The sequence below is a fragment of the Streptomyces sp. DSM 40868 genome (assembly GCF_011820545.1).
In the GTDB taxonomy this organism is placed as follows: Bacteria; Actinomycetota; Actinomycetes; order Streptomycetales; family Streptomycetaceae; genus Streptomyces; species Streptomyces eurythermus.
The window spans coordinates 9,107,156-9,195,693 of the sequence record NZ_CP050504.1; the positions used below are offsets into that span (position 1 = coordinate 9,107,156).

Consider the following 88,538-nt stretch of genomic DNA (forward strand, 5'->3'; position numbering starts at 1 on the left):
CCGGCACCGCGGTCCACGGGCTCCTGGTCCAGAGCGCCGCGTACACCCTCGCGCGCCGAGGAGACCGCGACGGGATGCGCGAGCTGACCGACGAAGCCGCCGCCATCGCCAAGGAACTCGGCGAAGCCACCCTGCTGCGCGACCACGGCGATGGCTTCAGCCCCCTCACCGTGCAACTGCACAAGATCAGCGCCGAGACCCACGCAGGCGATCCCCGGGCCCCGCTCGATGCCGCTCGTGCGATCTCGCTGAAGGCGCTGCCCAGCGTCGAACGCCGCTCCCGCGCTCTCGGGGACATCGCCGTCACCTACGATCGCCTCGGCCGCCGCAGCGACTGCGTCCGCACGCTGCTGGCCGCCGAGAGATGCGCTCCACAGGGGACCCACGCCCGCCCGGCTGCAAAGGCTGTGATCTCCAGCCTGCTCGTGTCCGGCCCCACGTCAACCGAACTGCGTGGCTTCGCCGAACGCAGCGGCGTTCTCGTCTGAGGAGCGAGCACTGACCGGCTGGCCAGGCCGGCCGACGGCCGGAGCGGTAGTCGTGGTTCTGGCCATCGCTCATGCCCCCTTGACTGGGTTCTGCCGAAGTAGCTCAGGGCGGTGGCGCTCGCCCGTAGCGTGAGTCGGCATGACTGTGCTAATCATCGGCGGCAATGGCTTCCTGGGCGCCGAGCTGGTACGCCAAGCCGTGTCCGCGGGCCTGCACCCGGCCGCCACGTTCCATTCCCGCCCCGGCGACCACGACGGGGCGACCTGGCATCACCTCGACCTTCGCGACCCCGCCCGCCTGGAGGAAGCCCTCGACACGGTGGCTCCGGCCGTGGTGATCAACGCGACGAGCGGCGGAGCGGACTGGGCAGTCACCGCCGAAGGCGGGATCCGCCTCGCCCAAGCTGCGGCCGGCCGTGGCATCCGCCTGGTGCACGTCTCCAGCGACGCCGTCTTTTCCGGCACGGGCGGAGACCGCTACGACGAGTCGTGCCTTCCGGACCCCCTCACCCCCTACGGGGCCGCGAAGGCAGCCGCCGAGACCGCCGTACGCCTCCTGTGCCCCGACACGGCGGCCGTCGCCCGTACTTCCCTGATCATCGGCAACGGCCGGTCCGAACACGAGCGGCTGGTGCACGCGCTGGCCGACGGCACTCGGCAGGGCGCCTTGTTCACGGACGACATCCGTTGCCCCGTCCACGTGACAGACTTGGCTGCCGCTCTGTGGGAGATCACCCGGTCCGACGCCGTCGGCGTGTTCCACCTCGCTGGACCGGACGCGCTCAGCCGCTACGAGCTGGGTGAGCTCATCGCCCGCCGCGACGGGCTCGACCCCGCCCGGCTGCCCTCCGCACGCCGCTGCGATACGGGACTGCCCGGCGGCCTAGACGTACGACTCGACAGCCGCACCACCCAGCAGAAGCTGCGCACCCGGCTCCGCGGCGCCCGCGAGTTCCTGAGCGGGAACAGCCCGAAGCTGGCCTGACAGACGCCCACTACCATGCCCCTATTGAGGCGAAACGCGCTGCCCCGTGACAAACCGTGAGGCCGACTCTCCGTGACCGTTCGCGAGGAGGGAGAGGGCCGGTTCGTTCACGCCGGCCCCTGGTCACCGACCTCGCTCGGGTCCTTCCTCCTGCAAGCCATACCCATGTGCGCCTGGACGACTGCGGCCGGCATCACGTTCATCCGGCGCAGCCGAGCCCGGCCACCGGCCGGTCACCGCCCCGCACCAGCGGGGCGGTGACCGTCTGACAGCTCTTAGGCACGCCTCGCAAGGCCGCCGTCGCGATCGGCCAGGCCCGGTCGCAACCCCGGTCAGCGAAGGGAGCGGGGTCCGTACAGGGCCGCCGGCTGGTTGGCCATCAGGGCCCAGTACCGGTCGCCGTAGCTCCAATGCCACCACTCCGTGCGGTAGTTGATCAACCCGGCGGCGGACAGGGCGGAGGCCAGCAGGGATCGGTTCGTGCGGGCCTGGTGGCTGATCGAGTCGGCGTCCGTGTAGCAGGCGCCGTCGCTCTCTTCGGGGCTGGCGTTCACGCGCGTGCCCATGTCGAGCTCGGTGCCGTCGGCGTCCACGAGGGTGAGGTCGACGGCGGCACCGGCGCTGTGCGGGGCGATCTCCGGCGGGGAAACGTACCGGCTGGCGGCCTCGTGGACCTGGTCGTCGGACCAGGCCGGGTTGGCCGCGCGGAGCTCGGCCGCGTATTCCTCGAAGTAGCGCCGCTGCAGGTCGGGCGGGCGGTAGCCCTCGATGAACAGCAGGCGAAGGCCGTCGGGCAGGAGCGACTGGGCGTGGACGAGCCGGTCGAGGACGCCGCGGCGCAGATGGGCGTACGAGCCGGTCGTGTCGGCTTTGCGGTCGTCGACCAGCAGGGTTCCCCGGACGTCGATGAGCGGCTCGCCGCAGTCGGCGACGGGGATGGCCGCCACGCGCGGGTCGGACATCAGGATGATCGGACCTGGCGCGAGGGTGATGTGCATCCAGGGTGGGGCGTTCTCGCGGTGGGAGTGGCCGAGGGGCTCGATGCCGCTCTGGTCGGTGAGGCTGAACCCGGTCACCATGACCATGGTGGATCCATCGGCCACGGACACGAGGTGTGTTCCGCAGTTCGGGCAGAAGCCTCGTCGGAGGGTCGGATAGGTCGCGTACCACTTCGGCTCACCCCCGGGGCCGGTCCAGATCAAGGAGTCCAGGGGGAAGCCCACCCACAGCACCGCGGGGCCGCCGGAGATCCGCGTCTCATGGACACACGAACACAAATGCGGATCATCTGGGACGCCGGTGACCTGGTACGAGATCCGGCCGCACTGGCAGTGTCCCGTTCGGACCGGTGGTGGAGCATCAGATGCGGCTCCTGTGGCCGGCAGGGGTTGAGCGGCCACGGGGGGCGTGCCCAGGGTGGGTGATGTGTTGCTCATGCGAGTCCTCGCTTTGTGAGGGGCCGGGCGGGCTACAAGGTGGTGAGGTCGGTGGCGTCCGGCAGTTCGGTGAGGGGCTGCCGCCCGGCACGGGGGATCCCGAGCCGCGCCCGGGCCTGGTGGACGGCGGCGAGCTGGTCGGCCGCCGGGAGCCCCCAGTCGAACAACTCGATGACCTGCTCCGGGGTGGCCAGCGCCCGGACGTAGGTCTGGCCGGTGGCCGGGTCCGGCCGGGAAGGCCCGACGTCGGTCAGCCTGGCGGCCATGCGGACGCGGACACACGGGCCGCTGCTGTGATGCTCGTCCGCCAGGTAGCCGAGGAGGACAGGAACGCTGATCCGGACGGCGGCTTCTTCGGCGGCCTCGCGGGTGAGGGTGGCCGCCGGGTCTCCTTGATCCTGAGGCTCGGGGGTGCCGCCGGGCAGGCAGGCGGCACCGTTCGCAGGGTCCAGAAGCGTCAATACGCGGCCGTCGGGTGCGAAGAGCCAGCCCCAGCACTGCCGAACGGGCATCCCGGCGGGGGCGGGTCCCTTCTGCCAGGGCCAGTGGTGGGCGGCGCGATGCCGGGTGAAGGCGTTCACGCGGTCGAGAAGGGTGGGCACGAGAGGCCGGCCGTCCTCCAGCAGGACGGCGCCGGTGCCGTTGGTCCGGGCCCGCAGAGCGGAAAGGGCACGCCGGGCGTCATCCGGTGCCATCAGAGTGGGCAGGTCGGCGGGTTCGGCGAACTCGACGGCCTCGATCTCGCCCGGCGCGCACCGGATCGACGCGATCCGATCCTCGTCCCACACTCCGCCGTCGAAGACATGCAGCAGCTCGCCGGGGAAATTCATGATGGGGGGCATGGTGCGGCCGGCGGGGGAGACCCAGTCGACGGCCAGCGCGCGGGTGACGCTCGCCCTGACGCCGAGCTCTTCCTCCAGCTCGCGGACAGCCCCCTGTGCGGGGGGCTCGCCCTCGACGGCGCCACCGGGCAGCAGGCGGGTGGACCGGTAGCTGACACGCTGGAGCAGAACCTGCCCGCGCTGGTTGGTGATCAGCACGGACGCACCGACCCACACAGCGGCCGAGGCACGCAGCGCCCCGTACGCCTTGTCAGTCATCGCCACGCGGGGACGTTCGTCGGGTGCGGAAGTCGTCATCATCTTGCTCCGATCGCCGGGGCCTGTTGGTTGGGCGGTGAGGCTGGTGCGAGGAGGCGGGGCATCAGGTGGTCAGCTGGCCCGGGTCGCCCTTCGTGGGGCCGGGGGTGAGGCGGGTGAAGTGCTCGGTCTGGATGATCCGGGTGCGGTCCGCTTCAGGGAGGCGGGCGAGGACGCCCGGCAGGGGCCGCTCACGCGCGACCTCCCCGCGGTGGGCGAGGATGGCCGCCCATTTGGTGTCGGCCCAGGGCGTGACGTCGACGCTGGTGGTCACGTACGAGTCCGGCACCGCGAGGATGCTCTTGCCCACGCCTTCGAGCAGTGGGCGGAGCAGGCCGACGCCGGACTCGGGGTGGGTGGCGGCGTAGAAGGCGGCCGGCTGCCAGGGCGGGCCCGCGTCGGGGTGCAGGTGGGCGAGGCCTGCCGCTTCGACGGCGAGCAGGGTGATCTGGTGCGTGCGTACGTGGTCAGGGTGGCCGGTCAACTGGCCGAGAGCATCGTGGCCGACGACGATGTCGGGGCGGAAGTCGCGGATGTGGGCGACGAGGCGGCCGACGACTTCGTCGAGGGGAGCGTCGACAAGCCGGGGCCGGCCGGGCGCCGCCTCCGGGTTGCGGGCGTCGTTGTAGCCGAGCAGGCGTGGGCTGCCGGCGCCCAATACGGCGAGGGCTGCGGCAAGTTCGGGTGCCCGGCGGCTTTCGGAGGCCCAGGTGGCGGTGACGACCGCTGTGCGGGCCCCGGCCGCGTGATGCTGGGCGAGGACACCGCCGGCGAGCAGAGACTCGTCGTCCGGGTGTGCGAAGACGGCAAGCAGACTGGGCAGCATGGCGATCTCCATGGGGGTGGTCACGGTAGGGGAACGGGGGTGCCGGTGAGGTGCTCGGCGTGGCGGGCGAGGTGGGGAGCGAGGTCCGGGTGGCCGCCGCGGGCGGCGACTTGGAGGAGCTGGGCGAGCGCGACGAGCTCCCCGGCCCGGCCGGCGGGCGTGTCCAGGACGTGGGCGAACTCCTGGCGGACCCGGGCGGCTGTGACCGGCCGGGTGAGGCTGTAGGCGTGCAGGAGCCCGACGTCGAACCCGACGGGAATCAGGCCCCATCCCTCCCAGTCAAGGATGACCAGCGGCGCCCCGGTGAGGTTCGCCCAGTGCAGGTCACCGTGCCCGGTGGTCCAGGACTCGATCTGGAAGGCGGGGATGCCCAGAAACCGGGTGAGGTTCTTGTCGACCCACTGCTGCCGTACGGCCTGCCGGTCGGTCAGGACGCTCGATGTCGCCTCCAGAGCCAGGCGGAGGTCGGCCCACCACACGGACGGCAGATCGGGGTCCGTGGTGAGGACCGGTCCGCCGCTCTGGAGGGCGGGCAGCGGCACGTACTCGGACAGCTCCGCGCGGTAGGCGTGCCCGTGTGCGGACCATTCGAGTACGTCGTGGAGCCGCGGCCGTGGGACGGCCGGAGGCAGTGCGTGGTGGGCCGTGGTTGTTCCCTCCCACAGGCGGCGGTTGAGTTTGTCCTCGGGCGCGCAGACCAGGCGGAGCCACCACTGGCCGGCCCGGCGGCCCAGAGTGCGGCCCTGCCAGCCCCACACGTCCGGGCCGGTCGGTGTCACCTTGAACATGCGGGCCGCGGCCGCGTGGGCGTGACGCATCCGGACTTGGTCGTCGCGGGCGTGCGGCGGCACGAACACAGCCGTGGACGGGGAACCGGCCACATGGCCGGCCGTCGTGCTCACGACCGAACTCCGCGTGCTCGGCCCGGACAGATGGTGGAGGGGCGCCGACTGCCGTGGACGATGCCCGAGAGGGCCTGGATGGTGACGGTCATGCCTGTGGTACCTCCGGTGGTCGGGGCCGCCCGGCGGCCGTGAGATGCAGGTGCGCGAGGGCCGCTTCGAGGGCCTGCTCGGGGGTGAGGGCGCCGGTGTCTACGACGTGGCCGGCGGCGTGCATCCAGTCGGCAGCGGCCTGCTGGTAGTCGTGGGCGCGCCGGGCGGCGGTAGGCGCGCACGGCTTCGCTGCCACCGCGGCGGGCAGCGCGCGGCACAGCCCGGCGGCGAGGGCCGTCTTACCGCGCCGAACGCGCCATTCAGCCAGACGATCATGCTTCTCCCATGGCCGTGGCGACCGTGTCGGTAGGCCGCGCAGGGGCCGGGAGGTGTCCGTTCCGGCCCGGCCACCGGAACACCAGCCGGGAACGCTCCTTGTCCAGGAGGTCCCCGGCGGGCAGCAGATGGTCGGGCGTGCCGGCCGGGTGGACGGTCAGGACGGGATCGGCGTGCCGGTCGTTGTCGTCGGCGCGGATGTGGCGGTCCCAGGCCCGTACCGTGGCCGTAAGCTGTTCCGCGAGCTCGGGGCCCTGCTCGCCGAAGGCGTGCGCGACCCACTCCCACTCCTTGTCCTCCGGACGCTCGCCGTGTCGGGTCTGGAAGTAGGTCAGGTAGGCGAGCGAGGTCTCACCGACGATCGCGGGCGCGTCATGGTCCTTCGCGATGGCGGTGACACCGCCGTCCTGGTGGGCGTGCAGGCGGCAGAAGCCCGGCAGGGTGGTGGCCGCGTACAGCTGCAGGGAGCCGAAGTAGACACCGGCCCCCATGGTGATGCCCGTGGCGACCTCATGCCGTCGGCCGCGCAGTGCCTCCTCCAACCCCTTGGTGTCGGCGGCGGCGCCGTCGTCGAAGCGGAGCGTCAGCCCGCCGTCGAGAACGGGGACGGCTGGGACGGCGCGGGCGTGCTCCCCTTGGTCGCGGACGAAGCCGCAGTGGGTGAAGCGGCGGGCGTGCAGCACCTCGCCGCGCCGCTCGAACGTGATCGCCCGGGTGTAGCCTCCGATCTCGAGCGGCAGGACCAGGCGTCCGCCTTCGGCCAGTTGCTCGCGCCAGGCGGGGGAGATGTCCCAGCAGTTATAGGTGATCATGCCGGCGTCGAAGCCGCCGCGCGGCACGAGGTGCGCGGGGGCGCCGAGGGCCGCGTCGGCCTCGACGGCGGTGACGCGTCCGCTGCCGGCCTCCGCGAGGAACCGGCGGGTACGGCGCACGACCCACGGGTCGATGTCCACGGTCACCACCCGCCCCTCGGGACCGGCGACGTGAGCGATCAGCTCGGCGTTGTAGCCGCCCGAGCCCGCCTCGAACACGATCGCGCCCGACGTCAGGCAGAGGCTTTCGATCATGTCGGCCTGGAGCCACGCTGCGGACACCGAGCTGGTCGTTGCTCCGGTTTCGTCGCGCCGGGTGACGATGACCCGGTCGCTGCCGTACGCGGCCGCCAGCTCGGCTTCCGGGGCGAAGCGGTGGCGGGGCACGCTCCGCAGCGCGGCCCGAACGGGCTCGGACGGGGCCCAGCCGCCGTCGATCACCTTCTGCGCCATCACCTGACGCAGCCGGACCGCCTCGGCGGGCTCACCCGGCACGGGCGGCTGCGCGACGGCGAGGGGGTAGGAGACCACGGGCGGCAGGCCCGGGATGACTCCGGGCCACACGGCATCCAATGCCTGGGCGGCCGGGACGAACACGGCGCCGGCGCAGGCCAGAGCGTATAGGTCGACGAACTCCCAGCGGGCGAACTTGTCGGGCTCGGGGTTGGACAGCGTCCCCGACCATGCGGTGATCCGCACGACTGCCGTGAGCCGGGGAACGCCGTGAATGTCGTCTACCAGCATCGTCACCACGTACGCGTCCGCCGGGTCGGCGTTCAGGCCCGTCTCCTCGGCGAGTTCGCGCACCGCGGCGACGGCGAAGTCCTCCGGGCCGCTGGATTTCCCGCCGGGCAGCTCCAGCATGCCGCGCCGGGACCGGCCGAGCAGGACCCGCCCGGCGTCGTCGGTCACGACGGCGAGGGCGCCGGTCAGTGCGTGGCCGGTGGTCGGCCCCTTCTCCACGGCCCGGGTGCCGGTGTGGCAGGGACCGCGCAGGACCAGGAAGGCCAGACCGTCCGCGTCCCGCCGCTCCACCGTCTCCCACCCGGCGCCGAGCACGGCGATCTCGTCCTCGTCCAGAGCGATCCCGCGCCGTTCCTCAGGCGTGCTCGCTGCCACCGGCGTGATGACGACCAGAGCGCCACCCTCCCGCAACCGCTCACCCAGCCCGTGAACGACGCGAGCACGGTCTCTCACGAACGGGTACACCAGCCGCATCACGACCAGGTCGTACGGTTCCTCGTTCAGCGGGGCCGGGTCGTCGCGCTCGATGTCCAGCCGCAGCCACCGCACACCCTCAACGCCGGCGTGCTCCTCGCGGGCCCGAGCGAGCGCGCTGCCGGCGAAGTCGACGGCGTCCACCCGGTAGCCCTGCGAAGCAAGGCAGACGGTCAGTTCGCCCGTGCCGCATCCCACCTCGAGCGCCCGGCCGCCCTCGTCGGGAGCCGGAGTGTGCTCGGCGAGCAGCGCTCGCTCGCGCTCCCCAACCTGCCGGAATCCTCTGCCGTCGCTGTAGTGCTCTTCCCACTGTTCGCGGGCGATGTACGTCAACGTGCTGCTCCTCATCTGCGGAGGTGGTCAGGTGTGCCGGCGGCGCGGAGCCGGGCCAGGGTCCGCCGGCCGCGTTCCACCAGCTCGGGATCGTTGTGCGAAGTGCCGTAGGAGATACCGGAGACGGCGTCCAGGACGGACAGGACCGTGAGCCGTGCCTCCTCTTGTGGTGTGAAGGGGCGGCCGTAGCCGTCCGTCACGGCTTCCTGGAGAACGGGGCGCCCGAGCCAGGCGTCGGAGAGCCGGACGAAGTCCCGTACCGCGGGGCCTTCTTCCGACCGTTCGAAGTCGATCACGTACAGGGGGTCGGTGGTCGGGTCCCAGCGCAGGTTGCGCAGCTGGAAGTCACCGTGTGTCGGAACGACTTGGTCCGGGGCGGGTAGCGCGGCGGCTTTCCGGGCCGTGGCCCGGATGAACTCCTCATCGCCCGGGGCGAGATGGGACCGGGCTCCGTTCAGGTGGCGTTCCAGCTTCCCCAGAGGCAGCCTCATGTCGCCCGGCCGCGGCGGGGCGCTGGTGTGGATGGCGGCCGCGAGCTGCCCGATGCGGTGGAAGATGCGTCGCTCGCTGGCGGGCGGGTGGACGGCGCCGTGCAGGGGCCGGCCGCCCACCGCGGTGAGCACCACGGCCCGCAGCGCGGCATCGGTGGCGACCAGGCGGGGCGCGGCAGCACCGAGAGCGGGCACCCAGCCGCGCAGGGCCGCTACTTCACGCTGATGGAAGCGATGGTTCTGGTGGATCTTGACGTACCACTCGCCGCCTTGGGCGCCATGTGCCCGCCAGACGCGGCTTTCCTTGCGAACCCAGGAAACGTCCGTCCAGCCGGCGATCCGGCCCACCGCCCGCTCGACGAAGGCACACACCGCACCCTCAGGGCCAGTGTCGTGGCTACCGGGGCCGGGGACCAGCAGCGTCCGGTCGAGGACCGGGTCGTAGGCGATCGGGTCGCCGGGTTCCTGGAAATGCACGCTCATGTGCGCGCCGGCCCGGTAGGCGTCCAGCCCGGCCCGGCAGTACGCGACCATCGGCTCCGGCAGCTCGTCGAACGCGAACCAGCCCATCGCGTCGCACACCTCGGGTTCCATGACCTGAGGCGTGCCGCGCCAGCGCCGCACCTCGAAGAAGACTCCGATCCGAGCCCCACCCACAGGGGAACGGTGGTGAACGGTGACTGCGCAACGCACGTCTGCCGGATCCACGACGATGCCCGTTTCCTCAACAGCCTCCCTAAGCAGCGCAGTGACGATGTCCTCGAAAGCTCCGTCTACGTGACCAGAGGGAAGATGCCAAAGGCCAGACGCATAGACACCGCCCGCACGGCGTGACAGCAGAACCTCGGGGCCGCGCTCGCCGTCCCGGACCGCGAGCAGGTGCACGTCGACCGGCACCATGTGCCGCGCGCCGCTCACGCACCGCCTCCGGGAACCACGTGCTGGGTGACCTGAGGATACGGCGACTCGGCGAGGTCGTCCGCGTACGGGCGGCCCGGCCCCCCGCGGACACCGCTGCCGCCCGCGCGACCCTCTACGCCCAGGCAGGACCGGATCAGCTGCTCAAGGGCAGCCATCCACGAAGCCTGGCGGGCCCAGAGGCTTCCGTTGCCCGTGATCGCCGGATGGGCCCCAGGAGCCGTGACACGGCCGACCATCGCCGGGATGGCGGACCGGTCCGGAGGGAAGAAGTCCTGCGGCCAGCCGACCGGAACGGCGGCACCGGTCTGGGGGAGAGAGTCGTGCTGCGGGGGCACGGACAACTCCTTGCTGCTGTACGGCTGTTCGGTTCAGGGCGATGAGGTTCTGCCGTTCGGCGGACGCGGCGACGGCAACCGGCGGCGCGGTCACGTGGTCTGCGGGGGAACGGTGGTGAGCGGCGGCAGCGTCCAGGTCAGCGCTTTCGGCCCGGGGCCGGAGGTGACGTGCTGGTGCCCGGGACCGCCGGTGAGGTCGACGTGGTAGGTCTCGGGTCGGCCGGCCGCCTCCCAGCGGGCGCGCACGTCTTCGAGTTCGGCCCACACATCGCGCGGCCCGTGCACGCGGACCGTCCCGTCGCCGGGGCCGGCCACGGCCCAGGAGTCCTCCCTGGGGGCGACGATCGTCATCGTCTCGGCCTGGAAGTCGCGCGCCAGGCCGGGGGCGAGGTAGGCGGCGGCGAGCCAGAAACCGTAGGCGTCGTCCGGCGGCGGGGCGAGTCGGGTGGGCCGTGCCCTGCCGGGGTCGGCCTTGATCCGCGCACGGTGATCCAGGGCGCTGAGCCACTGGTAGCCCAGCATGGGCCGGTATCCCCGCGGCCTGCCGCGCAGCACGGCCTCGATCCGGCCGCGATCGGACCGTGTGAGGAGGAGCTGTCCGGGCCAGCTCGGGGTCCGGGTCGTGAGCGTGGTCAGCAGCTGTCCGCCGGGCGCGAGCTGCTCCACCCACGCGGGCGGGACGCACGGCACGCCGATCCCGGAGTGGATCCGGTCGTACGGCGCCCGGGCCCGGTGCCCGTCGAGTGCGTCGCCCTCGACTACCGCCGCGCCGACGCCGAGCCGGCCGAGGTTGTGCCGCGACCAGGCCGCCATGTGGCCGTCCCGTTCCACGCCGGTCGCGAGGCCCGGTCCGGTGAGGGTGGCGGCGAGCGCGAGACAGACGCCGGGGCCGGAGCCCAGCTCCAGGTAGCGCAGGCCCGGTGCGAGGCCGAGGGCCTGGAGGACTTCGACGGTGGCGGGGGTGTAGGTGGTCATGGAGGTCATGTGGCCGCCCGTCACCGGTCCCCGGGCGAGCGCGTCGAGGGGTTCACCGTCGCGCTGGAGGAGGATCGACTCGTTGCTGTGGATCAGGGCGAGCCACTCCTGGTGGTCCTCGGGGTGGGAACCGTCCAGGAGGCGCCAGTCGATGGGATCGGCACCCGGGCCGCTGATCCGCACGTACGCGTGCGGCAGCAGCACCTCGCGCCGTACACGGAGCAGCGCGTCGCGCAACTTCGGGTCGGTGAGCACGCCGGTGGAGGTGAGACGGTCGACCATCGCGGCGCGCAGACTGCTCGCATCAGTGGCCTGGGGATCAACGGACATGTACGTCGTCCTTCGCGGGAGCATGAGCGGGTGTGGGAGCGGGGGTGGGCATGGCGGGCAGGCGGCGGACGGGGGAAGACCACAGCAGGCCGGCCGGGACGAGGTAGAGCGCGGTCCCGACGAGCAGCGCCGCGTGGACCGAGACGCCGGCGGCGATACCGCCGGCGCTCAGGGCGGCGGCCGGCCGCACACCGGTGACCAGCCACACGGACGTCTGCTGCGCGCGGGACCGCAGCTCGGGCGGACACAGCTGCTGGCGGAGAGAGCGCTGTGTCGTGCCAGCCGCGACCGCGGCCGCCGTCCGCACCGCCCCGGCCAGGGCGATCACGCCCAGCCAGACCGGTCCCGGCCGGGCGACCAGAAGCGGTACCCCACACAGGGCATAGGCGAGGAACCCGGCCAGCATCACCCGCGCCGGCCCGTACCGGTCCACGAGGCGGGTTGCGAGGACAGCGCCTGCCAGGCCACCGGCGGCGGTGACGCCCATGACCAGGCCCAGCCCCGTGCTGCCGGAGTCCAGCCTCGTCAGCAGCGTGTAGGCGACGTAGGTGGTGACGATGCCGTCGGCGTAGGCGTGGCCGGCGAGCGAGAGCACCAGCGGACGCTGTATCGGATCGCGCATCACGTAGCCGACGCCCTCACGGATCGCGACGACCACCCCACCGGGCCGGACCGCCGCCTGTTGCCGCACCCTGCTGCTGGGCCGGATCCGGGAAGCACACCAAGCACTGATCAGGTACGAGGCCGCGTTCCCCCACGGGGCACGGACCGCGCCGACGAGGCCCACGACGAGCGTGCCACCGTAGGTTCCGGTCATGTCCGCCAGCGAGAACGCCCCGGCGATCCGCGCGTTCGCCGGGTGCATGTGAGAACGGTCGACGATCTCGGGCACGATGGCGATCGACGCGGCCTGATGCAGCACGGTCAGCGCCCCCAGCAGCGGCGCGACCGCGTACAGGACGGGCACGGACTGCACTTCCGCGGCCCAGCAGACCGGTACCACAGCCACCACCGCGGCAGCGGCGAGATCGGTGCCGATCATGATCCGCTTCTTCGGACAGCGGTCACCGGCCACACCGGCAGGGAGCGCGAGGACGAAGGCGGGCACCGTCTCCGCGGCGGCCAGCAGCGACACCTGGCTGGGGGAAGCGTCCAGCTCCAGGACCGCGACGACCGGGAGCGCGATCCCGTGGACCGATGTCCCCGCCAGGGTCACCGCCTCGTCGGCCCAGTACGCGCGGAACGACCGGTTGCCCCGCAGCGCAACGCCAGGTTCCGGCGGGGTGATGGGTGTCGCGGTCTCGCTGCTGGCGCTGCCGGCCGTCACGATCGGCTCCCCGTCCGGCGTACCGGAGTGGGCCAGCCCAGCTCGGTGTAGGTCCGGCCCGCTCGGATCCCCTCGATTGCCGCTCGCGTGTAGGGGACGATGTTCGCCGGCAGGTCGTCGACGGGCCACCACTGCCAGGCGAGGCACTTGTCCGGCTCCCTTAGCTCCGGTACGCCCTCCCAGCGGCGCGCACGGAAGATCATTTGCATCAACGGCTGCCCGTCCGGCGTGCCCACGACATGGGCCACATGGAGCAGTTCCGCATCCGCCGGGTCGATGCGCAGACCCGCTTCTTCCCACGCCTCCCGGAGCAGGCACGTGAGAGCGGACTCCCCCTCACACTTGCCTGCCAGGTAGTGCCAGGTGTTCCCCGCGTACACCGAGTCGGGGTGGCGCAGGCCCAGGAGCACCCGGCCCTCGTCGTCTTCCAGGTGGAGATGGACGCCGATGCCGTTCAGCACGGTCCGGCTGTCCCCGCCCCATGGGGCAGTGGCCGTGGCCTGCCGGCCGCCTGGCCGGTTGTCGGCCGCGTGCCGCCGGATGAGGTCTCGGGTCGCGGGATCGAGGCGTAGCCGGTCCAGCTCGTCGGGGGTGAACCAGTGCAGCAGCACTCCCTCGTGCAGCCGCAGCCGGTCGGGGTTGCCGCGCCAGCGGCCGGCGAACACCTTCACCGGGACGCTGAGCCCGTCGACGCTGGTGGCCTCCTCCACGGTGTACGGCTCGAGGCCCTCCAGGCGGAGGCCGGGGACTTCTTCGGACAGCTCCCGCAACAGGGTGCCCTCAAGGCTCGAGTCGGCGTGTGTGCGGCCGCCGCCGAGAAGGGCGAACGCCCCTGACTGCCCGATGATTCCGGGCTTGTGGTCGCGCAGATGGAGCAGGTAGCGGCCGGCTCCGTCGTGGATCAGCGCGGACGCGTTGACCGGCTTGGGTTGTCCGTCGAGCTGGGCGTGGAGGAGTTTCACGCGCAGGGTCGGTGAGGTGACCTCCGGCAACGGGAGCCACTGGGCGCCGGATACCTCCTCGTCCTGCAACGTGATCGCCGGCGGTTCCTCGTCGGCGAGGTAGAACACGTAGCGGAAGTCGACGTGCTGGTGGGCCGGTTCGCCCTTGAGGGGGTTGGCGGCGATGTCGTGGACGTCGATGTCGATGGGAGAGCCGAGCAACTGCCAGGTCAGGCACAGGGCCCTGGGCGCGATCCCGGCCTCCTCCGCCACCTCGCGCAGCGCCGCGGCGAGCAGCGTGCGGTCCTGCGCCTCGATGTGGCCGCCGGGGGTGAGCATCAGCCCGTCCGTGGCCCGGTGCCGGATGTGCAGGACCCGGCGCTCGCGGTCGATGACGACGGCGCTGCAGGTGACGTGAGCGGGCAGGGTTGTGCGGGCGGTCACGTCGGCGGGCCCGTCCAGCACGGCGAGCAGCCCGGCCAGGGCGTCACGCTCGTCAGGGTGGCGGCCGAGGTACGTCTCGACGGTCTCGCGGATCTCACAGGGGCTGGGGGGCATGAGCGTCGTTTCGCCTTCGGGTAGGGGGCGGGGGCGGGCCGGGCTGTGCGGGCGGGCTGCGGGGGTTGGTGGGTCAGCTCGCCGTCTCGTGGTCGGACGGCTGGACGTTGCGGGGGCCGGGAAGGGTGCCGACCGTGGGCGCGAGCCCGAACTGGGCGGCCTGGGCGGTGAACATGCCCTGGTACAGGCCGCCTTCGCGGGCCATGAGCTGGTCGTGGGTGCCGTCTTCGACGACGCGCCCCTGGTCGAGTACGTAGATGTGGTCGGCGTTCTTGGTCGCGGCCAGCCGGTGGGTGACGAGCACCACCGCGTGTCCCTCCTGGGCCAGCGACCACAGGCCCTGGAACGCGGCGATCTCCGCGTGCGGATCGAGGGCGCTGGTGGGCTCGTCGACCAGTAGGAACGGCGCCTGCCGGTACCGGCTTCGGGCGGTTCCCAGCTTCTGCCACTGTCCGCCCGAGAGCTGGACGCCGCGCTCGTAGCCCTTGAACACGATCGAGTCCCAGCCGTGCGGCAGGCTTTCGATCAGGTCCAGCACGTCGGCGTCCCCGGCGGCCTTGCGGACGCGGTCCATGTCCCGGGGGCGGTCACCGGCCCCGATGGCCACGTTCGCGGCCGCGGTCATCTCCCAGCGCGGGAAGTCCTGCGCCAGCAGCCCTACAGTGCCGAAGACCTGGGCGCGGTCGGCCTCGCGGACCTCGACCCGCTCACCGGACTCGCCCTCCCACCACACGTTCCCTTCGGTGGGCAGCAGCAGTCCGGCCAGCACCTTGGTCAGGGTGGTCTTGCCCGAGCCGTTCGCACCGACCAGGGCCGTCACCTTCCCCCGGGGCACCCGCACGCTCACGTCCTTCAGCGAGGGAGAGGCGGCGCCCGGGTAGGTGAACGACACCGCCTCCGTCCGCACCTCCCGCACCGGTGAGGGCAGAGGCGTACCGGAGGACGGGATGGCGTTCTCGCCCGCCACCGTGATGGCGTCCTCGGTGTCGGTGAGGAACAGCAACTCCTCGTACAGCCGGTTGACCTGCTGCACCAGGGAGGTGAGCTGGGCCGTCGAGGTGCGGATGGCGATCACCGCGGTACCGCCGACGGCCAGCGGCAGCCCGCCGTCGGCCAGCAGCCACCACAGCACCCCGTAGCAGGCCAGCGACGCCACACCGGCGATCGCGCCCGCGACGAGATCCGTGCATGCCTGTGCCCGGGCCAGGCGCCGCTGCTCCGCTTCCGTCTGCTTCGACATCTCCTCGTAGCTGGACAGCAGCTTGGTGCCGGCGGCGTGTACGCGGATCTCGCCCGCGGCGTGCGGGCGGGTCAGGTACGCCAGCAGGGAGGCGATCGCCCGCCGGTGGTCGACCCAGTTCAGGCGGGAGATGTAGTCACGGCGCGCGGAGCGGACCGCACCCCACCCTTTGGGCAGGGCGATGGCCAGCAGCATCGGCAGCAGCGCCCAGTGCAGCGACGCCAGCACGACGGCGGCCGCCGCCATGCCGATCACCACACTGCCCACGCCTACTGACAGCCGGAGCATGCTGCGCGCCGAGTCCGTGCCGAACTTCCCCGCCTCCAGGACCCGCTGGACCTCCGGCCGCTCGGTGGCCTCCACCTCCACGTGGGTGACGGCCGCGTAGTACCGGGCGGACACCGCCCGCTCCACCTGCGGCTCCAGCCGGCCCGACATGGCCGTCGACCACGCCGACAGCACCGCCGTCGCCACCGCCGCGCCGGCCAGTACCGCCAGCGATGGCAGCGCCTCGCGCAGCTTGTCCGCGGTCGGACCGTCGGCGAACAGCCGGGTGAGGACGCCGTTGACCGCCACCAGCCCCCACCCGGCCGTCACGCCCTGCCCGAGCTGGGCGACCACAACCCCCGTCAGGGCCCGCCGGTCCGCCTCCCAGCCGGTGCGCAGCACCGAGCCGACCATGCGGGGCAGCGCTGCCGCCATGTGCCCGAAGCCCAGCCGGGTCAGCGGGCCCGCGTGCCGGACGTAGGACTGGTCATGGCGCAGCCGGCCCCCGTACAGCTCGCGCTCGGCGTCCGAGATACTGGCCTGGCCCGCGGCCTTCGGCGGGCTCGCGGTGTCATCGCCGCCTGGTTCGACGTGCGTCAATGTGTTCCCTCCCCGGGGCGCGGTGATGGTGTCGCCGTGTTCAACGACGCCGCCGCGATTTCGAACACGCGCTCTTTCGGACGCGTTGCGGGCGCCGGAATAGAGCGGTTGTCCGAAGGTGCGCAGTGCACCGACCCTTGCCGCGCACGAGCACCCGCTCGGTAAGGATTGGCCGAAACGCCGATGCTCAGACTGTGTGGCTGTACGCGGTCAACGGACATCCGCACCCCTTGACGTGCTTGGGATGTGCCGGCAGGCCGAGGCGCAGGGTCATGACCGCGTGGTCGGTCAGTCCGGCTTCACGGGCCTGCTGGTGGTAGTCGCAGGCGGCAACGTGGGCGGCGTGGGGCGTGGAGACGAAGACGTGGTCGAAGCGGAAGCCCGCGCCGGTCAGCCCGTACCAGGAATGGGCCGTCTTGTCGGGGTGCAGGTGGCGGAAGACGTCGGTGAGGTTGGTGGCCTGGAAGGAGTCGCAGAAGGCGTACTCCCACGCGCCGAACACCTTGTGCGGGGGCTGGTGGCCGCGTTCGACGACGTTGAGGTCCCCGGCCACGATGACGGGCATGCCGGGGAAGGCGGCGGCGAGCTGGGGCAGGGCCTTGGTGACCGCGTCCTGGAAGCGCGCTTGGCGACGTTGCGGTGCGTCTTGGGGCCGCGGGAGGGGACGTACAGGCCGAGGACGCCGATGTCGTGGCCGCCGACGGTGACGCGGGCGGCCGGTGCGAGGTGGGTGATGGCCGTCTTCTCCACCGGGCTCACGACGCGCTCGCCGAGGCACACCACTGCGCCAAGAACTCCTATGAGTGGATGGTGGAGGGGGACATCGAGACGTGCGTCGACTCGATCGACCACGCAAGGCCAGCGGGCCCGGCGACGTCGCCAGAACCTCCCCAACTACCGGCTGTTGTTCCGGTATGCGGACGACTTTTTGATCGCCGTGACCGGGACCCGCGAGCAGGCCGAGGACATGCGCACCCAGGTGGCGGAAGTACTCGCCCCCATGGGGCTGCGTCTGTCGCCTCGAAGATCGGCTCCAGTACCAGCTTCAGGGACGCCTGGACCACCCGGTCCCGCACGGTGGGAATCCCCAGCCGACGGCGCTGGGCCGTCCCCGGTTTGGGGATCATCCGTTCGCGCACGGGAAGCGGTCGGAAGGTTCGGTCCCTCAGGTCGGACCGCACCTCGTCGAGGAATGCCTCGATGCCTTGCCCGTCCTCCACGGAACGGGCCGTCTGCCCGTCCACTCCGGCCGAGCGGCGCCCCTGTTCCTCCTCACCCGATCCCACGCGACCAGCAGGAACGCGGGATCGGCAACGAGATTGAACAGATCATCGAACCGGCGATCACGATCGTCGGTCGCCCAACAGTGCAGCTCGGTCTGCATCTCCAGTACCCGGCGCTCGGCCTTGAGCAGCGCGAACTCCAGCGCGTCGGTATTCACCGGCGGCCTCCCGGCATTGCAGCATCCTCCCTGCCGACTTGCCGGCCCCCTTCGCCATGCACGGAGCTTTCCTCCGCTCGGACTACTACGAGGTCTCCGCCCCACCTGCGGCCCTCGGCCGGCAACGGGCCTGCCTTCCTCGCCGGACCGGCTGTCCGGAAGAGCCGGGCGACCGCAGGCGGTTCCCACGTTCACCATGTGCCGATCGGCCAGGTCGGCGTCGCGCTACTACCCCGGCAGCATCACCACGCCTACGCCGCAGACCTTCAGCGTGGCCTCCCCACCGGCAGTTGGAGACCGGCTTCGGAGTTGACCGCCCCTGTCGAAGCGAGCGGTCACGCACTGCACCCCGGGCCCATATCCGCCAGATTGGAACCCGGTGACAAGACTCACGGGCTTTACACGGATTCCTCTTCGTACGCCTTCTGGCCTTGCTTGCCAAACCCGTCGCGTCTGGCAGTTCCGCGCTGTCCCGGCGTTGTCAGGGCTGCTTCCCGTCCTCACCGGCGTTCCCCGGCCCCGACTGCCCTCAGCTTCTACCCGGCCGCTGCGACGGCCCTGCGGTGGAGGTCTCGCACCTCCACTCGGTCACATGGCGCCTCGTGGCGCACCCGGCAGTTCTTCCGTTCCACGCCCGACAGCAGCCCGAGCAGGTAGGAGCGGGCTGCGGCCCGGGGCTCAACTCGCCTTAACCGGCCCGCGATCCGGGCCATGACCTGGTCGAACATCGCCCGCCAGCGGGCAGGGTCTACGCTATGGCCTGCGGCCACCGCACGATCTTCAGGAGTCCACACAACCCCCGATGATCACGCGGTGGCCGTCCCTGGTGCGGACGGGCAGTGTTCACTCGTCGTAGTACTCACAGTCGTCGCCCTGGACACGCGCCCCAGTACCCGCGCGATCTCCCGCATCTTCTTGAGCAGGATCTCATCCGGGTTCTTCACCACGATCTGCCCCTCTTCCCAGTCCAACCAGGCACCGTGAGTGTCCCGTTGCGGGTGGGTGCACATCTGTGCCAGCCACTCGTGCCGGTACTCCAACACGACGTCCTGGCCGCGCGGAGAAACCCGGGCTACCTGAACCATCTCCAGGTCGGAGTCGGCAGCGACCACCGCCTCCCACTCCTGCGTGGTGATCTGCTCGCCCTCGTCCTCCCACCACGGCGTACGCGTGGTGATGTGCACGTCATAGCCCATACCGCCACAGTAAGGGGCACGACTGACGCCACAGACGCGATCACGAAGTGGCACTGGAGTACTAACGGACCGAACGGAACCCGGAGGCAGCGGTCGGAGTGCCGGAGCCGTCACGGTCTGCGGCACCGTCGGTAAAGACACCGCGGTCCCCCGAACCCAGTGTAGGCACACGCGCGGCGAAGAGGTCGCCTCCCGCTCGCGGGCTGGCCGCCTGCGCGGCCTGGGCCCATCGCCGTATGACGAGCCGAGTGATCGACTGCCTGTGACGGTGATGTCGGTGGCCACTTCTACGCTTTCAGCCGTGAACACAGATGATCTTTCATGGCAGTTCAGCAATTACGGTGGGATTCCTCCCCGGAAAGTGACTCTCCTGTTGGAGCACGGTCACCTGGACCTCGTGATCCAGGCGGCAGCGGAGCGCGGCGGGTGGTTCTGCGCGGAGGGTGCGGTGCAGGAGCTGTGCCGGTCGGGCGAATTCGGGCGGGCACTGCAGGTGATGGAGCCGTTCGCCGCGACCGGCTGGCGGACCGCTCTGTGGGCGAAGGCGGAGATCCTGTCGCGGGCGGGCCGGGCAGCTGAGGCTCTGGATCTGGTGCGCCCGGATGAGGAGGACCGCGCTTCGCCGACCGTGTGCCGTAACGTCGCCGAGTTGCTCGCCAAGGCAGGGTACGTGGATGAGGCCATCGACCTGCTCGTGCCGCACATCGGTGAGTCGTGGATCCGGACGGCCCTGGTGGAGATCACCAAGGACAAGGACTGTGACGCGCGGGTGCTGGAGTTGATCGCCCCGCACGCCGAAGCCGCACGGCGCGCCCACGACGAGGGCCGACGGGACCACTCCTGCTCGGACGCGCAGGAGCTCCAGGCCCAGGTACTGGAGCGCGCGGGCCGCGCCGACGAGGCGATCCGGATCCTCGGCGAGGACATGGTCAGGCGCCGTTTCCTCTCCGAGAACACCCTCACCGCCTACGCCGAACTACTGGCACGCCACGATCGGCTCCAGGAGCTGCGCGAGCTGGCCACCGGACAGTACGCACACAGCGTTCTGGACATCTACGCCCGTGCCCTGCGAGAGCACGGGCGGGACGAGGAGGCCGAGACGGTGATGCGTGAGGCAATCGCCGCCGACGACTGGGTCGGCTACCGGGCCTGGCTGTCCTCGGTCCTGCTGGAAGACGGCCGACTGGACGACGCGATCACCGTGGCCGAATGCGGCTTCAGCTGGTACGACTGCTCCAACCTCCTGGCCCCACTTGTCTATCCCCTCCTAGACCGGCCCGCAGAACTGCTCTACCTCCTGGACCATCCCCTTACCGTGCCCCACCACGGCCACAAGGAGTTCCAGCACTGGTGGCGGGCCTTCGCTCTTGCCGGCCTCGGCCGTGCCGAGGAAGCGATCGCCGTGGTCGAAGCCCACCCCGATCCGTGGACCGACCCCCGCATCGTCAGAGCAGGTCTCCTCAGCACCGCCGGCCACCTTGCCGAGGCCGCGGCGGAACTGCGGGACCTGGGCACCATCGCAGCACGTGAGGAACTGTTCGAGGTCCTGGTCCGGCAAGGACAGGCGATGGAGGCGATAACCGCCCACCCCACAGTCGCCGAACAGCGCGCCGCCAAGGCAGAGACCGAATCCATCCCTCTCCGAGAAGACGGGTACTCCGCGGAGCCCCCCTTCTAGGGTGACGCTCTCACGCCCCCCTCAGGAGTGATCCGTGAATGACGGCCGCCCGTAAGGCGCCCTCTTGTCGCAGGTACCAGCATCGCCTGCCCCCTCACGGATTGCCTGCCGCACCCGCCCCGGGGTTCCCCGCTGGCCGGGTGCGCCGCTCCGGCGCTGCGGATTCCGCTCGCACTGTGTTCCCGGTGCCGCCAGCTGCTGCGGCGACAGCCAGCCTCTCCAGTCCGCAGGAGAAGAGCCGGGGCGGCGCGCGCAGAGCAGCTGGGCGCGGCCCCGTCGGTCCCGCGGCAGGTGCCTGCGGCAAGGGCGCCGGGATCGGCCCGGCCTTAGCGGGCTGACTCTGACGGCATGGATCGCGCGCGCCCGGCGCGCCGTCGTGCGCCCCCGCTGCCGGGCCGTGCGCCGCCCGTCCACTGTCGCGGGCACCGTCCGGTCGTGTCTTCGCCGCCCTGGCTCCGGCCGCAGTGCCGCTCGGCCGGCCGTCACATCTGATGGCGCCCTCGCTGTTTGGCCCCGCCCTGCTGTACCGCTCGGCTTCTGACCATCGCCTGCTGCCGATCCGCCTTCCGGCTCGGGCTTGGCCGCTGGGCTGGTCGCTCGCCCGTCGCTGGCCTGCAGTTCCAGACGGTCGCCGATGTCCGCTGGTGTCCGTCCGGTTCTGGTTCGGCTGTTGCCGTGCGCCGCTACTCGACCGCCTGTGAGATGCTGCCCGCCGCACGGGCCGTGCCGTTCGGTGTCGCGCCTGCCCGCCGGTCCGCCTGTGCTGCCGCTGGTCGGACCACCGCTGCGGTACCGCTCGCTGCTCCAGCTCGCCGCCCGCGAAGTTCGTCCGCTGTTACCGTTCCTGCCGTGCCGTGCCCACCGTCGCCTCGTTGGCGTCCGCCGCCGCTTCGGTCCGCCCGCTCCCGGCCGCCAGGGTCCGTGCTCCCCGCCCGCTATGCTGCCGCGCCTGCCCCTCGCATCTGCTGTCGGCCCGTCCCGGCTGTCGCCCGCCGTCGGTCACCGCGCAGTCTCTCTCGGCTCGGCCGCCTCCGCGTCCGGCTCGGTCGCGCCCCAGTCCCGGGCCGTGCCGTCGTGCTGCGCGGCCCTTTCCTCCGTCGTCCCCGACGGCGACGCCGTCGCGCGGGGGAATGGCTGCTCGTGGCGGGCCCGCCCCTCCTGGGGTGTGGGCGCCCGCGTGCGGTGCCGTACGTCCGACGTCCGCCCGGTCCGGTCAGACCTGTTCAACTTGGTGGCCGCCCGGGCTGGCCGGTCTCCGGCAGTGGTTCGCCCGGCGCTCGTTCCGGTCGCCGCAGGAGAAGGAACTGTTGCTCGCCGCCCGCCCGTGTTCGTGCGGCCCCAGCCCCGGGCGGGCGAAGGGTGCGGACGGGTGCGGCGGTAGGACGGCGATGGGCCGCCAGGACGGGCGGCGAAGAGCCGGGACGGGCGGACGGAGCGCTCTGGCGAGACGACGGGAGGCCAGGGCGGCGCTGGGCGCGCACGCGACCGGGCGCAGGACTGGGGCGGGCAACGGTACGACGGCCGGAGCGGCCCGAACCCGAAGGCGGCAGCCCGCGCGGCGGGCCAGCGGCACAGGCGGAGGGCCGGGGCCAGCCGTGGATGGCCGGCGCGGGCGGCGAGCGGCAGTGCCTCCCCGGACGCGTGGTCTCGGTTCGGCCAGAGGGGCCGAGCGGGGCGGTGGTGTCGTACTCAGGGTTGGTGAGCTGCGCGGCACCGGGCGGGTACGGGGCCGACCGGAACGACGGAGGTCTGGCCGGCGGGGGATGAGACCGTGACCTCGCCGCACGGTGGGGTCTGCGGCAGGGGAGAGGCGGGCGGCCCGTCCGGGCAACGTGCGACGGCCACGGACGGGCTCCAGCCCGGATCGTTCCTGTCCGACGCACCGGCGGGCGCCGACAGGCCGGAGAACCTCCCGGTGGTCACCGGGACGGTGCCCGCTGCCCACCGTCCCGGCGTGGGACCGCGCTGTCGCGCCCGGCTCGCTGCCAGGCCCGTGCTCCCGTCGTGCTATCCCGTCCGACGCCGTGTCGCCGTTTCCGCCGTCGCGTCTGCCCCCGTGCCTTTCGACGGTCGAGGCCCTGCGGTGCCGGCCGGGAGCAGGGGCCCGGCCCGCCTCGGGGACGACCGTCGTACTCGGACCGGTGGCGTGCACGAGGCGCTCGTCCAGGGCGAGTTCGGGTGGTCAGTGGTAGCGGCTCAGGCGGCCGAAGCGGGCCAGGAGGTCCTGCGCGGCGTCCTCGTTCAGTCCCAGGGCCGCGGCCGTCTGCTCACCGGTGGCGTCGCTGTTGATGACGTCCAGGGCCGGCCAGTACGCCGTCTGCACGGCGATCACCTCCAGCCGGCGCGCGGCCCGCAGGGCCGCGAGCGGTGTCGTCTTCGCCAGCTTCTCGATCTCCGACTCAACCCGCAAGAGCAGGCCGGCCAGTGGTTCCGGCACGGTGACAGCCGACCGCTCCACCTCCACGGTGTGCACGTCCCATTCCTGCGCGCACGCATCCGCCACATCCCCGGCCGCTTCGGCCAGGCCCTTCCCGCCGAACTCCTCCCAGTGCAAGGGGTGGTGCGGGCTGGTCCAGCCGCAGGAGCACACAGCCCGCAGCGCGGCGGCCCGCGGTGCCCGCACGAAACCGTCGCCCCCGTCGTAGACGCTCCACTGCGACACCTCCCGCCCGGTGCCCGCAGAGGTCATCGCGATGAACACCGGGTCCGGCATGCTGCTGTCGGCCAGCAGCACACCAACCGCGCCCTCGTGCGAAGCACCGAACTCCTCCGTCGTCCACGACTCCCGCTCACCCACACCCATCAAGTTCTCCCGCGTCCCATGCCGAACCCGCCCGGGCGCGCCCAGGGCAGAGTGTCAGCACCGACCCTGCCGCAGATGCGGCGTCCTGCACCACCGAAACCACCGAAGAGGTGAGTGAGTGCCAGCGGCACATCCATCTCATCGACAGGCTGCTGTATCGCGTGGCGGCCGGGCGGGAAGCACGTTCGCCCGGCCGCCGCCGCGCCCGGCTCGGGCACCCCGCCCAGTCCTGGCCCACACCGTCGTGCTGCCCGGCCTCACCCTCCGCAGTCTTGTACGACGACACGGTCGTGTGGGGGAGAAGCTCGCGGCGGGCCCGCTCCGCGCGCCGGTGCCGGTCGTCCAGGGGCCGCCGTTCCGTCCGCCCCGTTCAGCTTGTCCTCCGCCGGGGCCCCGCCGCCCCGCGCGTGCCAGCTCCGCGCGGCGGCCGCGGTCGGCGCGTCGTCGACCGATCGGCCGGTCTCCGACCGTGCCTTGTCGGGCGCTCGTTCCGGACACCCCAGGGAAGAAACTGCTGCTCGCCGCCCGCCCGACGTCCACCGGCCACCGCCTGTCCTGGTCCTCGATGGCACGGGCCCGTGCGCCCGCCGGTCTGGTGCCGTCCGGCCCGCGGCTGCTCGGCCTGGCGTGGCCGCCCGGCCCCCGGGCGGCCACGCCAGGTCCTGTGCCGCCGTCGGCGCCCCGCTCGGCCTCTCCGACGTTGCGGTCCCATCCCCGTCCCGGCGCTGTCCGCCGTGCTCGCTCTCTGATGCCTCCCCCGTGCCGGAGAGCGGGCACGGGACCGGCCGAGAACGCTACAGACCTCCGCCAGCGCGCCGGGTCCGACAGGCCGCCGCAGCGCTTTCCGAAGGAGCCTGAAGGCCCTGAACGAGGCACGAGTCCGCAGTGCGCCAGCCACGTCAGACGGGCATCGGCGGAACGGGCCAGGACTCCTTCGCCGGATCGTCCAGCCAGGCTCTCTGGCCGGAGGCGTCGATGGTGAGTCCGAACCGCGTCACCTCCGGGGACCCACGCTCCTTCCACCAGTCGTAGGCGTCCCGGACTTCGTCCCACAGACGCCTGGACCCGGACTGCCATACCGAGGCGTGTTCCTGGCCGTCACGGAACATCACGCAGGCCCATGAGGCGTCGATGAGGCTGTAGAACCAGACCGGACGCTCACCGCCCCGCTTGTCCGCCACTGCCTGGCGGCAGTGAGGAACCCGAAGGCCCAGGACAAACGGCAAATCCGTGAACTGGCCCGTCAGAAAGTCTTCTTCAGCAAGGGCCACTGTGCTCTGGTCGGCGCCCTCCAGGGGACCTGCGGACAGGTAGTCGGTGGGACGGATCGCCGGGCCCCGTTGCGCGCGGAGCTTCATGAACTCCACCAGCCTGGTGAACGGCCCTGCGGCTGTCTCGCCGTTCACCACCAGGCGGACCACGGCGTCGGCATTGCCGTAGGAGGTGCCCCAGGGAGCGAGGATCACGCCACCACGCCGGGTCTGTGCGACCCACTCCATGGGCAGTTGGCGCAGGCCGACCGTGGCCAGGATCCGGTCGAAGGGAGCGGCTGCGGCGTACCCGTGGAACCCGTCGCCCACGACCACCTCGGGGCGGAAGCCCAGCTTGAACAGGCGGTCACGAGCCGTCGCGGCCACCGTCGCGTCCACTTCGATGCTCGTCACGTTGTGCTGGCCGAGCCGGTGGCTCAGCAACGCGGCCGTCTCGCCTGTCCCTGTGCCGACGTCCAGCACGCGCATGCCCGCTTCCACGTCCAGATCCCGCAGCAGTGAGAAAACGGTGGAGGGCATGGAAGAAGAGCTGGTGGACAGCCTTCCCGGATCACCGCCGCTGTGGGTGCCGTCGTCCCACTGGGTGACGATGGGCACGTTACTGTCGGCCGCCGCATACCAGGTATCCGGGGTGGCTCGCCTGTCGACGCAGACGCTCGAACGGGTCGACATGTCGTAAGGCCACATAAGATCCGGAAGGAACGCGGCCCGGTCGACGGCCGAGAAGGAAGGCATCCAGTCCAGCGACAGTGCACCGATCTCCGCCAGGATCCGCCTCAGCTCTTTGCGGCCGGGGCGGTCGGTGCGCAGCGCGGCAGACGTCATTTGCGGTGCTTCCCGTCCCCTTCCGGGCTGGATCCATCGGGGCTCGGAGGCTCTTCCGGCGGCGTCCACGGCGTGCCGGGGTGACCGTCACCGTCGCCGCCCGACTGAACCGGCAGAGCAGACCGCTCGCTCATTCTTTTCCTCCTGCGGGTCGGTAAGACGCAGCCACTGCATTGTCGACATCCCCGATTGCAGTAGCGAGCCGACTTCCGGCCAAATTCACCCCACAATACAAGCGGTTAATTTTCATGACAGTAGGGTTATAGAGAAATCAAGCGCCGTCCATCCAACCGACCCGAAGAGGCCCGGCCGACAAACACTGTGCTTGCCCGAAAGGAAAGCCGAGCACAGAGAACGGCTGGCGGTGCATGGCAGCAGCAAGCACGGTACGCAGCCACACAGGGAAGCAGCCGCAGTAGCCTGGCCTGACGCGCGGCACAGCCGGCAAACGCCCACCGCCCGGCCGGGACTGGGTGGCGGCCGGCAACTCCCCGGACGCCCGGTGGAGCGCGCTGCGCGGCTACGACGCGGTCCTCGCCGAACTGCCCGTGCTGCTGGTCCTGTTCGACGACGCCGATCCACGCATCCGGACCCGGATCGCCTACCTCCTCGCCTGGTTCCCCGAGGCGGCCGCCACCACGCTCCCGCTGTTCCTCGCCCGCACCGCGCGCGAGGACGATCCCGTTGTCGCCGCTACTGCCCTGGTCGCCGCCGGCCTGATCGGCACCGCGGCGCAGGCCGCCGACCTCGCCCCGTACCTGTCCGCGGACGAACCTCTGGTGCGGTGGGCGGCTGCCACCGCACTCGTCCGCCTCACCAACCACCAGCAAGACGCGGTCGAACCGCGACTGCTCGACCGCGCCGTCGCCGAACTCACCACAGTTGCCGACAGCCCCGTGCCCACCCGCGTGACCGACTACAACGAAGGCGACTTCCACGGCCACATCGAACGGTCCCCGCACAGCCTCCCCACAGGTGCGCCGCAGGCGGCCCTCGCCGCCTGTCTGCCCCGGATCGAACGCGACCGCGACGGCCACCGCACACGCACCGCCCTCAACGAACTGTTCCGCACTCCGCTGCCGGACCCTCTGCCGGACTACGCCAGCCTCCCGGTCTGGCAGCGTCAGTTGCTCCGCGCCCTGGCAGAACAGCACTACCCCTGGATCGCCCGCTGGGTGGCGGCAACGCTTTGAGCGGGGTGATGCCGGTACCGGCGTAAAGGTCGGGTTCCAGTGACAGGACGGTCAGCCGCTCGCCGGCCTTCAGTGCCTGCCAGGCGATCGCCGCGCCCGACCTGACCCGTCTGAACAACCCAAAAGTCCTGTTTGCTGGCCGTGTCCGGTTCACTGCTACCTGTTGAGGGAGTCGCATGGATTTCTGGCCGATTGAGCGTGGCGAGCAGGCGTTTCAGCAGTCGGTGACCGCTGACGGGATTCAGGCAGTTTGTCGTCGTGCGTTCGGACCCGATGCCCTGGTTGTGTCCGCCGAGGAGTTGGGGTCGGGGATGTACAACAGCGTCTACCGGGTGCGGCTGGCGGGGCGGGATCGCCCGGTGGTCTTGCGGGTGGCTCCGGAGGAGCGGCGGCAGTTCCGCAGTGAGCGGCATCTGATGCGGAATGAGTTCGCCTGCCAGCCGTGGCTGGTCCCGATCGCGCATCTGATGCCGAGGGTGATCGCCGCCGACTGGACGGGGCAGGTGATCGGCCGTGACTGGATGATCCAGACTCATCTGGACGGTGTTCCGGCCCCCGAGCATCTGGGGTCGTACCCGCGGAGCACGTGGCCGGGCTTCTTCCGGCAGCTCGGGGAGATCGCCCGGGCCGTGCACGCTGTGCGGGGACCGCGGTTCGGGCCGGTGGCCGGGCCGGGCTACATGACGTGGAGTGAAGCGGTGCTCGCGTCGCTGGAGGAGATCGCCGCCGACCTGGACGGTTCCGGTCTGGACTCCGCCGACGTACGCCAGGCCGCTGCGGCGGCCGGCCGCGAGCGGGCCGTGCTGGATGAGGTCACCGAGCCGAGGCTGCTGACCGGGGACCTGTGGACCGTGAACTGCCTGCTGGACCGGGCGGCCGCCGAGCCGGTGATCACCGGGGTGCTGGACTTCGACCGCGCGTGGTTCGGGGCGCCGGACGCTGACTGGACGATCCGGATGGCCACGGCCAGGAACGACGAACGTACCGCGTTCTGGGAGTCCTACGGCACCCTGGACTGCTCGCCGGCCGCGCGGTGGCGGTCGCGGATCTATGAGGCCCGGCACCTGGGCGCGCTGCGCCTGGAGCGGCACCGGCTGGGCAAGGCGGACGCGGTCGCCGAGAGCTATCTGGCGATGGCCGCCGTACTCGCCGGCCTGACCTGACCCGGCCCGGCCCGCCCGCTGCGGGCAGCGGCTCGACCTGGACCTGGATCTGGATCTGCCGCGCGAGCGCGTCGACTCGCTCTTCGACCTCGTCAGCGTCAGAGCCGGTGACGACGAAGCAGCCCAGCCGGTCCGTGTTGGCTGTGGCCGCGTGCACCAGGTCGCCGACTGCTGCTCGCCATGGGACGAACGGCACCCCGGGCCCCTGCTCCGGGAGTCGGCTGAGTGAGGTCAGACGTCCGGTGTGCGGGCTGGTGATGAACCGTACGGTGGCGTGCCCGCGGGCGGTGGGGGTGAGCGCGGCCGGGCGGCCGAGGGCGACGTCGAGCAGGGCCGCGAAGACGTCGATGCCCAGGGCGTGCTGAAGGAGGGTCCCGATGTGTCCGGCGCCGAGCCGGGCGGCGATCTCGATGACCGCGCACCGTCCGGCGGGATCGATGACGACTTCCGTGTGCGAAGCGCCGTTGCGGACGCCGACCGCCCGGATCGCCGTGCTCACCTGCCGGTGTACGGCTGCTTCGGTCGACGGGGGCAGGCAGACGGGGAGGCTGTGCCCCGTCTCCACCCGGCACGGGCCGCTCGTCGTCGCCTTTCGTGTGATGGCCAGGTGCGTGGTGGCGCCGTCCTGCGTGACGGACTCGACGCTGTACTCGGTGCCCGCGGCGTACGCCTGGACGATGACGCCCGGACCCCCTTCGCTGCCTTCCGTTCCGTGTATCGAGCGGGCGGCGTCGGCCGCTGGCGCGGCCTCATCCAGGACGGTGACCACGGTGACCCCGGCGGAGCTCGCGCCGGCGGCCGGCTTGATGACACAGGGGAAGCCGACCCGGCGGTCGCGCAGGGCATCGTGCAGTTCGCCATCGTCATGCGCGAGCCGGGTGTAGGGGATACGTACCCCGGCCTCGGCCAGCACACAGGCCATGGCCGCCTTGTCACGGGCCGCGTGGGCAAGGTGCGGATCGTTTCCGGGCAGACCGAGCTCGGCGCAGACCAGCGAGGTCAGTTCGGTGAGGTACTCATTGACGGTGAGGACGGCACCGACACCATGACGGCGGGCATAGGCGGCGATCTGTTCCACGGCCCGGTCGGGCCGGGTGAAGTCGGTGATGACTTGCCCGGCGAGCTTCGCCGCCGGCTCGCGCCTGGCGGCTTCGGCGGTCGCGGCGTGCACCTGCTGGCCGCGCGCGGCAGCCGCGCGGGCGAGGGCGGCGGACTCCGGGCCCGCCGCGTCCAGTAGCAGTACGGCGGGGCCGGTCACGAGAGGTAGTCCTCCAGCTCGCCGTCGCGGTGGGTATCGAGTGTGAAGCAGTGGAACCCGCCGCCGAACAGGCGGCGGTGCCGGTGGCGGACGGGCACCACGTCGAAGCCTGCGGTCTCCAGCGTCTTGGCCAGTCCGGTGCACTCCTGGTTGACCAGCACGGTGTGCTCATCGACGGACAGGACGTTGAGGTCGATGTAGGGGCTGGTGAGGACCAGGTCCTCGTCATCGTCATAGACGGGGAACGCGCCCGGGTCGGGCTCGGGCGGCACGATGTACCGCCAGGAGCGTAAGGGTTCGGGCATCAGGTCGCGGATGCCGTCGTGCCGGGCGAGGAACACCCCCGGCTTGAGGGCCAGGACCATGGAGTCGATGTGGTTGTCCGCCATCCGCCACACCCGGTGGACCCGGTAGTCGTGGCCGAGGTGCCGCTGAAGCCAGCGGAGCCCTTGGTCGTGGTTGTCCTGGGCGACGTTGACGATCAGGTCCCGGCCGAGCCGCAGTACTTGGGCGCCGTCGAGCATCATCTCCAGGCCCACGTCGTACGGGCTGGGCCGCGGATCGTCGATCGGTTCGGTCGGCCCGCCCAGCGTGGTGGCTGTGTCGCGGGCGTAGGACAGGTCGAACGAGAGGTCGGTGAGGGTGGGGCGCGGCATCACCGTCCACCGGGCCCCGGCATCCTGGTAGGCGCGGAAGACACGGTGGAGGAGCTGGGTCTCCAGGTACCGCGAGCGGATCGCCGGCGGCGTCTCGATGATCTGGTCTCCGACGATCAGGGTGTTGTCGCGGATGTTCAGCGCCGGGGTGGGGGCGGCCTGCCAGCCCAGGCCCGCGATGCGGTCCGCGTCGGGCGGCAGCGGGAGCGGCCGGTGCACGGTGACCCCGAGGTCGGTGAGGCTGGCGGCCAGATTCTCGACGTCCTCGTTCAGATCCTCGGCGTACCGCTGCTTGACGGCCCAGTTCTGCCCGCCGGTGCCGGTGCCGGCCTGTGCAAGCCGAGGGTAGGCCCAGTCCGAGCGGAAGCCGGTCAGGTTCTCGTGGTGGAACAGCTCGAAGGAGAGGTCGCGGTCGTGGCCGAGGTAGTTCTCCGCGGACCCAACGATGATCTCCTTCAGCGGGGTGAAGTCGTCGTAGCTGTGCAGGCGCATGGCGAACGCGGTTCCTTCCAGGTGGAGCGGTCGAGGGGCAGAGGGTGCGGGGTGCGGCGGGAACGTGCCGGTCGGCGAGCGCGCGGCCGCGGCGGACCCGCAGCAGCAGGCCGCCGTCGCCCTTGGGCTGGAGGGTGCGCTGCTCGCTCCAGCCGGAGAACCGCCATTCGCCGACGTCGCCGGCCGGGACGAGCGCGAAGGAGCGCCCGGCGACAGTCAGGGTGAGGAGGTCGCCGGCGGCCCGGTCGAGGCGGGCGGGCAGGAGAGGACCGTCCAGCGGAGCGGGGGCGTCGAAGTCGGCGAACCCGCTCGGCAGAAGGGTGTCGTACGGCAGTGCCGTGGGCCATGCGGGCGGGGATGCCGGGGCGGGCCGGTTGAGCAGGACCTCCCCGCGGGCGAACAGCTCCCCCCAGGAGTCGGGGAACCAGCTCGCGAGGTCGGCGGTGAGGAGGGTGTCGATGACGACGTGGATGCGGGTCACCGTGTGGCTGGTGTTGCGGACCAGGTGCTCGCGGGAGAAGTCGCCGTACCACAGGGTGCCCGGCTGCCAGCAGTGTTCGACGCCGTCCAGGACGAGCACCGCCTCCCGCGTGGTGACGACGGGGATGTGCAGGCGCGTCAGGCCGCGGTCGAGCCGGTACTTGGGATCGCAGTGCGCTTCTGAGACGGCGCCGGGCCCGAGCGCCATCAGCCTGACCGCGTTCAGCGGGGCCGGGATCTGCTGCAGGAGGCGGGCGAGGCAGGGCAGCTTGTCGAGCCAGCGGGTCGGCGCGAACGGCTGGGGGCCGGGGCCGCCCGGGTCGGTGCGGTCCGCGTCACCGCCGAGACTGCGCAGCGGCAGGACGCGCCAGTCGATCGGGGCTTCCTGGCCGGCCTGCCCGCCGTAAGTGTGGGTGCGCTGCACGTTCCAGGTGTAGGAGGTGACGGCTGCGAGTTCGTCGGCGAGCCAGCCCGCGTCGAGGTCGAAGGCGGGGGTGAGCCGGGCCGCCTCGGCGGCCGCCGTCGTGCTGGTGGTCATGGTGGGGCTCCCGGTCACGAGGAGAAGGACACGGCCGCGTGGCCGACGTGCTCGCTGGCGTCGACGGCCGTGGCGGGCAGGATCTGGGAGCGCTCGCCGAGCCGGGTGAACGCGTCGTCGTAGCCGGTGGCGGGGTCGTAGGCGATGCAGAACACGAACTGCGCCGGCGCCTGGGGGGCGAGGGGGATGGCGGGCATCGACACGATCACCCCCGTCCGCGTGTGCGGATCGTAGGCCAGGCCCGTCTCGTCCAGTACGGCCAGGAACGCGGCGAAGCCGGGCACCATCCAGGTGGGTGGAACGTGGTACTCGACCACCTTTCGGCGCGGGGCGGCGGCGACGTCGACCACGCGGCGGGCGACCTGCTGATAGATGTGCAGCGACCCGGAGACCTGCGCGTTGACCTCGGTAAACACCACGCTCTGGTCGGGAAGGACCAGAGCGTCCGCGCTCAGGTGCCCGCGGTAGCCGAAAGCCCGGTACGTCTCGGCCAGCCGGGTGCCACCGTCCAGTAGCGCCTTCCTCACCGTGTCGCTCACGCCGTCCAGGGGGACGACTTGGTGGCTCAGGCGCCGGCCGACGTAGAACAGGCGGCCCATCTCGGTCGGCCACGTGCCGCTGTCGGCGGCGTAGTGCTCGGAGTACACCGCGTCCGCGCCGGGCGCGAAGGCCTCGATGACGACCGGCCACCGACCGTCCCCGCTCGCCCACGTCCAGCGCTGCTCCCAGTACGCCGCGATACCGGTCTCGCCGGGCGCCAGGTGGTGCAGGTGGCGGGCCCCGACATGGTCCACCGCCAGCTGCGGATCACGTACGAGCAACTGGTTGCCGACCCCGGCACCGTTGTGGGCCTGCTTGACCACGACCGCCCCGCTGCCGGACGACTCCAGCAGCTGCCCGGTCGCCTCGATCGCCTCCGCGCGGCTGCGGCACACCCGGCCGGGCAGGATCGGTACTTCGACGGCCGCCGCCAGGGCCCGGAAGTTCGCCTTGTTGTTGCCGATCTCCCCGCCGCCCTGGGAGAAGAACGCCGCCCCCGGGAACCGGTCCGTAATGCCCAGGGCGGCGGCGAAGCGGGCGACGGAGGCGGAAGGCCACAGCGCGAACACCTCCGTCACCCCGGCCGCACCGCCCGCGCGGTCGAGCGCGGCCCGCACCGCCCGGACGAAGGCAGGGTCGGTGAGCGAGGCGGGATCGAGCAGCTTGTCGTCCCACGCCCCGGTCGGCGCGACCACGATGGTCAGGTCGTTGTGCTTCACGCCGGTGTGGGCCAGCACGTAGTCGAGAAACGCACCGTCCGGCTCGCAGCACAGGACGAGCAGGTCACCGGGGCGGGCAAACCACAGCAGGCGCTGTGTCCAGGCCCGCATGTCGCCGCGTTCACGGATCGACGGATCGATGTGGTTGCCGACGAGGATGCGCACGACGGATCTCCTGACGCAGGTGGGAGGGCCCCGCTCGGCAGCGGAGCGGCGCCCTCGCGGGGAGGGACGGGTCAGAGGCGAAGGAGCGCGGGCAGCGTCTGATACACCCGCATGGTCGCGGTGCGGCGCCGTACGCCGTCGCCGGCGGCGACCAGCCGGGCCGGGTGCTCGTTCAGGGCTGTGATCAGGGCGCGCAGGCCCGCCTGGGCGACGGTCGTCCCGATGCAGGCATGCGGACCCCACCCGTAGCCGAGGTGCCGGTTCGGCGTGCGCTCCAGCACCAGCCGGTCCGCACCGCAGAAGGCGTCCGGGTCGCGGTTGGCGGCGGCGAACAGCGGCACCACCTTCTGCCCCGCAGCAACCTCGACCCCGCCGATCCGGCACGCTCGCACCGCCACGCGGGTGGTGCCCTGCACCGGCCCGTCGAAGCGAACCAGCTCGTCCACGCCGGTGGCCAGCAACGCCGCATCACGCATCCGCTCCAGCACATCGGGACGGGCGAGCAGGACAGCCACCGCGTTGCCGACGGCGGCCGCCATCGTGCTGTAGCCGCCCTGGAACATCACCCGCGCCGTGTTCTTCACATACAGCCGGACCATCGGATCAGCGCCGGGCCCGGCCTGCCGGGCGCGCTCCAGCAGGCCGGGCCGGTACGAGGCGGTGAACCAGCCGTCGACCAGCTCGCTCAGCCGCTGACGAGCGATCCGCCCTGGCTCCACGAGCGACGGGTCCAGTCCGCCGTCCATGCTGCGCATGATGGCGTCCGAGACCTCGGCGAACTCGGCGTACGGCGGGGGCTCGACCCCGAGGAGGTCCGCCACGACCGCCACGGACAATGGCACCGCTACCTCGGCCATCACATCGAACGGCCCGGCTCCGGCCCAGGCATCGAGCCGGCCGAGCACCAGGCGGCGGGCACGGGCCTCGAGCGCACTCAGGTCCTGGGCCCGCAGCGCCGTCATGAACAGCGAGCGGATGCGGCTCTGCTGCGGCGGGTCGAGCGTCTGCACGCTCAAGGACGGCTCGGGCACCGTGCTCCCGGTGCGGCGCGGGTCGCGGGCAAAGGTGTCGTGGCCGCGCAGCACCCGTACGCAGTCGGCGTACCGGGTCAGCGCCCACGACTGCATGCCCTGGTGCCAGAACACCGGCTCGCTCGCCCGCAGCCCGGCCAGCACCGGGTACGGATCGCGCAGGATCTGGGCGTCCAGCGGGTCGTAGCGGTCGGTTACAGATGGCATCGCACATCCTTTTCGGAGCGGGGCAGGCCCGCCTCACGCGGCGGGCCTGCCCGGGGAACTCAAGGGCTCAGTGGTCGTACGACATGGCAGCCCCCTTTCTGCGCGCCGACGGCGGTGGCGTCCCGCAGGAGGACCAAAAGCCTGCTCAGCCTCGTCTGGCAGGCGGGCTTGCAGGCCGGCGGGACGGGCCAAGGCGGTGGTCGTCCACCGGGTCCCGAGCCGGTCGCACGGGCGGTGGGCGAGACCATGACGAGTACAGCGCCCGCCGGGCACCGTGCCTAGAACCAAGCACTATCCCCGCCCTGTCCCCGCCTTGCGAACCGCTCCCCAGGCACCGGCCAGGGTGGTGCAATGAGGGGGTGGACGACGAGATCCGCCACCCCCTCGCCTACGCCCGGACCGAGCGCGGCTGGTCGCAGGAGGAACTGGGCCGCCGTATCCGGCAGGCCGCCGCGCGCCGCGGACTGCGCTCAGGAACCCGGGGATCACGGATCTCCAAATGGGAGACCGGCCGGGCCACCCCCGACGAAGAAGAATCCCAGCCGCTCATCGCCGAGGTCTTCGGCATCGACTACGCGGCCGTCACCCATCTCGGCTGGCCCCACTGGCTTCCCGGCCAGGACAAGCCGCTGCCGCTCGGACCGCACAACGCCGCCCCCTCACTGCGAGAGGCCCTGATGACCTCCCTGGACCGCCGGTCGTTCCTCGCCTACACCAGCGGTGCGCTGACCACGCTCGCCCACCAGTGGGCCGTCACCGAGCCGGGACACCTCCTGCGGTTGGCGGTGCGCGGCCATGTCGACACCGAACTGGTCCTCTGGTTGGAGACCGCCGGCACCGAGCTGGTCCGCCTCGCGACCGAACGCCGCCAGCACACCCACCGGCTACTGAGCGAGCACTTGACCACGGTGACGGCCGTCATCAGCGAAGGCCGCTACACACGCCCCCTCGAACAACGACTGCACACGCTGGCAGCCTCCCTCTCCCAGGCCATCGCCTGGCAGCACTTCGACGAACGCCGCCACGCCGCCGCCGGCCGCTTCTGGCACGCCGCCCTCCACAACGCCCACACTGCAGGCCAGCGCGACCTCGGCGCGGGCATCCTCTCCGACCTCGCCTACCAACTGCTGTGGCTCACAGACGCCCGCGGTGCGGTGGCCATCCTCGGCCACGCCATCCCACGCACCCAACACCCCACCGCCCGCGCCCTCCTGCACCTCCGACAGGCCCGCGCCCTCGCCGCACTCGGTGAAGACGGTCCGTGCCGCCGGGCCCTGACCGCCGCGGAGAAGGCGCTGCAGACCCCCTTCTGCGACCCGGCACCCGCCTGGTGCTCCTGGATGGGGACGGCGGATCTCGCTGCGGACAGCGGCAGGTGCCTCGCCGATCTCGGCCAGCGACGGCATGCTCACCAGCTCATGGACGAGGGCATCGCCCTGCTCCCGGCCACCCGCTCCAAAACGCGCGCGGTGTTCCTCACCTACCAGGCCGAGGCCTACCTCCGCGACGGCGAAGTCGAGATCGCCGCCGAGACCGCCACCCGTTCCCTGGACCTGGCCAACCGGATCAACGCGCCCCGGTGCGTGACGATGGTCCGCAGCCTGGAGCCAGCGCTGGCCCCCCACGCGCACGCTGGGGGCGTCGACGAACTCCTCGAACGGCTGCGGGCCGCCGGCTGACAAGGCCAAGAAGGAAGACGTCCATCTCAACCGCTTCAGGCGGCGTTCCACCTCTACCGGGGCACGTGCTCACTGGAAATGTGAAATTTAATCCGGTTCAACCGTCCCGGGCAGTCCTGGAGCTCTATGCTGAAGATTTATGGAACCTGTAAGCATCGGAGCCCGGCTCGCATCGAGCATCGTTGCCCCGTTGGTGAAGAAACTGTTCGTGACGGACGGGCCGGGCGCAGGCCTAGTGGACCGACCTGTGCGGGTAACCAACCTAGTGTCCTTCCGGGGCGAGAAGCGGACTCTCTCGGATGCCGAGCTCCGTAAAATCGCAGAAGAGTTAGTGGGACGTGCGGTTCAGTCGACGGGCACGTCAGAGCGCCTTCCGAACTTCGAGCAGCGTGCCGTGGTGAACGCGGTCGCACACTCATTGAGTTCCCTGGGCCACCTAGAAATGGACGACGTCCAAGCCGTCCAACTTGGCTATCGCGAGCTTTCTCGACGTCTCCGTTCGGGAAATCAGACAGCCACACTTGGACTTTCCAGCGATGCGGTGCTGCTACATGCAAACGTGCTGGATACAGCGTGCCTGCACATCCTGCATTTTTTCACTACGAGGTCCACCTTCGTACCTCGTACGCTTGTCGAGCAGAGTCGCCGGATTGAAGAACTGACGTCCAAGATCGACATAATGATCCGGAAAACCCCCTCCCCGGCAGATGGGGGCTTTGAGGAACGCTATGCACGCTACATTGTGAGCAAGTATGGAAAATTGACCATCTTTGGTCTTGATTTACCTGAGGCATCGGGGTCATGGCCTCTAGATGCGGCCTACCTGAGCCTGGAAGCCACAGGGGCCGCAGTCAGTGACATTCCCCTAGTACTGCCTGCTGAACAGGTTTTGGCCGGACGTGACCGAGTACTATTGCGAGGAGTAGCAGGTTCGGGGAAAACCACACTTGTGCAGTGGCTGGCTGTGGGTACTACCCGTAGCCATCTCGATGAACGACTTCTTTACCTCCATGGCCTTGTGCCGTTTGTATTGCCTATGCGGTCCCTGGCACGTGCTGGGGCAAGGCTACCCAGTCCGGATGAGTTTCTCTCAGCAGTAGGGTGCCCAATCGCTCATGCTCAGCCGACGGGATGGTATGACCGAGTACTAACCGCAGGGCGTGGGTTGATGCTGATCGACGGGATCGATGAGATACCCGAAGGGGAGCGTGAAGAAGCCCGCAATTGGCTGCGGGACTTGATTGGTTCGTATCCGAATAACCATTGGCTCGTCACCTCACGACCATCGGCCGTGCGAGAGCATTGGCTGGCAGATGAAGATTTTACAGAACTAGACCTAGCTCCAATGAGTCGCGATGATGTCGCCGCATTCATCAAACGTTGGCATAAAGCGGCCGGCAGTGCAGACGCGTACGGCAAAGAACTACTCTATGCCGTATGGGCTAAACAAGAACTTGCCCGACTTGCAACCAATCCACTCATGTGTGCGTTGATTTGCGCACTGCACCGTGACCGGCGGGGCTACCTTCCTGACGGACGGAAAGAGCTTTACGATGCGGCACTGTCGATGCTGCTTTCTCGACGGGACCGCGAACGCGGCATCTATAAAATGGGCGACATGCGCATTGGTGAAACCCACCAGGTGCAGTTAATTCAGAGGCTGGCATACTGGCTAATTCGCAACGGCCGCTCGGAGATAGATGCAGAGGATGTTCAAAGCCTGCTTTCTCAAGCGCTGGTGGCGATGCCTCGCATCGCCGAGCAGGGAACAGTGCGACAGATCTACCGTTACTTGCTTATTCGAAGCGGGTTGCTCATTGAGCCCATTGAGGGCACAATGCAGTTCATTCACAGGACATTTCAAGACTACCTAGGCGCCAGGGCTGCCGTAGAGAGCCTGGATTTCGACTTTCTTAGCGGCAACGCACATCTTGATCAGTGGGAAGATGTCATCCGCATGGCCGTGGCGCATGCCCGTCCGGCGGAGCGCACCCGACTGCTCAACAAACTGGTTGAGCGTGGCGATGCTTCAAAGGAAAGTCGCCACCGCCTTCATCTGCTTGCTGCGGCCTGCTTGGAAGACGCTACCGAACTCGATCCCGTCGTGCGAACTGAGGTCCAGCGTCGCGCTGAAAAGCTTATCCCGCCCCGCTCGCTCGACCAGGCCCGCGCGCTTGCAGATGTTGGCCCCGTTGTGCTGGAACTGCTGAGGGGCCCGGAGGGCCTTACCTCCGATGAGACCTACTTCACTATCCTCACTGCAGCACGCATTGGAACTGATGCCGCAATTCCAGTGTTGGCTCGTTTTCGAAGCGTGCATGATCTACGGGTGCGTGCAGAATTGGCCCTTGCCTGGAGCCGGTTCGACACCGACCAGTATGCTGAAGAGATCATCGCTCACCTATATGAACAAGACCTCTATTTCGTAGTTTCAAGTGCCCGGGAACTTCGGGCGCTGCACCAACTCGGTGGAAGACCTCTCCTGAAAATCACATCTCCTATCAGCCGTGAGGAGATCGAACGCTTCTGCGTAAGTAGCCGCCTCACTGGCCTGTGCGTGGCGGCAGATTTGCATTCTCCTTGGGGATGGCTTGGCCAGTTTCCCCTCCTCGCTGATCTGACATTGGAAACTCCCCGTCAAGGTGTCGACCTGAGTTCACTAGGACATGTACCTTCGCTCCGCACCCTTCGACTTCCCACAACAGCGGAAGTCGTTGGAACAGAGTCGTTGCCTCCGACCCTTAAGATCATCCGCGCAGACTAATAAACTTAGGCTCGTAACACGATCTTGTTGCGGTGGACGGTCGGGCGTGACCAGCACAACGACGAGAAGATGACCGTCGTCATCGTCCTGGCGCTGGGCGTCCTGATCGCCCCGACTCCCGCGGGCCAGGGGACCCTGAAGTCCTCGAGGAGCCGGCGAGCGGCGTTACGCAGGCCAGCCGGTGAGTCCCCGCAGCCGCAAGGGCCGGGCGGCGACGGCCAGGCGCCCGCCGGCCCGGCGGTACTCCCCGGGGGCCGGGCGCCCGGCGCCGACCGCCGGACGGCCGGGGGAGGCGAACGCCCGCCGGGCCGCGACGGCTACTCCCGCGAGCAGTTCCGGCACTGGGTCGACGCCGACCGGGACGGGTGCAACACGCGCAACGAGGTCCTGCTGGCGGAAGCGACCGTGGCGCCGGAGGTGACCGGCCGCTGCACCATCACCGCCGGCACCGGCCAGTGGTGGTCCTGGTACGACGAGCGGACGCTGACGAGCAAGGACGACGTCGACATCGACCACATGGTGCCGCTGGCCGAGGCATGGGACTCCGGTGCCTCCGCCTGGAGCGCCCGCGAGCGGCAGGACTACGCCAACGACCTCGGCGACGACCGGTCCCTGCTCGCGGTCACCGACAGAGTCAACCAGGCCAAAGCCGACCAGGACCCGGCCGAGTGGATGCCGCCGGCGGCGTCGGCGACCTGCCGGTACATCGCGGACTGGGTCACCGTGAAGACCCGGTGGGGCCTTACCGCCGACCCCGCCGAACACGCCGCCGTCCAGAAGACCACCGCACGGTGTAACGGCCCGGAGATCACCGTCGTGCTCGCCCGCTGAACCGCCACCAGCACCATCTGGCCGCGCACACCACAGCGCAGACCGACCCGAACTCCTCCTGCCGGCGCGCGTCAACTGGCCGGTGGCCCACGCTGCGGCAATCGCCTGGCAGGTGCTAAAGGCCGGCGAGCCACTGACCGTCCTGTCACTGGAACCCGGCTAGTACGCGGGCACCAGCATGACCCCGCTGAACCGAAGCCGAAGCTGGTCGCGGCCGCCAACGAGAAGGTGCGCGGCGCGAACGTCCGTAGTCTGCACGTCTTGGCGCCCGTTCCCGTGAAGACCTGCCCCGACACGGCGGCCGCCGACCCGACTCCGCCGACCGTGCCCGCCGCGCCGGTGCAGCGACGGATCCCGCAGGACGGTTACCGCCTTGCCATCGGCGTGCACCGCCAGGCCGTCCGGCCGTCGAGGGTGGGCCCGGCCATCGCGGAAGCGGTGGGGCGGCAAACGGCGGCGATGCGGGAGCTGAGCCGCCGCGCGTCCTCTAGCTGGACGTCGTCCCGCACGATGCGCCGGCCTCGATCGAGGCGGCCCGGGCACAGCGCCGCCGCCAGGCTGCGACAAGGACGTCGCCACTGAGGTGCTCATCACTCAGGCGGAGGCCACATTCGAGCAGGCGGCGACGGCCGCTGGAGCGGCTTCAGCCAGGCCGGTGTCCATGGTGACCCCGGCAGAGCCCGCGCCGGCGGCCGGCTTGATGACACAGGGGAAGACGACCCGGCGGTCGTGCAGGGCATCGCGCGGTGTCCTGGTGGAGCAACCCGCGGTCGGCTGTGGGCGCGGGGAGGAGAAGGCGGCCTTGTCGGGACGCGTCAGCTGCCGGACTCGCCGTCCTCCTCCTCGGATCCGGCTGTGGGCGAGGGGCCGGAGGCGCCGGCGGGCCCTGGGGGCGGTGGCCCGGGCTCGGAGGCGGCGTTGACGGGCGCATATCCGCGAGGTCCGCCCGGGACGGCGAGGAAGGCCTGCTCCTCGGGCGTGAGGTCGTCGTCGGTGGCGGTGTTCTGCTCGCTCATGCCGCACTGCTCCTCGCGTCATCACCGGGCCTGCGGGGGCCCGTCGGGGGCGTCCACTGGTCGACGAGTTCCAGTATGTCGATGTCTTCGCCGCGTACGTACAGTCCGCGTGTGTTCTGCACCTTGTCGCCGAAAGTACCGTCGACCGCCATCCGGTGCGACCGCTCCAGATACAGCTCGGGCGCCTGCGGGAAGGAGCTGGCGTACGAGTTGTTCCCGTACCAACCGCCCACCCAGGTCCCGTCCTTCAGACGCGCCCTGAGGTAACAGCCGCCCCGGTCACGGAACATGTGATCCCACGCGGTCGGCGTCCCCCGGTACCGCGCCCGAAGGCGTCGCTCTTCAAGCCGCGACACCGTGAAGGCGGCCAGCGCGGGCAGCACGAACAGCAGGGTCAACGCGTAGAGGGCGGCTTCGCGGGCGTGGCCGGGGAACCGCCCGGGCTGGGCCAGTTCCACCGGCCGGCCGCCCAGCACCGCGACGTACACACTGTCGAGCACGATCGACACGGTCAGCGCGCGCAGCAGCCGGTGCCCCAGGTCCCTCTCCCCCGGGACCTGGCCGCGCCGGCTCTCCCGGACGAACTGGTAGACGACGCCCGGCAGCAGCGCCACCGCCAGCAGGATCAACTGGGTTACCGTGGCGGGCGGTTGCACAGGGCATCGTCACCTTGTCCGAGGGGAACGACTTCGACGGTCGACAGGTTAGCCAGATAACGATGCGGATGTCCGGGGGCGGCTGGTGCGACGGACCGAACACGAGATGGTGGCGGAATTCGTCGAACGGGTGAGGGCGGCTCTGTCGAGCGGGAACCCTGACGACCTGTTTGACCGCAAGCTCGACAAGGCGTTCCTCAGAGCGCTGCGCCGGGCACGGCGCAGTCGTTCGCTGTGTGCCATGACGTTCGAGTCGATGGCGGTGCTGGACCGTGAACGCGCCCAAGAGAGCGCCGGCCCCCCGGCGGACGCCCTCCACGACGTCGCCCTGCTGTTCTCGCACACCCGGTACGCGCCTGATCCGCTGGGCCTGGTGGCCGAGGCGGACGTCCTGCTCGGCGGGCGCCATCGCCCGTCGGCGCGCCGACGACCCTTCGACCGGCGGCCGTTCACCCAGTACCTGTTCGCCAAGCGTGACCTGATCCGGCTGCGGGGTGGTGAGGTGGGCGAGGACGTGCTGCAGGATGCGCGCTCGCTCGCCGCCGGCTTGCGCGACCCGTACCTGAAGGCCGACATCGACGACTTCCTGCGGTCGCTGGGCGAGAAACCGCCCCCCGGCCCGCAGCCGCGCGAGGAGACCCTGCCGATGGTCCCTCCGCCGACCGCGTTCGCCCAACCGCCGGGATCGGCCGGGGCCCGCGAGCTGCGCCGCCGGGCGGAGCGTGCCCTGCGGGACGCTGCCCGGCACGAGGGGGTCTTTCACCGCACTAAGGATCCCGACGCGCTCGACGAGGCGCTCAAGGCCACGGCCCAGGCGGCGTGGTGCTGGGAGGCGGCCGGGGAGTACGAGTTCGCCCTGCGGGACCAGATGGACGTCGGGCGGCTGTACTCCACCCGGTTCGCGCTCCTCGGCATCTGGAGCGATTACGAACAAGCAGTCGCACGCATGCGCCGGGTCGTCGACGCCCTGCTGCCCGACCACCCTGCGGTGTTCGGCAACCTCCTGCAACTGGCCGTGACCCTGGAGGGAGGCCAGCAGTACCTGATCGACAAGTTCGGTCCGCGGTGCGGCACGGAACAGGTCGACGCGGCCATCGCCGACCTGCGGCTGGCGCTGCTCGGCGTGGAGGCCGGAGTGGCTCCACCCGACGACGAGGACCTGCCCGGCACGCTCCTGACGGTCCTCGGCCACTGCCTGCTGATGCGGTGCCTGGTCCGGTTCGCCACCGAGGCCGACTCCGGCACGGCCGGCTCCGAGCTCGCCGAGGCGGAGGAGGCGCTCGACCGAGCCGCCGCCCTGCTCGGTGACTGCGGCGACGGGGGCGGCGCACCGGATGTCCCGCTGCGCGGAGGCCGGGACCAGCCCACGCGCGCGCAGGTCGTCACGATCCTGCGCGTGTACCGGGTGCAGGCCCGGCTGCTGCGCGCCCTGGTCGAGTCCGACGTTGCCGCGGCACGGGAGCTGATCGCCGTCGTACGGGAGCGCATCGCGGCCGGGAAGGACCCGCAGACGCGTGCCCAGTGGCAGGCGGTGCTGGGCGGCGCCTATGCCCTGGCCGGGAGAACAACCGGGAAGGACGCCACCGTATATGCCGGGATCGAGGCGCTGGAGGAGGCGACCCGGGGCGGTACCGGCTCCGAGGGTCCGCAGCACACGCTGCGCACGGCGCGTCTTGCCGCCACCCTGGCCATGGGGGAGCGACAGTGGGCAGCGGCGGAGCAAGCGCTGGGGGAGGCGCTGCGGCAGATCCACGCCCTGCGCGCGCACGGCATCCCCGAGGCCACCCGGCGCGCCTGGCTCCAGCAGGGCCGGGGTCTCCTCGGGGACCTGGTGACCTGCCTGGTCGCCCTGGACCGGGCGGAGGAGGCCACGGTCGCCTTCGAGGAACACCGGGCGGTACTGCTGTCGGAGGTGCTCGGCGACCGGGCGGACATCATCGGGCTGGAGCAGGTCGCCCCGGCGCTCGCCCGCGACTATCGCACGGCCTCCCGGGAACTGCACCGGTTCGACGGGAGCGCGGAGGCCCGCCGCGGCGACCACCGCAGTGCGCGGCGAGGGCTGCTCGACGACCGCGAACGCGTCGCCCGGCGCATCCGGAAGGTGCCGGGTTTCGAGCGGTTCGGGCTGCCGCCCCACTTCGCCGAGCTGGCGGTGGGCGCGGGCGAGGGCCCGGTGGTCCTGCTGAACACCGGTTCACTGCGCGGGGACGCCCTGGTCCTGCGGGACGGGGAAGTGACGGTCGTTCCGCTGCCCGAGGCCCGCGCGGACCGGCTGGACTCGGCCGCCGCAGACCTGCACCGGGCGCTGGACGCCGCCGACGGGGCCCGCGTGGAAGGCGACCACGGGGCGTACGTGCGGGGGCAGCGCGCCGTCGCCGCCGTACTGGAGCAGCTCTGGGACTGGGTGGCCGCGCCGGTGTGGGACCGGGCCATGGCCGACCAGTCGGCGCCGGCCCACGGACAGCCACGGGAGGGGCGCGGCGCGGCACCCGGACGGCTCTGGTGGGTGCCGTCCGGGTCGCTGTGGTTCCTGCCGCTGCACGCTGCGGGGGCTCCCGGCGGGCCGTCGCTGACCGACCTGGCGGTGTCCTCGTACGCCCCCACCGTACGGATGCTGCGAGCAGGCCGGCAGCGGCCTCCCGGCCGGGTACGTGATCCGCTGGTGGTCAGCGTCCCGCACGCGCCCCGTGCGGCCTCGGTGCCGGGTGCGGCCGCGGAGGCCCGCCTGCTCACGGACCTGCTGCCCGGAACACGGGTACTTGCGGGCCGGGAAGCAACGCGGTCGGCGGTACTGGGTGCACTGGGCCGGCACCCCTGCCTGCACTTCGCGGGGCACGGCAGGAACACGCCCGATGGCACCGTGCTCGTCCTGCACGACCACGAGGCAAACCCGCTGCTCGCCCAGGACGTCCTGCACGAGGACGTGCCGGGCGGCGAACTCGCTTACCTGTCGGCCTGCGAGGCAGCCCAGACCTCGTTGCTCCTGCCCGACGAGGCGACGCACTTCGGCGCGGCCCTGTCGGTGGCCGGTTACCGCCACGTCGTCGGCACGCTGTGGCGAGTCGACGACGGCGTCGCCGTCGAGGCAGCCCGCCGCTTCTACGGCCGCCTGACCGCGACGACCACCGACCCAGCGCTGGCCCTGCACCACACCGTGCGCGAACTGCGGAACGCCTACCCAAGCATGCCGGGCCTGTGGGCCGCCCACATCCACATCGGCCCGTAGCGCGCGGGTCGGGGCGGGCGGCCTGCAACACCGACGTCCTGGACGCCGCGCACGACGCAAGCCTGACTCACCGGACCATCAAGCCCTGCATCATCATCGACTCCAGGCGCATGGCGACGGTGGTCGACAGCCGAGGACGCAGGCGACGGCGGCTACGCGATGGTCCTGCACCACCTCGTCGCCGCCGACTCGGCCGCCTGGACGAGCGACGTGCCCTCAGCCCTGAACGCCCTCAAGGTGCCGGAGCTCGCCGCGGCCGCCGGCCACGCCGACCGCCCCGGCGCCTTCCCCGGTGGGGCACTCGCCCGCGCCGTCACCGCGGCGCTCGGCCTCGTCCGCAACCTCGACAGCCCGGCCACCGCCGGCCACTGGCCGGGACGCCGGGCAGTTCTCCGCCCACCAGAGCGACCAGCCCCGCCTGCCGTCCACCGTGCCGGGTGCCTACCCGCCCAGGGAGCGGCGGAGGACGTCGTGCTCCTGGCGGTGCTGCCCGCGCGGGGTGTGGGTGGTGACGCGGGTCGGGGTGGGCTGTTCGGCGCGTAGCTGGCTGCCGTAGTCGTCCGTGGCGCGCAGAAGTTGGGCCGGTGTGGGCGGGGCGGGCCAGCACTGGAGGAGGTAATGCTCGGTGATGGTGTCGGGGGCGAGGTCGACGGCTCGGTCGCGGCCGCGGGCATGGACGCGGAGCCGGTAGGTACCGGGGCCGGTCGCCGCGAGGCATGGTGGCGTCGCCTGCGGTGATGCCGACGAGCCCGGTCTGAGAGGCGTCCGTCTCCTCGCCGGCGACGGGCCCACCGGGGTCGGTGACGAGGAACTGGTGGTAGTTGACGCCGACCGGGCCGTGCCCGGAGATGATGGGATCGGTCACTGCGGTTGCCCCTGCCGGTGGGCGGTTACTTGATCCAGACCAGGAACCGGTCCTTCTCGATGATCCGGTTGTAGGTGTAGAAGTTGTTCAGGGCGTTGCCGCCCTGGCTGTTCTGCTTGGCGTCGATCATGCGCCAGCTGAACTTGCCGCTGCCTGGCCAGGACCGTGCTCACGTGGACGGACGACCCCGGCCTGGCCACGGATATCAATTGGCGGTGGTCGCGCGCAGGTAGGCGCGGGCGAAGCGGGCCGCCGACGCCGTAGTCTCCAGCCAGTCCGCCACCAGCGTCGCGGCCTGCGTGTCCAGCGCGGCCATGTGCGACGCCCACCGAGGCCGAAGGGGTCAGAAAGGCGAACAGCGGCGACTCCTGGGCTGCCTCCACGCCTGCCCGACAACCTGGGCTGCGCAGGGCGCCGGACCGCAATCACCTTCTGGCCGGCGCGAGTGTGCTGACGTGCTTCGCGTACTCGCGGCGGGCCTTGCGCCGCGCCTTGTCCGCCGGGGCGCCCTATGCGACAGGTTGTGCGCCGGGGCACACACGCGTTATTGGGTGAAGCCATCTCGAGAGTGCGCTCGATGGTTCGAGTGAACGCCGCTGATGACGCCATTAGCGCTGTTGTGCGCCGGGGACACCAGCGAGAGACAGCACAAGAAGAGAAGCCTAGCTTCTCTCGCGGCACTTGGAGCATCAATGACACGCAACAAACGACGTCTGTCCGGTCCGCGGCGCGCGGTCGTGATGTCGGTGATGGCGGCCGCGGCGCTGCTGCCGAGCGACATCGCAAGTGCGCAGGCCGCTCCCGACGCGGACACGTTCGACTGGCCGGGCGATTACACCGTCACCGTGCCGGACGGCGTCAGCCAGGTCCGCATCGTGGTTGTGGGCGCCGGCGGAGGAGGTGGTGCCGGTGGCAACAAAGGCAACAGTAACGAGGCGGCCGGCCCCGGCGGTGGCGGTGGCGGTGGCGGAAGCGGTGCCCGGGTGGAGTGCACCGTCCCTACCGAGGGCGGAGCGGAGATCCGCGTCATCGTCGGTACAGGCGGCGATGGAGGCACCCCCGGCCAGCAGCCCGGAGACAACGGTTCCGGCGGTAGAGAGGGAGGCGGCTCGGCCGTCGTCGTCGGCGGCAACGGTGCGGCGTTTGCTGCACCCGGCCTGCCCGGCGCCGGCGGCTGGGGCAACGGGTTCATCTGGCACGGCGGCGGCGGTGTCGGAGGACTGGCCGCCCCGGGCGCTCCGGCCACGTGGTGCATCAGCGACGACAGTGAAACCGAAGCAGGCGACGCCGGCCTCAGCGGCAAGTCAGGGGAGGAAGGCGGCAAGGGCGGCCTCGGCGGTGAAACCCTCGTTCCCCAGCCGTGCCGCCAGGAGTCCGGCGACGGCGGCGACGGCGGCGACGGCGGTCCCAGCTCACTACAGAAGGGACGCCCTGGCCAAGACGGAGGTAACGGGTGCGTGCAGCTGAACTACATCAGCGACTGAGAACTGTCCTGACGACACGCGCCACAGCCGTGAGCGCATAAGGCGGGGATGCCGGCTGGTTGCAGGGCGACGACCATGGCGTTGGTGACGTGATCCCGTGCCTCACCTGGGCGGGAGGGCAGGACAACAAGGGCGCCCGCAGCCAACGGAACTGGCTGCGGGCGCTTTTGACTGTACTGGACCGCTCCCCGCCCGCCTGCCGCGCCGGATGATGACCGGCGTGCCTGCCCGACAACCTGGGCTGGTAGACGCTCGTGTACATCGGCTCACCCGTCCTGGGCCAGCAGGGAAGCCGCGTCGACGGCGAGGGCGTCCAGCAGCCGGCGCACCGCGAGCAGTGCCGGCCGGGCACCGGATGTATCGACCGACTCCAGTAGCGGTGCCGCTGGGGCGAGAACGTCGACCAGGCGGCCGCCCCCCGACGTCATCTGTCAGACTCCGCAGCACGGCGCGGAAGACGGTGCCGTCCCAGGGGGAACGCGCCAGCCCCTCGGCGAGAAGATGCTCGCCAACGGTCGGCCGCCAGGAGCCCGCGTCGTACTCGGCGAGGAGAACGAGGGCGTCCCGCTCCAAAGCCTGGGCCATCGCGATGGTCGTCATGCGGAGCCCAACGGCACCAGGGCAGCTAGCGTGGCGGTCTGCTCGGGAGTTGGGTCACGAAGCGGGAGCGGGACGACAGGCGTGGGCATGGAACTGGCGGAGCAAGCAGCACCCGGAGTCGAGCAGCACGCTGAGCAGGTCACCGAGACGGCCTGCCACCTCGCGGACGCCGCAGGCCCCAGCGGGTGGAACACGGCGGCCGCCGAGGACGTCCTCGACGCGATCGACACCTTGACCGAGGCCCTGGGCATCGCCGGTCCGGAGCTGGCACAGGCCCTCGCCGCCGTGACGGCCGCGACCGACGGTGCCCGCCGGCTCCTGGGCATCGCCGTCGATGAACAGGAGCCGGATTCGCCCGCCGTCGCGGCGGCGGTGCCCCCGGGCCGCAGGCAACCGAAGCGGCGCGGACTCGGGCCGGGCTTCCAGGGCATCCGTACCGCCCGCTGACGGTCGCACACGGCGCAGACGCCGATAGCCAGGGACTGCCCCTCTGACCTACCCAGTCGGGCGGCGGCACCGGCTACGGTCCGGGCGCGTCGGTGAAGTTACCCGCCGGATGCCGCACACACGGTGCGTCGACCCCAGTCTCCGTCAACAAGCTGCTGGCTGCGCCCTACCGGCGAGTGAACCGGCCTGCCGGCACAGGCGTGTCTCCGCCTGCCCTCGGCGGCGGCCGATATTCCAGCGGCATGAAGAGCCTGCGCATCGTGCTGGCCGGCGCCCTCACGGCGTCGGCCCTGGCCCTGGCCACGCCGCCGTCCACCGCCGCGGCGGCGCCGGGCGAAAGGGTCACCGCCCGCCTGCCCGAGCTGATCGCCGCTCTGCCCGTCCGGGACGAAGGCAGCCGCGACGGCTACTCCCGCGAGCAGTTCCGGCACTGGGTCGACGCCGACCGGGACGGGTGCAACACGCGCAACGAGGTCCTGCTGGCGGAAGCGACCGTGGCGCCGGAGGTGACCGGCCGCTGCACCATCACCGCCGGCACCGGCCAGTGGTGGTCCTGGTACGACGAGCGGACGCTGACGAGCAAGGACGACGTCGACATCGACCACATGGTGCCGCTGGCCGAGGCATGGGACTCCGGTGCCTCCGCCTGGAGCGCCCGCGAGCGGCAGGACTACGCCAACGACCTCGGCGACGACCGGTCCCTGCTCGCGGTCACCGACAGAGTCAACCAGGCCAAAGCCGACCAGGACCCGGCCGAGTGGATGCCGCCGGCGGCGTCGGCGACCTGCCGGTACATCGCGGACTGGGTCACCGTGAAGACCCGGTGGGGCCTTACCGCCGACCCCGCCGAACACGCCGCCGTCCAGAAGACCGCCGCACGGTGCGACGGCCCGGAGATCACCGTCGTGCTCGCCCGCTGAACCACCACCGGCATCGTCTGACCGCGCACACCACAACGCAGACGGACCCGAATGCCGGCGCACGTCGGCTGGCCGGTGGCCCAAGCCTCCCGGGTGCCGTCCGGACGGGCAGCCCCGGGCGTCCAGCCGCTCGGCGCCGCGCGCACCGGGCCAGGCCCCGGAGCGGGGCCCGGCCCGGCGCGGCCCTGTTCAGGTGTCAGGGACGGTCCGGCGGCGCCGCCGTCTCATACGAGTCGGCGCGCGGCCGTGCTGCGGGTTCAGTCCGTCACGGCGACGAGAGCGACCAGCCCTGCCTGCCCTTCATCGTGCCGGCCGTCTACCCGCCCAGGGAGCGGCGGAGGATGTCGTGCTCCTGGCGGTGCTGCCCGCGCGGGGTGTGGGTGGTGACGCGGGTCGGGGTGGGCTGTTCGACGCGTAGTTGGCTGCCGTAGTCGTCTGTGGCGCGCAGGAGTTGGGCCGGTGTGGGCGGGGCGGGCCAGCACTGGAGGAGGTAGTGCTCGGTGATGGTGTCGGGGGCGAGGTCGACGGCGTGGTCGCGGCCGCGGGCGTGGACGCGGAGCCGGTAGGTGCCGGGGCCGGTCGCCGCGAGGGAGGGGAGGTCGTCGTCCAGGTCGGTCATGAGAGGGGTGACCTGGAGCACCATTGGACTTGGGACGGGCGAACGAGGCTGGGTTCGTGGCAGGCGAGGAATACGTCGGCGGAGATGAGTCCTCGGGAAGACCCGATGGCGGCCGGGCCGGATGCCTGACCGACAATCACGAATTCGAGTGCGGTATTGCCCATCGTGACCTCCCGCCGTCGGCGGGAGGTCACGATTCCAGATCCTGTCACTCATACGCTGGCGGCCGCCGGTGTATGAATGCATACGCCACCTACAGATCAGGGGCGGCGACTGGAGAGAGTTCAGTAGATCTTGATCCCGTCAATTCTGACACCACCCGGGAAGCTCGGGAAGCTGTAGATTGTCCACTTCGCGATCGGGGTGTCGGGTTGCCACCTTCCGTCTCCGTGCCACTGGACGACGTTGTTTCCGCTCGAGAGCTGATGCATCCACCCGAGACCATAGGCGCCACTCCACGTGGTTTCCCCGGCGTTGGCCCAGCAGTAACTCGCGTCTACGTCGCCGTCGGATAAGCGGTGCCCATAGACCAGTGCGAAGTCATCCCTTACGCCGCAGGTGACTTGAGTGATCGCGGACGCCTGCGGCGTGGTGGCGACAGTGAGTGAAGCCGCCGCCACTAGGGTTGTCAGCGCAGACAGGACCATTTTTTTGGCGCTCTGTTTCATTTACTTTCTCCTTGTCTTGACGTTATGGGAGGACCGGGCGGCGGTAGAGTCTGGACAATTCCGTCCGGAGTCGGGGGCGCCTCAGGTCGCAGGAGAACCGGTCAGGAGGTGCGCTGCCCGCTCGACCCGTGCCTCGACCTGTCTCTTGTAGCCGGTCAGAACTTTGGCGTTGGCGGATATGAGCTGCTGCTGGTAGCCGGTAAGGACCGCGAAGTAGACGGCGGCCAGATGCGATGACCGCGTGCAGGACTCGTCGGCGGTGGCCGCGGCGATCTCCTTCGCGGTCGCCTTCTTGGTGTCTCTGAAGCCGTTGGCGAGCTTTTCGGGCTCGTCGGCCGGGTATCCCGCCTCGTTCATGCAGGACGACCAGCGTTCCCGCGCGGCACCGACCCGGCTGTCCGCGGCCACTTGCTGGAGCGACTGGCCAAATAGGTCCTGCGTTCGTTTCCAGCCCTGCGTACCGGCGAGCGACGGCACTTGCTTCTCCGCCTTTTCCCAGCAGACGTTGTAGTCCTTCAGCTCCTGCCCGGTTGGACTTTGGGAGACGGGGACCGGCACGCTGACGTGGAAACCTATCCGCTTCGCGGTTCCACTTCCGATGTAGCCCCAGGCGCCAGCCGGGTGGATCGCTTCTATTTCTTCCTTTGTCTTCGCGGCCGTCTGAGTCAACACCATCACCGGGGCCGCTCGCCTGGAGCGACTCCGTCGGACAGGCCGGCCACTCGCACCCCGCGAGAACTACGTGAACTCGCGCGCTGTTCTGCGCTCCTGCGCAGATCAGGAAGTTGCAGAACTCCTCGGGATCGATCTGTACGACGAGGTCGTACTGAGGAGTCGGACGTTCGTGCGAGACAACAAGCCCACGGTGCTCGCTCTGAACGTGATCCACATGCGGGCACTGGTCGTCCTTCCGGAGCTTCTCCAGACCGAACCCATGGAGAAGTTCCGCCACGACCTCTACGCGGAGCGCTCGGGCAAGAACATCACGGCCGGCCCCGAACGGAGTACGGCACGCCTCGCATCCGACAACGAGCTCAGCGAGTTCGGTATCGATGTACCACCCGACGTGCCGGTGCCGGTGCTCGTACTGCGCACTGTCTACTCCGACGAGGACGGCCCGCTGGAGGTATGGGAGGACATCCTCCGCCCGGGTATGTGGCACAGCAGCAATATCTGAACTTCGAGGTCCAACCACTGTGTGCGCCCCCCTGATCGCTAGGTCTGTGGGGGCCATCACACTCGTGAGCGCCGAAAGGCAACATCACCTGGTGCGCCGCACCGGCTTGTCGGAGCGGTCGGTGGAGTACCACCTGGGGATGCTGCGGGAGGCCGGGCTGCTCGCGTGGATCGTCAGGGGCACACGGGTGTCCGGCGGCCCGGCGCAGGCCAGCGAGTTCGCGCGGATGATCCCGGTGGAGTTCGACGTCGCGCTCGGCATCCGCACGGTGCAGCGGGACGAGACAGCTCCGGCGTACACGCGGGCGGCGTCCGGGATCGCGGAGGCCGGCCGGGAGCTGATGGCGAAGCTGGCGAAGAAGGCCGCGCGGAAGGTGCGCAGGCCGCGCTCGAAGACGTCCTCCAGGGCGGCGGCGAGGGCCTCGGTGAGGGGTGCTGAGCAGGGGGTTGTGACGGCTGTTGCGGATGAGGTCCGTTGCACCCCAATGCAGGGTGGTACCTCAGCGTCTTCTACTGCGGGTACTACTTCCTTCCCCCCTGAGAGCAAGCTCGCCAGCGGGGAAGCCGAGTCCCCCATCCCGAAGAAGTCCAAAGGCAAGGCCGGCGGTCGCCGGAAGCTGAACAAGACCGGTCGGCGTTTCCAGCTGGCTGGAGAGCTGATCTGCCGAGTGCCGTGGCTGGGCAAGGCGGCGCGGCCGCGGATCGCCTGGATCGTGCGGGAGGTTGCCGACGCGGGCTGGACCGTGGACGAGGTCATTGCCTGGCTGGACCTCGAGGACGCCCCGGAGCGGGTGCTGCGCCCGTCGGGGTTCCTCGCGCAGCGCCTGGACGGTGCCCTGCGGCTGTGGCCGACCGCTGAGGGCCGCGCCCGCGCTGTGGAGGCCTACCGGGTCTCCCGCCGCGCTGAGCACGCCCGGCACACCGAGTGGGAGGGCTCTGGCGGCCCCACCAGCCAGTCCGTGGCTCGCCTGTTCTCCGAGGCGCACGCCCGGGTCCGTCAGCACGACCAGCCGCCCGCGCAGCTGCTGTACACGCTCACCGTCGACAACGTTCCGGCCGCGCCGCCGGAACTGTCGGAGCACGAGCTGATCGATATGCGTGCGGCCGCGCAGAAGGACCCGGAGCTGGTCCTCTCGGTCGCAGCCGCCTATGGCGAGGACTACGCACGCCGCGTATTCACCGCCGATCTCGCCGACCTGGTCCATCGGGTGCGCGGTACCGGCCACCTGGTGATCGACCGCCCCTGGGAGGAGTACGCATGAGTGACGACCTGGCCCCCGCGCTGTCGGGTGTTGACCTGGCCCGGGTTGCGCTGCAGGCCGCTCGGGCAGCCGCGAAGACCCGGCCGACCGACGCGGCGGGCGGCGGCGCCGCCGCCCGCCGCGTGAAGCCGTTGCGGCGCACTGGTGGGCGGGATCCGATCACATTCGCCGCAGCGATTGGCAACCTGGTGACCGAGCGGGCCTGGGAAGCCCGGCTGCGGCCGGCGGCGTCATCGACCGGTGGGCGGACATCGCCCCCGAACTGGTCGGCAGGGTCAGGCCGGTGCACTACGAGCCGGCCACCCGGCAATTGGATCTGCTGCCCCTGTCCCCGGCCTACGCGACCCAGTTGCGGCTGCTGGGCAGGCAGCTGATCGCCCGGATCAACGCCAAGACCGGCCAGGAGACCGTCAAGGAACTGCGCGTCCTCGCCCCGGGCAGTGGCGCGGCCACCCCGGCCGACTTCGAAGCCGACCGTGAAGGCTCACCGGTCGAGAAGGCGCCGGTGAAGACCCGTGAGATGGCCTGCGCCGGCTACCACCAGGCGCTCGCCGCCCACCAGACCGCCCGGCCTGACCGGCACGTCGACCCGGCCATCGCGGAGGCGATCGAGTCACAGACCCGCGCCCTGCGCCAGCTCAGCCGGCTCGCCTTCCCCGACCCGAACCCCGAGGACCAGCCCAGCCCGATCGAAGCCGCCCGGGCACAGCGGCGCCGCCAGGCCGCAGCCACCGAAGCGGCAGCCCTGCGCCGGGCCCGAGCAGAACGCGCTGCGCGTCGGGCTGGGGCGGCGGCCGCGCAGCCGCCGGCAGTACGGCGCTCAGCGTGAACACGCAGACGGGTAGGGTCCCAGCGGACACGGGCCGCACCGTGGCCGAAGGGCAGCTGTGCCGCGACCTCGACCGGTACATGGCCGGTCGGGACCGTCGGCTGCGCGTGGGTCCCATCGGGCCCGACGGCCGCGCCGCGTGCGTGGTCGAGCACGACCTGCACCAGGGCGGTGCCCTTGTCGGACGGACCACCCCCAATCACGTCGATAACCTCGCCAATCCCCGCAAGTTCGAGCTGCTGGAGGACACCGACGCGGTGGCGGCGGACCCGCGTTACACCCGGTTGCTCAGCGCGATGGCCGCAGTGCACGGGCCGGCCGCCACCCCGCGCGACTACGCCCGCGCCGCCTACGACGCCCTCGGCCTCGAGGGCGGCGCCGCGTGAACCCCCGCGAGGCGGCCGGGGAAACCCCCGGCACGCAGGAACCGGCCGGCACCGTCCGGCCCGATGGCGCGACGGGCCGGACCGGCACCCGCCCGGCGTCCAAGGGCCTGTTCAGCGACGCGGCGTCCGCCACGGCGGCCCCGCTGCCCGCCCCCCGCCCGGGCGCGCTGGGGCCCCGCTGGAGGCGCTGACCTGGCAGGCACCGCCCGCTGGCCTGCTCGACGATGTTCCCCGAGGTCGGGACCGACAGCGACGACGGATGCCGCTGCGCCATGATGTCCTGCCCGCGTGTTCGCGGGCAGGACATCGCCGCCAACGTCAGACCACGGAGGCGCAGCCGGTGACGGAGCCCGTCGGTGAGATGTTGCAGACACGGAACTGTATGTTCCGGGCCCGGAATCCCATGTTCAGGGAAGTGGAGTTCCAGGTGCGGAACGAGCTGTAGGTGATCCAGGGGTCTAGGGGCCCTGCCTGCACCTCGCCCTTGAACTGGAACACGCCGCGCAGCGTGCAGTCGGAGTTGGCCCGCGACATGGAGTACGAGCCCCAGGTGATGTAGCCCGGGTAGTTGAGGTCGGGCGACTGCTCGTAGCCGTATCTGCCGGTGACCCGCCAGCACGAGTTGTACGTAGTTCCGTTGATGTCGTACTCCGCCGCCGAAGCGGAGGAAGGAGCCAGGGCGAGGGCTGCTCCAGCGGTCGCTGTGGCCACGGCTACCGCGATCTTGCGAAGCGTCAGACGCATTGTGTTGTCCCTTCAGCACGTCAGTCATGCAGCCGGATCGGCGCGTGGCCCATGGGATAGGGGGAGCGCCGGCCGAGGCAAGGGCCAACTCCTGTCCCGGACACCGGATCACTGTCCGTGCTGGTCAGGGCCTCGTCCGGATCTGTCCCGGACAAGGCGGACACGGGAAGTGTTCAGCGCCGCCAGCATCCGCGCCTGGTCCTCCGGGCGCCCCGGGCACTCCGTGAATCCGTCGGCGTGCCCGTCCCGGGGTCCTCCTGTACCGCAACTACTCAGACCCCAAGCCCCCCTGCCCGCGCACCCTGCGGGCGGGGGTTTCGTCGCCGGGGACCGGTCCCCGGCGACGAGGACCGTGCAGCAGGGGCGGCCCTCCTGATCGACACGGGGGCCGTCCAGCACGCCCCCTTGGGGACCGGTTCCCGTGCGCAGGCCGGACGACTGCGGGGACCGTCCGGCGCACGAAAGATTGCCACCACCGCCATCGTGCGACCGGCCACGCCCGGCCCGGCCGAGCTCTACGAGCCGCCCGCTCCTTGAGTACCGTCCGTGGCCACCCACGGGCATCCGTCCGCGATTCGCGGACGGCCCTCCGGCCTGGACGGGCGCCCGTCAGACCCGGCGGCGGACCTGCTGTCAGACCCGTATGCCGTCCTCCGTGGGCGCGGCCATGCCGGACGGAAACGGAACGCCTGGCGGACCGTTGTCGTCCGGCATGACCGCAGCCAGGGTCCGGTACAGGGTGGAGCGGCCGACGCCGAGGTGCGCGGCGGCCATGAAGTGGGCGATGTCGGCGTAGTAGGCGTAGTCGCCGTTGCGGGCGAGGTCGCGTAGCCGGTCGGCGGTGGCACGGATCTTGTCGTGGTCACCGAGGACGGCGTGGTGGAACGCGAGGACCACGTCGAGGACGGCTTCGACCGCGGTAATACCGGCGTCGCGGCTCTCGGCGCGCAGGACGCGAGCGGCCTCGAGGCCGGGCAGGGTGCCGGCGTCCCGGGCGAGCGCGGCGATCTTGAGCGTGAGGGTGGTGGCGCGGAGGTCGAGGCCGGTGAGGAACTGCTCGGCGAGGTCGATTTCGTCGTCCGCGGTGTCTGGGTCGGTGAAGGCGAGGACGAGGGCGCGGTGGGTCTGGCTGGTGGCGCGCTCTCCGGCGACGCCGTGCTGGTCGGCCTGGTCGCGGGCGGCGGCGTAGGCGGTGGCCGCGCGGTGCATGTCGCCGTGGGGCCAGTAGATGTCGCCTTCGACGCGGTGCTGGCGTCCGGCCCAGCCGAGGGTGCGGGCGGTGTCGTGGGCGGTGGGGAAGTCGCCGGCGAGGCGGGCGAGGTGGGCCAGGCCGCGGCGGGCGGCGGGGGCGAGGCGGCCGCCGCCCGCGGCGACGGTCTGCATCCCGTGGCGGGAGGCGGCGGAGTCGCCGAGGTCGCGGTGGGCCTTGGCGAGGTAGTAGAGGCCCATCTCGTGCAGGTCACCCGGCAGCAGCCGGCTGCTCGTGACGGTGGTGAGGCGGGCGGCGGTGGTGGAGCGGTGTTCGTGCTGGCGGCGGGCGAGCGCGGCGAGGAGTTCGACCAGGGCGTCGGCGGGCGTCTGCAGTCCGCCGCGGGTGGCGTCGGGGCGGGCGGGTGGGGCGATGGGCTCCCACACGGAGTCGCTGACGTACGCCCAGGCGGCGTCGGTGAGCCAGCCCAGCTCGAGGCCGAAGTCCCGGGCCAGTGCGAGGCCCTGGCGCAGGCAGCCGATCAGCAGCATCCGGCCCTGGCCGGTGGTGCCGGTAGCGGTCCACTGGGTGCCGAGAGCCGCCAGGGCTCGCTCGGCGGCCTGTTGCCAGTCCCCGTCCGTCCAGCGGTCGTCGGTGGCGTCGTCGGCGCCGCGGATGGTGGAGCGGATCAGGCCGTGCAGGTGGTACGGCCACACTCCGAAGGCGTTCTCGCGGACGAAGGGGCGCTCGATCAGCCGCTGGGCCGGTGCCTGGTGCGGCAGGCCGGCCGCGGCGGTGGCGAGGGTGAGGTCGAAGGCATCGAGCAGGCTGACGGAGCGCAGGACGTGGCGTTCGTCGGGGGTGAGGTCGGACAGGGTGCGGGCGATCAGGGCGCCGAAGTCGTGGTCGAAGTCGGCCGGGGCCGGCTCGCGGGTGCGTCGGATCTCCAGGAAGCGGAGCACCGACAGGTCGAGGTAGAGGGGCAGGCCGTGGGACCGGCCGGTGATGACCTGGCGGATCTCGCCGCTGATGAGTGGCCGGCCGTCGCGGGAGAGCCGGCGGGCGAGGTAGTCGTCGCAGTCCTCGGGGGAGAAGTCACCGACCAGTACCTGCCGCCCGCGTCCTCGCACGGCGCCTGCTGCCCTTGCGGCGGGGACCGTGGAGGCGGGTGCGGCCAGGCCGGGCCAGGCGATGGGGCCTGTGTAGTCGAGCTGTCCCTGCAGGGCGGGATCGGCCCACTGAAGGCGCGAGCGGCCGGTGACGACGAAGAAGGCATTGGGCATGAGCCACACCACCCGCTGGATGAGGCGCTCCAGGTCGCGGTGGGTGCGGTCGCCGACGTCCTCGAAGGTGTCCAGCAGGATCACCGGCGTCACCTTCTTGTCCGCGGGCAGCTGGGTGAGCTCCCACGCCAGCAGGTGAGGGTAGAAGCTGAGCGCTTCCAGGTCGGGCTCGGCCTCCAGGAGGTCGGCGAGGCGGGTGCACCGGGCGAGCGCGCGGACGGTCTGGCGCCGCTCCCGCAGCGCCCGTACGAGGGCGCCGGTCAGCTGGCCGACCGCCGTTCCGACGGTGCCGGGCAGGAGCAGGGCCTGGGCGACGTCGGCCATGGCCGACTGCATCTGCTGCGGCAGTGCCTTGCCGAACCGGGCCGTCAGGCCGCCGCGGCGCAGGTACTCCTCCAGTGGCTCGCCGGGATGCCGGTGGTCCCAGTACCGGCGCAGGGCGAGGTCGAAGGCGGGCAGCGGGCGGCCGAGCGTGCTGAGGGCGGCCCGGATGGTCAGCACCAGGTCCTCGAAGGAGGTGCCGGCCGAGCGGGCGAGGTCGATGCGTACGGGCAGGATCCGCTCACCGGCCCAGCCGGGTTCCCCCCACTGGGCGGGCCGGTGTTCGGCGCCGGCGAGCGCGGCCTGGATCTTGCGGGACAGCGTCGTCTTGCCGATGCCGCCGACCCCGTGGAAGACGAGCACGTTGTCGCGCGGTGTCTCCAGATCCTCGACGTCGAAGCCCGGGGCGGTGGTGTGCCGCAGGTGCGCGGTGAGCGCGGCCGCGGTGAGCTCCCACTGCAGCTCGCGGTTGGTGAACGCCTCCCCGGCCTGAAGGGCCCGGTCGTTGGTGCTGAACAGCGCCCGCAGATCCCGACCTGACACGTCCAACCCCCGAATCGATGATCACCTTGGGGCCAACCTATGCCCCGCACCGGCTCCTTGGGGAAGCATCCCCCGCACGCCCCGGGGTGCGAAGGCGTTCCCGCGCCGGACACCGGCGCGTCGCGGCACTGTGCCACCGGAATCGGCCAGGGAGACAATGACCGTTTCCCATCAAGATCACGAAGAAGGTGGTAGCCGTGTCCGACACTCCCACTCCCGACTTCTCCGGCCTGGAAGGCGGCGAGGAGCAGCAGGCGCAGGACGCCGTCCAGGAGGTGGTGAACTGGTACAACGCCCAGATCACCAAGGAGCGCCGCGCGGCGCTGCCCGACGAGGACCGCATCGAGGAGCTGAAGGCCGGCCGTCAGGCCGCGCTCGCCGACCAGGCGCAGCTGGCGACCGCCGACCCGGAGGAGACCGGGCGGATCGCCGCCCTCTACGCGGCTCGGCTGAAGGAGCTCAACGAGTCGTAGCCCCGGGCCCGGACGGGCAGGGGCAGAGGCCAGATGGACGGGTGCGGCTGGGCGATCCGGGCCGGCTGCACCCCAGACGGCATCAGGGGCCGGGCCATCGCGGCGATCTCGTCCAGTTCGTTCCGGTGGGCCGGCAGCGCCCGGCGCAGCGCCTGGTGGAGCCGCAGGAACGCGGCGGCCTCCTGCTCGGTGTAGGGGCGCAGCCGTTCCGCGGCAAGCGCCCACGACGCCCGTCCCGCGCTGCCGGCTTCGTGGCGCAGCAGGGCCTGCCCGTCCCGGCGGATCACCGTGATCGCCGCGATCTGAGGGTGCCGCTCAGCGGCGGCGACGACGTCGGCGAGCGCGCGGAAGCAGGTGTCGTGCCCGGATCGGCTGGTGTACCGGCCGGTCCCGCCGATCTGCAGCGCGCGGGCATACCGCAGTGCGGTGGCGAGCCGGCTGTCGGCTTCCCGGACGGCCAGGACAACGAGCTCGACCGGGTAGCCGGCGGCCGCGTAGGGCAGCGCGCTGGCGAGGAATTCCTCCACGCTGCCGGGGGCGGCCTCGATCAGGACGTCGCCGCGCCGGTCCCGTACGTACTGCTCGGCCCGGGCGAACCAGGCCCGGTAGTCGGCGCGGATCGCGGCCCCCGCGTTGCGGGGATCGTCGCGCAGCAGCTGGAAGTAATCGGGGTGCTGGGCCTTGAAGTCGTCGCCGACCAGCCGGGTCGTCCCCGGCCGCATCGCGCGGCGCACCATCCGGGCAGCCATCAGCTTCCCGGCGCCAGGCTGGCCCAGGACGTAGACCGCCCGTGGGTCCTCGCGGCTGACGATGCCGCTCAGGTAGGAGGGCGCGATGAGTTCGTCGAAGATCCAGCGGTGTTCCTCGGCTGACAGCCGGTGGTAGTCCACGCCGGGTGCCCGCCGTCGCGGCTGAGCGATGCGCCGTACGGGCTCGGCGAGCGCGGCGGCACGGTCGGCGTCGCGCTGGACGGCCAGGCGCCGGTCCTCGCAGTGCAGTTCGCGGTGCAGCCGCTGATCAGCGCGGGCGAGGTCCCGGCGGAAGACGGCGGTCTCCTGGGCACTCCAGGGACGGGAGCGCTCGTGGGCCACCGCTCGCCCGGCCGCCGGCCGGCGCCGCCAGCTGCCGGCGGCGAACTCGTTGTCGTACAGCACAGTGCCGTCGCGCCGTACGACGGTGACGCGGTCGGCCAGATGCTCGGCCTCGATGACCGCCAGCGTCGTGAGCAGCTGCCGGGCACAGGTGTCGTGGTTCTCCCACGACACGTACCGCGGATCGGAGAGGAAGCGGTCCAGGATCCCGAGCTGGCTCCACGCCTCCGCCACCGCGACCGCCACGACCTCGATCCGGTGCCCTGCCCGCCGGTACGCGTACGACGACGTCCTGAACTCCTGCGGGTCGGCGAGGGCGGACTCGACCACCGCATCGAAGCCGCAGGCGCGGACGTGGGCCTCAACTTCGGCCTGCCAGCGGCTCGTTTCCGGACGCACCTTCACGCCGGCGGTGCGGACATCGGCGGCCAGAAGCTCGGCGTACCGGCGGTGCGCCGGCTTGTAGAGGTCCCGCCCGATACGTACGGCGCCGCCCCGGCGGTCCAGAGCCGCCTGAACCAGATCGGCGATCTCGGTCTTCCCTGCGCCCGGCTGCCCGGCGACCACCACGACGACCGGACGCGACTGGCGCACGGCCTCCTTCGTAGCCGACGGAATGATCACCTGCTCCAGGACCTGGCGGCTCTCCGACTGTGACAACGCAGCGTCCACAAGGCCGCTCTCCCCCACCAGTCCTCCATGCCGGTCGAGCTCGCACGGTGCAGGACCGAACGGAGCTGTTCGCCTTTCAATGTCAACATAGCAAGCGTACGCGATATGAACATCATTCGTGCGCAATATGTGCGCCTGACGTACGGTTCAGGGTGTAGGGTTCGGTCAGGAGGTGTTCCATGTCCGAGTTGTTCGACGCGGTCGACGCCCTGGTCGCGTCCCGCGCCGCACTGCCGCCGCCGGCGGAGCGCAAGCGGCTGCGTGCCGCGCACGGCCTGACGATCGACGAAGTGGCCACCGCACTGCGGGTGCGCCGGGCGACGGTGTCCGGCTGGGAGAATGGGAAGACCGAGCCCCGCCCGCCCGAGCGCGACGCCTACGCCCGGCTGCTGGACAAGCTCGCGGAGCTCTACCCCGCTGACGCCGCTGCCGCGCCGGTTCAGGACGCGGCGGTGCCGGCCACGTTCACCGCCGCACCCGCCCCGGCGGAAGCGCGGACTCTGTCCACAGGCCAGGTGTCCGAGGCTGCGGACATGACAGCAACCGAGAACACCCAGACCCCTGCTCCCGTCACCGCTGCTCCGGCGGCCGCACAGCGTCCGGCGCGCACCACCAGGCCGTCGTCGACGTCGCGCCGCCCGGGTGCGAAGAAGGCGGCCCCGGCCGGCACCCCGGCGGGCGACACCGACCCGCGGTTCGAGAATGGACCGCTCGCGGTCGTCGACGTCGAGGACGGCAAGGTGCTGGCGTACTGCACCGGCGGCCTGGTCCTGGACGTGCCCGCCAAGAGCATCCCGGCCCTGGTCGACTGGACGCTGCGCGAGGCGAAGCTCGGGCAGCCGAAGCTGTCCGGGCCGGGCAAGGACGCCGACCCGCTGCTCGTGCTCACCGAGGCCGCGCTGGAGCGCTACGGCCTGCCCGTCACACTCACGGAGGAGGAGCGGCTCGCCGGGCGCCTGCCGGAGGGCCACAAGGTCGTCAAGCAGTTGGCGCGTGCGGAGTGGAAGCTGACGAAGAGGGGCTTCGGGCCGTGGGCGCGGATCTACCGCCCGGCGACCGGTTCGGAGCGGGCCTGCGTACAGCTGTGCATCCCGTCGTGGAACGCGCTGGACACCCGGCACTGGGGGGAGGCCGGGCAGCTCCCGCCGGCCGAACTCGCCCGGGTCCTGGGCGTGTATGCCTCGCGGGTGATGACGCCGCGCGGCTCCACCGCCGTGACTGGCCTGGAGCTGATGACCGCACTGCACCCGCCGACCCGGGCCTCCGAGCCGGACTCCGACGGCCGTCGGCACTCCGAGCACAACCCCGGCTCGCTCGGCAAGGACGCCATCGACCCGATGAACTGGCCGCCGTGCGAGGTCCCCGACGGCCACCCGGTCCTCAAGGACATGCCCCGGTTCCACGTGCGCGGCCCGGGGGAGAAGCTGTTCGAGGAGGCGTACGACTGGGCGCGGCCGATGACCGACGCCGAGTGCACCCTGCGGCATCTGGTCGGCATCGACGTCAACATGGCCTTCGCCGCCGGCGCCAACGGTCTGACCGTCGGCCTCGGTGAGGCGACGCACGTTAACGCCCCGGTGTTCGACCCGAAGCTACCCGGCTCGTGGCTGGTCGACCTGTCCCACGTTGACCTGTCCCGCGTGAAGGTCGGCAAGGAGTGGGTGGAGCTGGACGGCGGCCTGCTGCCGAGTCCGTTCACGCCGAAGGGCGACCGCCCGGAGGGGCCGGCCTGGTACGCGACGCCCACCGTCGCCTACGCGGCGGAGCTGGGCTACGAGGTGCGCCCGATCGAGGCGTGGGTGCGCTACGAGAACGGCCGGTACCTGGACGGCTGGTACAAGCGGCTGCGCGACGCCTACCTCGCCACGATGGCCGACCTCGGCGTCGACGCCGACCTCGCCGCGGCCGACTTCCTCGCCGCGATGGACGGCTACAAGGCCCGTGACCCGGAACTGGCGATCGTCGTCTCGGCGACCAAGGCCACGGTGAAGGGCGGCCTGGGCAAGCTGCGTGAGCGCCCGCGGGGCGAGGGCTGGCGGCCGGGCGAGCCGTGGCGCGCGCTGTCCCGGCCGACGTGGCGGCCGGACATCCGGGCGGCGGTCATCTCCCGCACCCGGATCAACCTGCACCGGAAGATCGTCAAGCACGCGGCGTTCACCGGGCAGTACCCCGTCGCGATCCTGTCCGACTGCGTCGTCTACGCCTCCGAGGGGCCCTCGCCGCTGGACTTCCTGCCCTACCGGGACGGCGTCGCGCTGCCCGGCGGGTTCAAGCTGGGCATCAACCCGGGCCTGGTCAAGTGGGAGGGCACCCAGTCCGTGCTGTGGGGCGAGGAAGTCCGCGAGCGGTTCGACGCCCCGGAGCTCAACCTGGCCCGGTACATCAAGGACGGCACCGTCACCGACGTCGACAACGGAGAGTAGGAGTAGGCCACGATGAGCCTGTTCGGGGACGGCCTGGAGGCTGCGGTGCAGAAGGCGTTCACCCGCCCCGCACCCAAGAGCGCGGGTGCGCAGATGCGGTACCTGGTCAAGCAGCTCAAGGGCACGAAGGCGGTCGCCCAGATGCTGCGGATCTCCCAGCGCACCGTCGAGCGGTACGTGAAGGACCAGATCAAAAAGCCCCGCCCCGATCTCGCCGCGCGCCTGGAGCGCGAGGTGAAGAAGCGCTGGCAGCCCCAGATCAGGGCCAGGGCCCGGCAGAAGGCGGCCACCACCGGCGGCATCGTCATCGACACCCGCGCCCGCATGGGCTACACCGCGCCGATCGGGTCGACGGACCAGGACCGCATCCGGCACCTGACCGTCGCCCTGCCCCCGCAGTACGCCGCCCGCCTCTTCGACGCCCAGGAGGCCGGCGCCAGCGACGCCCAGCTCCAGCAGATCGCGGCCGAAGCGCTCAAGGAGGTCTACTTCCAGGACGGCGGCCGCCGCGCCGGCTCCCTGGAGGAAGTCCGCTTCACGGACATCGAGCACCTCGAGTTCGAGCTGTAGCAGCCACGCCCCGAACAGCTCGCGCGCCCGGACTAGTTGGTCCGGGCGCGCTCACTGTGATTGAGCGCTCCGGTTGGCGAGTGAGCAGTCGATCTGGCGAGTCGATCCTCTGTCTGGGCTCCGCGCCCACCCTTGCGGGTGACGAGGCCCTGCATGGGCCCTGGAGATGGTCAGGCGCCGGTACGGTACGACCAGGAGCCGCGGCAGCCATCCCGGGATCGCTGTCCGTGCCACCCCGACGCCGCGCGGAGGGTCATCAATATCCGCGGTACAGAGCGGCTCTCACCGGTGGTGGGAGCCGTTCTGCTCAGCCCGCCAACTGGAGCGCTCAGTCGCGCCCGGACCGATCTGGTGCGGGGGTCGCTTGCGTTGTTCCGTTACGGCTTGTTCTTGTTCAACTACTTTGTGTGGTTATCGAGGCGTGGCGTGGGTAGGTTCGGCCCGCACGGGACGCCGGGGCGAAGGCCGGCGGATCGGCAACCATGAAATCCACCGATGGCAGGAGGACCCACACGATGTCCGAGCAGGTCAAGACCGAGGAAACTCTGGGCACGTGGCTGGAGGGGCACCACCGGGTCGAAGGCCCTTCGGATGCCACCGGCGGCGAAGAGCTGCACATCTACGCCAAGTACGCATCCGGCGGCCCGGTTTACGGCGAATCCGCCGGATACGACCAGTTCGAATCCACCGAAAGGACGTCGATCGTCGACGTCACGGTGCCGTTGCACGGGGCTCTCGCCCTCGAACTGCGCACGGAGACCGACCCCGAGACGGGGGGCCTGTCCTGCCGACTGGGCTGCGCCGTTCCCTTCCACTCCCCGGTCCGCCTGGGCGAGGCCAAGGGGAATTTGAACGACGGGGTATCGATGAGCTTCGACTATGAAGTCGCCCGCGGCAGGGTCACGGTCTACGTCAAGAACGCATGGGTTTGGTTGCGCTATGACGGCAAGGCCATGGGGAAGCACCTGCTTTTCGACACCAGGCTGTACCACCTTCCCCTCTGAACCCTGCCCTGACAGTCGTGCTGGGCGGTGCACTGCACTGGCGTGCCGTGCCCTCGCGGGGCGCCGGGCCGTTGAGCGCCGGCGTGATCGGGAACCTTGACGTCAGGCAGCTTCTGCGACAGACGGTCAGCCGCGATCAAACCGAGCCGGCCTGAGTCGGGCGACCGCGACTCGTCACGTCCGCGTATGTGTGTCGGAAGCCGCTCGCGGACCCGGCAACCCGGCCCCGTCCCCGGGTTGTCCGGCCGCGAGCGCCTGGTCGACGAAGGCGCGGACCAGCTCGTGCGCCTCGGCAGTCGACACTTCCTCGATCCACGTCTTCGTCCAGTGCCGGTCGCAGTACAGGTCGAAGACGTGTCCGCTCGTGGCGGTGCCCCGGTGCCGGACACGCGGCTGCACGGGGCAGCTGGCGTGCCGGGCCTCGGCTTCCAGGTGGAACCCGGCCACCGCGGCGTGGAACCGCGGGGGAAGGGTCCGCTCCTCGCGGCAGCGGCTGCATTCCAGCAGGTGCGCCACGACCTCCTCCCGCCGCAGCAGGAGGTCCGGGATGCCTTTGCCCTCGAAGGTGTTGCAGCTGGCGCAGACCGGGCCGCGGACCAGGTCGTGCCCGTGGCAGTGGTCCCACACCGAGGCCCTGCTCGACTGGCACAGCCGGCACAGGTAGTCGTCGGCCCGCAGCTTCCGGGCCCGCATCTGCCCGTACGGCACTCCGCGCAGGTGCCCGGTGTACGCGGTGAACTCCGCCCCCGAGCACGGCGGGCACATCGTCACGTACCCGGTCTTGGTCGGCGTCCTCCAGCCGCTCCATCGCGGCCCCCGCGCCCCGCACCGCGAGCACAGCCGCGCCCGTTCGAGGAGCTTCTCCTCCAGTACCTCCCACCGGTCCAGAAGGTCGGCGTAGGCGCGGGGAAGCCACCAGCGGCCCTCGGCTCGGGTGAGCAGTTCCAAGGGGTAGGTGCCGGCGATCGTGGACGAGCTCCCAGATCCGTTCCGCACGGTGACCAACTCCTCCCACGTCAGCCCGCCCGGAAGGCCGTTCTCCCCGATCCGCTCCCACTCGCTGCGCTCGGTGTACGGCCGATCCCGGGCCAGTTCCTTGGACAGGGCCTCGTGGTACATCCAGCCGGCGATCTGGCGGCGCCAATTCGCGCGGTTCCAGGCGTCCTCATCCTGGCCGCTATCCTCCTCGTGCCACCGCCGCCTGGGAAGCACGACCTCGACCAGGTCGTCGTGGTCGACGGTCACGGCGGCCAGGTCCCGGGCGGCCCGGCGCACGTCACGCTCGTCGTACCGCCACGGCCCCTTGTGCTTGTACAGGCGCAAGGCGACGTCGCCGACGACGACGTGTCCGTGCCAGCGCAGGTGGTGCGACATCGTCTTCAGCAGGACGCCGGGGCGCAGGGGCAACGAGGCGTCGCGGGTCTCGTCCGTGAAGATGGCGCACGCCAGTTTCGGGCTGATCATGGGCATGGACGGGAGCGTTGCAGACCCCTCTGACAACGCCTTCCCTCGATTCGTACACAGCCGCGAAAGACCGATCGGGTACTCGATACGCGTCCGGTATATCCGGCCGCTAGCCCTCGCCGTCGAAGCCTCGAAGGACCGGATCGAGCTCGGCGGCCGCGCCACACAGCGAGCACAGCCGCACCCCCGGCTGCTCGGCCGCGTCCAGTGCCCGCTCCAGCGGCAGCACCGGCGCCCCGGCCGGCGCCTCGTCGCAGTCGACGGCGTGCACGACACCGCCCCGGCCGGGCCCGCGGCCGCCGGCCTTGGCCAGCACCCAGCCCGAAGGGCGGCGCGGCCCGAGGGCCTGGTCCACGAGCGACGGCTTCGGGAGGTACTCGGTGGGCACCTGGTCGTACGAGACGCCGGCCACGGGCCGCACGTGGTCCGGAGCACGGACCCAGACCCGGTACTCGGCAGGCTCCACCGTGTCCCCGGGGCCGTTTCGGAACGCGGGCAGCCCGACCTCGTACCTCCAGCCGTCGGGCGTCTGGCGCCGGGACCACAGGCGGGCGACGACCTCCTGGTCCCCGGGCAGCAGCACCTGGATGGGCACCGGCACCGACGCCGGGTCGGGGGCGGAGGACGTCGTCATGCCTCCCACCGTACGGACGAGCGCCTGGACGCCGGCGGTCGGCACGGCCTGCGTGGGCACCGGCCGCTGTCCACAGGCTCGCCGTGGGGGACTGGGCGGCATGAGCGATCACGAGCAGCAGCAGCCGGCCCCGCGCCGCGGCAAGGTTCTGGAGGCCCTCGCACGGGCGGAGCGGAAGGTGTTCACCCGGCCCGCGCCGAAATCCGCAAAGGCTCAGATGAAATTCCTTCTCACGCGGACGAAGGGGTCGACCAAGGCCCTGGCGGAGCGTCTGGGTGTCTCGCGCCGCACGGTGGAGCGCTACCGCGCCGGGACGCTGACGACCCCCCAGAAGCGCCTGCGGGCCGCCCTGGTGGAGGAGACGGAATCCGAGTGGCAACCGCAGGTCAGAGCACAGGCACGGCACCAGGCAGCCACCTCCAGCGGCATGATGGTGGACGTCACCGCCTACTTCGGATTCACCTGCACGGGCAGCTCGGACGACGGCCGCGAGCGCACCATCACCACCGCGATCTCACCCACCTACGCGAAGCAGATCCTCGAACTCCAGGAGGCCGGTGCGACGGAGGAAGACCTGCATCCGATCGTCGCGGAGGCCATCACCGAGTCGTATTTCACGCAATGGGGCACCCGCGCCGTCGGCCTGCGCGCAGATTTCACACACGTCTCGCAAATTGAGTTCCGGTTCTGACCCGGCCGAATTCCAGAAATGCTAGAAACGTATCCGACGGGCCGCCGTACAGCGCTCTACCGGCGGCCCGCTTTCGAATCCGCACCATGAATGCGAGGCCGACGATGACCACGCCCTGGCCGCCCCGGCGCACCGCCCACCGTCCACTCGCCCCGCGCGTCGCCGCGCCCCGGGAGCCGGTCGACCCCGCCCGCATCGGCCGGCGCGTCGTACGGCGGCGGGCGAAGGGCATGGACGCCGCCGCCGCGGCGGCCCTCGAGGACGCCCGGTTCGACGCGCGGCAGGCCTCCCAGCACGAGGACCTGGCCGCCGACGAGCGCCGCCGGGCGGAGCTGGCGGAGTGGGAGCGGATCGACCAGCTGCTCGCCGCCGCCGCGCCGGGCACCGTGTACGACCCGGACACCGACGACGTCGTCCAGGCCGAGCTCGCCACGGAGGCCGCGGCCGCCGCCGAACGGGAAGCCGCCGTACGCGAGGCGCAGCGGATCGCCGCCCGGGCCGACGAGCTCCAGGCGCTGCGCGAGCTGGGCATGCTGGAGCAGGCCGAGCCCCGTGAAGGTGACGAAGCCGTCCGCGAGGAGCTGACCCGCCGCGCCGGGTGGTACGTCCAGGCCGACGTCGACGCCTGGCTCGCCCGCGCCCTGGCCGCGCACCGCGGGCACTACGCCGACCCGGCCGCACGCGAGGCCGCCGCCGGCCTCCTGCCGCAGCCCGTCCTCGCGCACGCCGCGCTGCTGTCCGCGCTCGCCCGCCTGGTCCCGGCCGCCGCGCCCGGAGAGCTGGCGGTCGCGGCCCGGCTCGCCGCCGCCGACCCCGAGGCCACCGCCGGCCTCGCCGCGCTCCTCACCCGCGCCGCCGAGCCGGGCGACCCCACGGGGAGCCGGGCGTGAACCACGACCAGGAGCCGGAGGTCGTCGCGGTCTGGCACACCGCCAGCGCCGTCGGCCGGCACTTCGAGGAGCTGCTCGCCGACGGCACCGTCTACGCGTGGACCGAGCCGCCGTTCGGCGAGACGTACTACCCCGGCGAGGGCGACCCCGACTACAACCCGATCTGCGACTGCCCGTCCGTCCCGCGCCGGTTCTGCGTGAGCTGCGGGGACTGCGCGGCCTGCCGACCGTGCGTGTGGCCGCCCTAGGATCACCTCACCTTCGGCAACCCGCCAGATGTCCGGTGACCTCGTTCCTTGAGCGCGTGCCACTGATCCTTGATCGAGGACCCGGTCAGCCCTGGCCGTAACTATGAGCGAGGGGTTCCGGTTGTCAGGTCGTTTTGATCGTTGCCCCAGGGCGCTCCGATGCGCCGGGGGCTGTTGTACGGCCTCGGGCCGTGTCTGGAGTTGTCATGAAGTTGCGTTCGCTGGCCCGGGGGGCGTCCCTCGCCACGGCTGTGCTGCTGCTCGCCGCGCCGGCCGCCACCACTGTGCACGCGGCGGAGGCGCCGGCCTGCGCGAAGGAGCAGCTCGCCTACCTGGATGCCGAGGACAAGGCAGCGGCGGCGGACAAGGACGCCGACGCCGCGCAGGCGGCCTTCGACCAGTCCGAACGGGACAGGGCGACGCTCAAGCAGACGACCAGCGACATCTACGACCTCTCGCACGCCATGGACTCTCTCATCGGAAGCCTGGGCATGCGCGGCGAGGACGACGCCGAGCTCAAGGAACTGCAGAAGGAGCAAGGCACCGCCGCCGAGGCGGCCGTCGACGCAACGAAGGCGATGGACGCCTACGACGCTGCCGGGGTGGCCGACGCGGCCGAGAAGGCTGCCGCGGCGGGGAAGCGGTCCGTCACGGCAGCCCGGAGCGGGGACTTCAAGACGAAAATCAGCGTCCAAAGCCTGGCTGGCGTGGTGGAGAAGGACGCGGCTGCGGCCAGGAAGGCCACGACGGCCAAGGACTACGACACTCTCAAGGACAAGGCCCAGCAGAGCCGGGCCGACGCCCGCACGGCCCACGACGCGGTGCCCACCGCTCGAACCGAGCTCAAGACCTGCCTGTCCAACGCCTCCAAGTAGGACATGACAACAGGCCGGCAGCCCGAGGGGCTGGGCTTCGCATCCCAGCCCCTCGGGCTGTCCCGCGACAGCGAATTTGGATCACTTGCCACCGAAGTTGGACCGGCTGATCGGTGACCGGTGAGTGACCGCGCGTCTGACTGTCGGGTCGGAAACGTCACCCGAATGCCTGACCGCGACACAGCGTGACAGTTTCGCAACTCCGGGTATGCGTTCAGCGTCGTGACGGCCACAGCCGCACCGGAGTGCATCTGCCGCCGGGGCGGTGGTCTGAGCGGAACCGCGTCAGCACACAACGAGGAGTTGTTTTCCGTGGCTACTTTGGACGATTTCAGGAAGGGCCTGAAGCTGGAGGTCGACGGCAGGCCCTACGTCGTCACCGAGTTCCAACGCCGCAAGAGGCCGGCCTCCGTGCGAGCCAAACTGAGGGAGCTCGGCTCCGGCGAGGTCATCGAGAAGACCTTCGCCGCGGACGGCAAGATCGAGTTGGCCGATGTCGAAGAACGGTCTATGGCGTACATCTGCCCGGAAGGCGACGGCTTCGTGTTCATGGATGCGGCCACCGGCGAGCAGCTCATGGTCGACTCCGCCGTCGTCGGCGACGCCGCCAAGTACCTGACCGATGGTTCTCAGGTCGACGTAACGCTGTACAAGGAACGCCCGCTGGCCATCAGCATCAGCTCTATGGTCGAGCTGGTCATCGCCGAGACCGGGCCGCCCACCCAGGGCGACGGCACCAAGCCCGCCACCCTGGAGACCGGAGCCGAGATCAAGGTCCCGCTGTTCGTCGCCACTGGCGACAAGGTCAAGGTCGACACGCACGAGGGTCTCTACATCGCACGGGTCAGGTAACAGCAGCAGCTACCTGTCCTGACCCGGTGATCTCGGTTGTCCAACTTCCCTGGCAATGAGTCCATGTTCAGTGCCAGAGGACAACCGGTGTCACGCTGACGGAGCGTGAGCGTGACACCGGCGTCACGCTCCTTTGAAAGGGTGTCACGCCGCAACAATTATGGGTGCGTTTGTCCGTTTCGAGGTCCTCGAACCCCCTCCTGGGGCGGTTCAGCGGCGGAGCGTGACACATAAGAGTTCATGCCTTGCACCCCGCCTGTTCGTCACGAGCTGACCTGTGCCAGTGAACGGTGATCGGTTGCCACCGACGGCTGATCAATGACCTTCTGCGCCAATGAAGGGCGATCACTTGCTCATTTGTGTCAGTGAAGGATGACGGATAGGGGTAGATGCCCCTCCGTCGAGCGGGTCCCCTGCCTCAGATGATCTGGCCCGCTTCGCTCGTCGTCTCAGGTCATCCGGTCCGAGACGGTCGCTGCCTGCTGATCGGCAACTCCCAGGAGCCGATAGGTTCCAGAGCATGAGCGTTGAGACTGAGGTCGTTCACGAGGCGACTGATGAAGTGGTGGAGGCGTTCGCTCGTCTCCTTCCGCAGCTGTCGTCCAAGGCCAAGCCCCTGGACCATGAAGCAGTGGGGAGACTGGCGGGTGCCAGTACCAACACGTTGCTGGTGGCCCGTGTCGAGGGCGTGATCGTCGGGACGTTGACGCTGGTGATGTCACCCTTGCCGTCCGGCCTGCGGGCTCACATCGAGGACGTAGTGGTCGATGCCGCCGCCCGTGGCCATGGGGTCGGCAAGGTCCTGATCGACAAGGCCCTTGGACTGGCCGCGGACGCAGGGGCTCGAACCGTCGATCTCACATCGCGCCCTTCGCGAGAGGCTGCGAACCGCTTGTATGAGCGGGCAGGTTTTCAACGGAGAGAGTCCACTGTCTATCGAGTCACCCTGGACTGACGCGCGGTGCTGGCCTCTGCTGAGGCGGAGCCGCCCTGCGTTGTCTGTATGCCTTCTGACGGCAGCGTTGGGAGCATGTCTGGCGTTGCGACCCGCCGCGTCCTTCGGGCAGCGGGTCCGAACAGACTGGGCAGGACAGGGCTCCGGGGGACGCCTTGCGGGTCGGGGCGAGGGCGTCAGCCCTCGCCCCGACCATGTTGGCTGAAGCTGCAGGTTCGGGCAGTGAGATCCGCTTCGGACTCGTTGGTGCTGCCCGTTGAGCGTGATGCGCTTCGGATGGATTGGTGCGCCACCGGTGAGCCCGCTGGCGGCATCGGGCTGAGCACGTGCGGCGTCGTGACTGCCCGCGCCCAGGAGGCAGCGGCTGCTCGCAGACTTCGCATGTCCCCGGGGGCGTCGCTGTCGGTTTGCGGGGTGGGGCCAGTGGGCGAGCCGGACGCGGCGGTGTTGTTCGCCAGCGGTATGCCGCTTGACGGCACCGTTGAGAACATGTGCGGCGCCCGCTCTTGGCAGCTTTCGGCGGCAGGGGGACTTCGCAGATTAAACAGATCGGTGATGCGTCGGCTTCCGGTCCGGAAGGTGCTTCGGGTTGTGGCGTGCGCCGCTGCTGCCGTTCGAGGTAGGCGGCTCGTCGGCAGGCCGACGAGCAGAGAGGGCGTCGCTGCCCAATTCGCATGACCATGACCTTTCGGCAGACCCAGCAGCGTTCCCGGCGCCATTGGCTGGCGGGGTAGCGCTTGCGGTATCTCTTCTGCCGGCAGGCTCTCGAACAGGTCAGCGGCTTGACGCCGAAGCTCGCTTTGGACTGTATGGGGGCCCCGCATTCCTCGCAGTTGACCGTGTTCAGGATCTGCCGGAGCTCGGCCGGGTCGCGGCCAGCGGCGGCGGCAACGCGGGGCCAGGTCGGACTGCCCCGGTGCATGGGCGGTTCAGCGAGGTATTTCCGCAGGTAAGCGGGAGGAAGGTAGTTCGCCTTGGCGAGGCGGGTGATGAACGAGGCGACTCCTTCTCCCTGTTGTGGACGAGCCTTGAACGGAAGGCGGGCGACCTCGGTGTCCGGGGCCGACGACGTCATTCGTCGGTGCCGGGCTGCTTGCGGCGGGAGGCGATGTCGAGGTCGACGGCCAGCAGTCCCGCTTTGGTGATCTTTTCGGTGCCGGTGAGGATGGCGTCGACGGCGGCCCCGCGGAGCTGGTGGGACAGGGTGCCGATCATGCCGCCGGTGCGGGTGTGCAGGAACCTGTCCAGGCGGGTGAGGGTGCCGGGCTTGTGCTGGTGCAGCAGGAGGTTCGCCTCCAACTGGGCGACCAGGGCCTTCCATTCCGCGTTGTAGGGGAAGGGGTGGGTGTCCACTGCCGTGAAGCGGGCGGCGATCTGGTCGCCGCGGGTTCCGGTCAGGAGGCTGCTGTCCTCGATGTCGATGCCGGCGTAGGCGAAGGTTGCCGGGATCCGCTCGGAGAAGTACTTGAGTGTGTCGGACGCGTCGGCTCCGGTGCGGGTCTGCAGCGAGATGTTGTGGATCTCGTCGACCAGGACGAGGCCGGTGCGGGCCTTGGTGCAGACGCCGACCACGGCTTCGGTGAGGTCGGTGATGTTGGAGCTTCGCAGGACCGGGAGACCGAGGAACCGGGCGAACTCGGCGGCGATCATGCGGGGTGTCGCGGCGGGCGGGACGGTGATGTAGATGACCGGTATGCGCTCGTCCTGCCCGGGGTGCCGACGACGATCCTGGAGCTCGTGGGCCAGGCCGAGCTGGGTCAGAGCGATCGTCTTGCCGGTGTTGGCCGGACCGGTGACGATCAGGCCCCGGCGAGCGCTGATGGCACCGCGGTTGAGGACGGTCAGGCGACGTCCGCAGGTGACGGTGCGGCGGACGGTGGAGGTGGCGACCACCTGGAGACGGGCATGGTGGTCGAGCCGGTCCTCGTCATAGTCGTACTTTTCCTCTTTGCTCAGGGCGTCGTACTCGTTCTTCGTCAGCACGGTCATCGTGGTGCTGGTCGTCGACGCGACGAACTGCTGCCATCCGGGCAGGACGGTCAGGTACTGGCCGAAGTCGTCGGGCGGGCCGCTGTCGGGCATCGTCGTCATGATCTCTTCCAGGGATCCTCAAGCGGGTCGAAGAGCCCCAGCGGGATCACCTCGGCCATGGTTTCCTCGTCCTCCGCCGGCTCGTGCGGGGTGGGTTCGTCTTGCGTGCTCGGCGGTGGCGGCGTTGTGGCCGCCGTCGGCGTGGTGACCTTGGTGCGGGCCGCGACGCGGCGGTCCTTCTTGGCCGTACAGTTCAGTGCGCTCGGGGGAGAGGCCCTGAAACCACACTAGGGTGCTCTCCTACCTGCGGTTTCCCCCCTGGGGGAACGATGTATCGCCCATGGCTGTGGACACGAAGAGCGGCGCCGCACCGTGAGGTACAGCGCCGTGTCACCCGGCCGGCCGGGCGGCCGGGTCAGTGGACGCGCCTGAGACGGGGCGGCTTCGTGATGGGCGTGACGTTGCCCTTCGCCTTGGCCTCGGCCTTGCGGGCCTTCTCCTCCAGGTGGAGCTGGAAGCGGCGTTCGTACTCGTCCTCGAAGTCGCCGACGTCCAGCCGCATGTCCTTCGGCAGGGCCTTGATGGCGCGCTGCTGCTCGCGGGGATCGCTGAACGCGGCGATCATCGGGTGGAGCTGGAAGCGTCCGCGGCGAACCACCGTGACGAGCCGGGCGGCGACCAGGTGCTGCATGGCGCGGCTGATCATGCCGCGCTCCATGGCGAGGCCGGCGCCGAGTTCATCGTGCGTGGCGGCGACCAGGCCGCCGGGATCTTGCTCGGTCATCATGTGCAGGAGCAGGGCGTAGGCGGTGGGGGGAAGCCGCGGTACGTACGCGAGGCCGTTGAAGCTGCCCCACAGCACATTGCGGCGCGGAACCCATTCCTCGGCAGCGGACGTCATGACGTGGCCTTCCCTTCCCCAGCCGACTCCTTGCGCACTTCAAGTCTCGCGCCCGGAGCGGCCATCGCCCGGAATGCTTCGGGCGCGTCCGGGTCCTCCATGATCTCGCGCAACAGGTCGAGCTGCTCCACCCTGTCGCCCATACCCGGCTTGAAACGCTTCTTCTCGCCCTTGCGCGGCTCCCTGAGCCCTCCCCTGAGCGACGCGGCGGGGTTCAGCTGGTACAGGCCCCGCTGGAGCCGTCGCAGCGCGCCGTCGGCCTCCAGGACGTTGAAGACCCGGCTGATGTGAGACCGGCTGTATCCGAGAGCTTCAGCGATGTCCTCGTGGGTCGTCTCGATCAGGCCGCCCGGCTTCTGGAACCCCACGAGGGTGAACAGCACCACCAGGACGAATCGGTCGCTGTCGTACCGCACGGCGGCCCAGCGCATGAACTCCAGGCTGTCCATGGAGAACGCCTCACCGATGAAGCCCGTACTGGCGCCGATCGGGAAGACCTGGGCGGCGTGGCCGGCGGGCAGCTCGATCGTGGAACCGGAGGCACGGTTGTACGCGGTGGGCGGCGGCTTCGGACGGCGCCGACGACGGGACGGCGCGCCGGGCAGCTTCGGTGCTGCGCTCCCGTCCAGAGGCCCTGAGCTCATGGGGTCGCTGTCTCCTTGATCGTCGTGACGTCAGCACCCTAGCGGAGAACCGTGGCAGTAGTGCCACCAAAACGCAGCAGCACCGCCACGAAAGTCACCCGAACGTCAGCCCAGGACTGACCTTGACTGGCGACCAACCGACGAGCAGCCTCTGACGCACCGCAAGTCGTTTCGTGGCATTAGTGCCACGAAACGCTGCTCATAGGTCAGGACTGCCTGACGTCCCGACGGAGATATGTCAGTCCAGGGCTGACATATCTCTCCGCACACGGCTCGCTGACCTGCGGAAACGCACGGCTCTTACCTCTAGAGCGTGCGCGCGCGTGATACCGGATCTCGCCCGTCAGGATCAAGCACCGCCACGCCGTGGCCTCGGCCCACCAGCAACAGCGTCAGCGGTATCGCCCGCACCCCGCGGTGGCGCGCGCGGCTTCGCCTGCGGCACTGCGGGGTCCGCGCGGACCGTAGGCGGCAACAGCGGCTCTGAGTCTCGGGTGGTACCGGCCGTGACGTTCAAAAGCACGGATGCGTGGCCGGTCCCGGTGGGTGGTTCCGCCGCCCGGCCCTGGGGGGCCGTTCGGCTTGCGTACCTCCGCACGCCGGAATTTCGACTTTCCGATTGATGGGCGTCGTGTGATGTGCATTGGGTGTGCGTCATAGGTTTTCACTGGTGTTGGGCTGGGGTGATGCCGGTGCCATGGTGTCGTTTTGCCGGTGAAGGCTGGTGTCGTTCGGTGGGTGGGGGGCTTGTCGCTCCTGTGGGTGGGTGTGGCGAAACGCCGGGTGGGGCCGTGTCGTGTCTGGCTACGCTCGGTGGATGCCGTCGTTTGTGGGTGATCCGCGTCATGAGCGTCTTGTTGCTGTCCTGGTGCCGTTGCTGCGTCGGTCGTGTCCGCCGGGCGCTGGCGGGTACGGAGGGTCGTACGAGCTCCGGCTCGGTGTTGATGAGGCGGAGGAGCTTGGCGGGGTCGCTCTGATCCGCTCGGCGATGCGTAAGGCCGGCCGGTCCCTGGGATGGACCAGGCTGCAGACGTTTGGGGGTTCCTTCCCGCAGGTTGCTGTGGCGGGTGTGGTGGACCGGCGGGAGGTTCCTGCAGAGTTCGCCGCCGCGGTTGAGGAGTATGAGCTGCAGCGGGGGAGGGCCGCGGCGGAGGTGATCGGGCGGACGTGGCAGGACGGTAAGCCGCGTGCGGTCCCGGGTTCCGTTTTCGTGGTGGCACAGGAGTTTCGTGCCGCGTATGCCGAGGGCGTGGCCGGATGAAGCGTGAGCGGGCGACGCGGCTGCTGGCGGACATGATCACGCGGCTCGAGAACGGTGGTTGGCCGCTGGGCCTGGTTGAGGAGGTGTATGTCTTCGGGTCGTACGCGCGTGGGGCGCTGGAGCCGAACGATGTCGACGTCGTCATTGAGCACGGCACGGACAGGCGTTGGCTGGGCGAGTCGCTGGATGCATCGATCAACGGGCGTGACTCGTACGTGGGGATGAGGCAGGCCCTGCGGGGCCGGACCCGGGGTATCTCCTTCCAGTTCCGTGGCCGCAGCAGCCTGCTGGACGAGGGCTTCGAGCTGTTCTTGCTCTGGCGGAAGGGTGAGCCGTTCTCCCTGGCCCGTGAGCGCCTCGCCTCCTTGACCGCGGACCCGGAAGCCGGGCCGGCGCCCAGGGACCACATGCTGACAGAGTTCGAGGAGCTGGAGAGCCTGGTGCCGCGCCCGGCGCGGATCGAGCTGTTCGGCCGACACGTGAAGGGCAAGATCAGCATCACGCCGCTGAGGCTGTTGGGCGGAGACATCGAGGACCCTGAAGCCGTCCGGCATGTACGGCGACGCTGGGTGGAGACGAGCCCGTTGCGCCGGGCGGCGACGTGCGCCCTGGCCGCGTTGGAGCAGCGAGGCGTTGACCTCAGCGCGGTGACGCTGCACGGCCAGCGGCTGTTCGGCCGGGACCAGCAGGCTGAACGCTGCTTCGTCGACCTGGGATGGAACGGCTTCGGATCTATGGGGCGTCTCCTGGACAGCGGAGTGACCTGGCTGGAAGTGCTGCGGCCTCATCGGACCAAGCCCATGGACGCACTGCTCATCGAGCCGACGCCTCGCACGTAACCGGAAACGCCCATAACCGCGCCCCGGTGCCCCATGGGGGATCGGGGGCCTGCTTCATCCGTTCGTGTGTGCCTGATCGGCGTGTCGGGATGGATGAGGCCACGGCGGACAGCCACCACCTGCACGAGGTGCAGCCGGGGGTGAGGAGTGTCCGATCGGGTTCCTGGTGGCGAGGACATGCCGCGGCGCTGGCCGGCCGGCGGGCGTGAGGGCGCGGTGGCGCGCTTGATGGCCCATGATTCCCGGGGCGAGTTGGCCACCGAGCACGCACGGGCGGTCGCTGGGTCTCTTGGTGTGTCACTGCGGACGGTGTGGAACTGGGTGGCGGTGGCCCGGCGGGAGGGGCGGCTGTCCGCACGGACTCCGTCACGGGCCGGTGTGACGCCAGATATGCGTGTCCGTCTGGCGGTGTGGGGTGGGAACGTGTCAGCGGTCCACCGCGAACTGCTCGCGGAAGCGGCCGCGGCCGGTGACCCGGGCTCGGTGCCTTCTCTTCGGACCCTGCAACGCGCCGTACGCCGGGACTTGTCGGCGGGGGAGCGGGCCGGGCTGAAGGGCGGTGAAGCAGCGCGTCGTCGTTACGACGTCTACGGCAAACGGCCGCCCACGCACCGCAACGCCTGCTGGGAGGGTGATCACAAACGTATCCCGGTCCGTGTCGCCCTGGACGGGGCCGCGGTGTGTCCGTGGGTGACGTGGTTCATCGATGTGGCGTCGAAGGTGATCGTGGGGGTAGCGGTCACACCGCACCAGCCGGCCCGGGACGCCGTCCTGGCCGCGCTGCGTTCGGGGATCAGCCGGTCCGCCCCGTACGGGCCGTTCGGTGGCCTGCCGGACCGGGTTCGGGTGGACCGAGGCAAGGACTTCCTCTCGGGGGCGGTTGCGAGGGCACTGGGCGGCTTTGCGGTCCCCGTTCACGACCTGCCGGCCTACAAGCCCTACCGCAAGGGCACCGTGGAGGCCCTGAACAGCGCGGTGGAACAGATGCTGCTGGTCTCCCTCCCGGGCTACACCCGCCGTGCCCGCCCCGCGCAGGCATACCGGCCCGATCCCGTGGAGGGACTGCTGTCCTACCCGGACTTCGTCCAAGTCCTGCTGGACTGGGTGGCCTGGTGGAACACCGAGCACCACCCGGCCGGCGTCCCGGACGGGATGACCCCGAGCGAAGCGTGGGAGGCGGATCCGACACCGATCGAGGACGTGCCTGAGAAGCAACTGGCGTTCTTCGCGATGGAGGACGACGGCCGTATCCGGAAGATCACCACGAACGGGGTCGCGTGGCGGCGCCGCGCCTACATCGCGGACTGGATGGCCGGCAATGTCGGCACCAGGGTACGGCTGCGCTATCTGCCGCATTTCGACGGAACGATCGAGGTCTTCACCGCCGACACCCCTGTTCGGCACCTGGGCAGCGCCTACCTTGCCGAGGCCGCGACACCCGCGCAGCGCCGCGCGCTGTCCAAGGTCCGTGAGAGCAAGGCCCGCGCTCTCAAAGCGGACCTCAAAGCAGCGGAGAAGCTGAGCCGGACCCGCTACACCGCAACGACCACCCCTGCCGCGCCCCATCCGCGGCGGTCGGTCACCGAGCAGCAGGCCCACGAGGAGATCAGCCGCGCCCGGGCGGTGGACCTCGCGGCCCGTGCACTGCCGGACCTGATCCCACCCCGCGATCCTCCGCCGGGCTGGGCCCGGCCCCGTCCCCGCCCTGACACCACCGCGCCGGCGGTGACAGACCCAGCCGACATCGCCCCGCCGGAAGACCCCACCGGCGCCAGGCCCGCACCAGGCAGCAAGGAGTGACCAGCATGCCCACCTCGCCCCGCAGAGGCCGCCTGCCCGCGGAACGGGAAGACCACTACATGCGCCTGCCAGGCGCCCAGGTCGTCTCCACCCGCGCCCTGCTCACCGCCCGGGAGAACATCCGGGCCGCGATCGACGCCAAGGCGATGATCTGCATCTACGGCCAGGCCGGCAACGGCAAGTCCTTCGCGGTCAACGCCTGCCTGCGCGAGCTCGCCCCGAAGCTCACACGCCGGATCCAGTTCCGGGCCCGGCCCTCCACCCGCGACCTCCGTCACGAACTGTTCCACGCCCTCGGCCTGCAAGGCCGACCGCCGGCGCAGCCGATCGAGTTCGACCGGACGCTGCGCGGCGCCCTTCAAGAACCGCATGTCCTGGTCTGCGACGAAGCTCAGTGGCTGTCGAAACTCTGCTTCGAGTACCTGCGCTACCTGTGGGACGACTCCGACTCCGACCTCACCATCATCTTCACCGGCGGGAACGGCTGCTTCGAGATGCTGCAGAGCGAGCCGATGCTGGAGTCCCGCGTCTACGCGTGGCAGGAGATCGACCGCATGCCGCTGGACGAGGTCCTGGCCGTCGTCCCGGCCTTCCACCCTGCTTGGATGGACGCGGACCCTGAATTGGTCGCCTTGTGCGACCGGGAAGCGGCCCACGGGAACTTCCGGGCCTGGGCGAAGATCACCCACCACCTCACCGTGGGGATGAAAGAGACCGGGCGGGCCTGCGTGGATGAGGAACTGCTGCGCTGGGCCTACAGCAAGCTGAGCCACCGCCGGGCGGCCTGATGCTGGACTGCCCGAACCCGCCACCGGTCACGGTGATCATCGACCCACACGACGACGTGGTCCACACCCGGGCGGCCCTTGCCTCCCACGCCCCACATCACGGGCGCCTCACCGTCCACCCCACTCCCGGCGTGGACGCCGCCCTCGCACTCGCCTACGACATCCTCGCCGCCCTGGGCAAGCCCGTCCCCCTGACGGGCTACCGACCGGCCGATCCGGCCCCGGCCTGGTCGCTCGCCGCCGCCTGGATCCTCGCCACCTCCATCACCCACCTGACCCTGCTGCGCGCCCACCTCCTCACCCCGCACCGCTTCAAAGACCTCCTCACCCTGCGCCGGCGCACCGGCATCCGCCTGACCCTTGTCTGCCACCGCCGGAAGATGAGGCCCTTCCTGGAACGCGAACTACGGCAGGTGGAACACCACATCGCCGAGGCATCCGCCCTGCTCCCCGAGACCGAATCAGCCCCCCTGTCCCCGCTCCCCGCAGCGCGGCCGCTGGCGAACCGATGGATCAGCCTGCCCGCCCTGACTACCCTCAAAGCCTTCGACGAGGCCACCGGCCCGTGCCACTGCGCAGCACCGACGGCAACGGACCGGGACTTCTTCCCACCAGTGATGCCGCCGGTCACCGAAGCGGAAGTCGCCTGGCGCCTCCACCGCGCCTCAGCCCACCCCCACCTAGCAGCCCAGCTCGCCACAGCGACGTTCACCGCGGCTTCCACCACCCAACTCAACACCGCACATGCCCGCGACCTGGGCCCGGACACCTCGACCATCACGCTCCACGACCACGGCCTCCGCCAGGGCTGCATGACCCACCCGGTCCCCGACTGGGCCCGCCCCCTGCTGAGGGCCGCCGCACTCGCCTGGAGCATCGAGACCGGCACCGACGGGCCTCTGTTCAGCGATCCGTTGGGCAGTGCAGGACTGCCATCCCTGACAGACTTCGCTGAGAGCTGCAAATTGCGCCCACCCCAACCGCCCCGCCCCAAGCGACGCCGAACCAAACGTGGCCCGGCCCCGCGCCCGAAGGAACCCGCAAACACCCTCTGGCCCGTGTGCGCCGCGCACTACCGGCTCTCCTGGGCCAGCGAGATGCCGGACCTGATGCAAGGCTGCCCCCACCCTCCACCGCACACCCAAAAGACCATCGACCGCAGAAAGCGGGGATGGCTGCCGCCCGACTACGGGCTGCGCGAACTGCAGGGCCTGCGCTGAGAAGCGGTGAACCGCCCGAACCCTCTGTGACCTGCCGCGGGCTCCCCGCGTATAACGGGCCCTGTGTGTTGCTGACCGCGCACAGCGTTCGAGTCAGGCCGGATTGCGTACGGGTACGGCCGCAGAAGCCCTCTTTCCTGCCGTGCTCTGTACGACCCGCGCCCCGGGGACCCGGACCGCTGGGACTGGACCGGCGACACTCCCCAACCGTTCCGGGCCGACTCGCCCACCAGCCCGGATCGGGGCACGCTGGAAGGCGTGAGTAGCGCGCCGATCGTCGTGCACCGATCCTTCAGCTCGGGCGGCCGGTGGGGGAGATGGGCGACCCGGCCCGCGCGGCCGCACCGGCGCCTTGCACCCGATGACGGTCAACGAGGCCGTGCTCGCCCTGCTGCGCCCGAAGCCGGACCTGCCCCAGCTCGCCAGCGAGCCGGCCGACGTCCTCTCCGCCGCGCAGGCTGCCGTGGATGCGCCCGCTGGGTTGGGCACCATCGCCTCCTATGCGACCGAGGTGGCGTTGCCCGCGACCGGCACCTGTCCAACCCGGGCAGGGGCGGCGCCCAGGCGGACATCGTCATCACCGTGCCCGAGGACGGGGTGCCGCTGCTGTTTGTGGTGATCGACAATTGCTTCGAGTCGGCGTAGGTCCTTGCCGCGAAGGTCGACAAGTACATGCGGTTCTGCCAGCGGAAGGTGAAGGACGTCGACGGCCGTGAGCGGCCGATGTGGCGCACCCGATGGTGGGTGCCCGACGGACGCCACGGCGATCAGCCGCACCCGCCGCTGCTGCTCGTCTTCAACCGCGTCGGCCCGCGCAACCCCAACACCGTCGTCGCGCAGCTGGCCGAGCTGACCCAGCGGCACTGGCAGGGCACCGCCTACGACGGCTTCCACATGTACGACGGCAAGCTGCCCATCGTGGTCACCGGCACGAAGCAGCTGAAGGAGCATGGCCCGGCCGGGGCGGTCTTTCGGCGCTTCGCCGGCCGTACAACCAGCCCCTCCTCGAGGCGATTGGCAACCCGCGCCGCGAAGCCCACGACGCCCGCAAGCAGGCCGAGTACGCCGCCCGCCAGCGGGAGCACCAGGAGGAGCTGCGCCGCATCGCCGCACAGCACAGGGCCGAGCGGGAGGCCCGCCGTCCCGTGTGCGCCGGCTGCGGCACCCGGTTCACCGACGAACGGTGGAAGGCCATCGAGCCCGCCGGGTGGGACGCCCCATGCGAGACTCACCCGCACCTGTGCGACGACTGCAAGCAGCGCGCCATCACCGCCGAACGCCAAGCCGAGCAGGCCGTGCCCGAGCACCAGGAGCACGACCAGGCCGTGCCCGAGCAGAAGGCCGGCGGCACCTGGCTCTCCCGCTTCCGCAGGTAAGGCAACCGGACCGGGCTGCCAGCGGCAGCCGCTAGGCCGAACGGATGGACCGTAAGGACGAGTAGCTGCCATGGCGCCGACCACGGCCACCCGGGCCCGCAGCCGGACCAGGATTTCGTGAGGCGTTAATAAGGCGCCCCTCCCCGGGCCGGGTGGAGGGGCGCCTTGTGGTTGCGGTGCTCAGGCGTCGGGCTCTTGCCGGAAGTAGTCGGGGGCGAGGTGCCGGAGCCGGTCGTCTTCCTCAGTGACCGGTTCGAGGAAGATGTGCAGGCCGTTATCGAAGTCGCCGTGGTGGTCGTAGCTGAACCAGGAGTCCACCACCCTGTAGCGGTCGCCGCGAAGGAGCACGGGACGGAAAGCGCTACTTCTTGGTCGGAGCCGTCTGGCAGGGTGTGGCGTGTGACAAGCGAAGGCGATACGAGCAAGGACAGCGAGGCGTGGGCGATGGATATCCTCGTCCAGCTGCGCCAAGGCAGGCAGGAGGCACATGCGCGTCGCGACGCGCTTGCGGCAGCGGTCGACGAAATAGCCGACGGTTTCACGCAACTGGGCCTCAAGCCTTGGAAATCGAAGCGTAAGAGCCCGGCGCGAGAGGACATGAAGGTCCCGGACGTCATGCTCGGTGACCGCGCCGAACCAGCCGCAACGGTTCTCCGGTATGAATCAGCGGTCAACATCCTCAGCGCCGCCGATCAGCTTCGGGGTTTCGCCGTCCTGCTTCGTGCAGAGAAATCGCTGATGGGCGCGGTCTCGGTCGCGCGTGGCGTCTTCGAGGCGTGTCTGTGGGCCACAGCGGTAATCGACCCGACCATCAGCACTGACGAGCGCCTGCAACGTGCCCTGACGCGTCGCCTCGCACGACTCTCGGCAGGTATCCGTCTCAGGAAAATGCTAGGCGGCGATACCGATGCCAACCAGCTCGTTGAGAACGACGCCGATGTGGATGACGCGCACGGGACCAACCGCGATCCTGCGAAGGACATCAGCGACATCTTGGCTTACGCCAAGGACCGGGGCTGGCCTGTGAAGAGGGGCCGTCGCACCTCCGAGATCACACCCCTTTCGATTGACTGGCTCAGCGAGAACCTTGAGCGCCGTATCGGCATCGAGGGGTACGCCTGGACGAGCGGCTCGTCGATGGCTCACGGCGAGCATGCTGCCGACACGGCGGTGTGGGTTGAACTGTCCCAGGACATCGGCACAGCTCCGGCATGGTTGATCCAATTGTGGTCGAACGGTGCTTGGGCGGGACCGCGTCTCTTCCTTGCAACACACGCCGCCTACACAGGGGAGGGCAGCCTGCGCCGCGAGTATCAGCGGTTCGAAGAGTTGTTCTTGAGCGGGGTCGGCAAGAGCTGAGGCCCGGAGATCCATACAGCATGCCCTCATGCGCTACGCCCGCCGACCTCGCCGCACCGAGTGCAAGGCAGCGTTCACGTACGAGCGGTGGCAAGCGGTGGGGTGCACCGGCTGGGACGCCCTCCCTCCGGAGGCCCGTCCGACCCTGTGCGGGGACTGCGACCAGCGACACGGGACCGACTGGGAGGAAGCCTGGCCGGACGCGACGCGCGAGGAGCAGGAGCCGGCCGTGCCGGAGCAGAAGGCCACCGGCTGGCTCTCGCGCCTGCGCCGCTGAGCTGGGCACGCCTCCCGACCAGCAGCGCTTCTCCTCCTGGCACGGACCAGCCCGGCGAATTGGATGGATACGACGGAGAAGGCACGTCATGCTGGAAGCGATCGATGCGAGGGGGAAGCGTGAGCCGCGGGCAGACGGAGACTCTTGACGAGAAGCACCAGCGCTTGCTGGAAGCCTTTGTGTTGAGGGCCCGCAGGGTGGAGGAGCACTCGCTGGCCGCCGACTGGGACGCCCTTGTCGAGCTGACCCGCATGAGCATCAACGTCCGTGTCGACCGCAGCGAGGTCCGGATCTCGTACGAGCTCCCGCCCGAGGAAGTGGTCGAGTCTGCGGCAGCGCGTATCAGGCCAATTCTGCTGGAGCAGGAGGACTGCTTTCACATGAAGGCGCTCTCAGCTCTGGGCTACACCTGTCGAGCAGCGCCACAAGATGCGGCGTGGATACGTTCCGCACGCGCTGAGTGGCGGACACGGGTAAGCCCCTCCACGCGCGACGAATCCGGCTATTGGGTCATGGTCGCTGACACGTCCACGGGCGAAGAGCGTGACCTCGATGCGCATGGGCTGGCCATGGCCTGGATCTACGGAGACGTGGTGCATCACGATCCCCAGCGACGCAAGGAAGGCGACATCTTCGGACTGCGCGATCGGTTTCGCGCCGCTGTGCCCCTGGTGGCCTGGGCGATGGTCGGCACAATCGAACTCCTTAATTTTGTCCGGGCACTGAACGAAGCCGGGATGCTGAAACTTCGACAGGAAGTGTTCGACGAGCAGGTCGCCTTGAAGTCGACCGTGTGGGAAGAACGTGCCGAGATGTACTACGCGCCCGTCGGCGCTCAACCTCCCTTGCTTGCGAGCTCTCCCATGCCCGAGGGGTGGCTCCCTCTGAGCAAGGCATCTGACCTCTCGGTCTTTCGTCACCGCATTGCGGGACAACTCTTGAACACGGAACGCTCACCATCCATGACGTACCTGCCCTCACCCGAAGAGATCGAAGCCGCTCGCACGCCTGCCGGCGGTTGGAAGCGAGACCAGCTCGCCGCTTGGGGCGTGCCGTGGCCTCCGCCGAAGGGCTGGAAGGACGAGCTGGCCGAACGCTGGAAGGCTGCCCGCCCGGACGGCCCGCCGGCGCCCTCGCCCACCCCGGCGCCGACCGACTTCTCCCAGGAGACGTTCGACTTCGGCTGACCGACGACAGAGGGGCCGGACAGGATCACCCTGTCCGGCCCCTCTGCTGGGTCCGGGCTGAGGCGGATGCGCGGTCTCCCCACGCGAGATCGAGGTCGTCTCAGCGCGTTACCGGCCGTGCGAGGCGGGCCTGTTGCCCGGCCCGTACGCGTGTAGCAGCTCCTCCAGGCGTGCGCGGTGCTGCTCCACGAAAGCCTCCAGGCGCTCGATGTACCCCTGGCGTTCCTCGGTGCGCACCGCGCTCAGCGCGACGTCCAGGAACGCCCCGTCCGGCCAGTGCCGCTCGCCCGGTGCGGCCAAGGGCCCACGGGAAGCGTTCCGCGGCCACCAGGACGTCCTTCGCGTCCAGTGTCAGAGCCGGGCCTGGGTCCTCCACCGAAGCCTTCTGCGGGGCGGGGGAGGCGGGCTGCTGGAGGCGGGCGACCAACGTGGCGCTGGAGGCGGCGCGGCCGCGCCCGGTGGCGGCGGTGGTGTCGGCGATGCGCAGCAGGTAGGTGGCGACATCGCGGACTCCTGCGTGCCAGCCGTCCTGGAAGAGCTGCTCGGATCCGTGCGGGGCGCTGCTCTCGGAGATCCAGGTGTGGGCGCCGGCCACCGCCCCAGCCTCCAGCTTCGACACGATGTCGTCGGCCTGCTCGTGTCCGATTCCGACGGCGGCCAGGGCCTGGAACACGGTGAACCGCGCCTCGGTGGCCTCGTGCTGGTGGTGGCTGATGCGGGCCAGCTCCTGGCCGTACGCGTCGCGTCGTGCTGCTCGGTGCTCACGCGGTGCCTTCCTTGTCTGCCCGGGTGGGGTTGGCGACCCGGTCCGGATCGCGTACGGGCTTCGGCGCTAGCGTCTGGGTGGCTGGGGTGCGCATGATGTGCCAGCTGGTGTGCGGCGCGGTGACGGCGTGGACCAGGATGACGATGGCCTGCCGCCCGGCGCCGCCCCGGGCCCACGCCCCGGTGAAGCGGGCCTGATCGGCCGGCCAGTCGCCCGGGCGCCGCCACGGACGCAGCCGTCCGAGCAGATCACCGGCTGCGAGCGCGGCGGCCGCGGTGACGACGACGTCCATCAAGTCCATCGCATGCCGATTGCGGACAGGAGTTCCACCCGCTCCGGGGACAGCGTCGCGGCTCGGCTGCGCTGATTCCCGATCCATGCTCCGAGCCGAAGCTCCCGAACCTCCTGGTCGTCGCCGCTGCCGCCCTTCCCATCGCCGCCGACGGCGATCCGTTCGACGTGCTGCCTCGGGACCTGCAGGTGTCCCTCGCGCTCGTAGAACTGCTTGGCAGCCTCGTAGTTCATCGCCCACTTCTCGGCCTGCGTACGGCGCGGCCTGGGCTTCTCGTCCTCGCTCGCGGGTGTGATCCCGAGGATGTGCTCGCACATCCACTGCTGCACGGTGGTGAGCTTGTCCCAGCCGAGCCGGACCGACCGGACCCACCGGCCAAGGTCCTCGCCCTGGTGCACGACCTCGCCCGGCTCCATCGGCAGCGTGCCGCCGGCCTTGAGGTGCAGCCGGACCAGATGGAAGGCGCGCTGCCACTCCACCGGCCAGGCCGGGCACCACGACGGGTCGATCTCCTCCAGCTGCTCGCGCCGCTCCTCAGACAGCGCCCCGGCCGCCGACTCCACCGGCAGACCTTCGGCCCGCCGCTGCTCGATCTCGGCAGCCTTCCGGGCCGCGGCCCTGGCGTTCTTCAACCAGATGCCCACCCGGTAACCCTGGAAGGTGGCGTCCAGCGGCGCCAGGAGGTGGCCCGCCTCGGCCGCCCACCCACGCGCGGCGGCCAGACCCTCCTCCCACGCGACGTCGAAGTGGCTCCAGACCATGCCCAACTTCTCCAACTGCTGGACGCGGTCCTCGTCCATATCGCCGCGGGTGTAGAATCTCCTGGCGTCGGCGATCCATTGCCCAAGGGGGAACCCGGCGAGCGAGGCCGGCCACCCTTCGGCCTCTGCCGCCTGGTCGTCGCAGCCGGGCACCCGGTACGTGAACGGCACCTTCAGGTCGCCATGCTCGCGAACGTAGATGACGGCCGCCTCGATGCCGCGCCGCCAGTGCTCATGCTCCGGGTTGAGGACGCGCAGGTTGATGAACGCGGCCAGCTGCGCCGGGTCACGCGGCGTGGAGAACTTCAGCAGCTGCCGAGCGGACATCGACGGGCCGGACCCTTCCCCCTCGCCACCGCCTTCCTGGCCCTCCCTGCGGCTCTGAACACCCCTGACACGGCTTGGCGCCTGCTGCTGCGCCAGAGCCTCCACCACGCGGGCGTCGTGAGCCCGGAGCGCCTCCAGCAGCTTCGCCAGCCCCCCGAACGCCCGCGACGTGAGCATGTTGTCCGCCGTCTCGCCCGGCCCGAGCAGGACCGGCACCACGAGCGAGGCGACCTTGCCCTCGCCCGGCTGCATACGCAGCGCGCGGCCGACGGCCTGGACGAGGTCGGGCATCGAGCCGCGCACGTCGGCCCAGTAGACGGAGTCGCAGTTCTTGGTGTCGACGCCCTCCCCGAGGACCTTCACCGAGCCGAGGAAGCTCTTCTCCACCACCGTGCCGTCCGTGGCGATCCCGGACGCGAACTCGCCCAGCACCCGGCGCCGATGGCCCGGCTTGTGGTCGCCACACAGCCAGTCCGCCCAGATCGTGCGCGGGTACAGCTCGGGGTCCGCAGCGTGCAGCTGCGCAGCGACATCGGGGAGACCGGCCGCGAACGCCTCGGCCTCCTTCACCACGTGGTGGAAGACGAGCGTGCGCCTAAAGCCTTCCTCGGCCGACGCCTTGAGGAGCGCGGTCTGGAGCGCGGCGAGCCGGGCCCCGCGGACCTCGTCCGAACGACTTTCGGCGCCCAGGAGCTGCGCGGCCTGGAGCTGGGTGTCGGTGATGTCCACACACACCACCTGGTAGGGGGCACAAATTCCCCGGTCGATCGCCTCCGACAAGGTCAGCGTGTACGCCCTGCTGCCGAAGGGACTGTCCGGGTCGTCTTCCATGCTCGCCACCAGCTCGCCCGGCGCGCCCTCGGAGTCCTCGTCCAGCTGCCACAGGCGGGGTGTGGCGGTCATGTACAGGCGGCGCAGGGCGGGGATGCGGGTGTTGTCGTGGACGACCGCCCACGGCTTGCCGATCCGTCCCGAAGTACGGTGTGCCTCGTCGACCACGATCAGGTCCCAGCCCGGAAGGCCAGCGGTGTGTGCGCGCTCCAGGGTGCCGAGCCCGAGGGAGGCGTACGTGGCGAACACGGTGACCTTGTCGAAGGGACGCACCCAGTCGACCAGCTCGTTCACGTCCGTGGTGTTGGGGAAGGACACCTCCTCTCCCCGTAGGGACGACACCCCGATCACCGGGCCGGTGCGGCCTGTTTCGCGCCACGCGGCCTCGGTCTGGGCGAGCAGATCCAGCGAAGGGACGAGCACCAGCACGCGGCCTGCACGGAGTTCCTCCGCGCTGCGCGCGGCGACGAGGGTCTTACCCGATCCGGTCGCCATGACCACCTGCGTCCGCAGCCCCCGCTCTGACACAGTGGATCCTGCAGGCAATTCAAGGGCCCGCAGCACCCCGTCCACAGCTTCTCGCTGGTGGGGACGGAGTTCCTTCACTGCCATTCCGATCTGCCTTATCCTGCGGGCCGCGCCTGTTGCATCACGCGGCAGGAAACGGGAAACCTTCACGTAGAAGACGTGTAATCGGCTACGGTGAATCTCACCGGCACCCGGTCACCGCCTCAAGATCAATAACAGAGGAGCGTGATCGAATACCGATCCTTCTGCCTCAAGGGTGCTGCTATCTGAGTCCAGAGTCTATCTGATACTTCAGATTGAAGCGCAGGTGCTTAGAGATAGTCCGCGTAAGCTCAGTCAAACTGTAAGAGCGTCATGGGCTCACGTTGAAGCCGCCTGACGGCGCGTGGCATATCTACCGCTCCGGTGGGGATCCTGGCGTTGCATAAGGCGACCGCAGGAGGCGCAGCATGTCCGGATGGCCTGGTTCCAGTCCCGACGATGTCAGGTTCAGCAACATGTACGACAAAGACAAGGGAGAGCGGCGAAGTTGCTGCCTTGTCCTTGCCTTAGGCGTCATCAGTATCGCGTGGCTTGTGGGGATGACCGTTTGGTTTCTGGTGCGGTGACGGACAGGCAGCCGCGTGACTCACTCACCGCCCCCTCCCCTTGCTGCTGCTCGGGCCGTAGGCCCGTGGGCGGGCCGCGCGGAGCGTGGCGCACCCCGACAATGGCGGGCGACGTGGGACCAGTTGGCGCTGTGTCAGGTGGCTGGAGCGCAGCGGAGGCCACCGGGGCGGCCGGAGGCCGGCCCCGGCCCGCAACGCGGGCCGGATGCGCTGCGTTTGGCGGGACGCGCGGAGCGCGTGCCG

At 70.6% G+C, this 88,538-nt stretch carries 78 protein-coding genes (1 of these 78 cut by a window edge); 39 read left to right on the forward strand and 39 right to left on the reverse strand.

From position 1 onward, the window contains the following. On the forward strand, window positions 1-488 hold the 3' portion of the coding sequence (locus tag HB370_RS40905; protein ID WP_208974490.1) for a hypothetical protein. The gene continues 121 nt to the left of window position 1, outside the view; 488 of the gene's 609 nt are visible here — the last part of the coding sequence; the start codon falls outside the window, past its left edge; its stop codon occupies window positions 486-488. Between the two features lie 139 nt (window positions 489-627). Further along, window positions 628-1,473: a sugar nucleotide-binding protein gene (locus HB370_RS40910; protein ID WP_167513320.1), complete on the forward strand. Its 846-nt coding sequence runs from the start codon at window positions 628-630 to the stop codon at window positions 1,471-1,473. A 332-nt stretch (window positions 1,474-1,805) separates the two neighbouring features. Here HB370_RS40910 and HB370_RS40915 read toward each other — a convergent pair whose 3' ends face one another. From HB370_RS40915 to HB370_RS40985, 15 genes are all read right to left on the reverse strand, one after another. Next, a complete protein-coding gene (locus HB370_RS40915; RefSeq protein ID WP_244406085.1) occupies window positions 1,806-2,471 on the reverse strand; it encodes a M15 family metallopeptidase in 666 nt (221 codons plus the stop codon). A 470-nt stretch (window positions 2,472-2,941) separates the two neighbouring features. Then, window positions 2,942-4,009 carry an NUDIX hydrolase gene (locus HB370_RS40920; RefSeq protein WP_244406086.1) on the reverse strand — a complete coding sequence of 356 codons (1,068 nt, stop codon included), beginning with the start codon at window positions 4,007-4,009 and terminating at the stop codon, window positions 2,942-2,944. A gap of 103 nt (window positions 4,010-4,112) precedes the next feature. After that, a complete protein-coding gene (locus HB370_RS40925) occupies window positions 4,113-4,886 on the reverse strand; it encodes a PIG-L family deacetylase (RefSeq protein ID WP_244405955.1) in 774 nt (257 codons plus the stop codon). 8 nt (window positions 4,887-4,894) lie between these two features. Next, window positions 4,895-5,776, reverse strand: coding sequence for a hypothetical protein (locus tag HB370_RS40930; RefSeq protein ID WP_244405957.1), 882 nt, complete (start codon window positions 5,774-5,776; stop codon window positions 4,895-4,897). An 88-nt stretch (window positions 5,777-5,864) separates the two neighbouring features. Next, window positions 5,865-6,065, reverse strand: a complete 201-nt coding sequence (locus HB370_RS40935) for a hypothetical protein (RefSeq protein ID WP_167512921.1) — start codon at window positions 6,063-6,065, stop codon at window positions 5,865-5,867. A gap of 76 nt (window positions 6,066-6,141) precedes the next feature. Continuing rightward, window positions 6,142-8,508, reverse strand: coding sequence for a methyltransferase, FxLD system (gene fxlM / locus HB370_RS40940; protein ID WP_244405960.1), 2,367 nt, complete (start codon window positions 8,506-8,508; stop codon window positions 6,142-6,144). Window positions 8,509-8,519: 11 nt separating this feature from the next. Beyond that, complete coding sequence (locus tag HB370_RS40945; RefSeq protein ID WP_167513414.1) at window positions 8,520-9,899, reverse strand: phosphotransferase; 1,380 nt, start codon at window positions 9,897-9,899, stop codon at window positions 8,520-8,522. A gap of 14 nt (window positions 9,900-9,913) precedes the next feature. Beyond that, entirely contained in the window at window positions 9,914-10,075 is a 162-nt protein-coding gene (locus HB370_RS40950) for a hypothetical protein (RefSeq protein ID WP_167513324.1), read from the reverse strand. Window positions 10,076-10,345: 270 nt separating this feature from the next. Continuing rightward, window positions 10,346-11,560, reverse strand: a complete 1,215-nt coding sequence (locus tag HB370_RS40955) for a methyltransferase (protein ID WP_244405962.1) — start codon at window positions 11,558-11,560, stop codon at window positions 10,346-10,348. Next, window positions 11,550-12,887: an MFS transporter gene (locus HB370_RS40960; RefSeq protein WP_244405964.1), complete on the reverse strand. Its 1,338-nt coding sequence runs from the start codon at window positions 12,885-12,887 to the stop codon at window positions 11,550-11,552. The genes HB370_RS40955 and HB370_RS40960 overlap by 11 nt, the downstream gene beginning before the upstream one ends. Then, window positions 12,884-14,386: an NUDIX domain-containing protein gene (locus tag HB370_RS40965; RefSeq protein ID WP_167513325.1), complete on the reverse strand. Its 1,503-nt coding sequence runs from the start codon at window positions 14,384-14,386 to the stop codon at window positions 12,884-12,886. The genes HB370_RS40960 and HB370_RS40965 overlap by 4 nt, the downstream gene beginning before the upstream one ends. 73 nt (window positions 14,387-14,459) lie before the next feature. Then, window positions 14,460-16,493, reverse strand: a complete 2,034-nt coding sequence (locus tag HB370_RS42605) for an ABC transporter ATP-binding protein (protein ID WP_167513326.1) — start codon at window positions 16,491-16,493, stop codon at window positions 14,460-14,462. Between the two features lie 187 nt (window positions 16,494-16,680). Beyond that, on the reverse strand, window positions 16,681-17,058 hold the full coding sequence (locus HB370_RS40975) for a hypothetical protein (protein WP_167513327.1): 378 nt from the start codon (window positions 17,056-17,058) through the stop codon (window positions 16,681-16,683). A 600-nt stretch (window positions 17,059-17,658) separates the two neighbouring features. Then, window positions 17,659-17,934, reverse strand: coding sequence for a hypothetical protein (locus HB370_RS42805; RefSeq protein WP_348273523.1), 276 nt, complete (start codon window positions 17,932-17,934; stop codon window positions 17,659-17,661). Between the two features lie 806 nt (window positions 17,935-18,740). Further along, window positions 18,741-19,130, reverse strand: coding sequence for a hypothetical protein (locus HB370_RS40985; RefSeq protein WP_167513328.1), 390 nt, complete (start codon window positions 19,128-19,130; stop codon window positions 18,741-18,743). Between the two features lie 361 nt (window positions 19,131-19,491). Here HB370_RS40985 and HB370_RS40990 point away from each other — a divergent pair, with 361 nt between their 5' ends. Further along, window positions 19,492-20,808, forward strand: coding sequence for a hypothetical protein (locus tag HB370_RS40990; RefSeq protein ID WP_244405966.1), 1,317 nt, complete (start codon window positions 19,492-19,494; stop codon window positions 20,806-20,808). A 2,182-nt stretch (window positions 20,809-22,990) separates the two neighbouring features. Here HB370_RS40990 and HB370_RS40995 read toward each other — a convergent pair. Both HB370_RS40995 and HB370_RS41000 read right to left on the reverse strand, forming a co-directional pair. Continuing rightward, window positions 22,991-23,611 carry a hypothetical protein gene (locus tag HB370_RS40995; RefSeq protein ID WP_167513330.1) on the reverse strand — a complete coding sequence of 207 codons (621 nt, stop codon included), beginning with the start codon at window positions 23,609-23,611 and terminating at the stop codon, window positions 22,991-22,993. 899 nt (window positions 23,612-24,510) lie between these two features. Beyond that, entirely contained in the window at window positions 24,511-25,707 is a 1,197-nt protein-coding gene (locus tag HB370_RS41000) for a methyltransferase domain-containing protein (RefSeq protein ID WP_167513331.1), read from the reverse strand. A 473-nt stretch (window positions 25,708-26,180) separates the two neighbouring features. Between HB370_RS41000 and HB370_RS41005 the strand changes: the two genes are divergently transcribed. From HB370_RS41005 to HB370_RS42405, 3 genes are all read left to right on the forward strand, one after another. Continuing rightward, window positions 26,181-26,900: a HEAT repeat domain-containing protein gene (locus tag HB370_RS41005; RefSeq protein WP_167513332.1), complete on the forward strand. Its 720-nt coding sequence runs from the start codon at window positions 26,181-26,183 to the stop codon at window positions 26,898-26,900. 176 nt (window positions 26,901-27,076) lie between these two features. Next, window positions 27,077-28,063: an aminoglycoside phosphotransferase family protein gene (locus HB370_RS42400; RefSeq protein ID WP_280117788.1), complete on the forward strand. Its 987-nt coding sequence runs from the start codon at window positions 27,077-27,079 to the stop codon at window positions 28,061-28,063. Between the two features lie 274 nt (window positions 28,064-28,337). Then, window positions 28,338-29,300 (forward strand): hypothetical protein, encoded by a 963-nt coding sequence (locus HB370_RS42405; RefSeq protein ID WP_244405970.1) that lies wholly within the window; start codon window positions 28,338-28,340, stop codon window positions 29,298-29,300. 17 nt (window positions 29,301-29,317) lie between these two features. Here HB370_RS42405 and HB370_RS41015 read toward each other — a convergent pair whose 3' ends face one another. Continuing rightward, complete coding sequence (locus HB370_RS41015; protein ID WP_167513334.1) at window positions 29,318-30,469, reverse strand: glycine amidinotransferase; 1,152 nt, start codon at window positions 30,467-30,469, stop codon at window positions 29,318-29,320. Between the two features lie 64 nt (window positions 30,470-30,533). Here HB370_RS41015 and HB370_RS42410 point away from each other — a divergent pair, with 64 nt between their 5' ends. Further along, window positions 30,534-31,133 carry a hypothetical protein gene (locus HB370_RS42410; RefSeq protein WP_244405972.1) on the forward strand — a complete coding sequence of 200 codons (600 nt, stop codon included), beginning with the start codon at window positions 30,534-30,536 and terminating at the stop codon, window positions 31,131-31,133. A 368-nt stretch (window positions 31,134-31,501) separates the two neighbouring features. Here HB370_RS42410 and HB370_RS41025 read toward each other — a convergent pair whose 3' ends face one another. Both HB370_RS41025 and HB370_RS41030 read right to left on the reverse strand, forming a co-directional pair. Further along, window positions 31,502-32,911 carry a peptide ligase PGM1-related protein gene (locus HB370_RS41025; RefSeq protein ID WP_167513335.1) on the reverse strand — a complete coding sequence of 470 codons (1,410 nt, stop codon included), beginning with the start codon at window positions 32,909-32,911 and terminating at the stop codon, window positions 31,502-31,504. A gap of 71 nt (window positions 32,912-32,982) precedes the next feature. Continuing rightward, complete coding sequence (locus HB370_RS41030; protein ID WP_167513336.1) at window positions 32,983-34,149, reverse strand: cytochrome P450; 1,167 nt, start codon at window positions 34,147-34,149, stop codon at window positions 32,983-32,985. A 359-nt stretch (window positions 34,150-34,508) separates the two neighbouring features. Between HB370_RS41030 and HB370_RS41035 the strand changes: the two genes are divergently transcribed. The 3 genes from HB370_RS41035 to HB370_RS41475 all read left to right on the forward strand — a co-directional run bounded on the left by HB370_RS41035 (window position 34,509) and on the right by HB370_RS41475 (window position 39,423). After that, entirely contained in the window at window positions 34,509-35,828 is a 1,320-nt protein-coding gene (locus HB370_RS41035; RefSeq protein ID WP_167513337.1) for a helix-turn-helix transcriptional regulator, read from the forward strand. 193 nt (window positions 35,829-36,021) lie between these two features. Next, window positions 36,022-38,592 carry an NACHT domain-containing protein gene (locus HB370_RS41040; RefSeq protein WP_348273531.1) on the forward strand — a complete coding sequence of 857 codons (2,571 nt, stop codon included), beginning with the start codon at window positions 36,022-36,024 and terminating at the stop codon, window positions 38,590-38,592. A gap of 27 nt (window positions 38,593-38,619) precedes the next feature. Continuing rightward, entirely contained in the window at window positions 38,620-39,423 is an 804-nt protein-coding gene (locus HB370_RS41475) for an HNH endonuclease family protein (RefSeq protein ID WP_244405974.1), read from the forward strand. A gap of 815 nt (window positions 39,424-40,238) precedes the next feature. Here HB370_RS41475 and HB370_RS41050 read toward each other — a convergent pair. Both HB370_RS41050 and HB370_RS41055 read right to left on the reverse strand, forming a co-directional pair. Next, on the reverse strand, window positions 40,239-40,439 hold the full coding sequence (locus HB370_RS41050; RefSeq protein ID WP_167513339.1) for a hypothetical protein: 201 nt from the start codon (window positions 40,437-40,439) through the stop codon (window positions 40,239-40,241). After that, the gene (locus HB370_RS41055; protein ID WP_208974492.1) at window positions 40,436-41,095 is read right to left on the reverse strand and encodes a DUF6338 family protein; all 660 of its coding nucleotides are present in this window, start codon (window positions 41,093-41,095) and stop codon (window positions 40,436-40,438) included. The genes HB370_RS41050 and HB370_RS41055 overlap by 4 nt, the downstream gene beginning before the upstream one ends. 85 nt (window positions 41,096-41,180) lie before the next feature. On the opposite strand from HB370_RS41055, the gene HB370_RS41060 reads away from it, so the two are divergent. The 3 genes from HB370_RS41060 (at window position 41,181) to HB370_RS41070 (ending at window position 46,670) form a co-directional block, all read left to right on the forward strand. Beyond that, window positions 41,181-44,321, forward strand: coding sequence for a CHAT domain-containing protein (locus HB370_RS41060; RefSeq protein ID WP_167513340.1), 3,141 nt, complete (start codon window positions 41,181-41,183; stop codon window positions 44,319-44,321). 159 nt (window positions 44,322-44,480) lie between these two features. Beyond that, a complete protein-coding gene (locus tag HB370_RS41065) occupies window positions 44,481-44,864 on the forward strand; it encodes a hypothetical protein (protein WP_167513341.1) in 384 nt (127 codons plus the stop codon). A gap of 1,014 nt (window positions 44,865-45,878) precedes the next feature. Then, window positions 45,879-46,670 (forward strand): hypothetical protein, encoded by a 792-nt coding sequence (locus HB370_RS41070; protein WP_167513342.1) that lies wholly within the window; start codon window positions 45,879-45,881, stop codon window positions 46,668-46,670. 266 nt (window positions 46,671-46,936) lie between these two features. On the opposite strand, the gene HB370_RS41075 is transcribed toward HB370_RS41070, so the two are convergent. After that, entirely contained in the window at window positions 46,937-47,098 is a 162-nt protein-coding gene (locus HB370_RS41075) for a hypothetical protein (protein ID WP_167513343.1), read from the reverse strand. 259 nt (window positions 47,099-47,357) lie between these two features. Here HB370_RS41075 and HB370_RS41080 point away from each other — a divergent pair, with 259 nt between their 5' ends. Then, a complete protein-coding gene (locus HB370_RS41080; protein WP_167513344.1) occupies window positions 47,358-47,717 on the forward strand; it encodes a hypothetical protein in 360 nt (119 codons plus the stop codon). A gap of 242 nt (window positions 47,718-47,959) precedes the next feature. Then, entirely contained in the window at window positions 47,960-48,637 is a 678-nt protein-coding gene (locus HB370_RS41085; RefSeq protein WP_167513345.1) for an HNH endonuclease family protein, read from the forward strand. A gap of 316 nt (window positions 48,638-48,953) precedes the next feature. On the opposite strand, the gene HB370_RS41090 is transcribed toward HB370_RS41085, so the two are convergent. The 3 genes from HB370_RS41090 to HB370_RS41100 form a co-directional block, all read right to left on the reverse strand. After that, a complete protein-coding gene (locus HB370_RS41090) occupies window positions 48,954-49,256 on the reverse strand; it encodes a hypothetical protein (protein WP_167513346.1) in 303 nt (100 codons plus the stop codon). A gap of 284 nt (window positions 49,257-49,540) precedes the next feature. Next, window positions 49,541-49,924: a beta/gamma crystallin domain-containing protein gene (locus HB370_RS41095; protein WP_244405976.1), complete on the reverse strand. Its 384-nt coding sequence runs from the start codon at window positions 49,922-49,924 to the stop codon at window positions 49,541-49,543. 81 nt (window positions 49,925-50,005) lie between these two features. Continuing rightward, window positions 50,006-50,599, reverse strand: a complete 594-nt coding sequence (locus tag HB370_RS41100) for a hypothetical protein (protein WP_244405977.1) — start codon at window positions 50,597-50,599, stop codon at window positions 50,006-50,008. Between the two features lie 67 nt (window positions 50,600-50,666). Between HB370_RS41100 and HB370_RS41105 the strand changes: the two genes are divergently transcribed. From HB370_RS41105 to HB370_RS41125, 5 genes are all read left to right on the forward strand, one after another. Continuing rightward, complete coding sequence (locus tag HB370_RS41105; protein ID WP_244405979.1) at window positions 50,667-51,101, forward strand: UTRA domain-containing protein; 435 nt, start codon at window positions 50,667-50,669, stop codon at window positions 51,099-51,101. Window positions 51,102-51,192: 91 nt separating this feature from the next. Continuing rightward, window positions 51,193-52,362, forward strand: coding sequence for a transcriptional regulator (locus HB370_RS41110; protein ID WP_208974493.1), 1,170 nt, complete (start codon window positions 51,193-51,195; stop codon window positions 52,360-52,362). Between the two features lie 262 nt (window positions 52,363-52,624). Then, window positions 52,625-53,191, forward strand: coding sequence for a DciA family protein (locus HB370_RS41115; protein WP_244406088.1), 567 nt, complete (start codon window positions 52,625-52,627; stop codon window positions 53,189-53,191). A gap of 41 nt (window positions 53,192-53,232) precedes the next feature. Continuing rightward, a complete protein-coding gene (locus tag HB370_RS41120; protein ID WP_167513347.1) occupies window positions 53,233-53,577 on the forward strand; it encodes a DUF6354 family protein in 345 nt (114 codons plus the stop codon). Further along, entirely contained in the window at window positions 53,574-53,768 is a 195-nt protein-coding gene (locus tag HB370_RS41125; RefSeq protein WP_167513348.1) for a hypothetical protein, read from the forward strand. Before HB370_RS41120 ends, HB370_RS41125 begins: the two co-directional genes overlap by 4 nt. Window positions 53,769-53,895: 127 nt before the next feature. On the opposite strand, the gene HB370_RS41130 is transcribed toward HB370_RS41125, so the two are convergent. Beyond that, entirely contained in the window at window positions 53,896-54,321 is a 426-nt protein-coding gene (locus HB370_RS41130) for a hypothetical protein (RefSeq protein WP_167513349.1), read from the reverse strand. A 633-nt stretch (window positions 54,322-54,954) separates the two neighbouring features. After that, the gene (locus tag HB370_RS41135; RefSeq protein ID WP_167513350.1) at window positions 54,955-57,657 is read right to left on the reverse strand and encodes an ATP/GTP-binding protein; all 2,703 of its coding nucleotides are present in this window, start codon (window positions 57,655-57,657) and stop codon (window positions 54,955-54,957) included. Window positions 57,658-57,854: 197 nt separating this feature from the next. Here HB370_RS41135 and HB370_RS41140 point away from each other — a divergent pair, with 197 nt between their 5' ends. Beyond that, entirely contained in the window at window positions 57,855-58,130 is a 276-nt protein-coding gene (locus HB370_RS41140; protein ID WP_167513351.1) for a hypothetical protein, read from the forward strand. On the opposite strand, the gene HB370_RS41145 is transcribed toward HB370_RS41140, so the two are convergent. Continuing rightward, on the reverse strand, window positions 58,094-59,881 hold the full coding sequence (locus HB370_RS41145; protein WP_244405980.1) for a zeta toxin family protein: 1,788 nt from the start codon (window positions 59,879-59,881) through the stop codon (window positions 58,094-58,096). The genes HB370_RS41140 and HB370_RS41145 overlap by 37 nt on opposite strands. 191 nt (window positions 59,882-60,072) lie before the next feature. Between HB370_RS41145 and HB370_RS41150 the strand changes: the two genes are divergently transcribed. The 3 genes from HB370_RS41150 (at window position 60,073) to HB370_RS41160 (ending at window position 63,890) form a co-directional block, all read left to right on the forward strand. Beyond that, a complete protein-coding gene (locus HB370_RS41150) occupies window positions 60,073-62,316 on the forward strand; it encodes a helix-turn-helix transcriptional regulator (protein WP_167513352.1) in 2,244 nt (747 codons plus the stop codon). Window positions 62,317-62,328: 12 nt separating this feature from the next. Next, window positions 62,329-62,886, forward strand: coding sequence for an XRE family transcriptional regulator (locus HB370_RS41155; protein WP_167513353.1), 558 nt, complete (start codon window positions 62,329-62,331; stop codon window positions 62,884-62,886). Window positions 62,887-63,401: 515 nt separating this feature from the next. After that, window positions 63,402-63,890, forward strand: a complete 489-nt coding sequence (locus HB370_RS41160; protein ID WP_167513354.1) for a hypothetical protein — start codon at window positions 63,402-63,404, stop codon at window positions 63,888-63,890. A 174-nt stretch (window positions 63,891-64,064) separates the two neighbouring features. On the opposite strand, the gene HB370_RS41165 is transcribed toward HB370_RS41160, so the two are convergent. Next, window positions 64,065-65,360 (reverse strand): endonuclease domain-containing protein, encoded by a 1,296-nt coding sequence (locus HB370_RS41165; protein WP_167513355.1) that lies wholly within the window; start codon window positions 65,358-65,360, stop codon window positions 64,065-64,067. 103 nt (window positions 65,361-65,463) lie between these two features. Continuing rightward, a complete protein-coding gene (locus HB370_RS41170) occupies window positions 65,464-65,988 on the reverse strand; it encodes a DUF6233 domain-containing protein (RefSeq protein WP_208974494.1) in 525 nt (174 codons plus the stop codon). Window positions 65,989-66,088: 100 nt separating this feature from the next. Here HB370_RS41170 and HB370_RS41175 point away from each other — a divergent pair, with 100 nt between their 5' ends. The 6 genes from HB370_RS41175 to HB370_RS41200 all read left to right on the forward strand — a co-directional run bounded on the left by HB370_RS41175 (window position 66,089) and on the right by HB370_RS41200 (window position 70,499). Then, window positions 66,089-66,679, forward strand: a complete 591-nt coding sequence (locus HB370_RS41175) for an HTH domain-containing protein (RefSeq protein WP_167513356.1) — start codon at window positions 66,089-66,091, stop codon at window positions 66,677-66,679. 86 nt (window positions 66,680-66,765) lie between these two features. Next, window positions 66,766-67,569, forward strand: a complete 804-nt coding sequence (locus HB370_RS41180; RefSeq protein WP_244405981.1) for a hypothetical protein — start codon at window positions 66,766-66,768, stop codon at window positions 67,567-67,569. Then, on the forward strand, window positions 67,566-67,817 hold the full coding sequence (locus HB370_RS41185) for a hypothetical protein (protein ID WP_167513357.1): 252 nt from the start codon (window positions 67,566-67,568) through the stop codon (window positions 67,815-67,817). The genes HB370_RS41180 and HB370_RS41185 overlap by 4 nt, the downstream gene beginning before the upstream one ends. Before the next feature lie 206 nt (window positions 67,818-68,023). Continuing rightward, window positions 68,024-68,692 (forward strand): hypothetical protein, encoded by a 669-nt coding sequence (locus HB370_RS41190; RefSeq protein ID WP_167513358.1) that lies wholly within the window; start codon window positions 68,024-68,026, stop codon window positions 68,690-68,692. 312 nt (window positions 68,693-69,004) lie between these two features. Then, window positions 69,005-69,544: an elongation factor P gene (locus HB370_RS41195; protein ID WP_167513359.1), complete on the forward strand. Its 540-nt coding sequence runs from the start codon at window positions 69,005-69,007 to the stop codon at window positions 69,542-69,544. A gap of 520 nt (window positions 69,545-70,064) precedes the next feature. Continuing rightward, window positions 70,065-70,499 carry a GNAT family N-acetyltransferase gene (locus HB370_RS41200; RefSeq protein WP_167513360.1) on the forward strand — a complete coding sequence of 145 codons (435 nt, stop codon included), beginning with the start codon at window positions 70,065-70,067 and terminating at the stop codon, window positions 70,497-70,499. 1,071 nt (window positions 70,500-71,570) lie between these two features. Here the strand turns inward: HB370_RS41200 and HB370_RS41205 are convergent. The 3 genes from HB370_RS41205 to HB370_RS41220 form a co-directional block, all read right to left on the reverse strand. Then, a complete protein-coding gene (locus HB370_RS41205) occupies window positions 71,571-72,590 on the reverse strand; it encodes an ATP-binding protein (protein ID WP_167513361.1) in 1,020 nt (339 codons plus the stop codon). Window positions 72,591-72,945: 355 nt separating this feature from the next. Next, window positions 72,946-73,431 (reverse strand): hypothetical protein, encoded by a 486-nt coding sequence (locus HB370_RS41215; RefSeq protein ID WP_167513362.1) that lies wholly within the window; start codon window positions 73,429-73,431, stop codon window positions 72,946-72,948. Further along, window positions 73,428-74,075, reverse strand: coding sequence for a helix-turn-helix domain-containing protein (locus HB370_RS41220; RefSeq protein WP_167513363.1), 648 nt, complete (start codon window positions 74,073-74,075; stop codon window positions 73,428-73,430). Before HB370_RS41220 ends, HB370_RS41215 begins: the two co-directional genes overlap by 4 nt. An 817-nt stretch (window positions 74,076-74,892) precedes the next feature. On the opposite strand from HB370_RS41220, the gene HB370_RS41225 reads away from it, so the two are divergent. The 5 genes from HB370_RS41225 (at window position 74,893) to HB370_RS41245 (ending at window position 79,983) form a co-directional block, all read left to right on the forward strand. Next, window positions 74,893-75,336 (forward strand): hypothetical protein, encoded by a 444-nt coding sequence (locus HB370_RS41225; protein ID WP_030793440.1) that lies wholly within the window; start codon window positions 74,893-74,895, stop codon window positions 75,334-75,336. Next, window positions 75,333-76,175: a nucleotidyltransferase domain-containing protein gene (locus HB370_RS41230; RefSeq protein WP_030793437.1), complete on the forward strand. Its 843-nt coding sequence runs from the start codon at window positions 75,333-75,335 to the stop codon at window positions 76,173-76,175. The genes HB370_RS41225 and HB370_RS41230 overlap by 4 nt, the downstream gene beginning before the upstream one ends. Before the next feature lie 423 nt (window positions 76,176-76,598). Further along, window positions 76,599-77,975 (forward strand): transposase family protein, encoded by a 1,377-nt coding sequence (locus tag HB370_RS41235; protein ID WP_244405288.1) that lies wholly within the window; start codon window positions 76,599-76,601, stop codon window positions 77,973-77,975. A gap of 5 nt (window positions 77,976-77,980) precedes the next feature. After that, a complete protein-coding gene (locus HB370_RS41240) occupies window positions 77,981-78,763 on the forward strand; it encodes an ATP-binding protein (protein WP_051816168.1) in 783 nt (260 codons plus the stop codon). Next, entirely contained in the window at window positions 78,763-79,983 is a 1,221-nt protein-coding gene (locus tag HB370_RS41245) for a hypothetical protein (RefSeq protein ID WP_051816167.1), read from the forward strand. Before HB370_RS41240 ends, HB370_RS41245 begins: the two co-directional genes overlap by 1 nt. A gap of 498 nt (window positions 79,984-80,481) precedes the next feature. Here HB370_RS41245 and HB370_RS41250 read toward each other — a convergent pair whose 3' ends face one another. Continuing rightward, window positions 80,482-80,877 carry a hypothetical protein gene (locus tag HB370_RS41250; protein WP_157855660.1) on the reverse strand — a complete coding sequence of 132 codons (396 nt, stop codon included), beginning with the start codon at window positions 80,875-80,877 and terminating at the stop codon, window positions 80,482-80,484. A gap of 251 nt (window positions 80,878-81,128) precedes the next feature. Here HB370_RS41250 and HB370_RS41255 point away from each other — a divergent pair, with 251 nt between their 5' ends. Further along, window positions 81,129-81,359 carry a hypothetical protein gene (locus HB370_RS41255; RefSeq protein ID WP_051816165.1) on the forward strand — a complete coding sequence of 77 codons (231 nt, stop codon included), beginning with the start codon at window positions 81,129-81,131 and terminating at the stop codon, window positions 81,357-81,359. A gap of 180 nt (window positions 81,360-81,539) precedes the next feature. On the opposite strand, the gene HB370_RS41260 is transcribed toward HB370_RS41255, so the two are convergent. Beyond that, complete coding sequence (locus HB370_RS41260; RefSeq protein ID WP_167512922.1) at window positions 81,540-81,707, reverse strand: hypothetical protein; 168 nt, start codon at window positions 81,705-81,707, stop codon at window positions 81,540-81,542. Window positions 81,708-81,758: 51 nt separating this feature from the next. Here HB370_RS41260 and HB370_RS41265 point away from each other — a divergent pair, with 51 nt between their 5' ends. The 3 genes from HB370_RS41265 to HB370_RS41275 all read left to right on the forward strand — a co-directional run bounded on the left by HB370_RS41265 (window position 81,759) and on the right by HB370_RS41275 (window position 84,182). Beyond that, window positions 81,759-82,718 carry a hypothetical protein gene (locus HB370_RS41265; RefSeq protein WP_030793429.1) on the forward strand — a complete coding sequence of 320 codons (960 nt, stop codon included), beginning with the start codon at window positions 81,759-81,761 and terminating at the stop codon, window positions 82,716-82,718. A 28-nt stretch (window positions 82,719-82,746) separates the two neighbouring features. Next, on the forward strand, window positions 82,747-82,995 hold the full coding sequence (locus HB370_RS41270; protein ID WP_030793427.1) for a hypothetical protein: 249 nt from the start codon (window positions 82,747-82,749) through the stop codon (window positions 82,993-82,995). 119 nt (window positions 82,996-83,114) lie between these two features. After that, a complete protein-coding gene (locus HB370_RS41275; RefSeq protein WP_063766464.1) occupies window positions 83,115-84,182 on the forward strand; it encodes a hypothetical protein in 1,068 nt (355 codons plus the stop codon). Between the two features lie 108 nt (window positions 84,183-84,290). Here HB370_RS41275 and HB370_RS41280 read toward each other — a convergent pair whose 3' ends face one another. The 3 genes from HB370_RS41280 to HB370_RS41290 form a co-directional block, all read right to left on the reverse strand. Beyond that, window positions 84,291-84,482 carry a hypothetical protein gene (locus HB370_RS41280; RefSeq protein ID WP_030793424.1) on the reverse strand — a complete coding sequence of 64 codons (192 nt, stop codon included), beginning with the start codon at window positions 84,480-84,482 and terminating at the stop codon, window positions 84,291-84,293. 461 nt (window positions 84,483-84,943) lie between these two features. After that, window positions 84,944-85,240 carry a hypothetical protein gene (locus tag HB370_RS41285; RefSeq protein ID WP_030793422.1) on the reverse strand — a complete coding sequence of 99 codons (297 nt, stop codon included), beginning with the start codon at window positions 85,238-85,240 and terminating at the stop codon, window positions 84,944-84,946. Continuing rightward, complete coding sequence (locus HB370_RS41290; RefSeq protein WP_078637798.1) at window positions 85,240-87,771, reverse strand: DEAD/DEAH box helicase; 2,532 nt, start codon at window positions 87,769-87,771, stop codon at window positions 85,240-85,242. Before HB370_RS41290 ends, HB370_RS41285 begins: the two co-directional genes overlap by 1 nt. Window positions 87,772-88,538: the final 767 nt, after the last annotated feature.

What these genes read in the sequence shown, in the direction of transcription:
- HB370_RS41085 (WP_167513345.1), top strand. Translation starts at nt 47,960, where the DNA reads ATGAAGAGCCTGCGCATCGTGCTGGCCGGCGCCCTCACGGCGTCGGCC.
- HB370_RS41270 (WP_030793427.1), top strand. Translation starts at nt 82,747, where the DNA reads ATGCGCTACGCCCGCCGACCTCGCCGCACCGAGTGCAAGGCAGCGTTC.
- HB370_RS40945 (WP_167513414.1), bottom strand. Translation starts at nt 9,899, where the DNA reads ATGGTGCCGGTCGACGTGCACCTGCTCGCGGTCCGGGACGGCGAGCGC.
- HB370_RS41090 (WP_167513346.1), bottom strand. Translation starts at nt 49,256, where the DNA reads ATGACCGACCTGGACGACGACCTCCCCTCCCTCGCGGCGACCGGCCCC.
- HB370_RS41175 (WP_167513356.1), top strand. Translation starts at nt 66,089, where the DNA reads ATGAGCGATCACGAGCAGCAGCAGCCGGCCCCGCGCCGCGGCAAGGTT.
- HB370_RS41065 (WP_167513341.1), top strand. Translation starts at nt 44,481, where the DNA reads ATGGTCCTGCACCACCTCGTCGCCGCCGACTCGGCCGCCTGGACGAGC.
- HB370_RS41245 (WP_051816167.1), top strand. Translation starts at nt 78,763, where the DNA reads ATGCTGGACTGCCCGAACCCGCCACCGGTCACGGTGATCATCGACCCA.
- HB370_RS41190 (WP_167513358.1), top strand. Translation starts at nt 68,024, where the DNA reads ATGAAGTTGCGTTCGCTGGCCCGGGGGGCGTCCCTCGCCACGGCTGTG.
- HB370_RS40910 (WP_167513320.1), top strand. Translation starts at nt 628, where the DNA reads ATGACTGTGCTAATCATCGGCGGCAATGGCTTCCTGGGCGCCGAGCTG.
- HB370_RS41220 (WP_167513363.1), bottom strand. Translation starts at nt 74,075, where the DNA reads ATGAGCTCAGGGCCTCTGGACGGGAGCGCAGCACCGAAGCTGCCCGGC.
- HB370_RS41075 (WP_167513343.1), bottom strand. Translation starts at nt 47,098, where the DNA reads ATGACGTCGGGGGGCGGCCGCCTGGTCGACGTTCTCGCCCCAGCGGCA.
- HB370_RS40955 (WP_244405962.1), bottom strand. Translation starts at nt 11,560, where the DNA reads ATGTCCGTTGATCCCCAGGCCACTGATGCGAGCAGTCTGCGCGCCGCG.
- HB370_RS40985 (WP_167513328.1), bottom strand. Translation starts at nt 19,130, where the DNA reads ATGGGCTATGACGTGCACATCACCACGCGTACGCCGTGGTGGGAGGAC.
- HB370_RS41225 (WP_030793440.1), top strand. Translation starts at nt 74,893, where the DNA reads ATGCCGTCGTTTGTGGGTGATCCGCGTCATGAGCGTCTTGTTGCTGTC.
- HB370_RS40995 (WP_167513330.1), bottom strand. Translation starts at nt 23,611, where the DNA reads ATGGGTGTGGGTGAGCGGGAGTCGTGGACGACGGAGGAGTTCGGTGCT.
- HB370_RS41215 (WP_167513362.1), bottom strand. Translation starts at nt 73,431, where the DNA reads ATGACGTCCGCTGCCGAGGAATGGGTTCCGCGCCGCAATGTGCTGTGG.
- HB370_RS40920 (WP_244406086.1), bottom strand. Translation starts at nt 4,009, where the DNA reads ATGACTGACAAGGCGTACGGGGCGCTGCGTGCCTCGGCCGCTGTGTGG.
- HB370_RS41015 (WP_167513334.1), bottom strand. Translation starts at nt 30,469, where the DNA reads ATGCGCCTGCACAGCTACGACGACTTCACCCCGCTGAAGGAGATCATC.
- HB370_RS41165 (WP_167513355.1), bottom strand. Translation starts at nt 65,360, where the DNA reads ATGCCCATGATCAGCCCGAAACTGGCGTGCGCCATCTTCACGGACGAG.
- HB370_RS41170 (WP_208974494.1), bottom strand. Translation starts at nt 65,988, where the DNA reads ATGACGACGTCCTCCGCCCCCGACCCGGCGTCGGTGCCGGTGCCCATC.
- HB370_RS41100 (WP_244405977.1), bottom strand. Translation starts at nt 50,599, where the DNA reads ATGGTGTTGACTCAGACGGCCGCGAAGACAAAGGAAGAAATAGAAGCG.
- HB370_RS42400 (WP_280117788.1), top strand. Translation starts at nt 27,077, where the DNA reads ATGGATTTCTGGCCGATTGAGCGTGGCGAGCAGGCGTTTCAGCAGTCG.
- HB370_RS41200 (WP_167513360.1), top strand. Translation starts at nt 70,065, where the DNA reads ATGAGCGTTGAGACTGAGGTCGTTCACGAGGCGACTGATGAAGTGGTG.
- HB370_RS40975 (WP_167513327.1), bottom strand. Translation starts at nt 17,058, where the DNA reads ATGCCCGTCATCGTGGCCGGGGACCTCAACGTCGTCGAACGCGGCCAC.
- HB370_RS41130 (WP_167513349.1), bottom strand. Translation starts at nt 54,321, where the DNA reads ATGCGTCTGACGCTTCGCAAGATCGCGGTAGCCGTGGCCACAGCGACC.
- HB370_RS41070 (WP_167513342.1), top strand. Translation starts at nt 45,879, where the DNA reads ATGACACGCAACAAACGACGTCTGTCCGGTCCGCGGCGCGCGGTCGTG.
- HB370_RS41150 (WP_167513352.1), top strand. Translation starts at nt 60,073, where the DNA reads ATGTCCGAGTTGTTCGACGCGGTCGACGCCCTGGTCGCGTCCCGCGCC.
- HB370_RS41180 (WP_244405981.1), top strand. Translation starts at nt 66,766, where the DNA reads ATGAATGCGAGGCCGACGATGACCACGCCCTGGCCGCCCCGGCGCACC.
- HB370_RS41000 (WP_167513331.1), bottom strand. Translation starts at nt 25,707, where the DNA reads ATGACGTCTGCCGCGCTGCGCACCGACCGCCCCGGCCGCAAAGAGCTG.
- HB370_RS41160 (WP_167513354.1), top strand. Translation starts at nt 63,402, where the DNA reads ATGTCCGAGCAGGTCAAGACCGAGGAAACTCTGGGCACGTGGCTGGAG.
- HB370_RS40950 (WP_167513324.1), bottom strand. Translation starts at nt 10,075, where the DNA reads ATGGCTGCCCTTGAGCAGCTGATCCGGTCCTGCCTGGGCGTAGAGGGT.
- HB370_RS40965 (WP_167513325.1), bottom strand. Translation starts at nt 14,386, where the DNA reads ATGCCCCCCAGCCCCTGTGAGATCCGCGAGACCGTCGAGACGTACCTC.
- HB370_RS41240 (WP_051816168.1), top strand. Translation starts at nt 77,981, where the DNA reads ATGCCCACCTCGCCCCGCAGAGGCCGCCTGCCCGCGGAACGGGAAGAC.
- HB370_RS41230 (WP_030793437.1), top strand. Translation starts at nt 75,333, where the DNA reads ATGAAGCGTGAGCGGGCGACGCGGCTGCTGGCGGACATGATCACGCGG.
- HB370_RS41080 (WP_167513344.1), top strand. Translation starts at nt 47,358, where the DNA reads ATGGAACTGGCGGAGCAAGCAGCACCCGGAGTCGAGCAGCACGCTGAG.
- HB370_RS41290 (WP_078637798.1), bottom strand. Translation starts at nt 87,771, where the DNA reads ATGGCAGTGAAGGAACTCCGTCCCCACCAGCGAGAAGCTGTGGACGGG.
- HB370_RS41050 (WP_167513339.1), bottom strand. Translation starts at nt 40,439, where the DNA reads ATGAGCGAGCAGAACACCGCCACCGACGACGACCTCACGCCCGAGGAG.
- HB370_RS40925 (WP_244405955.1), bottom strand. Translation starts at nt 4,886, where the DNA reads ATGGAGATCGCCATGCTGCCCAGTCTGCTTGCCGTCTTCGCACACCCG.
- HB370_RS41285 (WP_030793422.1), bottom strand. Translation starts at nt 85,240, where the DNA reads ATGGACGTCGTCGTCACCGCGGCCGCCGCGCTCGCAGCCGGTGATCTG.
- HB370_RS41030 (WP_167513336.1), bottom strand. Translation starts at nt 34,149, where the DNA reads ATGCCATCTGTAACCGACCGCTACGACCCGCTGGACGCCCAGATCCTG.
- HB370_RS41205 (WP_167513361.1), bottom strand. Translation starts at nt 72,590, where the DNA reads ATGACGACGATGCCCGACAGCGGCCCGCCCGACGACTTCGGCCAGTAC.
- HB370_RS41155 (WP_167513353.1), top strand. Translation starts at nt 62,329, where the DNA reads ATGAGCCTGTTCGGGGACGGCCTGGAGGCTGCGGTGCAGAAGGCGTTC.
- HB370_RS41095 (WP_244405976.1), bottom strand. Translation starts at nt 49,924, where the DNA reads ATGAAACAGAGCGCCAAAAAAATGGTCCTGTCTGCGCTGACAACCCTA.
- HB370_RS40915 (WP_244406085.1), bottom strand. Translation starts at nt 2,471, where the DNA reads ATGCACATCACCCTCGCGCCAGGTCCGATCATCCTGATGTCCGACCCG.